Genomic DNA, 115,343 nt, shown 5'->3' on the forward strand with positions numbered 1-115,343 from the left:
CTGTAACAAGCTCTTTCCAAGCTGCAACAGCTTCATCAAACTTCGCACCAGCAGGAACATATTCACGTCCACGCAGATACTCAAATGTCGTTTCATCCGGAGCGATCATACCTGCTCTTGCTCCACCTTCGATAGACATGTTGCATACGGTCATACGCTCTTCCATGCTGAGTTCACGGATCGATTCGCCCGTATACTCAATAACATAACCTGTTGCAAAGTCTGTGCCATATTTGGCAATCACTGCGAGGATCATGTCTTTTGCTGTTACGCCCGGATTACGCTTCCCGACGAAGCGAACCTCCATAGTTTTTGCTTTTGCTTGCTGCAAACATTGTGTAGCCATGACATGCTCTACTTCACTTGTTCCAATTCCGAATGCCAGTGCACCAAATGCACCGTGTGTAGACGTATGGCTGTCACCGCAAACAATGGTTTTACCCGGGTGAGTCAGACCAAGTTCTGGTCCCATAACGTGTACAACACCTTGGTCAATCGTATCCAGATCATACAGTTTTACGCCAAAGTCGCGGCAGTTTTGAGAAAGTGTATCAATTTGTTGTTTGGAGATTGGATCGGTAATATTGTAACGATCCTTGGTAGGAACGTTGTGATCCATTGTCGCAAACGTTAATTCCGGGCGACGTACCTTGCGTCCTGACAAACGCAGGCCTTCAAATGCTTGTGGAGAAGTTACCTCGTGTACAAGGTGAAGATCGATATACAGAATGCTCGGTTTTCCTTCTTCCTGATGAATTACGTGGTTTTCCCAAATTTTCTCAAACATCGTTTTTTTACTCATCATTTTCACCTCATCATAAGTTCGGTCCTTGGAAGAGCCTCTGTTTTTGTTTAAACGGTGAAGCTCTTGAATGACATAAATATATCACCCTGTCCTTCATTGTTCCAAGATATAATATCTATAGATGTAATAGGTTTAACCTATAATGAGTTAAACGACAATAAACCACTGTATCCACAGCGGCTCTTAATTGATAACAATTATCATTATCATACAATGCTTATACTACGTTGCTTCACCACGAGTGTCAATGCTTTTTATCTATATTCATTATAGAAAAATGATTTATTCATCCACAATGATATAATGGTGGCATAACGAAAGGAATGACAAGTGCTTATGGAATTCAGACAACTTCAATATACGCTGCAGATTGCTGCAGAACGGAATTTCTCCCGGGCCGCAGAGAAACTTCATATTGCTCAGCCTTCGCTCAGTCAGCAATTGTCTAAACTTGAAAAAGAGCTTGGCGTTTTGCTTTTTCAGCGTAATACCAGCACGGTGGAGTTGACCCATGCTGGGGTCACCTTTGTAGAACAAGCCCAAAAAATTGTAGATGCTGTGGAATTGCTCAGACAGGAAATGTCAGATATCTCCCAGCTGCGCAAAGGCAAAGTCGTTGTGGGCAGCATGCCGATTACCGGTTCCCACCTTCTGCCGCATGTACTCCCCGCTTACCAGCAAGCGTATCCGGATATCGAGGTTACATTGCTTGAAGACGCCGGCCTAACGCTGGAGAAGCTGACAGCCAGCGGCAAAGCTGATCTCAGCCTGCTCTCCTTGCCCTTGCAGGAACCAAGCCTGTCGTACGTTGCCATCGGCGAAGAGCGAATCGATCTGGCCGTACCTCCTCAGCACCCCCTTGCCGTCAGAGGCAATCCGGATCATCCGATTCCTGTGCATATGGAGGAGCTTCGGGACGAGTCGTTTGTTGTATTGAAAAAAGGACAAGGCTTCCGCAAGCTGACCTTTGATCTGTGCCAGCAGGCAGGATTTGATCCGAGTGTCGTATTTGAGAGCAATAACATTGAAACCGTGCAATCCCTTGTGGCAACAGGCATGGGCATCACCCTTGTTCCGCGCTTTATAGCCAGGGCACCACGCAGTGAGTTTGTGCCTGTCTATGTACCACTTGCTGAACCTGTCCCAAGTCGTACTCTTGTGGTCGCTTACCGTCAGGGACGTGTACTGTCCAAAGCAGCAGAAGCTTTTATTGAGACATTTAAACAGACGGTCGCCAAGCTTTCCGAAGGAGACTATGAGAATCCTGCCTCTGTAAATTAGTCATTTCATAGGTAACAAAATAAACAAAGGCTTGACCCATATGGGTCAAGCCTTTGTTCTATACTCTTCTCCCGCATAAGCAGGATCAAGTTCTTGCATGAAATCGCAGTACATCATTACATCACAATGTTGCTGATATCATGATCTAAAGTTAACGTAGAAACGTACATAAGAGATATTCATGTCTTGTTGATTATTTTCGCAAATTACGTTCACTAGTCAGCCTGTTCTGTTGATTGACCAGTCGGCCTTCGTCCTGAACGGTTTGTTCAGGCGGTGATAGCCCTCCTGCTCCATTCTCTAAGAATGGCCTCAAGTGATCTTCCCTTGTGTTTTCCTGTTCCAGTCTCCTGAGCGTATCTTTCACATGGTTGTCCATTGATTGATCATCCTCCTTGGTGACGGGATAGTTATCATTACCCGCCTCCTGGAAGAATAAACACTTTACTGGAATTATTTTTTTATTATTTTGCACCAAAATAAATACCAGGTCTGCGGTCTTCAAAAACAGGGATGCGTCCCCGCACTTCATCAACAAGGGAAGGACGAATCAATCCTGTCACGATCTCTTCCCCTTCTCCTCCCTCAGCCACGATTTCGCCCCAAGGATCAATAATAAGAGAGTGTCCAAAAAATTCGGTATCTCCCCCTTTACCGACCCGGTTGCACGCAATCACATACATCTGATTTTCAATCGCTCGTGCTGTCAGCAGTGTGCGCCAGTGGTGCAAACGTGGATTCGGCCATTCTGCAGGGACAATCAATGCTCTGGCCCCGTTCAATGCAAGCGTACGGGCTAGTTCTGGAAAACGGATATCATAACAGATGGACGCCCCTGCGGTCAGACCGTTCTCCAGTTCGAAAATTTTAGGGTCTGCTCCAGGCTGCAAATATTTCTCCTCATCCATCAGGCGGAATAAATGCAATTTATCATAACGTGTAACCTGCTTACCTTCACTGTTGTAGGCATACATGGTATTAAAAATTTGTCCGTTTCGCTTCTCTGCTATAGATCCACCGACAATTGAAATCTGATGCTTCTCGGCAAATGCTGATAACCACTCCCGTGATTTTTGCCCTTCCGGGTCAGCGAGCTCATGGATTTGCTCCAAAGCGTAACCAGTATTCCACATTTCCGGCAGTACGGCCAGCCCCAGATCCGGATATTGTTCAACTGCTTGCTCAAGCAGATTCTGCATATGTTGATGATTGGCTTCAGGATTACCAAGCTGAATGTCACCTTGAATCAGGGCAACACGCATTTCCCCCAATGGTTGTTTTGTCATGACGTGCACTCCTCCGAACTGTAATACCTGTTATCATAGCTTGATTCGCGCGAAGCCTGCAACAACGTTTTGATCAACCTTATTTATGACTTCAATTCCTTCTAATTAACGATTATAGAGGATGGGGTAGTTCGTTTCAGCAATTCAGGGAACAAGCTCTGCAATCGGCTGTACGATAAGGCGTCTCCCATATTCCACACCTGCTCATCCAACGTGTACACTTTTCCTTTTTTTACAGCGGGCAGCTCCTTCCACTCATCACTTTCAAACAGCTTCTCCGTTGCTGTCCTGGCCGCATCGCTCTCTGGCAGCATGACAAAAATATGATCCCCCGCATACTGGCTTATCGACTCTGTTGAAATCTCCTTGTAGGCCCTCCGGCAGCTAGAGCTTCCTGCACTTTGCTTACAGGCGTAAACCCCTGAGGGTGATACAAAAACGGAGCCAGTCCGATATTGCCCATGACAAACAAGCGGGCACCTCGATGATGCACAAGTACCGAAGCCGTTTCGCCAAGCTGAATCCACGGTTTTATGCTGCTCCACATCTCCTCGGTTCTCCTGTGATACGATCCTATCCATGATATTGATTATCATTATCGTAAACGATCATAAGATAAAGCATCTTCTTCGACAATGGACAAACACGAATCTGGTCCATTCGGTTTTGTACAAAAACCTGTTTACATGGTAGACAAAAAGACCTCAAATCACTTATCCCCTCTATACAGCTCGGGATTAGCGTGATAAATTAATGAATACTATTCCCATTTATATGAACCGGAGTGATGAAATTAATGAGTAATCTACAGCAAAATTCGGGTCGTTCCGCCTTTGATATACCTACCTCAGACGTCATGACACAGCTGCCAACGCAATTTTTTGCAACACTCGTGCAAAATGTGAACCGTGAAATCGCAAGTGGTCACGACGTAATTAATCTTGGTCAGGGGAACCCGGACACTCCTACACCACCGCATATCGTAAAAACATTGCAGGAGTCTGCCGAAAATCCGCTTTATCATAAATATTCACCATTTAGTGGACACGCCTTCCTGAAGGAAGCCATCGCCAAACGTTATAAAGAAGATTACAACGTTGACCTGGATCCGGAGACTGAAGTTGCGATTTTGTTCGGTGGGAAAACGGGGCTTGTACAGCTGCCGCAAGTGCTGCTTAATCCCGGGGACGTATGTCTCGTTCCTGATCCAGGTTATCCGGATTACTGGTCCGGGGTGGCCCTTGCCAAAGCGCAAATGTCCTTTATGCCTCTATTGGAGTCGAATGCATTCCTTCCTGATTATGAGGCCATCTCGGATGAAATTCGCAATAAGGCCAAGCTGATGTATTTAAACTATCCCAACAATCCAACATCCGCGACTGCCCCGCTGTCATTCTATGAAGATACGGTGGAATTCGCGATACGGAACAAGATTGTCGTTGCCAGCGACTTCGCATATGGTGCGATTGGGTTTGACGGACATCGTCCGGTCAGTTTCCTGCAGGCGCCTGGCGCCAAGGAAGTCGGAATTGAATTCTATACATTATCCAAAACCTACAATATGGCAGGCTGGCGGGTAGGCTTCGCCCTGGGTAATACGGAGATTATCTCCAAAATCAACCTGCTCCAGGATCACATTTACGTTAGCCTATTTGGCGGCATTCAGGCTGCGGCAGCTGCAGCCCTGACCTCCTCCCAACAATGTGTTACCGATCTGGTTGCGCGGTATGAATCCCGCCGTAATGCATTACATGAAGCACTTTCCTCCATCGGATGGCAGGCTTCGAAGCCCGGGGGTTCTTTCTTCAGCTGGCTGCCTGTTCCTTCCGGGTTTACCTCAGCCGAATTTGCAGATTTACTGCTTCGGGAAGCCAAAGTCGCTGTTGCACCGGGTATCGGGTTTGGCACACATGGAGAAGGCTACGTCCGCGCAGGTTTGCTGAGTGACGAGAAGCGATTGGAGGAAGCTGCCAGAAGGATTGGCAAGCTGAACTTGTTTAAGTAATTAAAGGCCGCATACCCCTTTGCATCTGCCAAGTTTCCATGGTATGTTATTAACAAATATCGAACGAAACGTGATGACGGGACCAGTACGAGAGAACAAGCCGCGCCCAGAGAGTAAATTCCACCGGGCTGCAAGAATTTACCGCGGCTTCTCTCCGAAACCTACCCCTGAGCGGCCTGTTTATGCAGGACAGTGCCTTCTGTTACAGGGCGAGAGCCGGATGATGCATTCATCAATAAAGGTGGTACCGCGGAAGTAACAAACTTTCGTCCTTTTTACAACAAAGGACGGGAGTTTTTTTTGTACCTGGATAACAGCCCATTCGTATCTCATTCATTATGTTTAAGGAAGTGAAAGCATGTCTTCACGAATAGTAGTCAAGATTGGGAGCAGTTCGCTTACCACCGAGGAAGGCGGCCTTGACCGCAGTTCCATATCATTTTACGCCAGTGAGATCGCTTCGCTCTATGAACAGGGCCATGAAGTTCTCCTGGTCACTTCCGGAGCCGTTGCTGCCGGATTCCGTGAAATTGGTTACCCTCAGCGTCCCAAAATGCTGCATGAGAAGCAAGCGGCTGCCGCAGTAGGTCAGGCATTGTTGATGCAGGCATATCAACAGGCTTTTGCAGCGCACCGCGTTACTACAGCACAAATTTTGCTAACCAGAACCGATTTTCACAGTCGGAAACGAATGGGAAATGCAGGCATGACCGTAGAAGAGCTGCTCCGACAACGCGTCATTCCCATTTTCAACGAGAATGATACGGTTTCAGTAGACGAGTTGAAATTCGGGGATAACGATCTGCTCTCTGCGCTCGTTGCCAATTTGGTAAAAGCCCAACATCTTGTTATTCTCACGGATACCAACGGACTCTATACGGCAGATCCCCGCAAGGATCCGAGTGCTGTACGCTATGATCGAATCCCTGAAATTACTGAAGAAATCTATGCGTATGCCGGAGGTTCAGGTTCATCGGTCGGTACAGGTGGCATGCGGTCCAAAGTCGATGCAGCCAAAGTAGCAACACGCGGAGGCGTCCCTGTCTTTGTAGGCAGCGTCAAGGAACCCGGCGACTTGCAAAACGCGGTGGAGGGCTGTGGCAAGGGGACCTATTTCGAAACTCGTCTGGCCGCACTCTCGCGCAAGAAACAATGGTTAGGCTTCATGTCAACACCTCTCGGTACAGTTGTCGTGGATGCTGGTGCCGAAGAAGCTCTTGTTCACGGCGGTCATAGTCTGCTGCCCGTAGGCGTCAGACGTGTGCTTGGCACATTCCACGCAGGTGACGTTGTCGAGGTCATGGGTATGGACGAGACACTACTTGGCCGAGGCATTGTCAATTATGATGATGATCAGCTTCGCCTTATCGCAGGTTTGCCAAGTGGAGAAGTCATGAAGACCCTGAATGCCATCCACCGGCTTGAGGTCATCCATCGAGACGAATGGATTACGTTAAAATAACAAGTAATTGGTTGTATAGGTTAGAGCATGGACTTGCATAAATGAAGGAGGAATTTCAGATGAGTGAAGTAAGACAAAAAGCCAGCAAAGCTCAATCGTCTGTTCCACAGTTGAACCGTTTGAGTACTGACCAGAAAAATAAAGCCTTGCTTGCCATGGCGGATGCGCTTATTACGGAATCGGAATCCATTATTACCGCCAATGCAGAAGATCTCGAACGTGGCAGAGAGCAAGGGACGCCAGAATCCATGCTTGATCGTCTCGCTTTGAACAACGAGCGTATCGCGGGAATTGCAGAGGGATTGCGTCAGATTGTTGAACTCCCAGATCCTGTTGGTGAAGTACTGGAATCATTTACGCGTCCAGATGGACTCCACATTGAAAAATTAAGGGTGCCGATTGGCCTGATTGGCATTATCTATGAGGCCCGTCCTAACGTTACGGTTGATGCAGCAGGGCTATGTCTCAAGACCGGCAATGCCGTTCTGCTGCGCGGGGGTTCTTCTGCCCTCTCTTCCAATCGTCGTATTGTAGAAGTACTCCATCAGGCACTAGCCAAAACAGACCTGCCGCCGGATGCGCTGCAGCTCGTGGAAGACGCTAACCGCTCTTCCGTCGATGAAATGCTCAAGTTGAATGGACTACTGGACGTCATTATTCCAAGAGGCGGTGCTTCACTGATTCGTAACGTGGTGGCCAATGCAACGGTACCCGTCATCGAAACAGGCGCAGGCATCTGCCATACGTATGTGGATGAAACGGCGGATCCTGTCATGGCAGCAGAAATTGCGATCAACGCAAAAGCACAGCGCCCATCCGTATGTAATTCCATGGAAACCCTGCTGCTTCATGCTGCTTATGCAGAACAGCATTTGCCTGCCTTGGCCGAACAATTCCGTGAGGCAAACGTTGTGTTGAAGGGTTGTGACACGACTCGTCGTCTGGTCCCTACTGCCCTTCCCGTTACAGAAGAAGACTACGCTACAGAGTATAATGATTATATTTTGAATATACGAGTTGTGAAGGGTCTGGAAGAAGCCATGCAGCATATTGCAGCTTATGGCACCAAACATTCCGAATGCATCGTCACCCGTGATACAGCTCATGCGGAACGCTTTTTGCATGATGTGGATGCTGCCGCAGTTTATCACAATGCTTCCACACGCTTCACGGACGGATTCGAGTTCGGTTATGGAGCGGAAATAGGAATTAGCACACAGAAGCTGCATGCTCGTGGTCCAATGGGACTGCCTGCCCTTACTTCTACCAAATACCGCGTTACCGGCAATGGACAAATTCGGCAATAATATCGCAGCTACAGCCATATAGGAGGAACGATAACCATGAGTCAAGAACAACAGACGTTATTACAACAAAAGATTACTTTCCACGGAGCAGGTGCCATGGCAGAAGCCATTGTGCGCGGACTGATCTCCCGCCTCGTTGTACGCCCGCAGGATATTACGATGCTGAACCGGAGCAACCAGAAACGTCAGGAAGAGCTGAGTACTCGTTATGCCGTTCGTACAGGAACAGCCTCCCAATCATCAGAAGTGCTCTCCGCTTCTCCCGTTATTGTACTTGCCATGAAACCAAAAGACGCTGCGGCAGCTCTTCGTGAGCTTGGTCCCCTCCTGTCACCGGACCAGCTTATCGTCTCTGTCATCGCCGGATTATCCATCCGCACGATGCAGACCCTGCTCGGCCGCAAACAACCGATCGCTCGATCCATGCCGAATACATCCAGTACGATCGGACTTGGTGCAACAGGACTTGCCTTCTCCGCCGAAATTACCGATGAGCAGCGCAGTACGGTCATGACGATGTTTGAAGCGGTAGGCATTGTCACCATTGTTCCGGAAGAGAAACTGGAAGTGCTCACGGGTATTTCCGGAAGCGGCCCGGCTTATGTATACTATTTGATGGAAGCCATGATTGCGGCGGGGATCCGCGGCGGGCTGTCCAGCCAGCAATCCCGCGACCTGACTGTTCAGACTGTACTTGGTGCGGCGAGAATGGTTCAGCAAACGGGAGCGGAGCCCATGAAGCTTCGCAGTGATGTGACCTCACCTGGAGGCGCCACACAGGCAGCACTCAAAACACTGGATGAGGGCGATTTCTTCGAAAACGTGATTGCAGCCGTCAACCGCTGCGCAGAGCGCTCACGGGAGATGGGAGCTGCTTTGGAAGGAGATTTAAAATGAACAACATGTGTACTGCCACATATCGTCTGCATGATGATCGTGCAGATTTTCGCAAAAAAGCGGAATCCATTGCGGTCGGCATGACTGTTGGCAGTTGGACTGAATTGCCGCAAGCCAAGCGTGAAGCCATGCAGAAACATCTTGGCGAAGTGATAAGCGTAGAGGTACATGAACATGAGAGCATGGCTCCAGGAGAACGATATGCAGATATTACAATCGGATATCCGGATGTGAACTTCAGCCGCGATATTCCGGCTTTACTCGTCACCGTCTTTGGCAAAATTTCGATGGATGGCCGGATCAAGCTGACAAGACTGGGCTTCTCGGACGGATTCCTAAGTGCATTCCCTGGTCCGAAATTTGGACTGAATGGGGTTCGTGATCTGCTTGGTGTTCATGATCGTCCTTTGTTAATGAGCATCTTCAAATCGGTCATTGGTCTGGATGCAGATGAGCTGCGCGAACAGTTTATCCGTCAGGCTCTTGGCGGAGTTGATCTGATCAAGGATGACGAAATTCTGTTTGAAAATAAGCTGACACCTATTGAGAAAAGAGTCGAGGTTTGCATGAAGGCTGCGGAGCAGGCCCGCCAGGAGACTGGCAAGAAATTGCTGTATGCGGCCAACCTGACCGGCCCAACTTCGCGCTTGAAGAAGCAGGCTGAACGAGCGATTGATGCGGGTGCCAATGCCCTGTTGTTTAACGTTTTGTCGTACGGATATGATGTTCTGCACGAGCTTACAAGTGATCCGGACATTAATGTGCCAATCATGGCGCATCCCGCCCTTGCTGGCGCACTGTACCCTTCACCGCATTACGGAATATCCGCTTCGGTGCTGCTGGGTCAACTGATGCGTCTTGCCGGAGCGGATCTCGTTCTCTTCCCTTCGCCTTACGGATCGGTGACTATGCCAAAAGAAGAAAATATGGCCATTACGGAGCAGCTGCTCTCCAAAGAGCTCCCGGTCAGAACCAGCATGCCGGTTCCATCCGCTGGGATTCATCCAGGTCTTGTGCCATTAATTCTCCGTGATTTTGGCACGGATGTTATCGTGAACGCCGGTGGAGGTATCCACGGACATCCAATGGGTACTGAGGCAGGTGGGCGTGCATTCTTGCAAGCTATTGAGGCGGCACAGCGTGGAATTCCGCTTGCAGAGTATGCATCTGAGCACCCCGAGTTGAAAAGTGCCCTGGACCTGTGGGGTGGTGAACGATGAGAAGTGACAAGAAAACGGTCATTTTCTGTGATTTTGATGGCACGATTACCCTTTCGGACAATATTGTCGCGATCATGAAGCACTTTAAGCCTGCAGGTTTTGAGGCGATCATGAAAGATACGGTGGATCAAAACATTACCCTGCGTGAAGGGGTCGGAGCCATGTTTGCTCTGCTGCCTGCATCGCAAAAGGATGAAATTGTTGAATTTGTGCTTGGACAAGCAGGCATCCGCGAGGGATTTGGCGAGTTTCTGGAATATGTTCGGAACGAAGGCATTGAATTCAATGTCACCAGTGGCGGGATGGACTTTTTTATCGAACCACTGCTTGCTCCCTTTAACATTCCACAAGATCACGTCTATTGTAACGGTGCAGACTTTACAGGTGATTTCATTCGCATTGAATGGCCTAATCCATGTCAGCCCCCTTGTGAGAACGGCTGTGGTATGTGCAAAACGACGGTAATCCGCACATTCCCGGAAGAACAATATAATCGCATTCTGATCGGAGACAGTCTAACCGATTTTGAAGGTGCCAAAATTGCCGATCTGGTGTACTCCCGTTCCATCCTGACGGACAAGTGCATAGAACTTGGTGTAGACCATGTGCCCTTTGCTACCTTTTACGATATTATGGAAGACATGAAACAGAAGCAAACACAAGGAGTGCTGTAAAAATGGGGTTTGAGAAGATTACATTGGAACACAAACGTCAGGTGCTGGAGGAACTTGCTGATATTAAAGCCCTCTTTGCCAGCCGCAACTGGTTCCCTGGAACAAGCGGCAACCTGTCGATGCGTGTGGGAGAGTTTGATCCCGAGCAATTTTATTTTGCCGTTACGGCTTCAGGCAAGGATAAATCGCTTCGCACGCCGGAAGATTTCCTGTTTGTGGACAAGCATGGTAAAGCGATCGAAACAACAACTCTGAAACCAAGTGCAGAAACGCTGATTCATTGTGAAATCTATCGTTTGACTGGCTGCGGGGCTGTATTCCATGTACACACTGTATTTAACAACCTGATCAGCGAGTTCTTTGGCGGAGAAGGTCATGTGCCGATCCAAGGCATCGAACTGATCAAAGCTTTTAACATTTGGGAAGAAAATGCCGAGATTCGTGTGCCGGTACTGCCAAACTTTGCTGATATTCCATCCATTGCTGAACTGGTTCCAGGTGTGCTTGACTCAAAAGTGCCGGGAATTTTACTGCGCAATCATGGTATTTATGCCTGGGGCAAAGATGCATTTGAAGCCAAAAGGCATCTGGAAGCATTCGAGTTTCTGTTCGAAGTGATGTATCGTCAGCTGCTGCTGAAAGGTATTTCGAAATAGCCATCATTTTCTCACTGTTATTCAGGAGCAAATCAAAAACACGCTATGAGCTGAGCAATCAGTCATAGCGTGTTTTTTTGGTTTGGGGCTCCTACAAGTCCAAAATTCACCTTAATTTATACTCAATTATCCCGATCCTTGAACAGGACCAGATTAGACGAATCGTCTTCTTTTCCGTGTAATCCGCTATGCTGCGCAATTGCACGCTGCTTGCCAAAGAGAAGCTTCAATCCGCCAAAAATAAGCAATAGCGAAACAATAACCGTGTTCACATAGGAACGGATTTCATACGTCATAAACAGATTAGGGAACATTTCGTTCAGTTGTGGAATGACAAGCCGGATTGCCAGATAATACACGCCAAGTGCTGCAATTCCGAATCCAATCAGACGCTGATGTCTAGCCCAATCCTTAAATATCGGTTGATCCGTCAGCGGTTCCCGGCCATAGCGGCTTGAACACTGCAGCCCATCAAAGAAGCTGTAGAACCAAACCAGCGGAATCATGAACAGGAAAACGGACAAATGCAGCAGGTCCAAAATATAAATGCTGCCGAGGAACAGGAACATTAATTGCATTCCTCGTTTCTGAAGACCCAGGTACAGATGACCTGCCCCTGGAAAAGCCGACAAAAGGGTAGCTAACACCTTGCTGCGTCGTCCAGATGCTCTGCCCATTTCCAATTCTTCGAACAATGTACGGTCCTGCAATACTTCACCTGCCTGCTTTCGATGTACATGCTGTACAGCGTCAAACATGCAGTAAACCCAAATGACTGGCAGAATAAGCAGAAACATCAGAAAGGTCTCTTCATTGGTAATGGAAGCAACAAAGACCATCATCGCGAAAGAGCCAAAGAATGCGATCAAAAAGGATAGTCCCCGATGAAGCAGCCCCAGATGAAGATGTCCCAGACCTGGGATGAATGACAATAAAATGGTAAAGAATCGTTCACCTTCACTGCCTTTGCGATAAACGGGTTGGCCGTATGTACCCTCAGGAATACCATAGCCATTGGCAGAATGCTGACGTATCTCTTCCCCATTCATTGGCTCCATAACGCCATTTGGATCCGGATAGCCCTGTTCATATGGACTTCCTGGATATGGACCATATTGAGCCTCGTAGCCCCTGTAATGAGCATTGCGTGCAGAAGGGGTACGCAGCAGAACAATGATGATGTCCAGCATGTTGATGCACCAGAAGAAAAAGGCAGCGAGTGCTCCGAATATCATCAAGTCCCGTTCATCCCCAATTACTGCCAACATGAAGGCACCTATCAAAGAGCCAAACACGATTAATGGGTAAATCATCGCCTTAGCGGTTCGACCCCAATAGAGAAAACCAAGACCCGGGATCACATTTAATAAAAATGCAAATATTTTGTTGCGATCTGATTGCACAGTCGTCATCCTTTCTTTTCAGGCAATGCGTATGATTTATGGTTTAGGCTTGAAGTTATCCAGCCAATTGGTGGCGGCTTCCGTCCATTTTTGTGTAAAAGATCCCCGCTGCTCGCCGTCATTGAACTTGTGATAGGGCGCTACCTTATCAAATACTCCGGAGGAGAGAAAGATCAGCGTCAGGCAAGCCGCTACAGCATAATGAAACACCTTGTGCTCCAGCCAGCGTCTGCTTCGTCCTGAACGTGATTTGCGCTTGCTTCCTGACGGGTTCAGATCCGTAATACGCTCCATGATGGAATCGGCAAAGTGGGCCGGATTCTCAAGTTGTGGCCATGTTTGATAAATCCCCATCGCTTCCAAGTAGTTATCCATGGCTTCCGGATCTTCAATGATAGCCTTTTCCATGGTAACAGCCTGGTCACCGGTAACTCGTCCTTCGATATAATCCATCCAGTCCTGCACACTGTACATCTCGTTTTTACTCACGCCACTCATCCTCCTTCCAATGACTTCTGATCCACTGCCGGGCACGATACAAACGGGATTCCACGGTTTTGACAGCCACCTGGGCATCATGTGCGATCTGCTCATAATTTTTTTCGCTTAAATAATACGCAGTAATAATGTCCCTATGCTGGGCAGGCAGTTGATTGATTCGTTCACGCAGGGTTTCCTTGCGCTCTTCCCGAACGAGCCGGGCCAAAATATCTTCCTCGCTTCCAGGCAGGTTGATTATTCGTTCTTCTCCACCCAGATCTTCACTGCTTCGCCGGCCCAGCTTGCGTTTTGCATCAATGGCTTTGTGAAAGGCAATTCGGGTAAGCCACGTTTTGAAGCCTTCGGAACGGTACTCGGGGAGAGATTTATACATCTGAATGAACGCCTCCTGAGCTGCATCCTGCGCCTCCTGATCGTTCCTGAGTACGGAATATGCCACATGATATACATGCTGGCTGTACTTATCGATCAACAAGCGAAATTTGGATGCATCTCCTTGACGGATTTGTTCGATTAAGCGCGCTTCGTCAATGACTCTCCCCTCCTCTCCACTACAATAGACGACAACGTTCTGGGCTGCCCCTGCGTATTTATTTAAATTTTTTAAAAATTCTTATCATATCAGTGCCTGAATAGATGATGAGTTCATCAATCACTTCATTGTAGACATCCTTATTTCCTTCCAGCATCAAAAAACAGGCTCAGAATGTTTCTGGCCTGTTCCTTGATTTTCCTTTGCACTCAGACTAGCGTCCACCGCTGCGAAAACGCTGCGTGTATGCCTTCGCGTCCTGAACATTCTTCACCCGGTTGCGGCTCCACTCCAGCAGGATGCGGTCAATATAGCGGAAATGTACTTTACCGGCAAATACCGCTTCCTTCAGGGCCATCAATATCAGTTCTTCCTGATAACGGTCCTGATCCAGCCAGCTGGAGATCGTTTCGCATTCCATCGGTGAAAGCGGACGACCAAATTCTTTCTCGAAGATGGAAAACATATTACGTTCTTCCTCTTCTATTTGAACACTGTTCGAATTAGGACGTGCTGTCATGCTCATTTGCTGCTGCCTTGCGGCTGCTGCATCTTCAGCAACACATGTTGCGAGTTTGGCATACAATCCATGCAGATCGTAACGCTCATACTGAATATCCCGCTCTTCGTCCCGATGTTCATCAATGGATATATACCCATCCCTCATCAACCGTTGGAGCATTCGGGCAATACCTTCGGGGGCAAGTCCCATTCGTCCCGCCAGCTCTTCCAGGGTAGGAAACTCATTGAATTCTGCCTGACGGTAGCCGAGCAATTGAATCAGCAAAAGCACTTCGGCATCTGATAATCCGAGTTGGTGATAAAAACGCAACAAAGCATACGGGAGCTGTGCTGTCCCAGACGTTAACCCGTAAGCTACGCCACTGAGCCACGCTTTGGAGCCGGTTTCTTCCATAGACTCGTGATTAATCATTAAGGGTACAGACGGTAGAGCATACGCGGGAATGCAATTGTCTCACGTACATGATCCAACCCGCAGATCCATGCTACTGTCCGCTCCAATCCCAGACCGAATCCGGAGTGAGGTACTGATCCGTATTTACGCAGATCCAGGTACCATTGATACGCCTCGTCAGACAGCTTGTACTCTTCAAAGCGCTGCTGCATCAACTCGGGATCATCGATACGTTGGGATCCGCCAATGATTTCGCCGTAACCCTCTGGTGCGATCATGTCCGCGCAGAGAACCACTTCTGGGCGATTCGGGTCCGGTTTCATGTAAAATGCCTTGATGCCAGCGGGGTAATGCGTAATAAATACAGGCGTATTATACTTCTCCGCAATCGCTGTCTCGTGAGGAGCACCAAAATCTTCTCCCCAAGGAATATCAAAGCCTTGTCCATTCAGGAATTCAATCGCCTCATCATACGTAATACGCGGGAATGGAGCTACGATCCCTTCCAGTTTGGATACGTCACGTCCGATGGATTCCAGTTCGGCACGGCAGTTTTTCACGACAGACTGAACCACGTGTGCAATGAACTTCTCTTGTACTCGCAAACTTTCTTCGTGATCCACAAATGCCATTTCCGGCTCAATCATCCAGAACTCGATCAGATGGCGGCGTGTTTTGGATTTCTCGGCACGGAATGTTGGTCCGAAGGAATATACTTTACCCAGCGCCATCGCCGCAGCTTCCATGTACAATTGGCCACTTTGAGTAAGATAAGCATCCTCATCAAAGTATTTGATGTGGAACAGGTTAGTGGTTCCCTCAGCGGATGAAGGTGTCAGAATCGGAGGGTCAACCTGAGTGAATCCGTTACCATCAAAAAACTGCTGAACAGCACGAATGATCTCTGCACGAATCACCATCACAGCACGCTGCTTCGTAGAACGCAGCCATAGATGACGATGATCCATCAAGAAATCCACACCATGCTCTTTCGGTGTAATCGGATAGTTTTCAGTCAAATGAATGATCTCCACGCCCGTAACCGTCATTTCATATCCGGATGCGCTGCGCGGTTCTTCACGAATAATGCCTGTTACATACAAGGAACTTTCTTGCGTGAGGCTTTTGGCATCATTCCATACCTCTTCGCTAACTTCACTCTTTACGACAACCCCTTGAATATATCCGGTTCCATCGCGCAGCTGCAAAAATTGAATTTTACCGCTGGAACGTTTGTTATTAATCCAGGCACCGATCTTCACGGTTTCGCCCACATGCTCATTCACATTACGAATTACACAATCCGTACTCATGCCCATATCTCCCCTTGGTTCCTAAATTTGAAAATGCAGCGGGCAGGCCTCAGCCTGTCCCCTGCACTTCCTTGACATGCTATATTCACTTTACAATTAGATTACTTAGAATTCAATACGATTCGGTGTGTATCACGTGCAATCACCAATTCTTCATTGGTAGGTACAACGAGAACCTCAACCTTGGAGTTTGCTGTTGTGATTCGGCGTGGTTCGCCGGAACGGATGGCATTGAGAGCTTCATCCACTTCCACACCCAGGTAAGTCAGCTGTTCGCATACTTTTTGACGAAGAACGACCGAGTTCTCGCCCACACCAGCTGTAAATACAATCACGTCCACACCGTTCATTGCTGCTGCATACGAACCGATGTATTTACGCAAACGATATTCGTACATTTCGAATGCAAGGGTGGAGTTCGCATCACCGTTCTCCATTCCTTCCGTAATCTCACGCATGTCACTGCTGATGCCCGAGATTGCAAGCAGTCCGCTATGTTTGTTCAACATGGAGTTCACTTCGCTCACGCTCAGTTCTTCCTTATTCATCACGTAAGGCACGATCGCCGGGTCAAGGTCACCACTGCGCGTCCCCATCATCAGACCTTCAAGCGGAGTCATACCCATGGATGTATCTACGGATACGCCACCTTTTACTGCCGTTACGCTACCACCGTTACCAACGTGGCAAGTGATAATTTTGAGATCTTCTACTGGACGGCCTACATACTCAGCCGCAGTCTTGCTTACGTAGTCATGGGAAGTACCATGGGCACCGTAACGACGCACTTTGTATTTTTTGTACAGTACACGCGGAATCGCGTATAGATATGCTTTCTCAGGCATCGTCTGATGGAATGCTGTATCAAATACCATGACCTGAGGTACACCTGGCATATTAAGTTCAGCCGCACGAATACCCATCATTGCTGCTGGGTTGTGAAGTGGTGCCAAATCGAACAAGCGGCGGATTTCAGCCTTCGCTGCATCGTCAACGAGCGCGGATTCCTTGAAGGCTTCCCCGCCGTGAACGACACGGTGTCCAACAGCCTGAATCTCATCGACTGAACCAAGCACGCCGTTTTCTTTATCTGTCAAAATATCGATAACTTTACGAATTGCCGTAGTATGCTCCAAAATTTCACTGACTTCTGTAACATCCTCACGGCCAGTCGGTTTGTGCGTAAGAATGGAGGAATCCATCCCGATCCGTTCAACCAGTCCTTTAGCGAGTACGGACTCATCTGTCATGTCATACAATTGATATTTAAGCGAGGAGCTCCCCGCGTTGATTACGAGTATTTTCACAGCCGGTCACCATCCTTGTCGTACTTGAAGAATCCTTCGCCCGTCTTAACACCGAGATGCCCTGCACGTACCATTTTCTTCAATACAGTAGAAGGACGATATTTGAGTTCTCCGAATTCACGGAACATTCTTTCCAGTGCAGCTTCAACGGAGTCCAATCCGAAACGGTCAGCCATTTCAAGCGGGCCATGCTGGAAGTTGTATCCGATACGCATTGCATCATCAATATCTTCAGCAGAAGCAACGCCTTCTTGAAGAACATGAAGAGCTTCATTGATCAGCAAGCAGATCAGTCTGGACGTAACGAATCCAGGGGATTCATAGATCATTACACCTTTTTTGTCTACAACCTCTTCCACAAATCTTCTTGTTTCATCGAAAGTGGAATCGGATGTTTTCAAACCGCGAATAATTTCTACAAGGTCAACCCGGGAAACCGGGTGAATAAAGTGCATACCAATAACACGCTCTGGGTATTTGGTCGAGCTTGCAAGCTCGGTCAAACTCAGCGTGGATGTGTTACTTGCAAGAATAACGTTACTTGGGCAAACCTGATCCAATTGGCTGAATACCGCCTTTTTGGCTTCCAGATCTTCCGAGATCGTTTCGATAACCATATCGCATGATCCCAGTTCTGCCAGATGAGCTACTTTGGTAATACGGGATAAAATCAATTTTTTCTCGGCTTTGGTAATAGCCCATTTCTCTAATTGCTTATCGAGGTTTGTTTCAATCATGTCATATGCATGATTAAGCTTCTCCGCTGTGTGCTCAACCAGAAGCACATCAAGTCCTTTGGCTGCAAGCATTTGGGAAATGCCTTGTCCCATGGTGCCGCCGCCGACAACTCCTATTTTTTTAAAAAACATGGTTCTGCTCCATCCTTTCGGTTCTCTATTTCTCTATTGTACCCTGTTCGCCGAAAATTACAAATTTCGACCCAACATATAATAATATCTTAGCACGAGTGAAAAGTAAAAAAAAATAACCGGCATAAATAAATTATGCCGGTAAAAGGGCGCTGTCACGAAATTGACAACGAAATTGCTCCCCAGACAAAACTTCTTCTCTCATCAGCGTATCCAATGAATTGTCGAAAATTGTCCGTTGTTCTTCGAGCAGACGTTTGGTCTGATCCATCAGATCCTGCAGAATCATTTTATTTTCGCGCATGAGCTCTTCTGTTGTAACCATATCCATGTTTACAATACCAAGAGAGGTCAGACCGGAAGCCATCATGGTCTGTACAACATTGGTCGCCTGTTCAAAGTCATTGCGTGAACCGGTACTGCGACCACCATAGTACATTTCTTCAGCGGCTGCACCGCCAAGTGCAATCATGATCTGTTCTTCCAGAAAACGCTTGGTGTACAGGAATTGCTCCTGCTGCGGATTGTGACGTACATAACCGAGTGCCTGTCCACGCGGGCTGAGAGCAACCTGGCTTACGCTGCCAGGACGTACAAGCTCTGCCATGATGGCATGTCCCAATTCGTGAATGGCTACCCGTTTTTTCTCTTCAACACTGGATTCACGATCTGTCTTCTCACCCATCATGACTTTATCAATCGCCAGAGACAAGTGACGCTGTTCAATATTGAGCAATCCATCTCTCATGGCGTAGATTGCCGCTTCATTCATGACACTTTCCAGCTGTGCACCTGAGAAGCCGTAGGATTCCTCTGCTGTTTTCTCCAGGCTTACACCCTCCATAAGAGGTTTATTTACCGCGTGGAGCTCTAGAATATGTTTTCTGCCTTTCTTGTCAGGCAGGTCCACCTGAATATGACGGTCAAAACGTCCCGGACGAGTTAAGGCGCTGTCCAGCATTTCTTTACGGTTTGTTGCTGCAATAACTAGAATGCGAGGTGTATCGGATGTATAAATTCCGTCCATTTCCGTCAACAGCTGATTGAGCGTCTGGTCATACTCACGCTGCTGCCCGCCTTCACGTTTACCACCAATAACATCAATCTCATCGATAAAGATAATGGCGTTCTCTTTGTTCTCTTTGGCTGCACGTGTTCTGGCATCACGAAACAAATCACGGATTCTTCCTGCACCTACGCCGACGTACATTTCTACAAACTCGCTGCCTGAAGCAGCAACGAACACGGAATCGGTATAATGAGCAGCCGCTTTGGCCATCAATGTTTTCCCTGTTCCCGGAGGCCCCGTAAGCAGGATCCCCTTCAATGGGCGAATCCCGAACTTCTGAATTTCTTCATGCTTGATGAGAAAATCTAGAGCTTCCCGCAGCTCCTGCTTTGCACTATCCTGGCCGCCAATTTCTTCAAACGTCAGCTTGGTAGGTCCTTTTTTCTTACGCTTACGTTCCTGACCCGCTCCGACCGTAATGCCACCACGCATCTGCATCATAAGCAGCAATCCGCCCACAACCGCAGCTGCGATCAGAATCGGAAAGATATTCACACCAATAAAAGCGAGAAAGATAATCAACACGGGGACAAAACCAATGGCAACTTCCTTCGTCCATTTAGGCATTAGGCCACACTCCTATCTGGCCGGGTACACGCGGCAGAATAATAAACTTGCTGGCATCTCCGTCTCTAAGACTTACATATACGTTATTGTCATCCATGGCTGTATTCACTTGAATACCATTGGTCGCCATCTTGGATAATGTTGGTGTAATTTCGGTGTACTGTTTGTTCTCCATTGCCTGAGCAACGGTAAACATCGCATCGCCCCACCAGTTCTCCAGGGCTTCATTCGAATGATCAACGACATCAAGTTTCAATGAGCGCGAGCCAATCAGGGTCTGTCCTTCTTTCTGAATATATTGAACCAATCTGCCCAAATCTACATTTGGCTGCAAATCAAGTTTCAATTGTACATCATTGCGGTTAATAGTTAACTGAACATCATTTACCCCTTCATACTGGGTTACCATTTTTTCAATCGGATTCTGCATGGCCACCTGACGATACACAAACCAACCTCCAAACAACACAACGGCTGAAATGACGGCAGTTAAAGCAATAGGCAATACTTTTAGCTTCAAGTGAGTTTCCCCTCCCAAATTTTGGCCCATCCTATGGCTTATAGGCATATTATGAATTGTGTACGAATGACCTGTGATTTGCCCAACAGGTTTTATTCCTGTTTGATGTAACCTTGAATACATATTTGAGTATATCACATCGTATATACAATTTCGAAGGCGAAAATATGAATAAATTATTAATTTTAACTATTCAAATCCAGAATATTTTTCGAGATACGCCAAAAAACCGGATCAGGCGGGGTTCCGTCTGCCGGTTCTTTGAAGATTTTACCTAAAGAATCTCTGAATATATTTAACTGTTTGGAATCGTATAGACCAAATCAACCTGTTCTCCATTGCTGAAGCGATAGAATCGATAATAGTTGTGCGTATCATCATTGTAATAAACTTGCCATACATAGACGCCATTGACGACTCCAGGCATAATTCGTTTGATCTCTCCGCCCGGTACTTCAGAGCTGAATCGATTGCGAACTTGCGCTTCCGATAACCCGTTCTGCAGCAATTCACTGTGCACAGCATTGCTTCCTGTGACCGGTTTATTGGTTGCATCGAACTTAACCCAGACGGCGATGTCCTGATTGTCTTTATTTTTGGCCATCATCGTCCAGTAAATGTTATCTTCGCCTTCTTTTTGACCCCAGACGTATTTTCGAAGATCCTCATAAGAAGTGATCCCGAGCTGCTCCTGCGCCGCTTGAATAGCTAGCGCTTCTTCGTTGCGCTGGTCCTGGGTAACATAGATGTAGAATCGCTGTAGTCCAAACAAAATCAAAACCAGGATGAGCAGCGAGATCCAGATCCATTTCTTTTTTCTTTTCAAAAGCCGAACTTCCTTTCCCCTATGACGCTGCTGCTATTCTGAAATTAACGGGCGAGCAGTCCGTCAAATGCAAGTTGAGACTCGCGCAGAATGCGCTCTTCATCCATAGTAAGACATTCACCATGTTTCACCAGCTGTTGGCCGTCAACCCATACATGCTCCACATCCTTGGCCGAAGCCGAGTAAATGGTATGTGAGATCAGATCCGTATGCGGATAGAAGTGTGCTTGTTCAATATTTAGCGCAATGAAATCTGCCTTCATGCCTACTTGAAGTGCTCCCGTATTGTTCAGGAAGATGGATTTGGCACCATACCCCGTTCCGAGCAGCAGCGCCTCTCCCGCTGGGACCGCTGTTGGGTCACCGGATACGCCCTTATGAATCAAAGCAGCCAGTCTCATCTCTTCAAACATATCCAGGTTGTTGTTGCTTGCAGGCCCGTCTGTTCCCAGAGATACGGTTACTCCAGCTTTCAGCAGATCCGGAACACGTGCAACACCCGAAGCAAGCTTCAGGTTGCTTCCCGGATTGTGAGAGACCGCTACATCATGGCGTGCCAGAATTTCAATCTCCTCATCATTCAAATGCACGGCGTGAGCTACGAGAGAAGGACGAGAGAAGAAACCGAGCTTTTCCAGATGTGCCACCGGACGCAGACCATAATCCGTTACATTCTGTTCGACTTCGCGAAGGGTTTCCGACATATGGGTATGCAGCGGCAGATCCAGATCATGTGCAACCTGTACCAGCTTCTCTATGTAATCCGGAGGGCAAGTATACGGCGCATGCGGTGAGATGATCGTCGTAATTCGACCACCAGCCTGTCCGTTCCACTCACGTGCAAACGCAGCCGATTCCTGCAGTTTGCGCATTTGCTCTTCTTCGGAACAGAGACCAATGACACCACGTGCCAATGCGGCACGAATACCAGATTGTTCAACCACTTTTGCCACCTGATCCATATGATCATACATATCCAGGAATGCCGTCGTTCCGCCTTTCAGCATTTCTAATACAGAAAGGGATGTGCCCCAATACACGTCCTCAGACGTCATTTTCGCCTCCATAGGCCACATTTTCTCCTGAAGCCATACTTGCAGGGCCAGATCGTCCCCGTGGCCTCTCAGAAGCGACATGGCTGCGTGACCATGCGTATTGATCAGACCCGGCAAAAAGACCAGTCCTTTGCCATCAACCTTTGGCAGGCTCTCATCTCCATCCGGCAGTGTCTCACCAATATGCACAATCTTGTCGTCTTCAACGACCATATACCCTTGAACCACAGTCCATTCCGTACCACGGTTTACAGCAAATTTGCCGTTATGAATTACCCATCTATTTGTCGTCATCTTCCTCGTCGTCCTTTCCGTTCTCCAGATAATAAGCCAGGCTAAGCAGATCCGTTGTAAAATCAGCATGATGTATACGGACGTGCGGTGGTGTTTTCAAGATGGTTGGTGCAAAGTTCAGAATCGCTTCAATGCCGGATTCCACGAGCTGATCGGCTACGTTCTGAGCTTCGGTATCCGGAACGGTGATGATGCCAATACGAATATTATCTTTCTTGACCGAATCCGTTAGTTCATTCATGGGCTGTACCTTCAAGCTGTTAATCTGACTGCCGATCTTAGGGCCGTATGCATCGAAAACAGCAACAATTTTCATGTTGTCTTTCAGATAGGCATTGTAGTTGGACAATGCATGTCCCAAGTTACCAGCCCCGACCAGAGCAACATTAATTTGCTGATCAATTTTCAAGATATGACGGATTTTCTCAATGAGATACGATACGTCGTATCCAATGCCTTTGCGACCGAAGTCCCCAAAGTATGCAAGGTCTTTGCGAATCTGGGCAGGATTAAGATCCAGGCGTAGTCCCAGTTCCTGTGATGACACCGTGCCTACCTCACGTTGATGCAGTTCACTCAAATAACGTAAGTAAACAGGCAATCTGCGTACCACAGCTTCCGAAATTTTATCTGATTTCATTACATTGCTCCCCCTTACCAAGGCCACGATAGATAAATAAAAATGTAGCATCCCGCATAACCGTTTTCGTCTCCGAATGAAATTATGCAAGATGCCTTATGAAATATAAAGTTAAAAGTGCTACAAGAATGAATCACACTCTAATAAAGTTTACAGCGAGAAGCCCTTATTACGCAACGAAGTCATCCCTAATTCGCCGTAGTTTCATCCTGTGCTGGTGTTTCCAGCCATTCGCTAATCCGTGGAACCATCTGTTCAGTCAGCATATGTTCCATTTTGGGACCGGGTAATGAATATAGGAAATACTTTCCGTAATAAGACTCAATCACCCGCGTATCGTAAACGATGACAATGCCCCGATCCTTGGCCGTACGAACAAGCCTGCCGAATCCCTGCTTGAAACGAATGACGGCCTGTGGAACAGACAGCTTCATAAACGGATTCTTTTTCTGTTCCTGCAGCAGTTCACTCTTCGCCTCGACAAGCGGATGATTCGGTGGCTGGAAGGGCAATCTCACAATGGCCAGACAGGTTAGCGCCTCGCCAGGGATATCTACCCCTTCCCAGAAACTGCTGGTGCCCAGCAGAACGGTTGCTTTTGCATCCTGGAACCTGCGTGTTAACTTGGAACGACTGCCACTATCCACGCCTTGACCGAGCAGCGAAATATCGTTACCCGACAGCGCTTCTTTTAATGGGTCGTAAACCTGGCGCAGCATTCGGTATGAAGTAAAGAGCACCATCATGCGGCCCCTTGTCGCAATAGCCGTTTCGGCCAGAGATCGTACAAGCATGTCGACAAAGTGTGCATCCCCCACACTGCCTTTTACGCTTGGGAAATCACGAGGGATGACCAGCAAAGCCTGATCCCTATACCGGAATGGCGACGGCAGCATGGACGTCAGCAAACGGTTATTATCGGCTGCTTCCTGCAAGCCAAGCTGTTCAATCATGAACTGAAATGACTTATCAACCGAGAGCGTAGCCGAAGTAAGGACAACGCTTTTCTTTTTATCGAAGAACATGTCCTTCAACTGTGCACTGACATCGACAGGAACGGCATACAGCTGCAGTGATTTGCTGCGAAATTGGCCGCTTGCCTCCATCCAGTATACGGTTTTGGCATCATCCATTCGCATGAAGAAACGAAGGTTTTCTTTGAGCGTCGCCAAATCCTTAAGCAGACCTGTAATGTCCGTGATCAAGCTATCCGATTGATAGTCGTCCTGGTCTTCTTTCACTTCAAGAAGCAGCTTGTCTCCCTTGCGGATCAAGTCCCCCAGTGTAACATAAATCTGGTTTTCATAATCCTGAAGCTCCTGCCACTTCGCCGGTTTCATTGAAGGCTTCAGTCTGAGGGAAAATTGCCCCGTTTCTCCTGGAGAAGCATCACTACGCTCAGGCAGCAGGCTAAACAAGGCATCGCTCAAACGATCCCACATCTCTTTGACTTCAACAGCAAGCGGGAACATCTGGTCAATGACCGAGCCCCACTGCACCGAATTTTCATGCCCTGCCAGCTGTGTACGCAGCATGGGAAGCTGACCGTTCCGACTATCCTTAAACAATCGGGTCAGGGTATGAACCAACGTGAAGTATTTCATGTGAAGACCCAAGTGCTTACCCGCCACATCCTCGAGATGGTGAGCCTCATCAATAACAAGACTGTCATAAGCAGGGAGCAGCTGATGAGCTGCTTTTACATCCGTAAACAATTTGGAATGATTCGTAATGACGATATCGGACAATCCTGCTTCATGCTTCGCCCGGTGGTAGAAGCACTTCCTGAACCACGGACAGGAACGTCCAAGGCACGACTCCGATTCGCTCTGTACCGTTTCCCAGAAGTCCCCACCGCGTGCACTGAGGTTAAGCTCCTCGTCATCTCCAGTCTCTGTCTGGGTGAGCCATACAATCATTTGAGCGGCTGTAAAATAATCTTCTTTTGGTGTAGCAAACTCACGCTTGTTGATCTTGTGCTCAAACTTCCGCAGACACAGGTAGTGTCCCCGACCTTTGAATACGGCGGCCTTAAACGGAAAAGGTACCACTTTGGTCAGCAGCGGAATATCCCGCTCCCGAAGCTGTTCCTGCAGGTTGATGGTATGCGTGCTAACCATTACTTTTCGTTCCTGCTTCACACTTTCATATATGGCGGGCAGCAAGTACCCGAGGGATTTCCCTGTACCCGTACCTGCTTCAATTAACAAATGCTTTTCCTCGTCCAGCGCTTGCCTTACACTGCTGAACATCTGTGTCTGTGCCTCGCGTTCTTCATAGTGATCCAGTGTATCCTGCAGATTGGCCCGTACCTGATCCATGTACTGCTCAAAACTTACACCTTCAAGTGGGTTAGCTTCCCGTTCATCGCGCGGAGCACCGATCTCGGTCCAGTCACTTACATTCAAGGCCAATTGGCGGTAATACGTATGTCCATCCAGATCCTGTATAGGCTCTGCTTCCTTCTCACTGCGCATGCCGTCGAAGAACCAGCCCAGATCACTGTCCTCAGGTGCAAACAGGTCGCTGAGACGCTGAATCGTTATTAATGGCAGTTGACGCAGTTCGTCCAGACATTTCAGGAGCACATAGGCCGTTGCCAGGGCGTCACTGTCTGCCTGATGAGGGCGGTCATGCTGGAATCCGAATTCGGAAGATACATACCCCAATTGATAAGAACCAAGTGAAGGAAATGAGATTTTGAGAAAATCAATGGTATCCAGAATACGTCCGGTGAACGGCAGGTAGCCGCATCGGTCAAGCGCATTCTGAAGGAAATGAAAATCAAAAGCCACGTTGTGTCCCACAAGGACAACATCGTCGAGCAGCGGAACCATCTCCATCATCATTTCTTCAAGTGAAGGAGCGTCCGCCACGTCTTCGTCAGTAATCCCGGTTAATCCCGTAATAAACGGAGGAATAGGCACACCAGGGTTTACATAAGAACTATATATTTGAGTTATGCTGTAGTCATGATCTATGATGGCAAGTCCGGCTTGTATAATCTCACCGTCGGACTGCGTGCCGGTTGTTTCGAAATCCAATACGGCAAATTTCATTGCAATGTACAAGTCCCTTCCATTCCAGTCTATGTTACAGCATAGCAAAAAAACGGGCATTTGAAAATTAACTGACAAAAAAGGCGGTGTTCCCTCCATGTTCTTAAAGGAGAAAACACCGTCTTGATGCCGCTGCACTGCACTTGAACTTTAAGTACGGTCAGCTTATTCCATATTGCAGTTGTCCGCTGTTCAGCCTGCAGGCTTCCATATTATACAACGGTTCGGTCAACGTCGGGTCATGCTGGAGTGCCTGAGCAAACAAGGAACATGCTCCTTTGGGATTCGCCATCTTGGCTTCAAGGCAGCCCAGCGCATTACAGGCTAACCCCTTCAACCTCGGAGAACCATTCAGGTGCACGATGAGCCGCAGGTGACTTCCCGCTTCCGCGGTTTGATTGAGGTTCATATGCGCAAGTCCCAGATAGTATCGAGTCAGTGCACTGTCCGGATATTCGGCAATAATTTGTGAAAATTGCATAATCGCCTGCGGATACATCTGTAACTTGAAGTATCCCTGACCACGACTAAAGGATTCCAAGTGGATCTCAGGCAGAGCCGTGACGGCTTCCTGTTCCGGTTGGAGTGCCACCGGCTGTTCCATATCCCTGAACTGACTCATCTTCTCCTCAAACATCAGCCACTCATCAATCATCCCGTCACTCATCCGCTTCAGCAAGTTCCACTTTTGCAGCAGTTCCTGTTTGTTCAGACCTTCAGCGGAAGGGTAGCGCTTGATAATTTCATCTAACATGTCGTTCATTTCGGCGAAAACATGCTGGAACATCGATGCATCCCCACCCTTGAAAAAATGGATTAGTGCGTGACCTGTACTCATTTTTTGCAAGGTGGACCGATTTCATTCCCCTTACCAGCGGATTACATAATTGTCGCGTGAACTTCCTGTTTCATGGTCTGCACAGGTTTGTTTTGACCGTCCACAAAGACCACCGTAGGTTTGTGTGTATTTGCTTCTTCCTGAGACATCATTGCATATGAAATGATAATAACCGTGTCTCCTGGCTGCACAAGCCGTGCAGCTGCACCATTCAGACAGATTACTCCGCTGCCGCGTGGTCCGGGAATGACATAGGTCTCGAGCCGCGCACCATTGTTGTTGTTTACAATTTGCACTTTTTCATTTTCCATCAGATCAGACGTTTCCATCAGATCTTCATCAATGGTAATGCTTCCCACATAATTCAGGTTGGCTTCGGTAACGGTGGCACGGTGAATTTTGGATTTCATCAATGTTCTAAACATGGGACAGTACCTCCGCTCTTTGCAATCTTGTATTATCAATCAGTCTCGTTTTGCCAAATTTCACAGCCAGCGCAATCAGGATATCATCTCGTCCATGCACTTTTTCCTGATCAGCAAGCGGCACCAGACTTGGAAAAGCTTGAATCTCGGCATAATCAATAACAGCACGGGACGAACGCCCGATGTTCTCACGCAGAATACGCCGTATATCTGCAGCAGTCATGTCAGCACTTGTATCCACTGCTTCTTGAGCCGCACGCAGCGCCTTGGACAGAACCAGAGCTTCCTGGCGATCTTCAGCACTCAAATAGACATTACGTGAACTAAGTGCCAAGCCATCCTGCTCCCGTACAATCGGACATGGAACAATCTCAACAGGCATGTTCAGATCAATGACCATTTGCTGGATGACTGCGACCTGCTGTGCGTCTTTCATTCCGAAAAATGCGCGCTGTGGCTGCACGATGTTAAACAGCTTCGATACCACTGTTGTTACTCCGTCAAAGTGTCCTGGACGGGAAGCCCCGCACAGCCGGTCAGTCAAACTCGACACGGATACTGTTGTTTGTGTCTGCTGTGGATACATCTCTTCAACCGAGGGAATAAATACGATATCCACTCCCTGCGCACGGGCCGTCTCCACATCCCTGGCTTCATCCCGAGGGTAGCTGTCAAAGTCTTCATTTGGCCCAAACTGAATCGGATTTACAAAAATACTTAATACGACAATATCACTTTGCTGTTTGGCGGCCTGCATCAGGCTTGCATGACCTTCATGCAGATAACCCATCGTAGGCACCAAACCTACAATAGACTCTCTGGATGGTGCAGCTTGACGCTTCAAACCAATTTCCTGTCTAAGCTCTGTGATGGTCCGAATCACTTTCATGAGTTGCTCTCCACCTTTTCTTTGCGATGTCCGTACAGCTGCTCTACAACGCCGTCTGCGGCAGTAAATACATGCTCCTCCGCAGGGAAGGAACGGTCTTTGACTTCCTTGACATAAGCTCCAATACTATTACGAATCAGCGTACCCACATCACCGTATGTTTTGACAAAGCGTTTCGGCATGTAAGGAGAGGCATACTGAACCACATCATGGAATACCAAAACCTGACCGTCACATCCACGTCCTGCGCCTATACCAATTGTGGGAATGGATAGTTCCTCCGAAATAGCTCTTGCCACTTCTTCGGTAACGAGTTCAAGCACAATACCGAAGGCTCCCGCAGCTTCGAGTGCCTTCGCTTCATCCATTAGTCTTCTGGCATCTGCTGCATCCTTACCCTGGATCCGATATCCCCCGATCTGATTCACCGATTGCGGTGTCAGTCCGATGTGTCCCAGAACCGGTACGCCGGCTTGCACTACAGCCTTAACGGTATCGGCGATCTCCACGCCGCCTTCCATTTTGACTGCATGCGCATGACCTTCCTGCATCAAACGACGAACACCCTTCAGCGTTTCATCCACGCTGCCGTGATAGGTCATGAACGGCATATCCGCTACGATGAATGTACTTCCTGCACCCCTCACAACGGAGCGGGTATGATATACCATATCGTCTATCGTCACAGGCAGGGTGGAATCATAACCCAGCACTACATTGCCGAGCGAATCCCCGACCAAAATCATGTCAATGCCTGCTTCTTCCGCAAGCAGAGCCGTGGGATAATCATAAGCCGTAATCATGCTGAGCGGCACGCCATCCTGCTTGTATTTTTTCATTTTCACAATATTCAATGCTTGTTTGTTAGCCATTTTCTTTATGGCTCCTTTCTCCTTTTCAATTCAGAACGCAACAAAAAAACCTTTTAGTTTTCCACTAAAAAGTCCCGAAAAGTCAAAAAAGAGTCACTTGCGATCGTCCCTTCTGTCTCGGTCCTCTTCGGCTCAGAGCAGAATCCAACAACTCACTTAACACATTTTCCATTTTGCTATGCATCTGTTCATGATCAAGCCAATCAGGCATACTGTTGCCGGAGTGCAATTCGGTCTGCAATAGCCGATATCGCCTCACGAACACAGTATACCAAAGATCAGCCCAAACTTCACGTGTTATGTTCATTATTTTAGTGGAAATTCGACAATTTCCTTAATCGATTAATGATATTTCTCCGGATACCACGGTTATGCGCTCGCCATCTCTCTTCTCTACAATCAAAGCTCCTGAAGGATCTAGACCAATGGCTGTTCCTTCAATATCTCCCTGCGGGTTCGAAACCTTCACTTCCCGATGAATCGAGACGGATAGAGCTTCCCACAATGACGCGATTACACCGAAACCTTCCCTTTGATACAAAAGGTAAAGATGTTCCATCTCATTCAATATGGCAGCAGCCAACTTCGTTCGATCCACCTGCTGTCCGGTCTCGACTTTGATTGAAGTCGCTATGGACGTCAGATCCTCCGGATAATCCGTAAGATCAAAATTCACATCTACCCCAATACCTGCAATGCAGTATCGCAGTTCATGATCTTCTACTGCTGACTCAAGCAGGATGCCACACATTTTGCGACCGTTAATCAGAAGATCGTTCGGCCATTTGATGCCTGCATCGGCCCCCGTATGGGCCCTTACAGCTCGGCAAACCGCTACACCCGTCAGTAGTGTCAGCTGTGGCGTATTCCGAAGCGGCTGCTCCGGACGCAGCAGTATGCTCATCCAGATTCCTTTGCCAGGAGGTGAGAACCATTTACGCCCGAATCTTCCCCGTCCACCTGTTTGTTCCTCGGCAAGAACTACCGCACCTTCTGCCTGACCCTGTTCGGCCATTTGCTGAACATCGCCTTGCGTAGACAAGGTTGAATCCAGGATGAGTGCTTTACGGCCAAACACAGACGTTTGCAGAGCCAGTTGGAGGCCTGCTGCATCAATACTGTCTGGTCTCGTAAGAAGGCGGTACCCTTTGCGGGAGACAGCCTCAAATTCGTATCCGAGATCGCGCAGCTTGTTCACATGTTTCCAGACTGCTGTTCTGCTTATGGACAGGTTCCGGCTGATCTCTTCCCCTGATACAAATCGTCCATCCGCATTCATGAGCATATGTAACAGTTCTTCATGCTTGGTCATCTGCAGCCACCCGTTTCACTTCAGCGGTCAGCGCTTCATGCTGATTCGCTATATTTCCAATCGCTGTTTCACGTAACAAATGCTTCATCAACCGGCCCAGCCAAGGCCCACCCTTGCGCTCGAGTAGTGCTAGAACATTTTCTCCGGTAATATGGAGTTCCTTCAGCTCATGAACCGGCATGGATCGACTCCACTCCGCTGCGTTAGCAAGAATCGCTTGGTATGACGCCTCTGCTGAAGCGGATAGGAAATGGCCAGCGGGGAGTATACGTTGAATCTTGAGCCAATCCGCAGCGGCTTGACTTCCGCACGTCAGTTCAGCGCTAATCCACTCCGCTCGCAATAACACTTGATCCTTGTCGTTCTGAACAACCGTCTTCAGTAACTCGTCAAACTGTAAAACCCCGGTAATGCGCAAACGATCATCGTTGGAAAACGTCCACTTGCGCAGTAAAGCGTCAGCTTCATCCTTCTTATATTGACCTGCGATCAGCAGGAGCGACCAGCGCAGTAAGGTATCATGTTCTTTCAGTTCCCCGATTCGGAGTAGTAGATTCCTATTGAATCGGCTGCCTTGCACCGGAGCCTTGATATATTCCAGTATTTTACTGTGCAGCAGCAAATCCAAACCTCGCAGCGGATGAGGACCAGCCATCATCTTCACCATTTCGGTACGGACACGCTCCATGGCAATATGCTGCAGCAAGTCTCTCTGCCTCATGAGACCCTTCCACGTGTTATAGGCAATGCTGAAGTCAAAAACCGAAGCAAACCGGACACACCGAAGCATGCGAAGCGCATCCTCGCCGAACCGCTCACTCGCTGCGCCCACACATCTGACTCGTTCTTCACGAATATCCACTTGTCCACCAAAAGGATCAACGATTGTCCCTCTTCTATCCATGGCCAAGGCATTCATCGTAAAATCGCGACGCTGCAAATCTTCTTTGATATCCTTGACGAACTGGACTTCAGACGGTCTTCGATTGTCTTTGTATTCCGATTCCGTACGGAAAGTTGTGACTTCGAAGTAATACCCCCCTGAACGTACAGTAACCGTCCCGTGCTGGAGTCCTGTCGGAATACAGTCTGCAAACAGTTCCATTACTTGTTCCGGAGATGCCGAGGTTGTTATATCCATATCATCTACACTGCGACCCAGCAGTTCATCCCGAACACAGCCACCAACCCAAAAGGCATCATAGCCCTCTTCATTCAACTTGAGCAGCACCTGTTCACTCTGCTCAGCCATCTCGAGATCAACCCTTGTCCATTGCACCAAACCAATCACCTCATTGCTTGCCTGTTGCTTGATCATTCTGTATCGCTGCTTCTATCGAATCAATAGAAGTTCAACCGCAAACGGGTTTTAGATTGGGAACTTCTCGTCCCAGTACACGATAGTATATTTGTTCATATTCATGACGGATGGCATCATTGCAAAAATCATGATGTGCCCTATGAAGACAGGCTTCTCTGAAATCTGCTGCCAGTCGATCGTCGGTCAACAAGCGAATGGCGTTCTCAGCCATGGACTGTGTATCGCCGATCGGTGATAAATACCCGGTTTTCCCGTGTAATACGAGTTCAGGAATTCCTCCTGCCTGTGATCCAACGGTCGGCACACCGCAGGCCATCGCTTCCAGGGCCACAAGTCCGAAGCTCTCTTTCTCCGAAGGAAGCATTAGGATGTCTGCCATGGAAATGACTTGTGCAATGTCATCCTGTTTACCGAGGAAATGAACTTTGTCATTCAGGCCCAATTCATTAATTTTCCATTGAATTTTAGGCAAATCCGGTCCCTCTCCAACAAACAGCAATTTGGCTGGAACCTGCTCCTGAACCTGACGGAAAACTTCAACAACGTCCTGTGTCCGCTTCACCGGGCGGAAGTTGGAGATATGCATCAATATTTTCTCGTTTGGAGCCGCAAAATCCCTGCGCAGACTTGCCGCATCCCGAGGATAATAAATTCGTTTATCAATAAAATTATATGTCAAATCAATGGGACGCTGAATGTCCAGAAGCTCAACCGTCTCTCGAATCAAATCCTGTGAAACCGCGGTTACCGCATCACTTTCGTTGATCGCAAGCCGAATGAGATCTTTCAGGGATTCATCCTGTGCCAGTACGGTAATGTCTGTACCATGCAGCGTCGTGACAACCTTCAGATCGTCGCCCACCATCTGTTTGGCCAGGAAAGCACATACTGCGTGCGGAACTGCATAATGCACATGCAGCAAATCAAGCTGCTGGGCTTTGGCCACTTGAGCCATCTTGGTTGCCAAGGACAGGTCGTATGGCGGATAGCGAAATACATAATAATCGTTCACTTCAACTTCATGGTAAAAAATATTTTTCTGAAAAGTACCCAGTCGGAACGGAATACTATTCGCAATAAAATGAACCTGGTGACCCTGTTCGGCAAGCAATTTGCCGAGCTCCGTTGCGACAACGCCAGACCCTCCGAGGGACGGATAACAGGTGATACCAATCTTTAGCTTTTGATCCATCGGGTGGACGCTCCTTTAATCTCCCGCGTGTGCGAGTTGATGTAATGCAACGGAATTTATATTTATAGTAGTCTAAGAGCTTGCACAGCAACGTATTACCTAGCTGCTGTGCCAAACTGCCCAACGACATAAGGTGTAATACTCGCAAATCCTTCTGCGAAAGAAATCAAACTCCGCTGACCCAGCAGGGAGTCCCGAGCTCTTACGCGTTCGATATACCCCTGATTCAACGGAGTAGACACCGTTCCTGCCCCTATTTCAAATTGGGAACGATAACTGAGCAGCGATTTTTCCTTTTGCTCATAGTGTTCCGTAATATCGACAATCAAATCCACCGGTCCCATATCGTTAATGAAGTAAAAATACAGCTCCTTCACTTGGGTGGCAGGCATGTCCGGCATATAATTACGCAGCTTGGCATTGAACACCGCTTCCTGCACAAGCTTGCTGCACATGACATGATCCGGATGACGATCCTCCCAATAAGGTGCAAATACAATTTTCGGGGCATGCCTGCGAATCTCGGCCGTCACTGCCTGTATATGCTCAGGGGTTATGTATAAACCACGATCTGGCAAGCCCAAATTGGTTCGACACGAAAGACCGAGGACGCGGGAGGCTTCCTCCGCTTCCTCGGCTCTGCGCTCTACAGTCCCGTTGGACGACATTTCTGCTTTTGTCAGATCACACACGCCCACCTTCATTCCAGCTGCAGTATGTTTGGCGATTGTTCCCGCCATTCCAATCTCTGCATCGTCTGCGTGTGCTCCGAAAATCAGAATATCAAGACTCATTCGGAATCACCTGTTGTGACTCCAGCTTCCGGTTTATATTTATGCACGAGCTCTCTCCATGCAAAATCGCCGCGATCCAATGCCTTAACCAGAATTTCAGCCGTTGCAATGTTGGTTGCGAGCGGAATGCCCTGTACATCACACAAACGTAGCAATGCATTAATATCCGGTTCGTGTGGCTGAGCCATCAGCGGATCACGCAGGAAAATAATCAGATCCATCTCATTCTGCGCTACCAAAGCACCAATCTGCTGGTCTCCTCCAAGCGGACCTGATTCAAACCGGTGAATCTTCAAGGAAGTCCCTTCCATAATGCGAAGTCCAGTGGTGCCTGTCGAATACAATTGGTGATCTGTAAACACCGGTTCATAAGCTGTAACAAAGTTAACCATCTCTTCTTTTTTGCGATCATGGGCAATAAATGCAATTTTCAACATGACAATCTCCTTTAGTCGATAAAGTGATCAAATCCATAGATGAGTCCTGTATATTCCATAACCTTCTGTACACCGATTTTTACACCGGGCATGTAACCTGCACGTTCGTATGAATCATGACGAATTTTAAGCGTTTGGCCATAATCGCCAAATACCACTTCCTGCTGTGCAAATACACCTGGTAAACGAACACTGTGAATCCGGAATCCGTTATAATAGCCTCCGCGGGAGCCTTCAATGGTTTCCTCTTCATTAGGGTTGCCCTGACGGATTTCCTCACGGTTGGCTGCAATCAGCTCAGCCGTTTTAATTGCTGTTCCTGAAGGCGCATCCAGTTTTTGATCCCCATGGTACTCAATGATTTCAACGTTAGGCATATGTTTGGCCGCTTGTGCCGCGAATCTCATCATCAAAATGGCACCAATGGAGAAGTTCGGGGCAATCAGACCTCCGATCCCTTTGTCCTGACACTGCTTGTCCAGTTGTTCGATCTGCTCCGTCGTGAAGCCGGTAACTCCCATAACGGGTCTGACTCCATAACGGATTGCAAGTTCTGTATGAGCGAAAGCATATTGAGGTATTGTAAAATCAACCATGACCTGCGGTTTCGTCTCTGCAAAAGCCATTTCGATATCGTCGGTTACAAGCACTCCGCATTCCGGAAGACCGACCAGGGTTCCGGCATCAATACCTGCGCCGGAGCGGTTAACCGCGGCAGCAAGCTCCAGTTCCGGGTCTTGAAGAACCAGCTTCACCACTTCCCGGCCCATCCGGCCAGCCGCTCCGATTACGGCAACTCTTATTACTTCACTCATCTTGGCTGCATCTCCTCACTATATGTTGGTTCAGTCGCTAGAAAATTCATTTCGTCAGCTTTCGCTTCAGATGAAATGAATTTCTTATTGAATAGAATTCTTACGCTGCTTGATTTGTTGGTCCATTTGATGCAATTGTGCGTTCTGCGGATCCAGCGATATCGCATCACGAATAGCCTTGATTGCACGATCAAATTCATTCAAATCGCTATAGGCCAGTGCAAGCATCACATGCGCTTCGACAGACAGCGGATCAAGCTTAACCGCTTCTTTCAGCAGAGCAGCAGCCGAAACATAACGTTCGTGTGTGCCGCTGCCTGCCTGTTCCAGCAAAGCCTTCGCCTGTGTACTTAGCTGTTTGGCTTCCAATGTCTGCAGATGCAGAACATATTCTTCAGTGCCATTGGACAGCTCAGCTGCCTTACGGGCATGTTCCAGTGCCGGACCAAGGTGCTGGCTGCGGGCATGTGTAATGGAACAACGGTAGTGAAGCTCCGCATGTTCCGGGTAAGCAAGAATAGCCGATTCAAACCAACGGATCGCTTGCTCAAAATCATTTTGCAAAATGCAGCGGTAAGCCTGCTGCATATAATCTTCCGGCTTCATCATCCAAGCTGTCCCTCCCCAATCGGGTGATGGTACAGCATATGTAATCTACGCCTAATCGGTGTTTTTTGGAGTCCACCGATTTGCATCGCGTGTATTAAATTTATGCATGACTTTGTCGTGTGCCTGCGCCAGGTCAATCCCGAGCGAGTTGGCAAAACAAATCGTGATAAACAAAATATCCCCAAGCTCCAGCTCAATAGAATTGTCTGCTTCAGAAGCCTTCTTCGGCTTTTCACCGAACTCGTGATTGACTTCCCGAGCGAGCTCTCCCACCTCTTCCGACATACGTGCCAGCATGGCCAGCGGACTGAAATAGCCTTCTTTGAACTGGGAAATGTAGAGGTCAACCTCGCGCTGCATTTCTGCGATGCTTTTCTCCATGAGAACGGATTCTCCTTTTGAAATTGTGTCGTATTTGTTCCTAATATATCAGTTATTTAGTTTGACTTCCACCATCCTGAGGCACAAATCATTTTTAAAGAATCAATAAATAGGTATACTAAGATGGCAAGTATTGCTTCATCATTAATTTACATATGGAGTGGGATCTAATGAGCACTGCCAAAACTTGGATTCAAATCAAACTGATTCTCCCTATTCTGCTAGGTACTGCATTGTATGCTTTTGGACTGCTGTACTTCATTATCCCTAATCAACTAATGGAGGGCGGCGTCACCGGGGTTACCGTTCTACTCAATTATGCATTTGGCCTCTCTCCGTCTCTGACGACCCTTGTTATCAACGTCCCGTTATTTTTGATCGGGCTCAAGATATTGGGCGGCAGGCAGATGGTCTATACAGGGGTGGGCATTGGTGCCCTTACGGCGTTTCTGTGGTTGTTTGAGAAAATGATTCACTCGGGATGGATTGAGCCTCTGCACACGGAGAATGATCTCCTGCTGGCAGCTCTATATGCAGGTGTCACTCTCGGGGCTGGTTTGGGTATCGTATTCCGCTCAGGCGGTACGACAGGTGGTTCAGATATCATTGCACGGATTCTCAATCGAAAATATGGATGGAGCATGGGCCGAATATTACTCGGTATCGATTTTATTATTATCGGCATCTCACTAATTTACATTCCAAAAGAAAAAATACTCTATACGCTGGTTGCTGTCTTTATCGCTTCCAAGGTCATTGACTTCATTCAGGAAGGGGCTTATTCAGCTCGCGCATTCATGATTATTAGTGACCACGCTCCCGAAATTGCCGATCTGATTACCCGGGAAATGGACCGCGGTGTAACTCTGATTCCAGCCATTGGCGCCTACTCCAAACAAGCCAAACATGTTGCTTACTGCGTTATTTCACGTCAGGAATTCAGGCGACTGCAAACCATTGTCAGATCTGTTGATCCCCGAGCCTTTGTTATCATCAGCGATGTTCATGACGTCCATGGAGAAGGCTTCAAGGAATCCTAAAAACCAACTGAAATATATGCAAAAAAACCTCTAATCCAAGGACAAGCCTGTTCGCTTCCTTGCGGTATAGAGGTTCTTTGGTTCGAAGTTGATGATCAGCGCCGGAATGGAAAGATGCCTTTCTGCTGTGCACGATATTTACGATACCCTGCGTACGTTAGTGCGGCCACAATCACAGATGTGATGAATAATCCTGCCGCTCTCCGGTTCGGCCCCTGAACAAATGGAACAAAGGCACTCTCATCCTTCTCACGACCAAACAATTGATTAACCAGTTCTTCGCCTTGGGATATCATGCTTTGCAGCTGTGTGATATCTGGCTGTTTAGCTCCAGTCAGCCCTTTGGTATGGGATAACCAGGCGTCCAGCTGAGCGATCTCATAGGGTTCACGACGAATCATCGCTGCCGGTCGAATGGTTTCATAATGCTCCTCAAGCAAAGCATATCGGTTCGTGAGTACTGCAGCTTTCTCATGCTGACTTACAGCAGTAGATATGGCCTGAAGGTCATCTTTTACAATTTTATAATATTGGAGCCATAAGGGTTTGGCTGGATTTGCAAGACTATCAGCAGCGAGCCTTAGTTTGGCAGAAGCCTGCTGAAGACCGGTGTCATCACTTTTGACGCGAACGGCTGCTTGTTTTACTTCCACAATCGTTTCGGATAAGGCATGAATGCCTTCGACCGTCGTCTGACCCTCAAACGAAATATGCTCCAGCCGTTCGCTAATCTGCATAATACCGTTCCTGACTTCTTCGATATTATGATCCAAGGCATGCCTGTAGAGCGATGTCGCTTCCTGATTAAGCTGCTGAATGGAACTGTTAACAAGGGCTTGTTGATCCGCTTCCCCTTCATTCCCTTCACTTTGCGCAGATACACTGTATGACAAGTTCGTCCAAAACAACAGCGCCATGAACGATACTACCCATAATCCGGTTTTGTTCCAGAACATTCTCTTCATGGACATCCCCCCCATACCAATGTATGGCAGGGCACGACCACTTAGAACAAGCTTGCAAAGTCAGACTCGTTTCGCCTGTCTCAATGCCAGCCACGCGCACAGAATGCTAACCAGGGTAAGCCCGAAAGTGAAATTGCGCACGCCATCCAGATGCTGATAGAGAGCACTAGGCAGCCAAGGGAAAATATTATATGTATAGTCCATCGTATCATTCAATAACGTCCATAGACTGGCAATCAGCAGCGCTAACCATCTGAAACCAAAGAACCTGACATAAATCAACGCTTCAATGGCCATGGCACTGTGTGAGGCGATGAGCATCCAGTCCTGCCAATGCGGCGAACCACCCTGCATCCACCCCGCAAAAATAATCGAAACGGCCCAGACCCCATATTTCACGGATGTAACCACAGCGAGTGCTTGAATCACATGTCCGATTCGGTTGAGCACCACAGACTTAGGTTTATATAGAATCCATAGAAGACCAAGGGTAAAAAACAAACTCGCTGTGGGACTGTCCGGAACAAATACAACCTGCCATAGGGGCTGTTCCTCCAGTGTTAATTTCAGCTGATCTCCGTACCATATGTACCCATACACGGTACCCACTGCATTACACCAAAACAGAAGCCACAGAAAATACCGATTGGTCAGAAACTCCCGGCTCCAGAAAAACGATAAAGACACGTTCGCTGCCCCTTCCTTCTTATACTTTCTATTGTCTTTATGAAGCATTAATTGGTTAAACACTCAAAAAAACCTGACCGCAACAACAGTCAGGTTTTTGGCTTAATTTGATTTTACTGTTCTGCCTTCTGTTTCGCAAGCCATTCCGTCAGGTGATTGATATCGTCGTCTGTCAGACCTTGGGCGATGGCTTGATCATACATTGCAGGCATAGAGTTATATCCCTCTTTAATAATGGTTAAGATCTCTTCCTGGCTATGTTTGTCACCAACACCGCGTAGCGAAGGACCACTAGCTCCCTTCATATCTGCAGCATGACATGCCACACAACCTGCCTTCTTAAACGTTTCCATTGCAGGATCATCCTTCTCAACGATGGCCACTTCTTGTTGTTGGCCCGGTGCATTGGACGTCGGCAGACCTTGTTCATGCTTCTCGAGAGCCTCTTCCTCACGCTGAATGTGTTCAGGCTTCTGGCCCGTCGCTTCAAGCTCGTGCTTGTAGTGTGTCCAAGCCACATTCGTGAGATAGAATACAGAAAGGATGGACAGAACCATGAGCGATGATGCAATTGGACGTTTGTAAAACCGTCGTTCCTTGCCTGTATCCAAGAACGGGGCAAGCAGTAACGCTCCAAAAGCCACCCCACTGACACCCAATACACCGAGCAGGACATAGTCGCCTGACGCATAAGGATATTTCAGATATTGGTACAGAAATAGGAAATACCAGTCCGGCATCGGAATAACGGATGCACTTGGATTGGCCGGATAACCAAGCGGCGCAGGTTCAGAGATGGTCAGTACCAGGATACCCACCAGCACTACAACACCAACCATCCATTCTTTCAGCAGAAAGTTAGGTATAAATGCTTCTGATTTGCCTGGATACGCTGTATAGTCCGGTGGGGTAATGAAACCTGCCCCTTTTCGGACGCGTGAATCACCGACAAAAATAATCTTCTCCTGATCATCAGGCTTGTGTCCGTGAGCCATTGCGATTCCTCCCTTCTCAAGTTATAGCGGTCCCGAAATGCCCTGTCTGCGGATCATGATGAAGTGTCCGACCAGAAGCACTAGAAGCACAGCGGGAAGGAAGAAGACGTGCAGGGCAAAGAATCGTGTTAGCGTCTGTGCACCTACAATGGTTCCACCTTGAAGGAATTCTTTAATAATAGGTCCGAGCCATGGGACGGTATTGGCAATTTCCAGGGTAACTTTGGTTGCAAAGTAGGCTTTGTTATCCCATGGCAGCAGGTACCCGGTCAATCCAAGACCCAGCATGACGAAAAAGATCAACATGCCGACAACCCAGTTCATCTCACGGGGCGCTTTATAAGAGCCTGTAAAGAATACACGCATCGTATGTAAAAACATCATTACGATTACCAGACTGGCTCCCCAGTGGTGCATGCCGCGCACAATTTGGCCAAAAGCTACCTTGGTCTGCAGATACTCGACACTGGCATAAGCATTGATAATATCAGGTACGTAATACATCGTAAGGAACATTCCTGAGAGAATCTGAATTACGGTAATAAAGAACGTCAAGCCACCAAAGCAGTAGACGAATGCGGAAAAGTGGTGAGCCGGGTTTACGTGCTCTGGAACTTCATGATCCGCAACGTCCCTCCAGATTGGCGTGATATCGAGACGCTCGTCAATCCAGTCATAGACATTTTTAAACATCTGCGTTCACGCCTCCTATTTCACTCGGGTGTTCGGAACAATCTCGCCCAGGTATACCCAGCCCTGTTCCTCCTTGACCACATATTCATCCAGCGGTTTCGGGGCTACGGCAAGATTTTTTCCTTCCTTGTCATAGTGCGCGCCATGGCAGGGGCAATGATACTCATCAGGATAATTTTTGTCACTGTTCCAGCCGACTGTACAACCCAAATGTTTACAGATCGGTGAAAGCGCATAAATTTTACCCTGCTCATCCTTACGAATCCATGCCACAAGCGAAGCATTACTCAGGTACCAACCATCTTGCTGCTGCAGTTCAAATGTGAACTCTTGAGGTTCGTTGGTGATTTTGCTGATCTCAGCTACTTTGACAGAAGTGCCTTCTCCCTTGTGCTGCAAAATTGGGTCCACCGCAAAACGGACCATGGGAAGAATCGCACCGGCGGCCATATAGGCTGTAGCTCCACCAAGCGTGTACGTTAAAAACTGCCTGCGCGACATCTCCATCCGGCTTGGTGGTTTGTTCGAGGCTTCGTGCTGGTCATGCTCACTGCTCATACTGTCTCCACCCCCCTTTTTCAACCAACTCTCTCATACGTTTTCATTATCAGAAATTCCACGACTTACTAGAACATACATAATCATATAGTAGCCCTAGAACACCGTCAAGAATTTGTCACACATTTTTAAGCTTCAATTGTAAGCGTTATTAAAAAAGTGTTGATAAAATGTCACATTTCCAGCCCGATGTTAATTTTTCCACATCTCGCGTACTTTTTCCCCGACATACCCTGCTATTTTCGCTTCATCTATTTCCTCAACCAGTTGAGAACGATTAAAAACCAGATCTGCAGATGAGATTTTATCTTTTTCCAAAAAACCATCTGATGTCATTATCACCACATATTTGAATCCTGAACGCTTCATTTGCTCGCATATGGTGTTTAATGTCATTGACATTTCCGGAAAAGCGAAATGGAACGCTGGATATGTCATGACCCTCCCTTTAAACGGGACTTCAATTAGATCCAGAAAATCTCTAAGCCTCTCTAGTGCTTCCGTGGCTTCAGCCGGCGAATGATTTCCCGTAAGACCGGTGAATGGAATAAGGCATGTATCCAGATAGAGTTGCAGTTCAGCCCAGCTGTCTTGAGTCATCTCACTGAATTTCAATTCCCTATTTCCCCTCTCTATCCATTTTATTCCCATATTATATATGAGCAAACGATGTAAATCTATAGAGTTATTCGTAAAATCTCTCCCTAAAAACACAAAAGGAAATGCGTAATCACGCATTTCCTTCTCATATGGTTTAATCATCAGTTAATCAGTTTATGGTTTTCAGTTCATCCGTCAGACTCCGGAAAGCTACTTCGTCTCCGGTAGCCAACGCCTTGTCGATTTCCATATACAGCTTCTCGCTACGCTGTTTACGAAGCGCTTCGTCCCACACCATCTCAGCAGCCAGCCCCAACATGACTTCATACGTAACTTTCATTTTATCCAATAGGATGCACCTCCAAAACGGATTTAAGAGCTCCTATATTCCTTACCTTTGGCAACATAACCAAGTGAAGTCCTCGACATCCGCTCAAGGTCGGCATCCGTCAATTCACGGATCACTTTGGCTGGTGTTCCCAGAGCCAGGGTATAGGGCGGAATTTTAGTATTTTCAGTTACAACAGAACCGGCCCCAATCAGTGTATATTCACCAATTTCGGCTCCATTGAGAAGGATGGCTCCCATACCGATCAGTGAGCCTGTTCCAATGTGACAACCATGAATAATGGCGGCATGTCCCACTGAAACGTCATCTCCCAGAATCAAAGGTTGATTCGTATTTACATGTCCAACAGCATTGTCCTGAATGTTACAACGTTGTCCGATCCATATTGGCGCCAGATCGGCCCGTAATACGGCATTGAACCAGACCGTAGAATCTGCACCTAACTTCAGGTCACCTATAAGTTTGGCCCCTTCAGCTACATACACCGAAGAATGAAGCTGTGGTTCTTGACCCTTGAATGGGATTATCATATCAGTATCACTCCTTAATTTGGGAGTGATTTTAGCAACTTGTCCCCTAAATGTCAAACACCAGAGGAGTCGTGTCACCAGACAGCGATCGGCAGGTTGCAGCGAGCCGCAAGCCCCATGCTGTCATTTGCACGGTACTCTCACCCTCCTGCTCTCCGATGCGAAGCATCCCCAGATGCAGCATCATTTTGACAACTCTCGTTTCATAGATCGTCTCCGGTGTGTCGTAATAAAACGGCTGGATTAACGGGCCAATTTGTCGGAACAGGGACTCTGCGGTGGACCACCCAGGCGCACATTCTCCTGTCCAATACACAATGGAGGACAAGTTTGGAATAGCACCTTTATAAAGTCTTAACCAAAACCGAAATAGCTGTATCATCTCGGCTGTATTCTCTGCACCCCGTTTTTCCTCGCCAGCTGCAGTCAATTTCAGCAGCCCCTGTTCTTCTTGAACAAGCCGGTGATGGAATGCATAGTCATATAGCAATGCAAACCGGTCAGGGTAATCCTTGAAGGAACGACCGTAGCCAAACCTCCATCCCGCTTTTCCTACCAATGTTTCACTGACATGAAGATGGTCCATCACCTGCTGCTGAGAACGTCGGTACATCATGCCTTCTGCGTTCAAAGTAATTTCATGCTGCTGCACAAATTGCAGGAACAACTTCAGATCGTCTACCAGCAGATGGTATTCATCTCGGTACATCGGTGGTTCATTTGTCGTTGTAATACCTGCCTTCAGGTGAGCGGATAACACATCCCGGAACCTCATTTTCAGATCCTGGGGTACCTGGTACAGGTACTTCGTATGCTGAGTTGTCCCATTGAATAACCATCCACTCTTGGTGAACCGAACGATAAGATCTCGCGGACTGGCGCCGGACTCGCTTTCTTTTTTGTCCATCGATTGACGGGCAATGGCGACAAGCTCCTCCATGCCAAAGTACTGCCGAGGATCAAATAGCAGGTTGTTCAGGAAACGCAGATGCGCCACATTAAGTTCGCTGACCTGTTGCTCAAAAAATCGTCTACTGCCCAACGTTGTGAGAATACTCTGGATGAGTTCATGTTTGGAATTGGGTTTGCACTCACACTGGTAATAGTCCGCTATTCGATTAAGCTGGCCGATATCGGCAAAAGTTAGCATATCCGCTAGATTCATGGGTCCATCGCCTCGCCGTTAACTACTATTGGGCTACTGATTCGGGGCCGGAGTAGTTTGGTTTTGTAAACATGTTTGACGGAATTCCCATGATCTAAACCTCATTTACCAAATCTTTTATCTTTTTATTCATCCTATGCCCGAACTTGTCTGCTCAGAAGAAAAATGAGAGGCACAGAATGATAGCAAACGACAGTTTCGCTGTTTCAAAACAAAAAAACAACCTGAGTCCAATTACTCAGATTGTTTAGCCGCATCCAATGATAGATGTCGTGTGCAATTATATAACAAGGGACTCCAGTCATCCTGTTCTTTTTCCAGGATCGTAAGTGACAGGTTTCCAATTCGTTCCGTATAGCGGTCTTTGAACAAGGCAGACAACAGGTTTGCGAGAAAAGCGCCATGAGTTACAATCAAAACATTTTTGTCCTGATATGCAGCCCACAAATCTTCGAGAAACGCTAAAGCGCGAGTCTGTATATCCATAATCTGCTCCTGCCCCAGATCCAGCGTCTCCCAGTCCATTCCCCAGCGGGTGATTCGTTCTTCCGAGGTCAAACCCTCGATCTGACCGAAACCTCTTTCTTTCAAACGCGCATCCGGCTCAAGCATAGGCACGTCTAGCAATCCAGAGATAATCTCTCCTGTCTCCTGGGCCCGCGATAGACCACTGGTAATGATATAGTCCCATTGATAATCCTCTGTCAACAGACGGTGTCCCAGACGTTCTGCCTGCTGACGCCCTTCGGCATTCAAAGGTATGTCTGTCTGCCCTTGGATACGCCCTGCAGCGTTCCAATCGGTAAGACCGTGACGAATAAGCCCAATTCGCATCTCATCCCTCTTTTCTATACGGCGAACGTCTGTTTAACTACGCACGCGCACCTTGTTTACGTTTGTTGGTCGTTCGATGCATCCGCCCCAGCGAAAACAAAGCCATGCCAATGGCAAGTAGTGACAAGGCCATCCAGTATCCCGGATACGTAGGTCCCATGCTTACGACAAAGGGTTCAATAATGCTTCCTCTGTCGGCCCCAGGCATGTCGTACTGATACATACCTGAAGCAGTCAGATCGCTTCCAGCAACAGCTGTTTCGAGAATCCCCGTAGAAACGACGCTTTGCTGTTCAGCTTCTGATACCCCAGACTTAAACATCGCCATGTATAAGAAACTGCATAAAAAAATGGCCAGAAACGCAGCAATCCACAACGTCATGTGTTTGCGGATCGCAGCAGAGAATCGATTCACTTTTGCCTCTTCAGGCAAAAGCCACGGGGACTCCGCATAAATGCGGTCCATTACGTTGCGATTGACTCTCTCTGCCTGCTGCTCTGTCACCGGTACCGGTATGCTGTGCAGCAGCACTTGGGCTTCTTCCCAAACTTCAAACTGCTGGGAGCACTCCTCACAACCATCCAGATGTGCATGAAAAGCAAGCCGCTGCGGATGATTTGCCGGCAAGTCCCAGATCAGTGCAAACAAGTCCTGGGCTTCATTGCAATTCATCTGTTCTTCATCCCTTCATATGGCTCGTACACCGGTTCGAAGAAATAAGGTTCCAATTGGGTTTTTACGCTTGATCTTGCTCTGAACAATAACGATTTTACAGAACTGACGCTCTGCCCAAGAATATTCGCAATCTCCTGGTAGTCTAGTTGATCATATTCACGGAGTATGATGGCAGAACGCTGCTTCTCCGGTAAGTTGTTAATGGCATCTCTAACCAGCATGACCCGCTCACTGCGCAGTACAGCATGCTCTGGAGCGTTCTCGGAAGGAGCAATAGGTACAACCCCGCTCTCTTCTAGAGGAACACTGCCACTGCGCTGTTTGCGCAGCTCACTCAGTACCGTATTTCTGGCAATGGTATATAACCACGTCGAGAATGAGGCATCCACCTCGCGGAATGAGTGTAAACTGCGGAACGCCTTATAGAAAGTCTCAGAACAGAGATCTTCCGCAAGCAGCTCCATATTGGAACTTTTCAACATATGATATACGAAAGCCAGTATTTTACGCTGATAACGACGCATCAGCTCGGAATATAACTCCAGGTTACCTTCCTTGATCTCTCGAATCAACTGGGAATCCGTCATTTGAGTGCGACCCCTCCTCGCCCATCCATGTGCTTCTCCCCGTTCGACTCTATCCATGTATTACCGAACAGGCACAAAAAAGTTGCGGTTCTCACCGCATAAAACAGCGTAAAGCCATATCAGGCCTCTACGCCAAATTCCCCTATGTAATGGCAATTTCCCCAACGTTTCTACATTAACAGTATTTATTGTACAACGGTCAGCAGCCTCCTGGCAAATTCTTTACGATTTACAAAAGCCCGACCTGTCATTCTTATGCCGCTTATTTCACGAGTATGACTACATAAGAATCTAATTGGCAAAATTGCACATTGCACACTCATTAGACGCAGAGAGATTCAAAAAGGTTTCAAAATTTTAATCTTTTTATTTCAGCTTCTTTTTTGGAGGATTTTATTTCCTAAATTTACGTAAGTTATAATTTGGTTTAACATTTTTTTATAAAGTGTTGACAAAATGAAAACGTATACATATAATAAAAGTACAGTATGGTTTCTCTCCACTCCTATCCAATAACTGTATTGCTCCACGTGAGCAATGGCCGCTTATGTAAGCGGTCTTTTTTTTGCCCTTTTTTAAGGACGTATCGTAACAACTGTTTATCAACACAAAAAAAGAGGGCTCTCGCCCTCTTTTTTTCCACCCTCATACCCAGACCTGATATCCCAGGGAGTCCAATAAAGACTTCGCACGTTCCATATCCTCTTCCTGTCGGAATGACAAACGCATGATGCCTGGCACATCGACCCGGTTCTCAATAATCTCCAGGTTGCTCAAGTTGATATCATGTGTCCCGAGCTCTGTTGCAATCTTACCAATCATTCCTGGAGCATCCTGAACGTCTGTATACAGGTCAAACAGCGGCGAGATCATGCCTTTACGCCGTTCTGGCAATACGCTGCGGAATTCACGGGCCTGACGGAATGCATCTTCAATTCCTGGGCCATTCTCGTTCTCCAGCATATCTGTAAAAGCAGACATCTGGCTGTTCCAGTCCTTCAATAGTCCAAGGAGTACTTCACGATTGCTCAGCAGAATATCACGCCATACAATCGCATCACTGGATGCAATACGTGTAATATCACGGAACCCGCCTGCCGCCAGCATTTTATACAGAGGATTCGATTCATTATATTCACGCACCTGATTCACGAGCGCTACCGCGATGACATGTGGCAAATGACTGATAGCTCCCACAATATCATCATGTAATAATGGCTCAACTCTGACGATCTGTGCCCGCGTATACGCCAGAAGCTCGGATAATCGGGCATATGCCTCTTCAGGAACATGTGCAGACGGAGTCAGCACATAGTACGCGTTCTCGAAAAGTACGGCCGAAGCAGCGTCAACACCTGCACGCTCAGATCCGGCCATCGGATGACCGCCAATGAAGTAGGCATCGGTCATGCGTACATGATCAGCACAAGCCGCAATCGAAGCTTTGGTGCTGCCAACATCCGTGATGATGCATCCCTTTTTCAGGGGCAGCTTCGCCAGTTGTTGAAAATATGATTCAAGCAAACCTACCGGAACGCACAAAAAAATAAAGTCGGCATCCTGCACCGCTTCTTCCAGAGAGAGTGTAGCATCGTCCACTACACCACTCGCTATGTACTTTTCTTTCAATTCAGGTAGATGTGCATAGCCCATTACAGTTACTCCCGGCTTGCCTTTGAAGCAAAGCGCGAGAGAACCTCCAATGAGCCCCACACCAATCATTGCAATTTTTAATTTCATGAGACCTCACTCTTTCATCGCCGGTTTTAGTGGCTTGTTGTCGCCTTCTCAGCCAGCGTGTTCTCCAATGCCGTCACAAAAGCACGGTTCTGTTCTGGTTTGCCTACAGACACACGGATGTATGTTGGATAGACTTGGAATCCAGGGCGGACAATGATCCCTTGTTTGAGCAAGGATTGGAACGCATCCTTAGATGGCATATCCAAATCGACCAAGATGAAATTTCCTTGCGACGCGAAGAACGGCAATCCAAGACGGGTAAACTCGTTTTGCAGATAATCACGTTCAGATGCATTCTGCTTCGCACATTCCTGAACAAATGGTTGGTCCAAAAGTGCAGCGGTTGCTGCCACCTGGCCAAAGCGCGACGTGTTGAACGGTTCACGCACACGGTTAATCAGGTCGATGACCTCCGGACGTGCAATGCCATATCCAATTCGCAGTGATGCTAGACCATAGATTTTGGAGAATGTCCGTAAAATGACCAGGTTCGGATAACGATCCAGCATGGAAATGGTTTGTGGATAAGCCTCATCCGTTACAAACTCATAATAGGCCTCATCCACCACTACCATTACATGAGCAGGTACCCGATCCATAAATGCTACAAGTTCCTGTTCTGAGATAATCGTGCCTGTAGGGTTATTCGGATTACATACCCAGATGACTTTGGTTTTATCACTAATTTCCGCGAGCATGGAGGACAGGTCATGCGTTCCATCTTGAAGCGGAACTTCAATTGTCACTGCGCCCTCAATGTCTGCATTGCTTTTGTACACGGAGAACGTCGGATCCGCCATGATTGTCTCATCGCCTGGAAGGAAGAAGGCACGGGTAATTAATGCAATAATCTCGTCTGATCCGCAGCCAAAAATAATGTTGTTTCGTTCCACGCCCAAATGCTTTGCCAGCACGCCTGTCAGCTCAACGGCGCTGCCGTCAGGATACAGACTAACATGGGCCAACTCTTTCGTAATGGCTTCCAGTACGGCAGGAGAGCTGCCATATGGATTTTCGTTGGAGGCCAGCTTGATCACTTGCTCAAGCCCCAGTTCACGTTTCACTTCTTCAATCGGTTTGCCCGGTTGGTACACAGGCAGATTGACAATCTGGGATTTCGGTTTCAACCCGACCGCCTCCTGTAGTTAAGTTATAAGTTACATGCCGAAACATGCAGGGCAATAACACGTCGTTATCTCCCTATCCTTTTAATTGTGCCACAAAGTTGCGAATTTGCAACAGCCCTGCCTCACGGGTATCCGGATTCCCAAGAAGAGGAATGGCTTCTTCCACCTGACGAACAATGGCACTCCCGACAACCACTCCGTCGCAGATGCGGGAAAAACGCTCTACTTGCTCATGGCTCGAAATGCCGAACCCTACGGCTACCGGAATATCTGTCAAACTTTTCACAGTCTCAATAAAACGCTCTACTCCGTCAAAGAAGGAGGCTCTTTCCCCCGTTACTCCTAGCGAAGATACGCAGTAGATAAAGCCTCTCGCTCCATTAACAATACGCTCAATCCGCGCGTTGGACGTAGGAGCTACCAGCGGAACCAGATGTACACCTGCCGCGTCCGCTCTGCGGCGCATCTCTTCTGCTTCCTCAATGGGAAGATCCGGAATAATCATGCCGCTAATATCGTGTTTCACAAGTTCATCAAAGAACAAATCCAGTCCCGTTTGCAGTACAGGGTTGTAGTACGTAAAGAGAACAAACGGAAGCTGTACCCCAGCCTCGCGTGCTTTGGCCGCTGTTTCCATGCAGGTACGAATGGAGATCTGGCTTTTCAGCGCACGCTCCGATGCACGCTGGATGACAGGGCCATCCGCAAGCGGATCGGAATAAGGAACCCCAAGCTCCAGGATGTCAGCTCCTGCCTGTTCAAGCTCCTTGATAATATCAATTGTCGTCTCCACATCAGGGTCACCAACGGTCAGAAACGGAATAAGTGCTGTACGATTTTGTTCCTTTAAACGCAGGAAGGTCTGGTCCATCCGATTCATGACAAGTTCCCTCCTGTATATTTCATAATAGATTCAACATCTTTGTCTCCCCGACCGGACAGACAGATGACAACAATATCGTCTGCTGTAAGTTCAGGTGCAAGCTTACCGACTTGAGCCACAGCATGTGCAGATTCCAGTGCAGGAATGATACCTTCTGTACGGCTGAGCAGCTGCAGAGCATCCAGCGCCTCCTGATCCGTAATCGGTACATACTTCGCACGTTCAATGTCCTTCAGATAGGAATGCTCCGGACCAACGCCTGGATAATCCAGACCCGCCGAGATGGAATGTGCAGGTTGGACCTGTCCATACTCATCCTGAAGCAAATAACTCATGGAACCCTGAAATACGCCATGTGTCCCTTTACTCATCGTCGCTGCGTGGAATTCAGTGTCCACACCTTTGCCGGCAGCTTCAACACCAACCAGCTTCACATCCTGATCCCCGATAAACGGGTAGAACATGCCAATTGCATTACTTCCGCCACCGACAGCGGCAACGATCACATCAGGAAGACGCCCTTCAATCTCCTGGATCTGTCTGCGCGTCTCATCCCCAATGACTCGTTGAAAGTTACGCACCATCATCGGATATGGATGAGGACCAACGACTGATCCAAGCACATAGAATGTATCCTCCACGTTGCTGACCCAGTAACGAAGAGCTTCATTCCCTGCATCCTTCAGTGTCCGTGTGCCCGACGTCACCGGAATCACTTCCGCCCCCAGCAGCTTCATCCGGAATACGTTCAGTTGTTGACGCTCTGTATCTTCTTCGCCCATGAACACTTTACATTCAAGACCAAGCAGTGCGGCAACGGTTGCCGTTGCAACGCCATGCTGACCAGCACCCGTTTCGGCGATGACTTTCTTTTTACCCATACGTTTGGCAAGCAAGCCTTGTCCGATCGCATTGTTAATTTTGTGTGCACCGGTATGATTCAAATCTTCCCGCTTCAGATAGATCTTCGGTCCTCCCAGATGGCGAGACAGCTGTTCCGCATGATACAGCGGCGTCTCACGTCCGGAATACTCACTTAGCAGATAATTTAATTCCTTATTGAATTCCTCGTCTTGAGAGTAACGATCATACGCCTCTTCCAATTCGATTAGAGCGTTCATTAGTGTCTCAGGAACAAACCGGCCTCCGAAGGGACCGAATCGCCCGTTTTGATCCGGCAATTGATGTGTCATGCCTGCTTCACCCTTTCTACAAATGCTGTGATTTTTGCAATATCTTTCACGCCGTCAGACTCTACGCCGCTGGATACATCGACGCCGTCTGGTGCATAGGTCTGTATCAGTTGCTCTACATTATCCGGATGCAGCCCCCCTGCTACGAACAGAGCAATTCCATGTTGAATGGCCCATTCGGCATAAGCGGGAATACGATCCCACGCAAACGTCTTGCCGGAACCTCCTCCGTATAACGGATCATAGGTATCCAGTAATATGGCATCCACAACGTTTTGATAGGGATCAAGTGCCTTCTTGGCCGTATCGTTCACTTCTGCAGCTGTTTCATCTTTGGGAAAAGAAAGAGCCTTGAACACCTCGGTTCCGAAACGCTGCTTCACCAGTCCGCAAAATTCCGGAGACTCCTGTCCATGCAGCTGAATAACATCCAGGTGAGCTGCTTCCATGACACTCTCCAGCGCTGTGATTGAAGGATTCACAAATACTCCTGCCAGTTTCGGACGATGAGATGTATTCCAGTCCATGAGGACCGTTCTCAACTCGGCAGCCTTATGCGCATCAATTTGACGACGGGACTCGGCAAAGACAACACCAATGTAATCAATCGGCAAGTTTATCATCGATTTTAGCACTTCAACGTCCTGAAGTCCACAAATTTTTACTGCCGCTGCCGATTCTCTAGGCCTCCTGTTGTCTCTGCCGCCTATACCGTCATTCATGAGTTTATTCATCCTCTTGGCCCCATCAGTTCGTAAACGGCTGCTTCCACATCATCCTTGCGCATCAGATGTTCACCGACGAGGATTCCTTGTACTCCGGCCTCTATTAGTGATCCTAAACGCTCTGGACCGTCAATTCCACTTTCACTGATTAACGTTACGCTATCCGGAATCAGCTTCATCAGATCAAGCGTTGTACTTAAGCTGGTTTCGAACGTCTTCAGATTACGGTTATTGATTCCAACCAGAGTTGCCTGCGGAATCTCCAGTACCTGCTCCAGTTCCGTTCGGTCATGGACTTCGATTAAGACGTCCAGTCCTATACTTTTGGCAAATGACAGATACTGACGGATCTGCTCTGGGGACAGGATGCTTGCAATCAACAAAATGGCATCTGCACCGAGCAATCTTGCTTCAGCGATCTGGCGCTCATCGATAATAAAATCCTTACGCAAAAGAGGAATATTCACTGCTTGATGAATGGCCTGCAAATATTCTCCACTGCCTTGAAAGTAGGAGACGTCCGTCAATACGGAAATACAATCTGCTCCTGCCCGTTCATAGGCTAATGCAATCTCTACCGGATGAAAGTCAGGACGTATAAGCCCTTTGGATGGTGATGCTTTTTTCACTTCAGCAATAAGTCCCAGGCTCCGATTACGATTCTTCGATAGCGCCCGTTCAAACCCGCGGGTCATCGGCAATGCTTCAATCTGTTTTAATGCCTCTTCCATCTGAAAGGTTTGGGCCAATACTTCAACCTCTTGCTGTTTCGTTGCTACAATTCGATCAAGATACATGACTGTACGCCTCCGTTGTGTGTATTAGCTGTTCCAATTTCATCGCTGCCTTTCCGGAATCCACAGCATTCGCGGCCATGGTCACACCTTCCGCAATGGTCTCTGCAAGACCCGAAAGGTAGATGCACGCTCCAGCATTTAACAGAACGACATCACGATACGCGCTCCGTTCTCCGTGAAAGATTCGTTTTATGATTTCAGCATTCTGGAGAGCATCTCCTCCAAGAACTGTCTCCAGCGGATGGAGCGACAACCCCATATCACGCGGGTCAATGTCGTACGTCTGAACTTCACCATTACGCAGTTCAGATACCTGAGTCGGTGCGGATATGCTGATCTCATCCAGTCCATCATGACTTGCAACGACGAGCGCTCTCTTTAGACCGAGACGATTGAGAACTTCTGCAATCATTGGCGTACGACTGCGGTCGTACAGACCTAGGAGCTGCCGATCAGCGCCTGCAGGATTAGTGAGAGGACCAAGCATATTGAAGATCGTACGTACACCAAGCTCTTTGCGTGGTGCTGCCGCATGTTTCATGGACGGATGGTACACCTGAGCGAAACAGAAGCAAATTCCGATCTCATCCAGGCATTGTCTCGCCTGTTCTCCATCCAGATGAATGTTAACCCCCAGCGCTTCAAGAACATCCGCACTGCCAGCTTTACCTGAAGCAGATCGATTGCCATGTTTCGCCACACGAACAGAGACTGCTGCTGCAATGATGGCTGAGGCTGTCGAGATATTGAACTTGTGAATCCCCGATCCGCCAGTCCCGCAAGTATCGAGCAGCCCGCTGCCATCAGTAAGAATCCGGCCGCCCTGCCCACGCATCGCCTCTGCAAAACCGGTGATTTCGTCCACCGTTTCCCCCTTCATTCGGAGAGCCATCAGCAATCCGCCAATCTGGGCCGGAGTCGCTTCACCCCTCATGATGGAATACATTAAGTTACGTGCTTCCGATTGCTCGAGATGGTTACCCTCCAAAATTTTGGCAAGTCCGTCCTTCATTCCTTCGTTCTGGCTTAGGGCAGATGCGGATCTCATGGAATCTTCATTCATCACAGGGTTCATATTCATATCCGGTCTCTCCTCTCTCAGTTCTGTATAGCCGTGGCTGGCGTTACAAAATAATCTGCATTCGCAAGTGTCAGGTGGTTATCTTTTTCTTTGGGAGGGAACATGGCCTCCGCTGTACGGATTGCTTTAAGTAATGCTTTCGCCTTGTTGACGGTTTCCTCGTATTCACTTTCAGGTACAGAGTCCCATACAATGCCTGCTCCGGCCTGCACGTACGCTTTTCCTTTTTTGAAAATGATGGTCCTAATCGTAATGCAGGCATCCATGTTACCGGAGAACCCGAGATATCCGATCGCGCCTGCGTAAGCACCGCGAGCTTCTTTTTCCAGTTCGGCAATAATCTCCATCGCACGCAGCTTCGGTGCACCCGATACCGTTCCAGCAGGGAGACACGAGAGGAATGCATCGAAGAAATCCTTGTCCTCTCTGAGCTCGCCTGTCACATTCGATACCATGTGCATGACGTGAGAATAACGCTCAATCTCCATGAACATGTCACACTTCACACTGCCAAATTTCGATACACGGCCGAGATCGTTGCGGCCCAGATCAACCAGCATGAGATGTTCCGCCCGCTCCTTCTCATCCTGCAGCAGATCGGCTGCAAGAGCACGATCCTCCGCTTCCGTTGCACCTCTTGGACGTGTGCCGGCAATTGGCCGTGTCTCCACACGATTGCCGTCCACCTTTACCAGAGCCTCTGGCGAGGTCCCGACAATGATTTCATCATCCATTTTCAAATAATACATATAGGGCGATGGGTTCAGGGTCCGAAGTACACGATACACATGAAGCGGGGAAACCTCAGTATCGATGTGGAAGCGCTGCGACAGCACGACCTGAAAAATATCACCTGCACGGATATATTCCTTGGCTTGCTCCACATTGCCGATAAATTGTTCCTTCGTTAGGTTGGAACGAATATCGCCCAGATCAACGTCTCCCGGAATGGATCGCGGATTCAGGTTTTCCCCGGGTCCCTGCTGCTGCAAGCGCTCAGCGGCCTGCTCAAGCTTCTCTGATGTCACTTCATAAGCTTTCCGGATGTCTTCATCCGTTGCTCCTTCTTTGACATGAACATTGCCGACAAGCAGCATTTGCTGTTTCACGTGGTCAAACACAATAATCTGGTCACAGAACATGAAACGAATATCATCCATATTCAGATCATCCAGCGCATGAGCCGGAAGCTTCTCGTAATATTGCAGCAGATCATATCCAAAAAAACCAATCGCTCCGCCTGTAAATGGCGGCAGTTCGTCGTCTTTGGGACTACGGTACTTGCGCAAAAGCGCTTTTAGTTCTTCAATAGGTTTGCCTGGCAGCTCGCGCTTCTGGCCAGCTTCTTCCACTTCCATCCGGCCCTTTTTGGCCGAAATCATCAGAAACGGATCCGTACCAATGAAAGAATACCTTGCCCACTGAATACCGCCCTCCACACTCTCCAGCAGGAATGCCCGGTCATTCTCAGCATAACGGCGGAAAATCCGGATAGGCGTTTCCATATCAGCCAAAATCCGTTTGACTACCGGAATCAGATTATATTCATTCGACATTTTCAGTACTTGATTAACGTTTGGTGTTATCATCAGATCACGTCCTTTCAGATTAGGTAGAAGAAAGTCATGGGTTATATATAACAAAAAAACCTCTACCATCAGGTAGAGGTTCTGGGTTTATAAGCTGTAATCAACAGTTTGGTGCTTCATAAATAACACGTCCCTATACTTCCATGCTGGATCATCAGACCAGTCTCATGAATGAACGTCCTACATCCACCAACCTGCACGTCTTGAATATGGGTTCACCAGCTCTTCCGCTTGCACATACCATCACAGAAACAAAATGGGATCTCAGCAAACAAAAATGAGCATATACCAAAACAAAACGGTGTCAATGGACACGTTTCACAATATGAGGTTCCTGTTCTTATCAATCCTGTAGCACGACGTACCGCGAATCAGTTGGCCGACCTTGTTACTCCGGCTACCACCCGCTGGACTCTGCTATATACTCCACTATCTCAGCTGCTCTCAGCTCAACTCATACTCTACTCAACTGGTTCTCACTATACAGCATTCAGAATGGTTTGACAACCACTCTATTTGTTATGAATTCGAAGGTGCAGCCAAATCAGGCCGCAGGGATTGTGCACCATTCAGGTACACATGATTGATTTCATGTTGGTCTTTGGTTGTGTTCACATGCACCATGAAACGAATGCATTGCGGCAGGGCACCCTTAACGGGTACTTCCAGTGCACACATCAAAGGTACCAATTCCCAGCCTTCCAGTTGACGAATAGCCTTCGCTGGGAAGGCTGCATCCAAATCACCTGTCATCGTAATCCAGACGCTGCAGATATCTTCCGGCTGAATATCGTTGCGGTCCACAATCTCCTGCAGCAATACTGCTGTTTCCTTCAAAATCTGTTCTTCGTTATTTTGCGTGACTGTTGTAGCCCCGCGAATTCCACGTGTTACCATCGTTATTCTGCTCCCTTCTTAAGCAATTCAATGACATCCCGAACTGCCGATACGGGCACGTCTTTCACAATTCGCGCTGCTCCAATCCGATCCGGAATAATAAACACCATATGTCCTTCACGGAATTTCTTGTCATGCATCATGGCATCCATCAACGCATCCGTATCCAGATGTTTCGGCATGGTGACCGGTAAACGCAGGGAACGAAGCATCCGTACCGTATCATCATATAGACCTGCAGGTGCACCAAGCTTCTCGCCCAGCAAAGCCGATCCGGCCATCCCGATAGAGATGGCTTCTCCATGCAAAAACTCCCTGTATCCAGCTATCGCTTCAATTGCATGACCAATGGTATGGCCCAAATTCAAAAGTGCACGCTCGCCGTTTTCCCGCTCATCACGAGACACAATTTCAGCCTTGATGCCACATCCGCGTTCCAGACCGTATCCGAGTGCTTCCGGGTCAAGCGCGAGCAGCGCTTCGGCATGCTCTTCACACCAATGTGCAAACGCTTCGTCGCGAATCAGTCCGTGCTTCAGCATTTCCGATAGTCCGGCTGAAACATCCCGCGGCGGCAAGGATTGAAGTGTATCCACATCATAGAGCACAAGCTCAGGCTGATGGAATGCACCAATCATATTTTTGGCCAGCGGATGGTTAACGGCTACTTTGCCACCAACACTGCTGTCATGTGCGAGGATTGTTGTCGGTACTTGTACAAACTTGATTCCACGCATATATGTAGCCGCCACGAATCCTGCGAGATCTCCCACAACGCCTCCGCCCAACGCAATAATGGCGGAACTGCGATCCAGTTTACCCTCAATGGCAGCTGTCATCATGTCTTGATAAACCGATAGGGATTTGGATGTCTCTCCCGAAGGAACCACTGCCGAAACGACATTATAGTCAGACGCCCGGAGGGTCTGTTCTAGACCAGCCAAATACTTGGGAGCCACATTCTCATCGGTAATAATGAGCAGCGGACTTTTTTTGGTCAATCCATATTGTTCAAAAAATCGAGGCGCCTCAGCGAGCAGACCACTGCCAATCAGAATGGGATATGAGCGTTCCTCCAACTGAACTGTCAGCTGACGCATATTAGTAGCTCTCCAATTGAGCGTTATAGTTGTTGTAGTTGGCGCGAATTTCCTCCATGGAGTCCCCACCGAACTTCTCAAGGAATGCCTTGGCAATCTCCCATGCCACCACATGTTCCATGACTACGCTTGCTGCCGGAACGGCACAAGCATCTGAACGTTCAACTTGGGCAGTGAAGGCTTCTTTGGTATCGATATCAACGCTTTGAAGTGGTTTGTAGAGTGTGGGGATAGGTTTCATAACCCCACGAACCACGACCGGCATTCCGTTGGTCATACCGCCTTCAAATCCACCCAAACGATTGGTTGCCCGGTGGTAACCACGTTCCTCGGTATGAAGAATTTCATCATGTACCTGGGAGCCGCGAATTGTTCCTGCTTCGAATCCGATACCGATTTCCACACCTTTAAAGGCATTAATGGACATGACACCTTGAGCAATCCGTGCATCCAGTTTGCGATCATACTGTACATGGCTTCCGAGACCGACAGGAACACCTTCAACAATGCATTCCACGATTCCTCCGATAGAGTCGCCTTCCTGCTTGATTTGATCAATGTAGGCTTCCATCTTCTTCTCTGTCTCTGCATCCGTAACTCGAACCGAGGAAGCTTCGGTTACTTCAATCAGCTCATCGATAGGCAGGTCTTGGTAAGGTGCCTCGATCTCTCCGATACGCAGTACACGCCCCGCTACCTTAATGCCAAACTCGGCCAGGAACTGACGAGCGATCGCTCCACAAGCTACACGTACCGTTGTTTCACGCGCACTGGAGCGCTCCAGAACGTTGCGCAGATCTTTCAGATTATATTTGAGTCCGCCGTTCAGGTCCGCATGTCCAGGACGAGGACGATGAACGCGGCGTTTCTCTTCATCACTGCCTTCAATAGGCTCAATATTCATAATGTTCTGCCAGTGTTTCCAGTCATTATTCTGAACGACCAGAGCTACCGGAGCTCCAGTTGTATATCCGTGACGAATGCCACCTACAAAATTGGCCTGATCTTTCTCAATCTGCATCCGGCGTCCACGGCCATATCCTTTTTGTCTACGGTGGAGCTGGAAGTTCAGTTCCTCAAAATCAATATTCAGATTGCTTGGCAATCCTTCGATAATCGCTGTCAATTGGGGTCCGTGCGTTTCCCCTGCGGTTAAATAACGTAAACTCATAATACGTTCCCCCTTTAAACTGTTAAACTGCACATTGCTAAAATCCCATAATTTCTTTGCTCATTATAGTATAGCTGACCCGCTTTGACAAGAAAGCCCGTCGTTTCCTGCCCAAAAACGAAGCTTTGGTCAGCTTGTGCTGACACAATTCGCAGCTGAAATTACGCTCTTCTTTACACGGAAATACAAATAACCGTCTGGACACATGTTCGTGTGTAATCCAGACGGTCAGCCAATCCGTTAACTTTATTTATTTTTTACGATAGAAGAACGTCTCCGCTGTCTCCAGACCGTATTGTCCAGGGGAGAAAATCTGTTCTGTGCTGCCTACGAATAGAATGCCGCCTGGCCGTAAACTTGCTGCAAATTTATGATACAACAGATTTTTGGCTTCCTCGGTAAAATAGATCATCACATTCCGGCACACAATCAGATCATACCCATCATCAAACGGGTCCAGCAGCAGATTCTGCTTCATAAACTTGATTGAGCTTTTGAGCTTGTCATCGATCCGGTAAACCAACCCGTCCTGTTTAAAATAGCGACTGGCTGTCTCTTTGGGGACATCCTTGAGCGAACGCTCCATATAACGCCCTTCCTTGGCTTTGGCCAGTGCGCCTTCGTCCAGATCACTCGCCGTAATGGAACTGTCCTTAAGAATTCCCATCGTATCCAAAATCATTGCAAGTGTATAGGGCTCTTCACCAGTTGAACAAGCTGCACTCCATACCTTTACACGGCGCTTCGGACCAATCAACTCAGGAAGGATCTCGTCACGGAGCACTTCCCAGCGGTTAGGATTTCGCCAAAATTCCGAAACGTTAATCGTCATCCGATCAAGAAATTCGTAAAATAGCGACTTATCCTTCTGCATGGCATCAAAAAAATTAGAAAATGTATGAAACCCGTTTTTGTTTCGAAGTGTGGTCAGCCGTCTTTTCATCTGGCCTTCCTTGTATTGAGCAAGATCAATGCCTGTGCTCTCTTTGATTTTCCGAATAAAACCGGCATAATCCGGGTCTAGTTGTTCCTGCTCCAGCATCGTATCACCCTTCTGGCTAATAAATTACAACCAGGCTGCGATGCTCTTGTCGTACGTCACCAACTCATCTGAACTAAAGAAGTTTGCTGCTTCACGAGTGGCAGACTCCGGCGAATCTGCTCCATGAATCAGGTTATGCGGTGTGTGGCTCGCAAAGTCTCCACGGATCGTACCGGGAGCCGCTTCCTTTACATTGGTTTTGCCGATAACAATCCGCGCAAGTGCCACAATGTCATCACCTTCCCAGACCATGGCAAATACAGGCCCGGATGTGATAAACTGCACCAGATCATCAAAAAACGGCTTTCCTTCATGTTCCGCATAATGGCGCTTGGCCTGTTCCTCTGTCATCTGAACCAGTTTCCCAGCCACCATTTTAAACCCCTTGTCTTCCAGACGGCTAACGATACGCCCAATCAAACCACGCTGCACACCATCCGGCTTCACCATCAAAAATGTACGATCCATACGCTCACTCCTCACTCACGGTTCAAAGTTAGTTCATTATGTAGACGCAATCACTTTGATTGTAACATACATGTCCAATTCCTCCCAATGAGGAATCTCACATCTATGTCTTTGGAGTAAACCCGAGCAATAAGCAGCATGATCATATCACTGCACGTTAATGAGTCCGCTTGACAACAAAATGTGCAATATCGCGCAAATTTTTGCTTGTCTTGATATTGGGCAGCTGATCCAGAGCATCGAGCGCTTTCTTCATATATCGGTCAGCCAGTGCTTCAGCTTTAGCGATTCCTTGACTTTGGCGAATCATTCCAATGGCATCCGAGGCACTTGCCCGTCCATCTTCACGCTGAACACGCGAAATCTCGTTAAGCAGCGGCTCACGAAGATCACGTTCCTGCAGAGCGTACAGGACAGGCAGCGTAATATTCCCCTGTTTCATATCACTACCTGGAGGCTTACCCAGTTGTTTCTCCGTTCCCACCAGATCAAGTACATCATCCTGAATCTGGAAGGCCATGCCCACATTATATCCGTAAGTATACAGTAGCGAAGAAACATGTTTTGGTGCGCGTGTAGCCAGAGCTCCAAGCTGGCAGCTGACTGCAATCAACAGCGCTGTTTTGCGACGGATCCGCAGCAGGTAATTGCGAACACTCTGTCCTGTATTGAAAAAGTCACGAATCTGCTCCATCTCACCGATAGACATCTGCACCATGGCCTTCGCCAGAATACGATGGATGTCCGGATCGGACAGGCCAGCTGTCATCTGAAGTGCTTTTCCATAGATATAATCCCCGGTGTACATCGCAATACGGTTATCCCATTTGGACTTTACCGTAGGTTTGCCTCTCCGTGTCTCCGCATTATCAATAACATCGTCATGTACCAGTGAAGCAGAATGAATCAATTCCAGCGGTACCGCAATCAACTTCAGGCGTTCAATGTCATATGTACCATATTTACCGCCGAGCAGTACAAATACCGGGCGCAAACGCTTCCCGCCGGCTTTGAGCAGATGTAGTGAGGTTTCACTTAGCAGTTTCTGATCTCCCTGCACACTGCGATACAATTCTTTTTCGATGTAATCCATGTCTTTTTTTAACAACCCGAAAATATCCAATAGTTTCATTCGTTCACCCGTGTCAGCGTATTATCAGTCCAAAAATCCATGCTTACCTTCCCCTCCAGCAAGTCGGGCCTGCAGGCATAACGAAAAACCAGGGCTTGCCGTTCCTGCTTGTGTTCTACTAAGTCGTACTTACTTCTTCGAATGTCATGGCTGACATCCGGGAATTAAACTCTTCGACTTGTTCTGAAACAAATCCAGAAGTTGCCGGAGCATGGGTCAAGGCTGTGGTTTCACCGAAACTCTACCATCAGCGCTCACCAATACCCCGGGATACCGGGGCTAGCAGGTCATAAACCTGCATATGAAGTTCAAACCGTTATAGAAAAAACGGCTAGCCCCGTTGATCCGGTTCTCCCCATCTTGCGAACAATTGATGCTGAATGCGCAAACTATCCAGCACTTTACCAACCAGAAACAAAATCAACTCTTCCATCGTCTGAGGTTTGTGATAAAAAGCCGGCATGGCCGGAATCATTCGAACACCCAAGCGAGAGAGCTTGAGCATATTCTCCAGATGGATCGCATGCAGCGGAGTCTCCCGTGGCACTAGAATTAGCGGCCTTGCCTCCTTCATCATGACATCCGCAGCGCGAGACATCAGATTATCTGACGACCCCTGTGCGATGGAGGAAAGTGTGCCCATGGAGCATGGCATGATAATCATGCCATCAGCTAGGTAAGATCCGCTTGCAATCGAAGCCCCTATATCACTAACGGGATGATAGACCAGCGAACCGCCGAGGCCGCCGAATTTCTCTTCCAGCACACCTTCACGATTCGTGACATCCCAATCCATTTCTTCTTTTAAAACCCGCCAGCCGGCATTAGATATCACCAGATGGACAGTGAAATCCAGGCAGAGCAGCGTTTCAATAAGTCTTATGCCATAAATACTTCCGCTGGCTCCGGTAATTCCGACAACAAGTCGTTTATTGTCCAGCTGCTGCATGTTTATTTCACCGCCAGGTCTATCAAAGTGAAGGTAAATACGACCAGACTCAAAACACTATTCATGGTAAAGAAAGCCGTCTGTACACGACTCATATCGTTAGGCGATACAATATAGTGCTCATAGAAAAGAATACCATATGTAATCAGCATACCTGCACCATACCACCAGCTTAGGTCCGTCATCAACAGAAGCGCCAAAAATCCGATGGCTGTAATAATGTGAAAGAACTTGGCAATATTCAACGATTTGATAAGTCCGAAACGGGATGGAATGGAATGAAGCCCCTCTTCCTGGTCGAACTCCAGGTCCTGACATGCATAAATAATATCGAAGCCCGCGGTCCAGAACACAATCGTAACGTACAGCACAATGGCTGTCCAATCCATGGACCCCGTAACAGCAACCCAGCCTCCTAGTGGAGCAAGGCCAATAGTCATTCCGAGAACAACATGGCAGAGCCATGTGAATCGTTTGGTGTATGAATACAATACCAGCATAAACACTGCGATCGGAAGTAATTGCATGGATAACACATTAAGATTGGATGAAGCCCAGAATAACAGGATAAACGAGACAATAATAAAGATAACAACCTCGCCATTTTTGAGCAGGCCCGCTGGGATGGCACGCATAGCCGTCCGCGGATTTTTGCCGTCGATCGCTTGGTCAATCATCCGGTTGAGTCCAAATGCCGCACTACGTGCACCAACCATGGCCAGCAGCACCCACATAATCTGCATCCAGGTTGGGAACGTTCCGTTCACGACCATAGACCCAAGAATGGCACCCATGAATGCAAAAGGTAAAGCAAAAAGCGTATGTTCAATCTTGATCATTTCTAAAAAGATGCGAATTTTCCTAAACATGCTGATTCTCCTTGATTCCAATATGCAATGCCGCGATGCCTCCGGTCAGAGGATAGGCCTGCACTTGCTTCAATCCGGTTTCTTCGAAAATGGTAGCCAGTTCCTTCCTTCCCGGAAATAATGCCAATGAATCAGGCAGCCATTTATACTGCTCATAACGTTTGGCGAACAATTTGGCAAGTCTCGGCAGTACTTGTTCAAAATAAAAATAATAAATACCTTTAAACGGCTGCCAGGTCGGCTTGGACAATTCCAGACACACAACCATGCCACCTGGTTTCACTACACGTTTCATCTCCGACAAAACCTGTCTCAGATCAGGAACATTACGAAGGCCAAATCCAATGGTAACATAATCAAATGAATTATCTTCAAAAGGAAGTGACATGGCATTCCCCTGAACAAGCGTAATCTGCTTTTGTCTGTTTACGGCATTGACCTTGTTCTGTCCCACCTCAAGCATGTTGCTGCTAAAGTCCAGTCCATGCATGTGACCTGTTTCACTTGCCTCGGCCATCGCCAGCGTCCAGTCACAGGTACCGCAGCACAGATCTAAACCTGTATCCCCTTTGGACATGTTCATTTTTTTCATTGTGAATTTGCGCCAGGCTTTGTGCCTGCGGAAACTCAGAATGTCATTCATGACATCATATTTTCCGGCTATACTCTGAAACACCGAATGGACAAACTCTTCTTTCGGTTTCGACTCTGCGCTCCCCATTTGTCTCCCCCTCAATCTTCCCTTACTGCTGCGTGTGAAGGCTCCAGATAACCCAAATAGGTTTCCAAGATGGCATGCAGCTCAGCTAATCCCCGCTGGTCTTGTTCTTCCTGCAGCAAAAGCTTTATGCGGTTTGTACTTTCGCGAAGCCTGTCCAGCAGGAGCCCATCAATTTGATACTTGACTGCCATAGCCCCACATGCCCGCATATCTGGCTCCGGCTGGCCAATCAGGTTCCGCTCATCGGCTGTACCTTGCTTGTATATATGCCAGAAGGCATAGCTATGAGTGAATTTCTTCGCGTCATTCATTCGCTGCAGCTCTTCCACAACGGTCTCGCACAAGCTGAATTCAGCAAGAAGACTCTCCCATAGCTTCTGATCCTTTGATCCAATCATGTCCGCAAAAGAAAGAAACAGCTGCATCTTCAGCTGTACCGTTTCATGCAAGTATTCTTCAGCCGAAACGAGAAGCTTTTTCATCCGATCATACAGCGTCATCTTGCGTACGTTGACTTCAGATACGGCACCGCTGAGCTTGCCGATCATCTCAATGCGACCCGCATGGGCAAGCAGCTGATAAAAGCGACTGCTCAAGTAATCACCAGCAAGAACGTTCAACTGGCGTGAGCGCATCTCCTGCTCTTTCCGATCCCCGGAGATCGTATCGATTCGATCATGCGTATCCATGGCCAGCTGAACGAGCGAGGTAGCCAGAGCATAGAGCTCATCATGCTCCTTTTCATCTGTACGGCCCACAAACGCCTGCAGCAGACGAGCCCGGCTATCCGGAAACGGTGGTATTTCCGTATGTTGTCGAATCATGTCGTAATCCGTATATTTTTTTGCTAGTTGGGGTACGCGATATGAATTCATTCTCAGCCTCCGAGCCTTTGCATTGTTAAACCATTTCTGCACTACAATCTTATATATTATAGCATATGTTGAACAGACACGCACTGAATCCTGCTATTCTATTACCCTTCGTTCAACAATTCGAATTGCTTCTTCCACAGATCGGTCTCCATGATGTGAAACCATTCTTTTATTTCACCGGATAGGACGGGGCTTTTCCAATTTCGAAGTGCTTCAATTGCATCTGTTGGCCACTCATTTCTTCGTATATCAGCAGCGAGCAGCAGATGTCTTTTGTGCAGCCACTCATCTTCTGCCATGACACGAAGCAGTATTTGCTCAACGTTATCAAGACCATGAAATCCAAGCTCGGCCACCGTTGCCATATTGTCATAGATTTCGGTGTAACTTGTCCCGGTACCTGTCACCTTCAGATCCAGTTTCAAAATGGACTGCTTCCACTCCACTTTTGCAATCGGTGTAGTCAAATGCATGGAGCTCAGCACGTCCACCAAATTCTCGTCAGACAGTTCCAGCTTTTGCTCAGCTGCAGATACCGGCTGTACCCGCTCTCCGCCCAATGTTCGCATATGTAAGGTTTGCACAGCAACCAACAGGAAAACTGCTGCAACCGTTGCCAGCAGCGAAGCCGTCACGATCATCCGCGGTTTCATAAATGCCTCCCTGCCTTTACATGTTAGTGTAGTCTGTCCGGTAAAGGCTCATACCTCATTGTACAATGAAAAAAAGCAGGCTATGCCTGCAATTTTTCGTTCATACCCAAAGTATTGGCTCTACCCCAATCCACTTCGTGAACAGGCAGGAGATTTCCGTAAAACGACGCTTAGCTCTGATGCAACAGATGCTTAACTCGTCTTTTATTCTGATTCTATTTGGCCATGCTTTGTAATCATGGTAGCCTTGCCGCGGATTTTGATCGCGGAAGTATGATTCGTAAATTGGGCAATCATGACTTCACCTTTGTCCAGCTTCTCGGTATGATGAAAACGCGTGTCCTGTCCTCGCGTCAAACCGATCACCTGAACTCCGTTTTCCTCTGCCTTAATGACAATGTAATCACTGCCGGTTGGATGGTCCATTACGTAACGTCCCCTCTCCTAATTGTTCAATAGCGTTAATGATGATTAAGATTGATTCATTTGTCAACTGAGTTTTGCTTGTAAAGCTGCAATAATCTATGGGAACCGGGTCATACTACTGGTACATTCCATAGAAAGGAGCCTCTGCATGAAGTACACCCCTGCAACCTTGACAGACGAGCACATTCATCAGCTACAGGACATTGAACAGCACCTTTCGGAATCAGCAGGAGAAGATCTGATATTGATCGCTTACAGCAAGCAACCGGACGACCCTGAGGACGCAAAAAACAGCGAGGCACATCATTAGAAGACAAAAGAAAAGGCCGTGAACGAGTCACGGTCCTTTCTTTGACATATGGAATATGTAGAAATCTTATTTAATTCCGTCTTTGAGCGCTTTACCTGGTTTGAATGCAGGAATTTTGCTCGCAGGAATTTCGATTTCTTCACCTGTTTGCGGGTTACGTCCTTTGCGTGCAGAACGCTCGCGAACTTCGAAGTTCCCAAAACCAACCAATTGTACTTTGTCTCCGCTTTGAAGAGCCTCAGAGATTGCTTCGAATACGGCATCAACCGCTTTCGTTACATCCTTTTTGGACAATTCAGTCGCTTCGGACACGTGTGTAATCAAGTCTGATTTGTTCATTTGTTTTCACCTCCTGAATCAATGTCCTGAATGTTATACTGTGTTTCCGTTTTAAAGCGAAATATACGTTCATACGCAAAAAATCTACGTACATCTTGAGCGTGATGAACACAATTCTCCGCCTGCGGTCAACAGTCATTTCCGGCAGAATGCCGCCTGAAACCAAGCGCGTTTCAGACGCGGAACAAATTTTATACTAATACAGACAGCACACAATTTCAAGTGCGGTTGCGGTTTAGCACGTAAAATGTCACTGCCAGGGCAAGCACGAGCACGCCACCTTTTACAATGTCATGAGTAAAATACTGAACATTCATCATGGTTAAACCGTTCACCAGTACCCCAATCAGGACCGAACCAATGAAGGTTCCGATAACATTTGGTTTACCCGCTCCGAAGACTGAGAACCCTACAAACACAGCTGCCACAGATTCCATTAACAACGGAGAACCTGCATCAATCTGTCCTGATCCGACTTTGGAGGCGTAGATAATGCCCCCGATTGCAGCAAACACGCCAGCAGCCACATAAGCAAGCGTCCGCACCTTTTTCACCTTAATTCCAGACAAACGCGCCGCCTCTTCATTGCCTCCGGTAACGTACATCTGGCGTCCGTATTTCGTATACGTCAAAAAGATATGAACACCAATGACTGCAATGAGAAGCAGGATTACCGATATAGGCATGCCGAGCCATTTCCCCTGACCAATCAGCAAGAACGTAGGATCCATCTCTCCGGCTGCCTTGCTGCCATCAGGAAATTGCATATGATTATAAATCGTGTACCCTTGCGCGTACGTTTTGTGAATACCTCCGATAATGTACATGGTCGCCAGCGTGGCGAGCAGATCAGGAATGCGCAGTTTTACAATCAACAAAGCATTCAGGAGACCAATGACTGCACCGATCACGAGCGGAACAATAATAACAACAGCGAGCGGCTGCTGATACCAGATCATTAACGAGGCGGTTACAACGGTCGTCAATGAGACGGTAGCCCCCACCGAGAGATCGAAACCATCCACAATGAGAGATAACGTTACACCGATAGCAACAAAGGTCACAATCGATATCGATCCCAGAATGTCAGTCAGATTACTGTAGGTAAAAAAGTAAGGCAATTTGATGCCAAAAAAAGCAATAACTCCGATAATAACAATAATCGCCCCGTAACGGAACGCAAAATCCATAGATTTGTCCTTCATACCTGCACCTCTTGTCCACCGCTTGCATAGTATAGCAGCTGTTCTTGGTTAGTCTCGCCACGCTTGAATTCTTTTACGATTTTCCCTTCACACATCACTGCAATGCGGTCTCCTATACCGAGCCCCTCGTCCAGTTCACATGTGAAATAGATGACCGCCTTGCCTGCCAAAGCCAGCTCGTTAATGATACGGAAGATGTCACTTTTGGCTCCAATATCCACGCCCTTGGTAGGTTCATCAAATATAAAGACATCAGCATCCGCATTCAGCCATTTGCCAATAGCAACTTTCTGCTGGTTACCTCCACTCAGATACTTCACTTCCTGGCGTACCGAAGATGTTTTAATGCCAAGCTGTTGAACCAGTGATTCCGCGTTCTCCCGCTCCTTCTTGCGACTCACGAATCCGAATGTACTAAGACGTCCGAGCAAGGGAAGGCTCAAATTCCGTTCCACATTTTCCTGAATGAGAATCCCCTGCTTGCGACGTTCCTCGGGTACGGAAACGATGCCTGAAGCTGCAGCATCCGCGGGCTGAGCGAAGCGAAGCGGTTTATCGTTTAAACGAATATCCCCTTTCTCCAGCTGATCTGCTCCAATCAGAAGACGGGAGCATTCCGTTTTGCCGGCACCGACCAGACCGACTACAGCCAGCACCTCACCACGGCGTACAGACAAATCAACCCCCTTGACCTTGATCCCCCGGTGCAGTCCACGTGCTTCGAAGATTATCTCGCCTATAGGTGCTTCCGTCTTCGGAAATTCCTCTTCAAATGGTTTGCCCAGCATTTGTGTGACCAGATCATTGACAGTTAATCCACGCGCCTCACCCGTAAATACATGCTGCCCGTCCCTCATGACGGTCACTCGATCACAATGTCCAGTCACCTCAGCAAGCCGGTGGGTTATAAAAATGCAAGCTACTCCCCGTTCTTTTAACAGATGAACAATCCGAAAAAAGGCATCGGTTTCTTCCTGGCTCAGCGGAGCCGTCGGTTCATCAAAAATAATGACCTTGGCATCCTGAATCAGGATACGTGCCAGCAGAATCATCTGTTTCTCTGCAAGTGTAAGGTCTGCTACCTTTTTCTGAACGGCAATGTCTGCTCCCAATTCTTTGAGTGCCTCAAGAGCACGCTGCTGGAGCTTACGCGGGCTTTTCCACCATCCACCAACCGGAGAAGCCAGCTGGTCCAGCATAATGTTCTCAGCAGCCGTCAGCTGCGGTACCAGGGCAGCATCGACCTCCTGATAGACACAGTGAATCCCGTTTGCCTTAGCGTCCCCCGGTGAATTCAGACGTAGATGCTGATCATTTAAACGAATCTGGCCCTGATCCAGTTGGTAGGCACCCGACAGAATTTTCATCAAGGTACTTTTTCCTGCTCCATTGGCGCCAAGCAAGGCATGAATCTCTCCACCTTTTACAGAGAAATCAACGTCTTTCAGCGCAGGAACGCCTGCAAACTGCTTATGAATATGTTCCATTTGAAGCAAAATCGGTGCAGTTGTCATGATGTAGACCTCCAATCCCTCCTCAGGGAGTCATGCTATCCTACGATTCTTTTGTTTTACAGATCTGCCTGCGAAAAAAGCGCACCTTGCGGCGCGCCTTCTAACGCTGCTTTATTTAGCAGTGATTCCGTATTCCGCCATCCAATCCTTGATGCCCTGTGTACTTCCTCCCCAACCCTCAACATATTGGGACAATTCCGAAGTAGAGATTTGGTTCTCAGGAAGCGCTTCGCGTTGAACATATACCGGATTAAGGACCACCTGATCTTCAGTCTCATCGCCGTTCAGTTTCTGATAAGCGTAACGTACCTGAACACGTCCAATATCTGTCGGGTCTACTGCTGCAGAAGCAACCCAAGGATTTTTCGGATCCTGAATCATTTGCAAATCCTCATCACTCATATCGATACCGTAAACTTTAATTTCGTCACGACCCGCTTGCTGGATTGCACGTGCAGCCCCTTTGGCAAACTCATCCCACGCAGCCCACACGGCTGTGATTTCGCCTTTCGGATATTGTTTCAGGATCGCTTCCATCTTGGCTTGCGTATCCAGAGCCGGGTTTTGAGCTGAGCCAAATGTGGCAATCTCCTTGATGTCTGTATTCTCCTTCATGAATTCGCCGTAGGCAATCTGGCGACGTTCCATAGGAGCGAATCCGGCCACCCATACTTTCACGATATTCCCCTGGCCGTTAATATCCTTTTTCATTTGTTCCAGTGTAAGTTCAGCCATCTTCTGGTCGTCCTGAGACAGTACAGTTGCCCCTGGTACTTGGATAGCAGCGTCGAAGACTACTACCGGAATGTTTTGTTCTACTGCTTTTTTCACACCCGGTTCCAGAAGCGAGTCCCCGTGATCCGTTAAGATTGCATCGAACTTCTGGTTAATTGCGCTGTCCAGCAATGAAACCATTTTGGCTTTATCATTATCAGCGACAAATGTAGTTAGCTCACCGCCGAATTTTTCAATTTCCTCTTTTACGCCTTGAACATACTGCTGTGAGAATGTTCCCGTGTTAAATTCCATGATTAGGGCAATTCGTTTACCACTAAGCGGGCCCGTCACCGCCTCCGTCTTGGGCTTGTCCTCTGATGCTCCGGAAGCTGGAGCTGCTGCCGGTTCTTTTTTGATCCCGCAAGCGGACAGTGCCAATGTAAATACAAGCAGAACACTTAACCATACCCATTTCGTATCTTTCTTTTTCATCTCTGTCTCCCCCTATTCGTGCACTCTCAGTGACCTTAATCACAATAGTTGAATATTAATATAAAGGCTAATCCCTAGTATGTAAATAGGTTTTAACAATTTAAAGCTAAAACTCGCTAAGTTTTTCGCAAGACATGTAGTATGCATCCAGTAGTACCATTTATATGAAATTAAATCATACAGCAAAAAGACCACAAGGATAGCCTTGTGGTCTTTTGTCTTACAGAATGATGGCAATCAAGCCGCCTGAACCTTCGTTGATGATCCGTCCCAATGTCTCCTGCAATTTGTACCTTGCATTGTCCGGCATCATGGCGATCTTGCCCTGAATTCCTTCCCGCACAATGGAATGCAGTGAACGACCAAACATGTCTGAATCCCATACCTTGATTGGGTCGTTCTCGAAGTCCTGCATCAGGTACCTCACCAGTTCCTCACTTTGCTTCTCCGTACCGATAATCGGTGCGAATTCGGACTCGACATCGACCCGGATCATGTGGATGGAAGGTGCAGTTGCTTTCAAACGCACACCGAATTTGGTGCCTTGGCGAATGAGCTCTGGTTCATCCAATGCCATCTCAGCAAGCGAAGGTGCCGCAATGCCGTATCCGGTCGTTTTGACCATCTCCAAGGCTTCAGCGAAGCGGTCATATTCCCGCTTGGCATGGGAGAATTCCTGCATCAGCTGCAGCAGATGATCCTTGCCTCTGATTTCAATGCCGACCACTTCCACGAGGATCTGATCGTATAATTCATCAGGTGCGTACAGATCAATTTCGGCCACACCCTGGCCCATGTTCATGCCGCTGAGTCCTGCGCGGTCAATGAACTCATACTCCATGAACTGGGACACAACCCGGTCCACGTCACGCAGTCTACGAATGTCCTTCACCGTGTCGCGCACGGAATTTTCGTAGTTGTTACGCAGCCAGTGGTTTTCATTGAGGACCATAACCCAGCTCGGCAGATTCACATTCACCTCATGAACTGGGAACTCATACAGGACTTCACGCAGCACGCCTGTCACATCATCTTCCGTCATTGTGGCCGCGCTTAATGTCATTACCGGAATATCATATTTAGCTGCCAATTCGCTTCGCAATTGAAGAGCCTCTTCACTGCGAGGACGGGTAGAGTTGATGATCAGTACGAACGGTTTGCCAACCTCTTTCAGTTCGGCAATGACTCGTTCTTCGGATTCCACGTAGGAACTACGGGCAATTTCGGCAATCGTGCCGTCTGTGGTAACCACCACACCCAATGTGGAATGCTCCTGAATGACTTTGCGCGTGCCAATCTCCGCTGCTTCCTGGAACGGGATCGGCTCTTCGAACCACGGTGTGGAGATCATGCGTGGACCATTTTCATCCTCATAGCCCTTCGCACCCTCCACAGCGTACCCTACACAATCCACCAAACGTACATTAACATCGAGCCCTTCAGCCACTTTGATCTGGACTGCGTTATTCGGTACGAATTTTGGCTCGGTGGTCATAATCGTTTTGCCTGCTGCACTCTGTGGAAGTTCATCCACTGCACGGGCACGATCGGCCTCGCTTGCGATGTTAGGCAGTACGATCGTTTCCATGAATCGTTTAATAAATGTTGATTTCCCCGTCCGGACTGCGCCGACAACCCCGAGATAGATATCCCCTCCGGTCCGCTCAGCTATGTCCTTAAAAATGTCCACTTTCTCCAATGAAATCCCCTCCCTAAATTACTCCGAAGGAAAAATGCTAAAGAGCATCCGCTTCGTTTTTTCAATCAGAAGACTGAAATCCCTGCAACGGTAGAGCCGCCTTTGTGAGTGCCCGGAAGTCGTCCGCCGCCGAACGTTGCATTCTGATGAAACCGGCGAAAGCGGCGTTAACTCGTACATGCAATTGGACTAGTATCATCTTATGTATCCGTATGCAGCAATATGACGCGTTTTTTTGTTTTTTTCTCAGGTCTTCAGCTCCGGGAAGTTGCTCCGCTCTCGGACTGCGCGTCATTATTTCAATCTACTTTATGAACACCAGGCCGCAATTATGCTGGTTTCATTCATTTCTATTTGGGGTACCGGACACTCGGAGTTAGAGGTATACTGTGAAGGAAACATCGTTTTAGAGCCGAGCTGAGTTCGATTGAAAACGAGATGAGAAAGGTGAGATGAGCATGGCACAGATTAAAGTATTCGGCATGCGTGAACAGTTAAATCCAATGAAAGTACAGCTTTCTATCGTGATTCATTCCGTTCTGATGGATGTGCTGGGACTGCCAGAGAACAAAAAATTCCAACGTTATTTCCCCATGGATGCAGAGGACTTTCAGTACCCGCCAGATCGATCAGCAGCATACACCATTATTGAAATCAGCATGTTCGAAGGAAGATCCATGGAAACAAAGAAAGATTTAATCCAGCAATTATATAAACAAATACATGAAAAACTCCTGTTATCTGTCCATGATTTGGAGATCACCATTTTCGAGACACCACGTGCTCACTGGGGCATTCGTGGATTGCCAGGCGATGAACTTGAGTTGAACTACAACGTTGAGGTCTGACGTATTACCTAATCCGCTTCTTTGAAGTTCCTGAGAACGTAATGCAAATATAAAAAAGAGATACTCCTTGATGAGAAGTATCTCTTTTTTGATGCATTTCATCTATGGTTTGTCTTGTGCCACTGGGGCATTATTCTCCCAAGTATAACTAACCGATTTTACAGGAACGAAATAGGAGTGCTCCAGCAAATACTCGCGCACATCTTTCCCCTCCACAGGAGAACGATCTGATTTTTCTACTGCCTGCATGATATCGAAGGCATAATCTACGTACACCTTACCTTCACCGTCCATGATAAATGGTAACTCCTGACCCGAATATACACTGTTTAAAGTAACCTCTGTAGCACCTGCCTGAGCGGCTTGTTTCATATCTACAGCATACAGACCGGTGTACATTTCCTCCCCGGCGGGCAGTTTGCCGTTATGTACTGATTTATACTGGTTAACCATGCGCTGTACATCATTGACCTTCTGTACCGTTTGCAAGTCCATTACTTTTACATTGGGTGCTGTCTCTTCATTTTGAATAAGGAAGTAAGCGCTCCCACCACTTTCAAAAGCCGTACCCGGAATCTCGTCCAAATAACCTTGCTGTTTCAGCTTCGACAGATCCACTCTGAATTTTTCATATTTTGGTGTATCCATTTCCGCATTAATCATGGGCAGAATCCCCTGATCCTTCTGAAATGCCTCTACAGCACTCTGTATCCGGTTCACACTCTCCCTGTATGCTATCTTGGGGTCATCGTTACCTTGGGACGGATACATGCAGCCACTTAATGCAGCAACCATTAAAATGAAGAGAAGGCAGCGGACTCCCTGAATCCAGTACCTCCGCCCCGAACTAATGAAGAGTTTATCTTTGTTTTCGTTCATCCGCATCCTCCTTGAATCTGAAGAGTCCAACGGGAAAACCCATTCCCAATTGAGCTCCATTCAGGTTAGTTTCAGAACCAGTCGTCATTCTCCTGCTGCTGGCGTTCCAACTGCTTACGGATTGCCGCTTTGAGCGGATCCTCCGGAACATGAACAGACACGGATCCCCTCACCTTGGCCTGACAAGCAAGACGAGTTCCTGCTTCCAGCAGGGAACCCAGTTTCCGTTGTTCAGCATCTGTAGGAGGGTGCAGAGCCTGCAGCTGATCACTATCTACTTTGACTTTGCACATTAGACAAGCGGCTTTTCCATCGCAACGGGTTGCAATCTTCACTCCTGCACGGCGTGCGGCACTCAGCAGGTTCACTCCCGCTTTTAGGCGAATGCTCTTATTTTGCGGTAAAAATGTAATCGTGTGCTCCATCCTCTTGCCTCCCCACCTATGAAGTCCATGTAAAACCAACCAACGCTTCTACCTCAGCGGAGAATCGGCTTGTCCACACATTATGCTTGCCCAATGAAGCCAGTAAGGGCTGATGAAGCTGTGGATCCTTCCGGATTGCTTCGGCAATAGCCTCATATCGGTCAGCTCGACCTCTCAGCAGATTAAAAAGCAGCTCATGAGCGAGGGGCATCAATCTTAACGTGTAAGAACCTATTTGAGCCTGAGGCGCATGATGAATCAGCAGTTGTTCAATCTCAATCCGGTACCAGCTCTGCCTGGACCATACTTCAAAGCCACCTACGAGTTCAAGCGCACACTCTCCGACTTGATAATGACTTAGCAATGAAGCATATGGCCCTGTTCGATCGATCACCGGTTCATCCAGGGCAATTCCTGGGGCAGCATGATGCAGCCCACGTGCAGCAGCCAGATCGGCGTACACGTCAATATCTCTGGGAGCCTGCTGCAACTCGACCTGCTGCAGCAGGAGTCCACAGCTTCCCCCAAGAAGCCAAGTATAAGGTACTGTATTCCAGGTTTTTGCCGTTTCCAGCAACGCAGCGTGCAATTCCGGATAGCGCTCTGTAAGGCCCTCTGTTCCATGTGGTCCCAACCGGCTCACCTTCCCTTCATCCGTTTTCATTGTGTCAGTTCTATGGTGTACTTATGCGGATGTTAAGCTGCACGCAAGAATAAGATCAAGTAAGCGATGCAATTCCGCCGAAAAAACCAATAAGCATAATCAGAAACGCGATTAATGACAGAATCCCTCGCACGAAGCCCTTGGTTTTGGCTCTCGCGAAGGTTATCAGGAATACAGACAATCCCATAATCAGAATTGCAACCAATGACAGCCACATCTTGTCCATTGCGCTCATAATCCAGCAGTCTCCCCTTCAATCCGTTATTCATCACTGACACGGTGACAATTGAAATTATTATAACATGAAATTCAGAGGACTTTTCCAAAAAAAAGACAAAAAGAAAGCCAGCCTTAGCTGACTCATCTTTTTGTCTTGCTTGCCCACGTTATAGAAGCAAAAACGATCTATTATTTTTTCATCATCATTTTCATTAATGATTCCATGCTGTTTGGATTCAGTCCACTTTTTTTGACCGCACTTACAATATCCTGAACCGTATCCTCAGATACCGGAACTTTCGCCATGGCGGATACTTGTTTAATCAATTGGCGCAACTGAGCTTCATTTTGCATGGTGGACGGTTTTACTGTGCTCGCCAATTTCTTGACAGCACCTTCTGTAATTGTTTTGCCCGTTTTTTTATTGATCGCTTTTAGTGCATCCTTAGAAATGTTGTTACCCATTCGTCTCCCCTCCTCCGGCAATACTCATGTGTATAGTATGAGTGTACCGATGAAAAGGTGAATGAGCTTCTTAATTTCTGGTGAGTAAAGCAATGGAGATTCAGGAGTGCCACTGTTCCCATGTTTCCAGTTTCATAACTTCCATTTCGGTCTTTGGGTCTCGGCCCATAAGTGCCTCAACCGCATCACGCGGCTCACGATCCTGAAAGAGAACATGGTAGAGTTGATCCGCAATCGGCATTTGCACCCCGTATTTCTGGGAGATAAAATAGGCTGCTTTTGTCGTACGAATTCCTTCTACGACCATTCCCATGGAATTCAGCACATCCTCCAGCTTTTGTCCTTGTCCCAGCATGGAACCGGCCCGCCAGTTCCGGCTATGTTGACTTGTTGCCGTAACGACCAAATCACCGATTCCTGCGAGGCCCGCAAACGTAAGCGGGTTTGCTCCCATCTCCACGCCAATCCGGGTGATCTCTGCCAAGCCACGAGTCAATAGAGCAGCTTTTGCATTATCTCCGAAGTTCAGGCCGTCCGACATCCCAGCACCAAGTGCGATAATATTCTTGAAGGCTCCTGCCAGCTCCACACCAAGCATATCCCGATTCGTATATACACGGAAATAGGCATTCATGAATAATGCCTGAGCAGCATCTGCTGCGGCCTTGTCCAGTGAAGCCACAACGACCGTTGTAGGACAGCGCTTGACCACTTCCTCCGCATGACTCGGACCCGAAAGTACAACGATATTCCCTTCTTCGCATTCAAGTTCCTCGGAGATCACCGTCGACATCCGTTTGAGGCTTTCCGTTTCAAATCCCTTGGTTGCATGGATTATTAACATGTCTGGCGTATAATACGCCTTGAGTTGGTTGACTACCGAACGCATGGCTGAGGAAGGCGCAACAATCAAAACGTCCGAAGCCCCTTGAACGGCATCCCCCATGTTAGTCGTTGCCTGAATGCGAGGTGATAACTCTGCACCAGGTAGAAAACGACTGTTCCGATGCTGGTTGTTAATTTCGGCGGCCTGCTCTTCACCACGTGTCCACATCGTCACTTCCAGCCCATTGGCGGCCAGCACACTTGCGAGAGCGGTCCCCCAACTGCCTGCGACCAGGACGGCAACTTTTTTAGACAACGCGTTTTCCACCCCCAGGTTTATTAGCTCCTAATTTATTTTCCTGTCCTCTGGCAAGCTTCGCAATGTTGGTGCGATGTCTCCAAAAAGCAAACAGACAAATAATCAGACTTCCCCAGAACAGATTCATGGAATATCCCGGGAACACAAGGATGAAGATTGGTGTTAATGCTACAAAAATTAGAGAACCGAGCGAAACATAACGTGTCAAAACGATGGACAGGATTGCAAAAATTCCGGCAGAAACTGCAGGAACGAATGCAAGAGTGGCGAGTACGCCAATTGCTGTTGCAATTCCTTTTCCCCCACGGAATCGGAAGTAGAGCGGCCAGTTATGTCCTGCAATCGCTGCAACACCGCAAATTGCAGGAATCCACTCGGAGCCGTCACTGAACCAAACTCCAATCCATACAGCCGCAATACCTTTAAGTACATCCAACAGCAGCACAAGAATAGCCGGTCCTTTACCCAATATCCGCAATGTATTGGTAGCGCCTGCGTTTCCGCTGCCATGCTGACGAATGTCGATCCCCCGTATTGCCTTTGCAAGGAGGACACTAAAGCTGATTGAACCGAGCAGATAGCTCAGTACAATCGCTGCGATTGGTAAAATCACAAACTTCTCCCCTAACCTTCGTCGGACTTCCTCCGAGTAAATATGCGAATTGGCGTACCTTCAAAATCAAACGCTCCACGGATTTTATTCTCCAGGTAACGCTCATAAGAGAAGTGCATCAATTCCGGATCGTTTACAAAAATAACCATGGTCGGCGGTTTGACAGCAACCTGTGTCACGTAGTTAATCCGCATTCTGCGTCCTTTGTCTGTAGGCGGTGGATTAATAGCCACGGCATCAGATACAACATCATTAAGCAAATGCGTCTGAACACGCATAGCATGCTGCTGAGCTACACGAGTTACCACAGGAAGCAATTTTTGTAAGCGTTGTTTTGTTTTGGCTGACAAAAAGACTACGGGAGCATAAGTCATAAACAGGAAGTGATCCCGAATTTTTTTCTCAAACTCATTCATCGTTTTATCTGTTTTATCCACCACGTCCCATTTATTCACAACGAACAGGGAAGCTTTACCGGCTTCAAAGGCATAACCTGCAATGTGCTTGTCCTGTTCAATGATGCCTTCCTCGCCGTTAATAACGATCAAAACGACATCAGCACGTTCAATGGCACGCATAGCACGCATAACACTGTATTTCTCAGTAGTTTCATACACTTTACCACGTTTACGCATACCTGCTGTATCAATCAGCACATAACGCTGCCCATCCTTTTCGAACGGGGTATCGATGGCATCGCGCGTCGTTCCGGCTACATCACTTACAATGACGCGTTCCTCACCCAAGATGGCATTCACCAATGAAGATTTACCCACGTTTGGACGTCCGATTAGAGCAACACGGATGACGTCTTCATCATATGTTTCTTCTTCAAGCTCAGGCAATTTTTCAACAATCGCATCCAGCAAATCACCAATACCCGTACCATGACTTCCGGATACACCGATGGGATCTCCGAATCCAAATCCATAAAACTCGTAAATGAGCTCACTGCGCCCAATATTATCCACTTTGTTAACGGCTACAACAATGGGCTTGCCTGAGCGGTACAACATCTCTGCGACTTCTTCGTCAGATTGCGTAATCCCTGCTTTTGCATCACACATGAATACAATAACATCCGCTTCTTCAATGGCGAGCTCTGCCTGCATCCGAATTGATTTAAGAATGACATCCTCGCCGTCGATTTCGATACCACCTGTATCGATAATACTGAATGGTTTACCGTTCCATTCACCGATTCCGTAGATCCGGTCACGGGTAATACCCGGCTTGTCTTCCACAATGGCCAGTCTGTCGCCGATAATCCGATTAAAAATAGTGGATTTACCCACGTTCGGTCGCCCGACAATTGCCACAACGGGTCTTGCCATACATTCCACTCCTCCTGTCCATACTTACGTTACTCATCATAGCAAAAAACACATGTCTTGGCTAACCTTTCATGCCAAGAATGCTCACAATAACAACAATCGGCGAACCCGCTGGGGCTCGCCGATCTTGCTTTTATTGTTCAGCAAAATATGCAGTATAACTTAGAACCATGCATGAATAACTTATTTGAATTTGCTGAGTTTGTCACCGAAACGTTCGCCGAGTGTGATGCTCATACCTTGATTGCTCAAGGAAACGTTCGGGTTGTTGATTTCTTCACGCGGAGCGTTGTTTCTAGCAGGTCTTTCAGCCTTTGGCGCTTGGGCAGGAGCTTCTTCTGTTTCTTTGATGCTCAGGCTTACACGTTGCTCAGCAGGGTTCATGTCGAGAATCTTAACTTGAACTTCCTGACCTTCTTTCAATACTTCGTGTGGAGTACCGATGTGTTTGTGGGAAATTTGTGAAATGTGCACAAGTCCCTCAACACCAGGAGCAATTTCAACAAATGCTCCGAAATCAACCAGACGCTTAACAACACCTGTTACGATATCGCTAGTGTTGAATTTCTCGCCAGCTGTTTCCCAAGGTCCTGGTTGAACAGCTTTCATGCTCAGGCTGATTTTGCCTTTTTCAGGGTCAACTTTCAGCACTTTAACGCTGACTTTGTCACCTTCGGAAAGCACATCGGATGGTTTGTCCACATGCGTCCAAGCGAGCTCGGAAACGTGCACCAGACCGTCAACTCCGCCTACATCAACGAATGCTCCGAATTGAGTCAAACGTTGTACTGTACCTTCGATAACTTGTCCTTCTTGCAGACCAGCCATAACCTCAGCTTTGTTAGCTTCGAATTCTTGCTCCAGAACGTCTTTTTGGGAAAGGATCACTTTGTTGTTCTCACGATCGATCTCTTTCACTTTAACGCGCAGTGTGCGTCCTTTGTAGTCGCTGAAGTCTTCTACGAAATGGCGCTCAACCATGGAAGCCGGGATAAATCCGCGTACGCCCACGTCTGCTACCAGACCGCCTTTTACAACGTCAGCTACAACAACTTCGAATACATCTTGGTCTTCAAAGTGCTTTTGCAATTGATCCCAAGCGTTTTCGCTGTCGATTGCACGTTTGGACAGAACGAGTTTTTCTTTCTCGTCGTCGATGCTAAGTACTTTAGCTTCAACTTCTTGTCCAACTTCTACTGCATCAGACGCGCTGTCAACATGCAATGAGGACAGTTCGCGAATTGGAATTACACCGTCATATTTATATCCAATGCTCACATAGGCTTGGTTATCTTCCAATTTGACGATGGTTCCTTTTACAGTATCTCCTTTTTTCAAGGAAACGAATTGATCCAACTCATCTTGGGTTGCTTCTTGATTTTTCATTTCTTCCGACATGTCAAATACCCTCCTCAATTCAAAAACCCCATTATATTCAAACCTGCCTGTAGCAGAGTTCAAAACACTTTCAACGCTGAATGGCTCGGATTAGTTTCCCTCAAAAATATGGAAATAATGCATTCAGACTTTCGGTGAAGAGCAAATTATTTGCTCGGTACACCTGTTTTCACCATCTCATTAATTTTGGACATAATCTTTTCAGTTGCTCTTTCTAGTGCATCACCAGAAGGATCTTCCTTAAACTCGTCCAAATTCACCGGTGCTCCATACACCACTTTCATCTTACGAAACAGCTTGTAGTTGCCGATAATAGCAGTAGGGATAACGGTAGCACCACTCCGAAGAGCAAAGCTCGCTGCACCTTTTTTGCCGATGCCTCCATCGTTGTGCCGACTCCCGGATGGGAAAATGCCGAGCACTTCACCATTGCGCAAAATGTTTAGTGAAGTTTTGATGGATTCCTTGCTAACGCCTCCACGCTTAACGGGAAACGCGCCCACAGCCTTAATGATCTTCCCAAGTACCGGAACATCAAACAATTCACTTTTGGCCATGAAACGTACCTGCCGGCGAATTTTAATACCTACCGTTGGAGGATCAAAGTTACTGATATGATTGGAACATAAAAGTACGCCGCCCTCTTGGGGGATATTCTCCCGTCCAACTGCTTCCAGGCGGAAAAGAATGGTGTAAATGATCCGCAGTACTGTGCTGCAAAATGTGTAAATCATAGACCAACCTCTCCTCTGACCATTGTGCAATAAGATACGATTTTGTCAACCACTTCATGAATACTCATCTTGGTTGTATCAAGAACAGTTGCGTCCTCGGCACAGCGAAGTGGGGATATTTCCCGCTCTTCATCCAATTTGTCACGTGTGGCTATGTCTCGCTCTAATTGCTTCAACGTCAGTCCTTCAGAGGGGTCCAGTTCTTTGAAGCGGCGAAGTGCGCGCTCTTCCACACTGGCAGTCATGAAGATTTTCACTTCCGCATCGGGCAATACTGTCGTTCCGATATCGCGTCCATCCATGACGACGCCCTTGCGCAAAGCCATTTGCCGCTGAGTATCCACTAATTGCGAACGCAGCCCCTCGATTTGCGCATATCGGGACACGATCCCCGTAACTTCACGGGAGCGGATTTCCAAGGTTACATCTTCCCCGTTACAGAACACTTTCTGTCCGCCCGGGTCCGGCTGTAAATCAATGACCAGTTTGTGGGCTTCTTGAAGTACCTCTGATACATTATCCGGAGAAATCCCTTTCCGAATCATGTGTAGGGTAACCGCACGGTACATTGCGCCAGTATCGACGTAAATATAACCGAGCGCCTCTGCAACCAATCGGGCCACGGTACTTTTCCCGGCACCGGCAGGTCCGTCAATTGCAACGTTCATCTTCCCGTTCTCTGATGTGTTCTGGCTTGCCAACGGGGCATTCCTCCTCAAACGATAAGCCTCAATAAAAAAACAGGCATTGCCTGCATCGTGAAAATTATACCACACTATACACATGGATGCAAAAACAGCCAATTCATTGATGTTCCCTTTTCGTTGAAAGTTCCATATGAATTGGTGTCCCCTCCATTCGGTCTATCCGGGTCACATTTTGTTTGAAATATGGAACCTGAAGCAGCATTTGGTATACCACCAACAACAAAAATAAAACGGCAATAAGCTGAAAAAGTCTTCTTTCCATTCGTTTGGAGAACACGTAATACAGACGCTCATATCTTCGGGATGTACGTCGGTGATTGATACCCAAGCACCTCCGTTTTTCCCCTTACGTTTCCCGCCATATTTCCTTTTTATTCAAAAAACCTGCTCTTACTTCGTACGATAATCCAGCTGCCGTTCAAAGCAAAACTTAATGATTTTTTGCCGCTCCGAGTCTGTGATCTGTGTAAATTTCAACATGCAGAGCTGTCTTCCCGACTCGAGGGTTTTAATGCGAACCACTTCAGCTTCGAAAGCCACATGCTCAATCGTTGAATTCCGATAAGGAACGAGCAGCCAGCAGTTCAACTTTTGCCCCTCCGCTATCGGGAAGTTGGGTTCTCCGTATATGGACAATCCCCCGCCACCTATATCCTCGGTCAATCCTACCGCACGAGTCAGATCTTCTGCTTGAATGGCTAGTTCAAGATTCGCATGAACACGCAGGAAGCTGCGTCGTTGTATTTTCGAGATATCATCAGGCAGCGGTTTGCGTATACGCACAAGCCTTACCACATCTTCTTCAAATCCGGTTACGTACGTATTGAAATAATGTCTGACGCCATCTTCGGTAATATAAGAGATGGACAGTTCTTCGCCGAAATACAATCTTTTCAAACGACTGCTACCTTGCTGCATCGGTACTTCAATCAAAAAACTGTGATCATCCATGTCTGCTATACGGGATTTGTATTCCTTGCTCTCTTCTTTTTCATCTGCTGAGGCAATTTGGATGTGTAAAATTTCATTAATTTTCGGATACAAGCTCTTCACCGCCACCTTACTATTCATCATCGTATGTACAAGGACTATTATACCATGACCTTTCTCATAGCGGATAACAAAAAACAGACCACGAAGTGGTCTGTTTGGTAAAATTCTTGAGTTTCGTTTTCCGTTTAAATTCTAGGAAGTCGCATTCACAGGTTTAATTTCTTCAACTGCTTCTTCGACTCCTGTATTCGCGTTGATATAAATTCGGTATTTCGTCCCGTTGATGCGTCCACCGAATTCATAACATAATACTTCCTTGCTGTAATCATTCTTAATTAATGACTTACGTGCATAGGTCTCCTTAAATTCAGGATTAAGCTTTTTGCGAGCCTGTGCTTCGGTAAGAGCCGCTTTTGGTATTTGCCGTTGTTTCTGATGCTCATAGACATAATCGCTTGCCTGGAAGCCAGTAACGTCTCCTGTGTCCAGACCGACGCGTACGGACATTTTCTCCGGATAAAGCAGGGTATCCCCTTGTTTGCGCACATACGTTAAATTTGCTAAATTACCATACTCATCGTAGTTTACTGCTTTCATATCTTTGTAGCCCTTATTGACAAGAAATTGATCCGCTTTGGCCATCGCATCTGAACGTGAGACCTTTTTCGCGCCAATCGGTCTAGTATCGCTGTATGAAATCAGCATGCCCCCATTGCGGGTAAAATCCATCATCAGCTTGCTTTCTTTGCCTTGATTGATTGTAGCGGTATAGGACTCCCAGTCCGTACCTTTACCATTCTCCTGAATCTGGATCTTGCTGCTGTCCGCATTTGAAAATTTCGCAGCTTTACTTTGAATTTGTTCTTTTGACACCGGAATACCATCCAGCTTTTTGACTGAACGCTTTGCATAAATGCTGGATACCGAAGGGCCCCAATCCAGTTCAGGATACTCCTGTACTTTTTTGTTCACTGTGCGAAATCCATCGACAATGGTGTTATCCATCGTTTCTTCTTCTGTCGCCATAGCCGTCTCAGCATCCATCCAGCGCAAGCGGTCCGAAAGTACTTTTTGCTGGACTTCCTGTAGGTTTTTAGTGATCTCGGAGGAATTCTGGTACAGCCTTTTCAGGTTGCCCACTTCCTTCTCACTTAGTGGTTCATTGGTTAAATCACGCATGGATGCCTGATAAGCAAAGTTTGAGATACGAGAAAGAAATTCCTCCGTCTCGTTAAAAGGCAGCATGGTTAGTGGCAGTTGGTTAATCTCATTTTGCGCCTCGCTGGTAAGCCGCCACACATTCATCAGACCTTTACGGTGCATGCCTTGGGAAGTGGAGTTGACAGCCAGTGTATTACCGATTTCAGAGTGCAGCTTGTCCATATGGAAAGACAAATCATGAAACGCACGCTGATACTGATTCTCCGCTTTGATCAAAATCGCATTTTTCTCCTGGTTCTCCTGGTATCCCCACACTAGGGCACCGATCAGCAGTACTGCAAATATCGGAAACATGACTGAACTTAAACGTTTATACATCGGTAGAGTCTCCTTTCATCTGAACCACTATCTATATTGTGGATCGAAGAAAGTCCTCTTATGCATCGGTTTTCCAGTTGGCACAATGTTTGACTCTTTACGAGCTGTTTAATTCATTTGAATCCAAGACGTACCGCCATCTTCCTCAATCTCAAATTGATCCCGATTATCACACAGACACTGCTTGAATCCGGTCTCAATTCGCCCTCTTTCTTTTTTGCCGCGCAGCGTAAACCGCTCTCCGCACTGTTTGCATCTGATTTTTATTTTTATCCTCATTACGCTGTCCCCGTTTCTGTTGTTCATTCCCCGGGGATTCTTTAGGTCGAAAACAAAAAAAACACACCGGGCATCAGGCGCAGTACGCGCTCCATGTCCACCAGTGTGTCCGTATTTCTATAATTTAACCTCTTCCTCCCGTTTCACAAATCGAAAAGGAGAGCGGTTATTCGCCCGTGTAATTTTGCCCATGGCTCCATACCACAATCCCGCCATTAACGGTGCTATGAACCACAGCCAGTAGTTTACCATTGTGTTCATGATGACATCGTACAGTGCATGCCAGAAAAACGGAAGCAACAGCGATAGCATCAGGAACCAACGTTTTTTCTTGCCATCCGTAAACTTGGCCCGCCCCATGTAATATCCCATAATTACCGCAAACATGGCGTGTCCTGACACAGGAAGTAATGCACGGAGAAACATAGCTGAGACGGAGGCATTCCCCGCAAAGGCATACAATACATTCTCCACCGTTGCAAAACCAAGCGAAACAGCAACAGCGTAAAGAATACCGTCATATGGCTCATCAAACTCCGTGTGATTATAAATGATGTGGTATAACACAAACCATTTAACGAATTCCTCAACCCCGCCGGAAATGAGAATAGACTCAACGTAAGGGTTATCCCCGAGCCACAGCATCATACCTCGCTGAATGATCATCACAGGCAACACCATCAAAATACCCATGACGAATACTCTCAGTACCATATGAAGTGGCTCGGAATCATAACGGTCTTTCAGATAAAAATATGTTAACAAGGCGAGACCCGGAGCTACTGCTGCCGCTAAAACCGAAAACAAAAGCACCGAAATTCCCTCCTCTGACTAAGACGCGTTTGCAATTGAATTTAATCCTGACGTTTGAAATGGGTGCAGATCACTTCAATGGCCTGTTCAGGCATAATCACTTTACCGTATTCTTCCATTACCGCTGGCGTAACCGAAGAACCCTCACCAAATTCAGCAAGCAGTGCGATTAGAGCAGCATGTTTGGTGCTATCGACTTCGTCCGGTTCCAGATGCAGGAACCACTTATCTTTATAGGAATAGAGTCTTCCCGCATTGGTAACATGTTCGCGCAGCATATGTGCAGCCTCAATCAAGATTTCAAAATCCTTAAAGGCATATACAATGGAATCGCTCTGCTCCAGTGTAACTTCCATCTCGTATACTTCTTCAGGCAGATCATCCTCATGACCGGAACCATATTGTTGCGGATCATATTTCCCACGCGTAACAATGACCACCATTCCTTGAGCGGGAAGTGCGAATACTTCGACAGCAAGCGGACCTGTAGCATCGAACCCAAGTTCGGAATATGCCTGATCCATCATTTCAGTGAACAGTTCATGAACTTTAGGTATTTCCTGCCACATATCTTCTTTTTGTATTCCGCGCTCGCTCAGATCGTCAAAGGTCAGGAAAATCCGTATCTTATCGTGACTTAATCGTTCTATTTTCATACAGGATCTCCCCTTTATAAGCAAGTCTTATAACAGATTATGAAGCACAAAACAATATGTGCTGAAAATAAATCTATGTAGTTATGTTATCATTTTATACCTGCAAATGCACGAAGTAAAATCGACAAAAAAAGAATCAATCCACATCAAACAAGACTGTGGTTGATTCTATCCAGTAGTTTTGGTTTATAAACCAGGTACTGTTGTGTTCGTTTGAGTCAAAATTTGCTCAACTTCACGTTTAACATCCGGATTGGTGCGAATAAAATCTTTAAGCATGTTCATGTTTTCTTCTTTTTCCTGCGGGGTAATGGCTCTTGCTGTCTTTTTCAATGCACTTTTGTGGGATTCACCATGCTCATTATTCTTAGGGCTGAATCCATCCATGCCTGGAAAAGTCATTTCCATCATCTTGTGCTTGGCTTGACCCATCATGTTGCCGGATGAGAGTGAAGACAACATGGGAATTTTGCCCTTGGACAGATATGAACTGGCAGCAACACCAACTACAATCCCCCAAAAAAAGGATGACGCCTTCATTACACCAACCTCCTCTTATGTTAAGATCACAACTAGTGTTTGCGGAAGAACGACATCTCATTCCGCATAAATACAGGAAAGTGAGTTGAAATTATGTTTAAAACGACTGCCGCAATCCTTATTGCCGCATGTCTCCTGTTGTCAGCATGTGGGGAGCAAGAAACACCTGCTACCGAAAACACCGCTTCTGAAAATGAAACGGTCTCCACTGGACCAAGCGAAGGAAGCAACACTTCAAACGCATTGGAAGATGACCAACCTTCGACTAAAGACAGCCTAGCGCAAACACAAGAACTAGAAACAGATCAAGAAACAACTGAGGAAAAAAAAGAACAACAAATTGAAAAGACGTATCATATGAATGAAAATTATTACATCAAACCCAATGATGAAAACAGAGAGAAGAAGGTCGTTCTTCTGACATTCGATGACGGCCCTAAGGAAGCAGAAATGATTAATGGATTAATTGATACACTTGACAAGCATAATGCCAAAGCTATATTTTTCGTTAATGGATATCGTGTCAAGAGTCATCCGGAATTGCTAAAGCTTATCTACGAACGTGAGCAGATTATTGGTAACCATGCTTGGGATCACGAGGATCTCAAAAAAATGTCCGCTGCAGAAGCTGCCAAGCAGGTAACGGATGTTCAACACATCGTCAAAGAAACCATTGGTGTGGAGCCTGAATTCTTCCGTCCTCCCTTTGGTTCTGGTAATGACGCTTTGAAGGAAACCGTTAAACAACATGGCATGTTATACATGACTTGGTCCAACGGTTCACTGGACTGGGACAAGAGCACTCAGAATAAACCCGATAAAGTCGTTCAGAATGTGCTTGATCAATTAAACCCCGGAAGCAATATATTGATGCACGAACTTCCTTGGACGGTAGAAGCCCTAGATGATTTGTTAACGAAGCTGGAGAACAAGGGCTATTCTTTTGTTGACCCTCGTTTGATAGAGCTCGAAGCCAGATGAAAATATAGATAAACAGCCCTGATCCATATAGATCAAGGCTGTTTTATTTTGTTTTTATCGATTTTAAAGTAATCTTGTGCATCTCAGCTGGACAGCATAACCTGAGCGGCAAATGATTCGTTCCATAACCTCTGCTGACGAGCATTTTGCCATCTGGATCACCGTTCATCCGTTTCAAGGTGTACCATCCGTTCGACACATTACGGTAAGCTTGGTTAAGGAAAATCGGTCCAAGAAACGGGATCACAAGTTGTCCCCCGTGTGTATGCCCACTTAAGATAAGATCAGCATAATCATGAACACTCTTCGCCTGAAGCGGATCGTGAATTAATACAATCAAGCAATCATTTCTGTCCTTCTCCGTTAGGTGATTGCTAAGTTCACGAGACCGATAATCCGCTCCAGCCAGCTTAATACTGGAATCCCTCTTTTGAAGAAACACAACCTGATCCTGCAGAAGCCGAACCCCGGTTTCCTCAAAAATCCGTGCCAACTGAGCCGTCCCTGCATGTTTGTCATGGTTTCCATAAACCGCATATGCAGGTGCGATATTGGTCAGCAGTTGCATATTGCGTCTGACGATGGACCATGAAATTCCCTTTTCCGCCACATCTCCACCTATCAGAACCCAGTCTACCTGGCCCAATAGTGGTTTAATGTGCTCCTCCCTCAATCTCCTCTTATGGAGGTCAGATATATACAAAATGACGCTTCCATCGAACGAATGGGGTAAGGCGTTTATTTCAACATCATCCTCCACGACCCGGTGAAGGTGCGCTTCACGCCACATATGCACGATCAATATGAAAACCACCATCAACACATATGCGAACCAGACCATCGTTACCAAGGCCAAGGAAGAAATGTGTTTAGTGGCGGAGCCCCTTTTATGCCCCACCAGACCAGGCTGATCGTGAGTAAAACAAAAATTATGATGAGCGAATTGACAAACCGTTTACTTAACCGCAATCGGCGAGAAGGATGAAGCTCAGTCCGGGTAGGAAGTGAACCTGCTTCCGTGACCGTTTCATCGGTCGCTTTTTGCGGAGATTTGGAACGTGCCGGAGCCCGGCTGGGGAGCACTGGGCTTTCCAGTGCTGATGCATACGACTTGCGTTGTGATCTTGGTACGGATACGGTGGACAATGAAGCCCCCGCCCCCTCCAGTGCAGCAGCCGGCTCAGCAACCAAGTTGACTTGAGGTGCCGTAGTCCGCTCGGTCTTCTCTGTTTTGTCCGAGTGGCGGTGGCGCTGACTGCCATATGTCTTCATTCTGCTTAATTGCTGGTTCATGATCCCCTCCGAAAACGTATCGCTAATCCGGACACCAAATCAATAATAAAGTGACATAATATCGGCGCCCACAATGTGCCGGATTGCAAATAAATCCAACCCAATCCATAGCTAGAAACAAATACCCAACCTGTAGGAATCCAGTGGCGAAGATATCGAATATGAATTACTGCAAACAATATGCTAGTCCAGTAAGGGCCAATGGCATGCTGTATGGCTCCGCGAAACAATAATTCTTCACAAATAGCGACAATAGCTGCTATACATACGATATGCCAGATGGGGCGTGACCTGAACAGCATATCATTGATTCCTCCGTCATCCATGCTCTCCTGAGGAATAACATAAGACAGGACCAAATCCATGACGAGCATAATGCCTGCAAGACCAAGCCCCCACCAAATAAAATGAACACTTTCAGGCCAAGCAAGCACGTCGAACAGATTGCGCTTCTGCAATAAAATCCACACAACTCCAATGATCAGAGTTAAACCTTGTGTAAAGTATAGATTGATCAGAAGCAAGCGCTCGGTAAGCTGCTGCGGTTCAGCCCTCTGAATCTTGAACTTGGAAAATTTTGATTTTTTCATTGCCTGCGTCTGTCCTCTTACTAGATATTTGATGGATAACCTACTTGGCTGCCCAATCGGATAGTATACTAAATGATAGCCAAAAATCCAAATTGGTTCAAGACCTGCCTCAGGTCCTGGTTCCCTACCCTTTGTTACCCGAATTTCACTCTCATCGTAACGTCTGATTTGATTTTTTGAATCTTGAATTTTTTTACGACTTTCAATTATATGAATTAAGCATTTTTCATAGTAAACCGCTGATAAATGAACCTAATCCCAGTCATCTGCATTAAAACTTTTATGCCTATTGACATGGTCATGTTAGCCATGATACATTATGAAAAAATTAGTCACGTTAAACACGATGATGGAAAAAAGATGTTGCTTTGTTCTTACAGAGAGCCGATGGATGGTGCAAATCGGTGGCAGGCAATGGATCTTGAGCGTTCCTGAGTTATTGCATTGAAATTGGAGTAGGTGCAATCGGTTTAGAGCCGTTATCCTCTTCGGTCTTTATTGACCGTGAAGACTGTCGTTGCGAAGCGGCAGTGAATTAGGGTGGTACCACGACAACTCTCGTCCCTTATTGCGCAAGCAGTATGTGGATTGAGAGTTTTTTGATTTATTTTTAGGAATATACGTGGGTTCACCCTATTATTACACCCCTCTCCTCTGCTGCGACACCGCGTTGTTGGGCGGAAGGATGAATCCGGTTTTAAGGAACACCTCATTGCAGAGGTAAGTCCTTGACGATATAGATACACATACTAAGGAGGAAGAAACCATGTACAAAGTGTTAGTATCGGACCCAATCAGTGATCTGGGTATTCAGCAACTGGTGGATGCAAATGATGTTGTAGTTGAGAAAAATACCGGTCTTAGTGAAGATGAGCTTGTAGCTATTATTGGTAATTATGACGCCCTTCTTGTTCGTAGCCAAACTCGTGTCACTGATCGTATTATGGCCGCTGGAACCAATCTCAAGGTCATTGGCCGTGCAGGGGTTGGGGTGGATAACATTGACCTGGAGGCTGCCACTCAACGCGGTATCATCGTTATTAATGCGCCGGATGGTAATACCATCACGACATGTGAGCATACATTTGCCATGATGATGGCATTGGCACGTCACATCCCACAGGCATACGCCAAAACCATTCAAGGTACATGGGATCGCAAGACCTTCCTGGGTGTGGAACTCAGAAATAAAACTCTGGGTGTACTCGGAATGGGACGAATCGGCAGTGAGGTAGCGAAACGCGCCAAAGCCTTTGGTATGGATATTCTGGCTTATGACCCATTTCTGACTCAAGAACGTGCTGAGAAACTGCAAGTTAAACTGGCTAGCGTGGATGACATCATTCGCAATGCTGACTTTATGACCGTACACACTCCATTGACACCTGAAACTCGGCACATGATCTCCCGTGCACAATTTGAAATCATGAAAAAAGGTATGCGCATTATCAACTGTGCTCGTGGCGGAGTCATTGATGAAATGGCCCTTGTGGAAGCAATTGATGAAGGTATTGTTGCAGGTGCTGCATTTGACGTATTTGAAAGCGAGCCACCAGCACAGGATCATCCATTCCTGAACCACCCAAGTATCATCGTTACGCCACACCTTGGAGCTTCCACCGTGGAAGCACAAGAAAATGTTGCGATTGATGTATCGGAGCAGGTACTTCATATTTTGCGGAATGAACCGTTCAAAAATGCTGTGAACATGCCAGCCGTTGCACCAACCGTGATGAATAAACTCCAGCCGTATTTTAAGCTGGGTGAAACCCTGGGTAGCTTTGCAGCCCAAATTACACAAAATGCCGTGCAAGAGATTCGAATTGACTATGCAGGGGACCTTTCAGAAGTGGATACGTCGCCACTCACGCGTTACATTGTTAAGGGTATTCTCGCCAGACATCTGGGCGGAGAAGCAAATATCGTTAACTCCATGCATCTGGCCAAAACTCGTGATCTGAATGTAGTTGTAAGCCAAACATCTGCAACTAAAGGGTTTACTAACCTCATTACAGTTACGTTGGTAACGACACAGGAAGCGGAGGAACGCCGTGTAGCCGGAACGCTCCTTGCAGGTTACGGAGAACGGATCGTACGCCTGGACAAATTCCCGGTTGATATCGCTCCAGAAAGTCACCAAATTTTGATCTCCCATAACGATAAGCCAGGTATCATCGGACGGGTAGGTACACTGCTTGGTCAAAATGATGTCAACATCGCATCCATGCAAGTGGGACGGAAAATTATCGGCGGTGCTGCCATCATGATTCTGACCGTGGATAAAGCAGTTCCAAAAGATGTCCTTGTCCAGCTTACAGGTCTGCCTGAGCTTAATACAGCTGTTGAAATTGTTCTTGAATAGATGCCACATCGTGCATAGATAGTCAAAAGAGACGAACCCAGAAGGGTTCGTCTCTTTTGTTGTACTTAGCTTAATCGAATAATGTTAAGTGTGGCACCTGGAGGTGATAATACTGCTGTTGCAACCAAACCAAACAATTGCAGTTGAATGGTCGATCCAGCTGTGACGGTAATAATAAAGTCTGTTCCTAACTGACTAAGTGAAAGTACGGGCGAGATTACACTTGGTGGAACCACAGCACCGTTCAGCAGTATCCGAGATTGGACAGCGAGCGCTGCAGTAAGATTGATTTTGTAACTAATATAATAACGTCCTGCCGAAGCGAGAGTAAACGTATCATTAGTTCCATTTACGGTAATTCCGGTACCAATGTTTTGATTATTAGGCAGAGGTACAGCCGTCCCGCCCAAGATAACAAGTATTGTACCATTTGTATTCTCTGCATAAGAAGATGCTGCTGTAACTGAAGTTCCTGTGGCACCTGTTGCCCCAGTGGTACCGATACCTGTCGCACCTGTCTCTCCAGTTGCACCTGTAAGTCCCGTTGCACCCGTTACTCCAGTTGTTCCTGTCGCTCCGGTACTTCCAGTTACACCTACACCGGTAGCCCCTGTTGCCCCAGTACTTCCCGTAATGCCTATTCCAGTAGCTCCTGTTATACCGGTTTCTCCTGTTGCTCCAGGTATCCCTGTCGCTCCGGTACTTCCGGTTACACCTACACCAGTAGCCCCTGTTGCCCCAGTACTTCCCGTAATACCTATTCCAGTAGCTCCTGTTATACCGGTTTCTCCTGTTGCACCAGTTATACCTGTCGCTCCGGTACTTCCAGTGGCACCTGCACCAGTAGCCCCTGTTGCCCCGGTACTTCCCGTTATGCCTACTCCAGTAGCTCCTGTTATACCGGTTTCTCCTGTTGCACCAGTTATCCCTGCCGCTCCGGTACTTCCGGTTATACCTAAGCCAGTAGCTCCTGTTACACCAGTCGCACCAGTTTCACCTGTTAAACCTGTGATGCCTGTAAGTCCAGTAGCCCCTGTAACGCCAGTCGCGCCGGTTATTCCGGTTACTCCAGTTTCACCTGTACCACCCGTTACTCCAGTTGATCCGGTAACCCCCGTTGCCCCTGCACCTGCTAGTAATGTGTAATCCGCGGAGGTTCCTGGTGTCCCGGTCGGTCCTGCAACATTCGCAATATACGTACTGCCGTTAAACGTAACTACCTGACCTGCTGGATATGTTGGAGCCACGGCTGGATCAAATGGTACCACTCCGCTCAAACCGATACCTGTCGCACCCGTGATACCTGTTGCTCCTGTCGCTCCAGTTTCACCTGTAATACCTGTGACACCTGTAAGTCCGGTTTCCCCTGTAACTCCAGTCGCTCCAGTGAGCCCTGTGGCTCCGGTTTCACCAGTTGCACCTGAGACTCCTGTTGCTCCGGTAACACCCGTTGCTCCTAAACCTGCCAGTAATGTGTAATCTGGGGAGGTTCCTGGTGTCCCGGTCGGTCCAGAAACATTGGCAATATACGTACTGCCGTTGAATGTAACCACTTGACCTGCCGGATACGTTGGAGCCACAGCTGGATCGAAAGGTACCACTCCACTCAAACCGATACCCGTCGCACCCGTGATACCTGTTGCTCCTGTCGAACCAGTTTCACCCGTAAAACCTGTGATGCCTGTAACTCCGGTCGCCCCGGTTATCCCCGTGAGGCCTGTTGCTCCAGTCTCACCTGTACCTCCCGTAACTCCAGTCACTCCAGTTATTCCAGTAACCCCGGTAGCTCCTGCACCGGCTAACAACGTGTAGTCTGCAGATGTCCCCGGTGTTCCGGTTGGGGCTGCAACATTGGCAATATACGTGCTGCCGTTAAACGTGACTACCTGGCCCGCTGGGTACGTTGGAGCCACAGCTGGATCAAATGCTACCACGCCGCTCAAACCGATACCTGTCGCACCAGTGATACCTGTAATTCCTGTCTCACCTGTAACACCTGTCACTCCAGTTGCTCCTGCGCCTGCCAACAACGTATAGTCTGGGGATGTCCCCGGTGTCCCAGTTGGTCCAGAAACATTGGTAATATACGTACCACCGTTAAACGTTACCACTTGACCTGCTGGATACGTTGGAGCCACAGCTGGATCAAATGCTACCACGCCGCTCAAACCGATACCTGTCGCACCCGTGATACCTGTAATTCCTGTCGCCCCTGTCTCACCTGTAGTACCTGTGATGCCTGTAAGTCCGGTAGCCCCTGTAACTCCGGTCACCCCGGTAGCTCCTATACCAGCTAACAACGTGTAGTCTGCAGATGTCCCCGGTGTTCCAGTTGGGGCTGCAACATTCGCAATATACGTACTGCCGTTGAACGTAACTACCTGACCCACTGGGTACGTTGGAGCCACAGCTGGATCGAATGCTACCACGCCGCTCAAACCAATACCCGTTGCACCCGTTATTCCCGTGATACCTGTTGCTCCAGTTTCACCTGTAACACCTGTCACTCCAGTTGCTCCTGCACCGGCTAACAACGTGTAGTCTGCAGATGTGCCTGGTGTTCCGGTTGGGGATGCCACATTCGCAATATACGTACTGCCATTGAACGTAACTACCTGGCCCGCTGGGTACGTTGGAGCCACAGCTGGGTCAAATGGTACCACGCCGCTCAAGCCAACACCTGTCGCACCCGTGATACCCGTAATCCCTGTTGCCCCAGTTATACCTGTGTCTCCGGTAACACCGGTGACCCCAGTCAAACCAGTAACGCCAGTAGCCCCTGCTCCCGCCAGTAATGTGTAATCCGGAGAGCTACCCGGTGTTCCCGTTGGTGCAGCAACGTTGGCAATATACGTGCTTCCGTTAAACGTAACCACCTGACCGGCAGGGTACGTTGGAGCCACAGCGGGATCAAATGGTAAAATTCCACCCAAACCCACTCCTGTAGCCCCGGTTATGCCCGTTGCCCCAGTGCTGCCCGTTATACTCACACCCGTTGCTCCGGTTACTCCTGTCGCCCCTGCTCCTGCTAACAACGTGTAGTCCGGAGATGTCCCTGGTGTTCCCGTTGGGGATGCAACAGTAGCGATATACGTACTTCCGTTGAACGTGACCACTTGCCCTGCTGGATATGTCGGTGCAACGGCTGGATCAAATGGCAAAATGCCGCTTAGTCCTACTCCTGTCGATCCTGTTGGTCCTGTAGCTCCGGGACTTCCTGTGCTTCCTGTTATACTTACACCTGTTGCACCAGTAACTCCTGTAGCCCCTGCTCCAGCCAATAACGTGTAGTCCGGGGACGTTCCTGGTGTTCCCGTTGGGGATGCAACAGTAGCAATATACGTACTTCCGTTGAAAGTAACGATCTGACCGGCTGGATATGTCGGTGCAACGGCTGGATCAAATGGCAAAATGCCGCTTAGTCCTACTCCTGTCGATCCTGTTGGTCCTGTAGCTCCGGGACTTCCTGTGCTTCCTGTTATACTTACGCCTGTTGCACCAGTAACTCCTGTAGCCCCTGCTCCTGCTAACAACGTGTAGTCAGGAGATGTCCCTGGTGTTCCCGTTGGGGATGCAACAGTAGCGATATACGTACTTCCGTTGAACGTGACCACCTGACCGGCTGGATATGTCGGTGCAACGGCTGGATCAAATGGCAAAATCCCGCTTAGTCCTACTCCTGTCGATCCTGTTGGTCCTGTAGCTCCGGGACTTCCTGTGCTTCCTGTTATACTTACGCCTGTTGCACCAGTAACTCCTGCAGCCCCTGCTTCAGCCAACAACGTGTAGTCCGGAGATGTCCCTGGTGTTCCCGTTGGGGATGCAACAGTAGCAATATACGTACTTCCGTTGAAAGTAACGATCTGACCGGCTGGATATGTCGGCGCAACGGCCGGATCAAATGGCAAAATTCCAGTTAAACCTGCTCCTGTTGCTCCCGTAGGTCCTGTTAAACCAGTAGGCCCTGACCCCGCAAGCAATGTATAATCTGGAGATGTATTTGGCGTTCCTGTCGGAGATGCCACATTGGTAATATAAGTACTACCGTTGAACGTAACCACCTGTCCCGATGGATATGTCGGCGCTGCAGCGGGATCAAATGGCACCGATCCTTCCAGCCCTACGCCTGTTGCCCCAGTCGTGCCAGTTACTCCCGCACTCGCAAGTAATGTGTAATCCCCTGAAGTTCCTGGTGTCCCCGCTGGAGATGCCACATCCGTAATATATGTTCCACCTGCATAGGTTACAATTTGCCCGGAAGCATACGACGGAGCAAGCGCTGGATCAAAAGGAGCAACGCCTGTTAAACCTGCACCCGTTGCTCCCGTAGCACCAGTTGTTCCACCCGATAACAATAACGTAAAATCTGGCGAACTTCCCGGGATACCCGTTGGACTATTTACATTAGCTGCATATAAATTCCCATCATAACTGACGACTTGGCCTTGAGAATAACTTGGCCCTTGTGCCGGATCATACGTCGTTACATTATTAAACCCTACTCCAGTTGGTCCTGCTGGACCCTGAGCACCTTGTGGTCCAGCGGGGCCAATCGGACCTACGGGACCTGCTGGACCTACCGGGCCTGCTGGACCCGCTAAGCCCGCCTCTCCAGGAGGCCCTGCCGGCCCCTGTACTCCAGGCACACCGGGCACTCCGGGTACTCCGGGCACCCCCGGTGGACCAGCAGGTCCGGTTATCCCGGACGAACTAATTCCTATGGTTGCACGGCTAAGTGCTATAGACGTATCCCTAATCAATCCTACAAGCTTATCTTTCTCTGGCGGGGGCACCTCAAGCAACAAAGTCACACTCAACAGATCATCAAGCAGATTCTGCAAGTTGCCAGACAAATTGATTAACGCAACAGGTACGACCTCCGAAGCTGCAATGGTTAATTCCAATACCGCTTGGAGCTCGGCTTTTACGCCAGCACGAAAACCTGACTCGTTAACAAAAGTAAGTACATTCCTTAATCCTGACTGCAGCGCAAGGATATTAGCAGCTGTAGGCTGACTAACTGCAGCGGGAATTGTGATTGCCAAAGATTGAAGTAACGTTTCAAATTGCTCCTGCTCACTTGTTGTTATGGGAATGAAGGGCGATCCCGCCCTGAACGATCTACCTTCCAAAAAAGCTTTGATATTTACCCGTTTACGCCTATCGGACATGCGTTATCCAATCCTCCTTTGACTACCTTGTTTTTCAAGCTTATGTCACGTTGGAGGGAAAATTATCTTGGACAATATAATTGTTTCGTTAATTTATCAACTTTTATATGTTCCACGTTGAACAAGATTAAACGGTACACTTCAACAAAAAAACACCCTCCTCAGGAGGGTGTTTCCACAATTTTCGTATGAAATCCGGCTATTTCGGGGAATTCACCGGAAATTGTAATATAAACTCTGTACCTTCGCCAAGCGTACTGTTCACATGAATGATACCATGATGTGCATCAACGATATTTTTAACGATCGCCAGACCCAGTCCAGTACCCACACTTTCTCCACGAACCCTAGCCTTATCCGCTTTGTAGAATCTTTCAAAGATAAATGGCAGATCCGAGGTAGGAATACCCGCACCCTCATCCTTAATCGACACTTTAGCCATAGACGTTCGATGATCTCCAGCCAATGTGGCCGCAATAATGACATTTTTGTCGGGTGGTGTATGACGAAATGCATTATCAAGCAGATTGGTAAATACCTGTTCGAGACGATCCTCATCAGCCTGCTGAAGCATAATGCTAGACTGACTACATTCAAAATGAAGCCGGATATCCTGTTCTTTGGAGCGTACGGAGAATTTCCGGTACACCCGTTCCAGAAGTTCAACCAAATCGACTTCCTTCATCGCCATATCGGTATGCCCCGCTTCCATCCGGGCCAGATCAAGCAGATCCTTGACAAGTCTACCCATACGCAGTGACTCATCATGAATGACCTGAATCAATTCTTCGCTTTCCTCGGGGGAAGCTGCCATGCCATCCAGGAGAGCTTCACTGTAACCTTGCATCATGGATAACGGCGTTCGTATTTCATGAGACACGTTGGCGACGAAATCACGACGCATTTTCTCCAAACGAACCTCTTCTGTCACATCACGCAGAACGGCAACCGCACCTCGAACAACACTATCTGCATATAGAGGTGTCATCTGAACAGACCACACGCCCTGCTGAACATGCACATTCGAGCTCTGATCCCCGCCATGCTCCATAACCAGTTTGAACAAAGGAATCAGCGGTTCAGGAACATCCCGGGAATACACATCCCCATTGTTTACTTCCTGCCCCTCTTCGTCCTGTGCCCAATCCAGGTCACACCAAGCCTGCATGATCTTCTCCCCTGGAGGATTCGTCAGAATAACCTTACCTTCACCATCAAAAGTAACAACGGCATCCGTCATGCTACGAAGCACACTTGCCAAATGCTCCTTCTCATGGTTCAGGTTCCGAATGTTGTCCTCCAGTTGAGCAGCCATGTGATTAAATGTGTTAGCCAGTTCACCAATCTCGTCGCTAGTCACGAGAGAGAGCCTAGTCCCGTAATTTCCTTTGCGAATTGCATTGGCTGCCTGAATCAGCTGCTGCATCGGCTGCGTGATCTTCGTGAACAGAAAGAGGGCGAAGAATGTCGTCAAACTGAACCCGATGATACAGACATACGTGAACAGGCGTTTGATGTCTCTGGACTCCGACTCCGCAAAGTTTGTATCGATATACGGCAGCAAAAAAAGACCCAGCGCGATGAGCACACAGCCCACGAGACATATAATCGTAATCCATAATTTCCCGACCAGTGATCTCCAGAAATTGAAACTATTTCGGTACTTCCAGTTTATAACCCACACCCCAAACTGTCGTAATCATAGCCGCCGATTCAGGCGACACCTTGTTCAGCTTTTCACGAAGACGCTTGACGTGTGTATCCACGGTGCGGAGATCACCGAAAAACTCGTAATTCCAAACATCCTTGAGCAATTCCTCTCTGGAGAACACTTTGTCCGGAGAGGTCGCCAGGTAATGTAATAACTCATATTCTTTTGGTGTAAGACTTATCTCTTCCCCACCAGCGGTTACCCGATGAGCGTCATGCTCAATAACCAGATGAGGGAATACGATATTGTTGCTTGAATTACTTTCTTTGGACAGATATGCAGTTGCTGAAGAACGACGGAGGATTGCCTTTACCCGATAAATCACTTCACGAGGGCTGAAAGGCTTCACCACATAGTCATCTGCGCCTACTTCAAATCCTTGAACACGATTAATCTCTTCACCTTTTGCAGTAAGCATCAATACCGGAGTCGATTTCACCTGACGAAGACGAGTGCACACTTCGACACCGTCCATGCCAGGCAGCATCACATCGAGCAAAATCAGGCCATAATCTCCAGCTGTTGCTTTTCGTAATGCTGTCTCGCCGTCTTCCGCTTCATCAATTTCATATCCTTCTTTTTCAAGATACATTTTCAAAAGTCTGCGGATCCGTTCCTCATCGTCCACGACCAGTATCCGGTTCTCATGTTCTGCCATTCCACTCCAGCCCCTTTGCAATAACTCCAATCACTTCTATTATGTTCGATCTGGCGAACAATATTTGAATGCCCACTTTTAATGCAGGGGCCATGCATGGTTTCATGGATTTTTCACCAATACTTTAGCTTAACTGCCTATCCTAGTCGGCTCCTGCATAAGAGTGCAGTCCAGCAATGATCAAGTTCACACCTACCAGCGTAAACATGACAACCAGGAATCCGAGCACGGCAAGCCAGGCAGATTTTCGGCCCTGCCACCCTTTGGATAAACGCAAATGCAGGTACACACTATAATAAAGCCATGTAATCAATGCCCACACTTCTTTGGGATCCCAGCCCCAGAAACGGCTCCAGGCAATCTGAGCCCAAATCATGGCAAAAATTAATGCCCCTAAAGTAAATATCGGAAAACCGATGGCGATCGCACGATAACTGATTTCATCCAAATCATCAGCATCAATGCCGTCCAGCATAGGTTGTAGTGCCTGTCCAAGCGGTCTTCTTACGATTAATCGTATAATTCCGTAGAGAATCAAACCTACAATCAATGACCAGACTACCGTATTCAATTTGCGTCCGGCGTTAACTCCGTTCATCCAGGATGGCGTCTCAAGTAGAGGTTCCTTCATCCCAAGAAACGGTGTCATACTCTCCACTTCACTCTGATAAGGTGCAAAAATTGGAGGCATGCGATAAATCACTTTCTCTATTGTACTATCTTCCTGTACCTCTGTGTCAATGCTGGCCGTTTTCTGGACAAAAACCGCCTCGTACCCCGTCGCACGAAAGGCAAATACGGTTCCAATAAACCCGATTACAACGACAATCGTAACGAAGGTAAACTCCACCCAGCCCCGCTGACGTCTGGACGATTTGTCTTTCCCGCTGAAATCAACGGTACGGAGCAAATACATGAAGCCTGCTGCGAATCCAACCGCGAAGAAGGCTTCACCCAGGGCAGCAAGCGTTACATGAATTTTAAGCCAAATCGATTGCAATGCGGGGATTAAAGGCTGTACTTCCTGTGGGAATACGGCGGCATATGCCATAATAATAATGGTAAGTGGTAATGCAAACAGTCCAAGCAATGATTTTCGATAGATGGCATATACCACAATAAATGCGACCATGATCATCATGGATAAAAAAGTCATGAATTCATACATGTTACTGACAGGGATGTGGCCTGCTCCAGCCCAGCGCGTAAAAAAGAAAACGAAATGCGCCGCGAGTGCAACGATTGAAGCGATAAATGCTCTTTTCCCCCATCTGGCTACATGAGCCTGAGGATCTCGATTACTCCACTTCTTGCCCATAACAGCAATACCGTATAACAAAAATGCAGCACAATAGAGAAAAAAAGATACAATAAATGCGTCGCTGCTGAAATCCAATAAACTCATCCTTGGTTCCCCCCGTTATCCAACGACTTCTCATCCACTTCAAGATTCATCTGTTTTAACACGGCTGATACTTCACGCCTGAAGCCAAACCAGTTTTTGTTGGTGTGTCCTCCCAGCGTGAGCTGACCATCATCAATTCGGATCCAGATACGACGGTGATGCCAGTAGAAGCCCATGACCAATCCCAACATCACAATTCCGGCTCCAACCCAGACAAATGGCATTGCCTTATCTACACGTATATTCAGATAACTTACGGATTGGATGATATCAACCTTATCCATGCTGTCCACTTCAAGCTGCAGAGGAATTTCTCCCCCTATCAGCTGCTGGTTTATTGAATCCTGGCGAAAACGCTGTTTATCCACCTGTTTTGCGAAATAAAGATATTGAATGCCTTCCTCAGGCAGCTCCGGTCCTTTGATTACAAATAAAAAGGCTGGTGCATTAGGTGAAGGCGATAAGGATTTGGGCTGACCGTTTTCATCAAGTCCAAAATCCATAAACTTGTCTTTTACGGTAAGTGAGTATGGACCTACCTCGAAGGATCGCTCTGTATCGACCATGTCAATCTGGAATGAACCGTACTTCTCCCCTGTTTTGGCATCGACCAAATCAGGAGTTACCGAGCGAATCGTAGGCGTAAGGTCATAATCGAACTGATACGCTTTCAACCCATGATAGTTTAATGGATGATTCACCCTTACATCATGCCGGGCAACCTCATTTAATTGAGGCTTCTTGGATAGATCCGAGCAATCAGCGGTGCATTCATAGAGCACAACTTTGGTTTCGAACAGTTTTGGAACAATTTTATTCAAATTGCGAAACTGCTCTGGAACTTCCTCTTCACTGTAAAATTCAACATTGAACTGTTCATTTTTCAAGTACATAGAGGTATTAGGGATTTTCTTGATCTCGCCTTCCGGAAAGGCAACATGCTCGTCCAGATTCAGTCCGGGAAGGCCACGGGCCAACACAGCCAGAAGAAAAATAATTAAACCGATGTGAATGACATAGGGTCCCCACCGGGCGAATCGTTGCTTCTCGGCCAGCAGCGCACCTCCCTCTGTATGCACTCGATATCCTTTCTTTTTAAGCGGCGTAACCGCTTTCGTAATCCATTCTTCTGCCCCCTCTTCAATGGGACCTTGGTATACCAGACGCTGCCTCGTTAGAAACTGCATGTGTTTACGGATTTTTTGCTTGTTGAGTGCCTTATAGAGCGGAAGCACCCGATCTAAACTGCATATGACGAGTGAAGCCCCGATCATAACAAGCAATAGGATGAACCACCAGGATTCGTATGTATGGGACAGACCCAGCAGGTAATAGATATGGCCCAACTGTCCATAGGTTTCTTTGTAATACACAGATGGATCAATGTTGAGAAACGTACTCTCTTGAGGGTAGATGGTTCCCAACATGGACCCTACAAGGGTAAATACAATCAGATAGACTGCAATCTTCACGGATGAAAAAAAGTTCCACACACGATCAATGATATTCGGATTGCTGCGCTGCGAACGACGGGCCCTGCCATCATAGCGCATTTCCAGAACTTCTTTCGATTTAGCCTCAGCTTCGAGCAGCGGTTTACCGCATGCTTCACAGAGTACGGTACCGACCGGGTTCTGATGTCCACATTCACATTTGGTATTCTGGAACACGACTAGACCTCCTGTCAGGGCTGCTTCGCCAGTTGTGAAATTTGAGCGTCAAGCGTATCCAAATCAAGTTGACCGATATGAATGGTAGAGATTTTGCCTGTATTTGATACGAAAAAGGTTGTAGGCATCGGCGAGATTCCGAAATCCCGAATCGAAGTTTTGTCCCGGTCGAGCATAATCGGAAAATTGACGCCCACCTGACGAACAAAATTATCCACGGTCATCTGATCTTCTCCAGCATTAATGCCGATAAATTGAACACCCTGATCTTTCCACTTGTTTGCTTGAGCTTGAAGCGCTGGCATCTCTTTCACACAGGGCTCACACCAAGTGCCCCAAAAATTGATCACCATGGCCTTACCTTCATATTCTTCAGACGTATGCACTTGACCATCCAGGCCCAGCAATTCAAAAGAAGGAGCCTTGTCCCCTTCTTTCGGCTTGCCATTCGAGCCGGATACCGATGTGGTGATCGCATATCCGCCCAACACCAGGATCAATAACAAAATGACGATTTGCACCGTTCTTCTTGATTTCCCCATGTGCTGCTCCCCTTTGCAGTGACTGATTCGTAATTGTTCATTGTCTCTCCCAACTGTGAACATCCTATGAACAATTATAGCGAATTTCGTCACAAAACTGCGGCGGTTTTATGAAAATTATGTGTCCTCAGATTACCTTTTTTTCATTTTTTTGGCGGGTTCCGATTTTGCGAGGGTAATCAGGTTATTGACTTCCTCTTTGGTCAAATTACGCGTCAGTCCCCGTTTAAGGTTTTGCAGCAAAATGCCACCAAAGGAGATCCGTTTCAAGCGCGTTACCGGATGGTTAATCGCCTCGAACATACGTCTTACCTGGCGGTTACGACCTTCGTAGATGGTAATGGAAATGACAGCTTCATTGTTAGCTGTGTCCACATCCTTGTACTCCACCTCTGCCGGAGCCGTCATCCCGTCATCCAGCATAATGCCTGTCTTTAATTTCTCCAGGGCAGTACCATGCGGAACGCCTTTAACCGTTGCCAGGTACGTTTTGGGTACATGGTGTTTAGGGTGCGTCAGCAAGTGAGCGAACTCACCATCATTGGTCAAAATGAGCAGACCCTCTGTGTCGTAATCCAGTCGTCCCACCGGATATACACGTTCTTTGACACCTTTAAGATAGTCGGATACAATTTTCCGTCCTTCCGGGTCAGATGCACTCGTGATCACACCTTTGGGCTTGTTCAACATCAAGTACACTTTCTTTTCACTGCGAATCGGTTTTCCATTAACCGTAATCATATCCTCTTCGGGGTTCGCTTTTGTACCCAGTTCGGTTACGACCTCCCCGTTAACTTCCACTTTGCCGGACAGGATCAGTTCCTCGCTCTTGCGGCGCGATGCAATACCTGCCTGTGCGATAATTTTTTGTAATCTTTCCATGTTTGTCATGTCACCTCACACTAATGATACCCATCAAGGCGGGAAATCACAAGGATAATCCAAGGAAAATGTAAACAGGAGGCGATAATGCCCTTTTTCAGCCAAGATCTCGTGCATATTTAATTAAAAAAGCCCATCTTCCCAATTCCTGCACCGTGACAGGAACGTTGAAGATGAGCATGTTTAGTTTTTGTGAATATGTATATTCACTTGACGTTAACGACAAGGGTTAACTGGTTACCTTGCCTGCGACAGCAATCTGTTTCTTGGCAGGTGATGTAGCTTCTTTGATGAAAGACTGCAATGTTTTCGACGTAATATAATAGGTTTTCCCGCCATATACAAACGTCATCATACCAATGACCCGATTATTCTGATCGAGAACTGGCCCCCCGGAATTGCCTTGTGCCATGGCTTTCACAATACTGCCAATTCCCTTTTTGCCCGGCACATCCGAAGCTTGGCTGCTGTATACCCTGCTTTTGGCAATCGTATTATAGGTTGAAGGAAACTCTTCGTCCAGCAGCACTAGATCACCGGCAGGATTTTTCGGAAATCCAATCGTATATACAATCTGGTTATCCCTCGCGCTTGCAAACGTAACCGGTTCTGCATCCATGTCCTTGTCCAGCTTCAGCAAGGCCATATCTGTGACGGGGTCTGTTTTGATAATCTTTGCTTTGATGGGGCGTTCCAAGTGACCTGGACTCGCTACGGTTAACGTACCTTCGTCGCCATCCTTCAGTTCGGCAAACTCCTGAACGACATGGTAGTTGGTCAGAACTTCATCCTTGGAGATCAGTATGGAAGTCCCCACGTCATAGTAAACCATATCCGGCTCATCCTGTTTGACCAGACGGACGTTCACCACAGGGAATGAATCTGCAGTAACGGCCATTTGTGCACGCAGTTGTTTGTCAAAGTAACCTGTAAAATGAATCGTATTGACCGCCTGAGCAGCCGCCATGCCTGTCTGTCCAGCAAGCAAAGAAACAGCAATGATGCTTGACATACCTAAGCGGAGCATTTGTTTTATCCTTTTATGCATGTGTCACTCTCCTCCTCCGCTACCATTCTAGCATATCTATTATATCGGAAGGAGAGTCGATAAATTTTAACCAAAAACAATCAAACAAATAGCCAGTGCGGCGATAAAACCGACCAAGTCAGAAAACAACCCAACTTTGAGAGCATATCGGCCATTTCGTATGCCAACGGCTCCAAAATATACGGTCAGTACATATAAGGTTGTATCTGTGCTCCCTTGGATTGTGGAAGCCATACGTCCGATCATGGAATCCGGGCCATATGTTTTAATTAGATCCGTTGTAAAAGCAAGAGAGCCTGTCCCGGTTAATGGACGTAATATGCCGAGTGGCAGTACTTCTCCGGGAACGCCCATCCAGGATACAAGCGGAGCGAACAGACTGATAACATAATCCAGTGCGCCTGAAGCCCGGAAAACACTGATGGCTACCATCATTCCCACCAGATGCGGGATAATGCTGATCGCTGTGGAAAATCCATCTTTTGCTCCATCAACAAAGGATTCATATACCGGAACTTTTTTAGTAAACGCATATAAGGGAACGAACGCGATAATAACCGGAATGGCCCAGACGGAAATCCAGTTGATGAAGGTTAACATGATGGATTCATCCTTTCATGCTGGAATTACGGCTCTTTATAACACGTGGCGGTCTGTTTAAGGTCCTGTTCCTATACCAGCGATCTGCCATAATGGCGGCGAGTGTGGCGATAATCGTTGCCATCAACGTGGTGCCTACAATCTCTGTTGCATTGGCTGAATGATAGTTCAAACGAATGGCGATAAGAGTGGTCGGGATAATGGTTATACTTGCCGTATTTAGTGCGAGCAATGTACACATTGCAGGGGAAGCCGTTTGTTTATCGGGATTCAGCTCCTGCAGCTGCTGCATGGCCTTGATTCCCATTGGCGTTGCCGCATTGCCGAGACCAAGCAGATTAGCGCTCATGTTGGACAAAATATAACCCATAGCCGGATGATTCCGGGGCACATCAGGAAACAAAAAGGCAACAACCGGACCCAGCAGTTTGGCTATTTTGCCAAGCAATCCTGCATCTTCTGCCATTTTCATCATCCCCATCCAGAAGACAAGCACACTAATTAATCCAAAACATACGGTTACACCCGTTGCCGCCCCATCAAAAGCAGCCTGGGTAACAACTTCAATATTTCCTTTCGCGGCTGCAAAGCCAAACCCGACAACAATCATCATAAGCCAGATTACGTTAATCAAGACGTTAAAACCTCCTCTGGAAGCACAGTACATCGTGTTGTACCACATGAATGACATACTCATGCTTCCTGATGATTATGGAGATAACAAGTGACCTAGCACCGCCCGCCATGCCGTTGCCCATGTTGAAACTTCACCAATCTCGCCAAGTGCTGCTTCTTCTGACTTCGGCTCAGGTGGGATATAGCTGCCTTTGCGATACACCGGGATTGAACCAATGAACTCCCCTTTGAGCTCCAGATCAATGCGCCCAGCGAGGCCGAAGGACGGATCCAGCTGCTCCTCATTCTTTTCGCTTCTGGTCTCTGATGAATTGGTCGTTAGCACCAGCTTTTTGGTTACGCCCGACTTCTCGCTCTCTGCAAGCGGATAAGTAAATCCACGTCCCGTAATAACATCCGTGTTAGCCACTGGCTGCTCTTTTTGAGCAATCTCCACCAAAGGGAAATTCTCAAATCCAAAATCAAGCATGCGTGCATGATCATTCCAATCATCTCCATCATTTAACGTGACGGCAGCCAGCTGCTGACCATTCCGGGTTGCGGAGCTAACCAGGCACCTAAACGCCTTTTTGGTATATCCGGTTTTCACCCCGTCAGCGCCTTCATACAATCGCAGCATTTTATTTTTGTTGTGCCAAGAGTACTCCCAACTCTCATTCGGATTAGGCGCTGATTTGTCCTCAGTAGCAACGATTCGTTTGAAAACAGGATTGTGCAGTGCATAAGCCGTTAAACGGGCCAAGTCATTGGCTGTGGAATAATGTCCATCTGCATCAAGACCGTGTGGATTCATAAAATGCGAATGCTTAAGTCCAATTTCCTCTGCCTTTTGGTTCATTAACAGGACGAAGCCTTCTTCTGATCCACCAACATGCTCTGCAATAGCAGAAGCGGCATCATTGCCAGACCTCAGCATTAAACCGTATAACATGTTTTCCAGTGTCATTTCTTCTCCCAATTTGAGATAAAGGGATGACCCTTCCTTGGCAAAAGCGGTTGAGGATACTTTTACTTTGTCATCAAGTTTCCCTTGTTCAATGGCAACAATGGCTGTCATGATTTTGGTCAGACTGGCAATACGCAGTTCCTTATCTCCGTCCTTGCTGTACAGGATTCTTCCAGAAGTCACGTCAATAAGCGCTGCACTCTGCGCATGGGTTGATGGGCTAGGGATCGTTCCTTGAGCTCCAGCCACCTGTATGAAAGGCAGCAGCAGCAGCGGTACAAGCAAACCAATCATTACTTTCTTAAACATTCGCATCAATTCATTCCTCCGGGTCACTGGAATCTTGTACTAACTTATGTTCGGACAACCTAAAGTATGTCCCATCTTTCCAAACAGCAAAAATCCCTCTCACAAAGATCTGTGATAAGGGATCCAGATAAAGCGGCTTAGCTGTAAGTGGTATGATCCGGTGTAACGCGTACGCCAGAGTCATCATTTTGAGAGGTATTACGCTGGAACATCCCCTGTAATCTGTCAAGAACATAAGGTGTAGAATCAATGAGTTTCTCAAACAGATGAGTGGAGTTGTCCAGTGGCACGATGTGCACGCCTTGTTTTCCAACAACAAGGAAGGCTATCGGGCGAATGGATACGCCACCACCACTACCTCCACCGAATGGTGAAGCAACGTTGGCTGAATGAGCACTTTCAGTCTTTGCACCAGGGACCGAGCTGCCTTCTTTGCTCTTTCCATCATTCACATGAAAATCGCTGCCTCCAGCGGCGAATCCAAAACCGACTTTACTGATCGGCAGAATAACCGTGCCGTCTGGTGTTTCTACCGCATCGCCAACAATGGTATTAACATCCACCATGGCCTTGATATTCTCCATTGCGGTTTCCATTAAGCCTTGAATTGGATGATCTGACATTTGAATTCCCTCCAGTTTCAATTTGAACTAGGTTTGATCTAACCATATCATCCCCAAACCTGAACAGACTATGTAAGTCTCAGAGCAGAACAAGCAAGGAAACAGCACCCAACATTTATGGAGACACTTTCACGATGTCAGAACCAATTGCAACCAAGATACAGTAACGAGCTGCACGTATCCCAATTAGCCTTGTTGCTCCTTCAATTTCTGCTTGTGTCTGCGTCGTTGTTCCCGTAGTATTTTCAGCCACATCCGCCATCCGCCATCCACTTCTAGTACCCGTGTCATTAGCCTCACTCCAGCGAGCATAACCGCCGTAATACGAATTTTCATTTTGCAGTTCAGTTCTGTTTGAAACTCCATTTCATCTTCCCAAACAGGAACCACTTCAAGCATGGGCGGACGTTTAAATTGCATCTGATACGATAAAAAACCGATGATAATCGACTTGATGCTCCATACCCAGCCCGTAAGAATAGCGGTGTGTGCTGCATCTCCGATACCTATTCGGGTCGACCAGGACAGCTGAGTTATATGTAGACGGTTCAGCGTCTGTCTTGCCCAGATTTTGAGTGCATCCGTAGCCCTCATCATGATCTTTACGTCTTTTGCCCACTTTTTGACTTTGCGTTTGTTAACACGCTCGTTCCCCTCTGCTTTTCCATGCGTATGATTCACATTCTGTTCGGTTTTCACCAGGAAACCTTCTTTCATGTTACGAAAGACGATACTTGGTATTTCATAGTTAATTCGTACAATTCCGTAGAAGAGGCGGACGTTGATCCGCGCGAAATCATCGCTTTTATGTTTACGGAACGTAAAATGCACATGAACATTCGAGATGAGAACAGCGGCAAGCAGCAGTGCGGCGAACAAGCCGATTCCTCCAAGCCAAATCCACACAGGCCTTACCTCCAAGCCCTCAATTCTTTACACGTCTAGTATGACACTCTATATAGGAAATAATTCACGGCTGACCTGAAAATTCCATTCAGGAGTTGAAATTCCCGCGTTTGCTAAGGATTCATGGCATGCAAAAAACCGGTACCTTATCAGGCACCGGTTTATTACTGTTTATTACTGTTTCCTATGAACCATTCGATCTTACGAATCCAGATCCTCGTCATGTACCTCATCATGGTTATCCATATTTTCGTGGTCAAACTCATTGAGATCATTGAGATTCGTGCTTCCCGAGTCCACCTGTTGTCCATCCAGCTTGTTAAACAGCAGCTGTGTCTCTTCTTCCAGATTCTCAGAGTCTTCAAACAAACCTGGCTCCGGAAGATCTTTAAGTGAAGCAAGTCCAAAATAGTCGAGGAACGATTTGGTTGTTCCATACAATATAGGTCGTCCAATCGCCTCGGCTCGTCCTACTTCTTCAATCAAATCCTTATTGACCAGTGTATGGATGGCCCGTTCGGATTTCACACCGCGAATCTCTTCGATCTCAATCCGTGTAATCGGCTGACGATACGCCACAATGGCAAGTGTTTCAAGTGCAGCCTGAGATAACGAAGTCCGCGCAGGAGAGTAAGCCAGCTTTTCAAAATACGCAGCATGCTCCGGCAGTGTTCCCAACTGGACCACTCCCGCAATTTTGAGAATTTGAACGCCTCGCCCCTGGTTCATGAAGTCGGCGATCATTTCCTCTACGGCATCTGATACCAGCTCCACCCGCTGATCCACGATCTCGGCAATTTGTTTGATGCTTAGACCTTCCTCTCCGGACAAAAAGAGCAGCCCCTCAATAATCGACTTCAATTTCGGAAAATCCATGATTCCTTGCTTCCCCTCTCCACTCCATAACGATATCCTCAAACATCCGCTCCTGATAACAGACAATCTGTTTCATCTTCATCAGTTCCAGTACAGCCAAAAATGTGACTACAATTTCATGCCGGTAAATCTGATCATCCAGCAGTTTGGAAAATAACAGCCTTCCTCCCGGTCCCATACTCTCCAGAGCTCCAACGACATCACGTATACGATCCTTCACCGAGATCTCATCACGCTGAATTCGTGTAACCGTTGTACGCTTCTCTGCCTTACGCAGTGCCTTCTGAAAAGCGGCAATCAGATCCGAAGTATGCAAACCCTCTACAGGATTGGATTGGGTCTCCACAGGCATATACGGCCTGAGGTCCTCAGGCTCTTTGGAGAAAATAAGGCTCCGTTCCCATTCCCGCTCATGCAGATGACGGGCTATTCCTTTGTATTTGCGATATTCTATCAGACGTGCAATCAGCTCCGCACGTGGATCATAATCTTCTTCTTCCATATAATCATAATCCTCAAAGTCCTCAATCACCGGTGGTTTGGGCAGTAAAAGTTTGCTCTTGATGGACAGAAGCGTTGCTGCCATTACCAAAAACTCACTCGTAATATCCAGCTCCAATTCCTGCATCGAATGCAGATACGCCATATATTGATCGGTAATATCGCTGATGGGAATATCCTGGATATGAATTTCTGCCTTATCGATCAGATGAAGCAGCAGATCCAAAGGCCCTTCAAAAGTTTCCAGTTTATATGTAACTACCGTCACTAGACGAATCCTCCCGCCAGAAAAATACAAAACCCCGCTAAGCCGCCGAATCCGATCTCCCGAATTCGTCTGCGCAGAGCAGGGCACTACATTAAATAAGCACTATTTTAGCTGTTTCGTCAAGTTCGCCATTTCGATTGCAGCCGTGGCAGCATCCCAACCTTTGTTACCAGCCTTCGTACCAGCACGTTCAATCGCCTGTTCAATATTCTCCGTTGTCACCAGACCAAAGATCGTAGGCACGCCCGTTTTGAGGTTAATGGCTGCCACTCCTTTTGCCATTTCGTTGCACACATAATCATAATGTGTCGTTGAGCCACGAATAACCGTTCCCAGTGTAATGACAGCGTCATATTTGCCGCTCTCCGCCATTTTTTGTGCAATCAGCGGGATTTCGAAAGCTCCTGGAACCCAGGCTACGTCGACTTCACTGTCCTGCACGCCGTGACGTTTGAACGCATCGAGTGCTCCGCTGAGCAATTTGCTTGTGATAAATTCATTAAAACGTCCTACAACCACTCCATATTTTAAACCTTCCGATACCAAATGTCCTTCAAAATAGTTCGGCATTTAAGTCATCTCCTCTAATGTATAATGTAATGTAATTAACCGATTGTGAGCATTTATTTTTCCATAAATTACATGATCAAAAAGATTAGTTTTTCTCTTCGTTCTGTTCGATATCATCGAACTTCAACATATGCCCAAGCTTCGCCTGCTTGGTATGCAGATAAAGCGTATTATCCTCGTTCTCTTCCATCTGGATTGGAACACGCTCCACCACTTCAAGACCATAACCTTCAAGGCCTTTGATTTTGCGGGGATTATTCGTTAACAGACGAATTTGGCGAACGCCGAGATCCTTCAGAATCTGTGCACCAATACCATAATCACGCAGATCAGCGGCAAACCCGAGTTTCAGGTTGGCATCTACGGTGTCCAGCCCTTCCTCCTGCAGCTTGTAGGCTTTGAGCTTGTTAATCAGTCCAATGCCTCTGCCTTCCTGTCTCATATAGAGCAGAACGCCGTTGCCTTCATCATTAATTTGTTTGAGTGCTGCATCGAATTGCGGTCCACAGTCACAGCGATGAGAGTGGAATACGTCGCCTGTAAGACATTCGGAGTGAACACGAACCAATACGGGCTTGGAAGAGTCGATTTCACCTTTTACCAATGCTACATGCTCTTTATTGTCCACTGCATTCGTATAGGCCACTGCTTGAAACTCGCCAAAATCCGTAGGCATGCGGACAGCCACTTCGCGTTGAACCAGCTGTTCCTTCTCATTACGGTAACGAATCATGTCCTGAATACTAATCAGCTTCAGGTCATGCTTGCGGGCAATCTCCTGCAGATCAGGCAGTCTCGCCATTGTGCCATCTTCCTTGATGACCTCACAGATCACACCAGCCGGATAGGAACCGCACATGATCGCCAGATCAACAGCAGCTTCCGTGTGGCCGGCGCGGCGAAGCACGCCTCCGTCTTTGGCAATGAGTGGGAACATATGCCCCGGCTTGCGGAAATCACTGCTTTTGGCTTCCGGATCAATTAGACCTTTCACCGTAATGGATCGTTCATGTGCAGATATGCCTGTTGTTGTATCCTTGTGATCCACGGAAACTGTAAATGCCGTTCCATGGAAGTCCGTATTTTGCTGAACCATCGGCTTCAGGTTGAGCTCATCCGCACGCTGCTGCGTAATGGGAACACAGACCAGGCCTCTGCCCTCGGTAATCATGAAGTTGATTACTTCAGGTGTAGCCTTCTCTGCCAGCGCGATAAAGTCCCCTTCATTCTCCCGATCCTCATCATCCACAACAATGACGGGTTTGCCGCGCATCAAATCGTATATCGCTTCCTCTATGGGATCTAGTATGGATTGATCTGACATAAGTTCCCCTCCAGTCTCTCTTTGTAATGGTTATGTTCCTTATGCAAAGCCATGGTTGGCCAAAAACTCTTCACTGATGCTTTTCGATTTGCCAGCCCCCGTTTCGGGATGCCCTTTGCCGTAATGGAGCAGGTGGTCCACATATTTCCCCAAAATGTCACATTCAATGTTGATGGTATCCCCCGACTTTTTCACCTGAAGCACCGTTTCTCCAATGGTATGAGGAATAATGGATACGGTAAACGAGGCTTCTGTTGTCTTCACCACGGTGAGACTAATGCCATCGAGGGTTACCGAGCCCTTTGGAATCAAATATTTGAACAGTTCGTGGTCGTCAGGTTTGATCTCAAAAACAACCGCATTCTGATCACGTGTGATCCCGCCAATGACCCCCGTACCATCCACGTGTCCTTGTACGATGTGTCCACCAAAACGCCCACCCGACTGCATCGCCCGTTCCAAGTTCACTTTACTGCCTGATTGCAGCTGACTCAGATTAGTATGACGGTAGGTTTCAGGCATTACATCTGCGGTAAATCCTCCGCTTTCCAGCGTCGTTGCCGTAAGACATACTCCGTTTACAGATACACTGTCACCAATCTTCAGATCGTCCATGATGGCGGAAGCTCCGATATTCAGGACCAATGCTTCGCCTTTTCGACCGATACGCCGAATCTGACCGACCTCTTCCACCAAACCGGTAAACATGCTGCCGCCTCCTTATGCTTATATCTTGCCTTGCTTATTCGCTACGTTATTCAGGCCAAACAGGGATTCCACCAATACTGATATTATCTCCAACTTGCTCAATTTCCAGCTGATTCAATTGAATGGCCTGACTCATGCGCTCCACTCCTTCGAATCGGAAGCTTCCTGGTGTGTCGTATCCGCCCACAATCTTTGGAGCGATAAACATCAACAGCCGATCAACCAATTTGGCTTCCAGCATAGCACCATTCAACGTACCTCCGCCTTCAAGCAGGATGGAGCCGATTTCCCGTTCTCCCAGCTTGCTAAGCGCACTCAGCAGATCCACACGTGGCCCGGGACCACAGCGGATAATTTCTACACCGTAGGCTTCCAGACGTTCGGCCGCCTCGGGGCTCGCCTCATCGGTTGTAAGTACCCATGTCGGTGCTAGTCCATCCTTGACCATCTTGGCTCCAACCGGGAGACGCAGCTTCGAATCGACAACAATTCGCACAGGACTGATCCCTTCGACTTGGAGGCGGGTGGTCAGCTCCGGATTGTCTGCAATAACCGTATCCACACCAACCATGATGCCCTGATGACGATGGCGGAGTGCATGTACGATTTCCCGTGCGGGTTCGTTGGAGATCCATTTGCTGTCTCCACTGCGGGTTGCAATTTTACCATCCAGCGTGGATGCCGTTTTTAAGGTGACAAACGGCAAACCGGTGGTAATGTACTTAATGAATTTTTCATTCAGACGTCTTCCGCGCTCACGCAGAATGCCAACTTCAACCTCAATGCCTTGTTGACGCAGCATACTGATTCCTCTGCCGGATACCTGCGGATTTGGATCCTCACAACACACCACGACACGCTTCACTTTCTCGTGAATCAAACGTTCGCTGCATGGCGGCGTCTTGCCATAGTGGCTGCAAGGCTCCAGCGTAACATAGACCGTACTGCCCTCAGCATCGCTGCCAGCCATATTCAATGCGTGTACCTCCGCATGGCCCGTACCCCGCTTGAGATGACTTCCCAGACCTACAACCCGGCCTTCTTTTACAACAACACATCCGACGACAGGGTTAATCCCCGTTTGCCCCTGTGCACGTTCTGCCATATCCAACGCAAGCCCCATATAAAATTCATCATTAATCATTTCCAAGTCCGGTCACCCCACGGTTAGAATCTTAAATTATAGGCCTCCCATCGAGCAGAGAGGCGGTTATACCATATCCAAATAAAAAATCCCCACTCGAACAATCGTTCGGGTAGGGATGATGAGAGACATGTGTCACCAGCAGGATGAAGTTGATACGATTGCCAACAGCACTCCGCCATAATTCCATTTCAGGCAAGTGAAAGCAAACACATACCTAAAGAACACAATTACAGGTAAAGAGCTTCTATGATGTGGCATATGTATGGAAACCGCCGGATAACCGACTTTCCCTGCACAGAAATAAACCTCGTCTGCTGTGCAGCAACGCATCTGCGGAATGCAGTCCAATTAGGGCTGCACCCTCTCCTTCTCCCATCCAGACTATACTGTCGGTTCTGGAATTGCACCAGATCAGCCATCTGCCACAGGCAGACAGGTCACGGACTTTGCAACAGTGCTGGATAGATATCCTCACACAGGTGCATCACCGCCGGTAGGGAATTGCACCCTGCCCTGAAGGATCGCTTTCGTTATTAATTGGATGTTAGCACTTTAACGCCGAAAAATCAATTGTTTTTTGTTCCTTTTTGTCACATACTAACTTTTAATAAGCAAAAGGATATAAAAAAACCGCTTCGTCTTATCAACGAAACGGTCATTATTATCACTAAGGATAACGATTAAACTTCTACAACTTCAACAGTTTCCATTTTGTCGCGACCTTCGAAAGCATCTACGAACTCCATACCTTTGGTTACTTTACCAAATACGGTATGTTGTCCATCCAGATGCGGCTGTGGCTGGTAGCAGATGTAGAACTGGCTTCCACCTGTGTTGCGGCCTGCGTGTGCCATTGCAAGTGTTCCGCGCTCATGTTTGTTAGGATTGATCTCACAGTTGATTGTGTATCCTGGGCCACCTGCACCCGTTCCGTTAGGGCAACCGCCTTGTGCAACGAAGCCTGGAATTACGCGGTGGAACACAAGACCGTTGTAGAAGCCGGAGTTAGCCAGTTTCTCAAAGTTTGCCACTGTGTTTGGAGCTTCTTGATCGAACAGGTCGATTAGAACTTCTCCGCCGTTTGCCATTTTGATTTTCGCTTGTTTCGCCATATGTAAATGACTCCTTTCGTATTGACCATCGTTAGTGGTGCCATTCAGCATGACCCTGGGCCAAGCTCTACAGCACTTTTCTTAGTGTACACCGAAATGAGTCCAACCGCAAAATAAACCTCAATTTTTTCTGCAATGTTGGGCTTAAAGGCAAAAAAAAGACAAAAAGGAATGTTCCTTTTTGTCTTTTTTACTATTTCGTATTCCTCAACATTAACGGGTTACAGGCTGTTTAGCGATACGCTCAGGCACGAGGTCATTCTGAATGATGTCCTGATACGTTTCACGACGTACAACCACATCACCTTGGCCGTCTTTGACAAACACAACTGCCGGACGGCGAATCCGATTATAGTTGCTTGCCATGGAGTAGTTGTACGCACCTGTGCAGGCAACGGCAAGCAGATCACCGCTCTGAACTTTAGGCAGGTCCAGATCCCAGATCAACATGTCGCCGCTCTCGCAGCATTTACCGGCAATCGATACGGTCTCTTGAGCCGACTCATTTGCAC

121 protein-coding genes, 1 riboswitch and 1 other annotated feature (2 of these 123 cut by a window edge) are annotated in these 115,343 nt (G+C 47.5%); of the genes, 13 read left to right on the forward strand and 108 right to left on the reverse strand.

Annotated elements, in window-relative coordinates:
• On the reverse strand, positions 1-802 hold the 5' portion of the coding sequence (gene leuC, locus GUA98_RS18380) for a 3-isopropylmalate dehydratase large subunit (protein ID WP_153980763.1). It extends 620 nt beyond the left edge of the window; 802 of the gene's 1,422 nt are visible here — the first part of the coding sequence; the start codon lies at positions 800-802; its stop codon lies off the left edge, out of view.
• A 339-nt stretch (positions 803-1,141) separates the two neighbouring features.
• On the opposite strand from leuC, the gene GUA98_RS18385 reads away from it, so the two are divergent.
• Entirely contained in the window at positions 1,142-2,086 is a 945-nt protein-coding gene (locus GUA98_RS18385) for a LysR family transcriptional regulator (RefSeq protein WP_153979147.1), read from the forward strand.
• Positions 2,087-2,279: 193 nt separating this feature from the next.
• Here GUA98_RS18385 and GUA98_RS18390 read toward each other — a convergent pair whose 3' ends face one another.
• The 4 genes from GUA98_RS18390 to GUA98_RS29660 form a co-directional block, all read right to left on the reverse strand.
• The gene (locus GUA98_RS18390) at positions 2,280-2,465 is read right to left on the reverse strand and encodes a hypothetical protein (RefSeq protein ID WP_095361880.1); all 186 of its coding nucleotides are present in this window, start codon (positions 2,463-2,465) and stop codon (positions 2,280-2,282) included.
• A gap of 85 nt (positions 2,466-2,550) precedes the next feature.
• Positions 2,551-3,372, reverse strand: a complete 822-nt coding sequence (locus tag GUA98_RS18395) for a carbon-nitrogen family hydrolase (RefSeq protein ID WP_193724054.1) — start codon at positions 3,370-3,372, stop codon at positions 2,551-2,553.
• 101 nt (positions 3,373-3,473) lie between these two features.
• The gene (locus GUA98_RS29655; protein WP_321573899.1) at positions 3,474-3,734 is read right to left on the reverse strand and encodes an ABC transporter substrate-binding protein; all 261 of its coding nucleotides are present in this window, start codon (positions 3,732-3,734) and stop codon (positions 3,474-3,476) included.
• The gene (locus GUA98_RS29660) at positions 3,716-3,919 is read right to left on the reverse strand and encodes a hypothetical protein (RefSeq protein ID WP_227779876.1); all 204 of its coding nucleotides are present in this window, start codon (positions 3,917-3,919) and stop codon (positions 3,716-3,718) included. The genes GUA98_RS29655 and GUA98_RS29660 overlap by 19 nt, the downstream gene beginning before the upstream one ends.
• Before the next feature lie 249 nt (positions 3,920-4,168).
• Between GUA98_RS29660 and GUA98_RS18405 the strand changes: the two genes are divergently transcribed.
• The 7 genes from GUA98_RS18405 to GUA98_RS18435 all read left to right on the forward strand — a co-directional run bounded on the left by GUA98_RS18405 (position 4,169) and on the right by GUA98_RS18435 (position 11,593).
• Positions 4,169-5,377 carry a pyridoxal phosphate-dependent aminotransferase gene (locus GUA98_RS18405; protein ID WP_193724056.1) on the forward strand — a complete coding sequence of 403 codons (1,209 nt, stop codon included), beginning with the start codon at positions 4,169-4,171 and terminating at the stop codon, positions 5,375-5,377.
• 358 nt (positions 5,378-5,735) lie between these two features.
• A complete protein-coding gene (proB, locus tag GUA98_RS18410) occupies positions 5,736-6,839 on the forward strand; it encodes a glutamate 5-kinase (RefSeq protein ID WP_193724057.1) in 1,104 nt (367 codons plus the stop codon).
• 59 nt (positions 6,840-6,898) lie between these two features.
• Positions 6,899-8,146: a glutamate-5-semialdehyde dehydrogenase gene (locus GUA98_RS18415; protein ID WP_193724058.1), complete on the forward strand. Its 1,248-nt coding sequence runs from the start codon at positions 6,899-6,901 to the stop codon at positions 8,144-8,146.
• A 36-nt stretch (positions 8,147-8,182) separates the two neighbouring features.
• Complete coding sequence (gene proC, locus GUA98_RS18420) at positions 8,183-9,043, forward strand: pyrroline-5-carboxylate reductase (protein WP_193724059.1); 861 nt, start codon at positions 8,183-8,185, stop codon at positions 9,041-9,043.
• On the forward strand, positions 9,040-10,263 hold the full coding sequence (locus tag GUA98_RS18425) for a 2,3-diketo-5-methylthiopentyl-1-phosphate enolase (RefSeq protein ID WP_193724060.1): 1,224 nt from the start codon (positions 9,040-9,042) through the stop codon (positions 10,261-10,263). Before proC ends, GUA98_RS18425 begins: the two co-directional genes overlap by 4 nt.
• On the forward strand, positions 10,260-10,937 hold the full coding sequence (locus GUA98_RS18430; protein ID WP_193724061.1) for a 2-hydroxy-3-keto-5-methylthiopentenyl-1-phosphate phosphatase: 678 nt from the start codon (positions 10,260-10,262) through the stop codon (positions 10,935-10,937). Before GUA98_RS18425 ends, GUA98_RS18430 begins: the two co-directional genes overlap by 4 nt.
• A 2-nt stretch (positions 10,938-10,939) precedes the next feature.
• Entirely contained in the window at positions 10,940-11,593 is a 654-nt protein-coding gene (locus tag GUA98_RS18435; RefSeq protein WP_193724062.1) for a methylthioribulose 1-phosphate dehydratase, read from the forward strand.
• Between the two features lie 122 nt (positions 11,594-11,715).
• On the opposite strand, the gene GUA98_RS18440 is transcribed toward GUA98_RS18435, so the two are convergent.
• The 25 genes from GUA98_RS18440 to GUA98_RS18560 all read right to left on the reverse strand — a co-directional run bounded on the left by GUA98_RS18440 (position 11,716) and on the right by GUA98_RS18560 (position 36,349).
• The gene (locus GUA98_RS18440; protein WP_193724063.1) at positions 11,716-13,005 is read right to left on the reverse strand and encodes a multi-tm2 domain protein; all 1,290 of its coding nucleotides are present in this window, start codon (positions 13,003-13,005) and stop codon (positions 11,716-11,718) included.
• Positions 13,006-13,032: 27 nt separating this feature from the next.
• Positions 13,033-13,485, reverse strand: a complete 453-nt coding sequence (locus GUA98_RS18445; protein ID WP_193724064.1) for a hypothetical protein — start codon at positions 13,483-13,485, stop codon at positions 13,033-13,035.
• Positions 13,478-13,969, reverse strand: a complete 492-nt coding sequence (locus GUA98_RS18450) for an RNA polymerase sigma factor (RefSeq protein WP_236146820.1) — start codon at positions 13,967-13,969, stop codon at positions 13,478-13,480. Before GUA98_RS18450 ends, GUA98_RS18445 begins: the two co-directional genes overlap by 8 nt.
• 274 nt (positions 13,970-14,243) lie before the next feature.
• The gene (locus GUA98_RS18455) at positions 14,244-14,963 is read right to left on the reverse strand and encodes a DnaD domain-containing protein (RefSeq protein WP_227779810.1); all 720 of its coding nucleotides are present in this window, start codon (positions 14,961-14,963) and stop codon (positions 14,244-14,246) included.
• Positions 14,963-16,258, reverse strand: coding sequence for an asparagine--tRNA ligase (gene asnS / locus GUA98_RS18460; protein WP_193724065.1), 1,296 nt, complete (start codon positions 16,256-16,258; stop codon positions 14,963-14,965). Before asnS ends, GUA98_RS18455 begins: the two co-directional genes overlap by 1 nt.
• A 101-nt stretch (positions 16,259-16,359) precedes the next feature.
• Complete coding sequence (locus GUA98_RS18465) at positions 16,360-17,565, reverse strand: acetate/propionate family kinase (RefSeq protein WP_095292787.1); 1,206 nt, start codon at positions 17,563-17,565, stop codon at positions 16,360-16,362.
• Positions 17,562-18,434 carry a 3-hydroxyacyl-CoA dehydrogenase family protein gene (locus GUA98_RS18470; RefSeq protein ID WP_095292788.1) on the reverse strand — a complete coding sequence of 291 codons (873 nt, stop codon included), beginning with the start codon at positions 18,432-18,434 and terminating at the stop codon, positions 17,562-17,564. Before GUA98_RS18470 ends, GUA98_RS18465 begins: the two co-directional genes overlap by 4 nt.
• Positions 18,435-18,567: 133 nt before the next feature.
• Positions 18,568-20,070 (reverse strand): AAA family ATPase, encoded by a 1,503-nt coding sequence (locus GUA98_RS18475; protein WP_095292791.1) that lies wholly within the window; start codon positions 20,068-20,070, stop codon positions 18,568-18,570.
• Positions 20,063-20,590 carry a hypothetical protein gene (locus GUA98_RS18480; RefSeq protein WP_095292793.1) on the reverse strand — a complete coding sequence of 176 codons (528 nt, stop codon included), beginning with the start codon at positions 20,588-20,590 and terminating at the stop codon, positions 20,063-20,065. The genes GUA98_RS18475 and GUA98_RS18480 overlap by 8 nt, the downstream gene beginning before the upstream one ends.
• 295 nt (positions 20,591-20,885) lie before the next feature.
• The gene (locus GUA98_RS18485; protein WP_193724066.1) at positions 20,886-21,416 is read right to left on the reverse strand and encodes a hypothetical protein; all 531 of its coding nucleotides are present in this window, start codon (positions 21,414-21,416) and stop codon (positions 20,886-20,888) included.
• 44 nt (positions 21,417-21,460) lie between these two features.
• Positions 21,461-22,765, reverse strand: coding sequence for an amidohydrolase (locus tag GUA98_RS18490; protein ID WP_193724067.1), 1,305 nt, complete (start codon positions 22,763-22,765; stop codon positions 21,461-21,463).
• Positions 22,752-23,405 carry a redox-sensing transcriptional repressor Rex gene (locus GUA98_RS18495; protein WP_095292800.1) on the reverse strand — a complete coding sequence of 218 codons (654 nt, stop codon included), beginning with the start codon at positions 23,403-23,405 and terminating at the stop codon, positions 22,752-22,754. Before GUA98_RS18495 ends, GUA98_RS18490 begins: the two co-directional genes overlap by 14 nt.
• Before the next feature lie 188 nt (positions 23,406-23,593).
• Positions 23,594-26,464 (reverse strand): ATP-dependent DNA helicase DinG, encoded by a 2,871-nt coding sequence (gene dinG, locus GUA98_RS18500; RefSeq protein WP_193724068.1) that lies wholly within the window; start codon positions 26,462-26,464, stop codon positions 23,594-23,596.
• A gap of 160 nt (positions 26,465-26,624) precedes the next feature.
• Positions 26,625-27,302 (reverse strand): tetratricopeptide repeat protein, encoded by a 678-nt coding sequence (locus GUA98_RS18505; protein ID WP_312027157.1) that lies wholly within the window; start codon positions 27,300-27,302, stop codon positions 26,625-26,627.
• Between the two features lie 41 nt (positions 27,303-27,343).
• Positions 27,344-27,727, reverse strand: coding sequence for an aspartate 1-decarboxylase (gene panD, locus GUA98_RS18510; RefSeq protein WP_095292807.1), 384 nt, complete (start codon positions 27,725-27,727; stop codon positions 27,344-27,346).
• On the reverse strand, positions 27,720-28,616 hold the full coding sequence (gene panC / locus GUA98_RS18515) for a pantoate--beta-alanine ligase (protein ID WP_193724069.1): 897 nt from the start codon (positions 28,614-28,616) through the stop codon (positions 27,720-27,722). Before panC ends, panD begins: the two co-directional genes overlap by 8 nt.
• Positions 28,613-29,488: a 3-methyl-2-oxobutanoate hydroxymethyltransferase gene (gene panB / locus GUA98_RS18520; RefSeq protein ID WP_127540457.1), complete on the reverse strand. Its 876-nt coding sequence runs from the start codon at positions 29,486-29,488 to the stop codon at positions 28,613-28,615. Before panB ends, panC begins: the two co-directional genes overlap by 4 nt.
• Positions 29,489-29,822: 334 nt before the next feature.
• Positions 29,823-30,800 carry a biotin--[acetyl-CoA-carboxylase] ligase gene (locus GUA98_RS18525; protein ID WP_193724070.1) on the reverse strand — a complete coding sequence of 326 codons (978 nt, stop codon included), beginning with the start codon at positions 30,798-30,800 and terminating at the stop codon, positions 29,823-29,825.
• A complete protein-coding gene (locus GUA98_RS18530; protein ID WP_193724071.1) occupies positions 30,787-32,118 on the reverse strand; it encodes a CCA tRNA nucleotidyltransferase in 1,332 nt (443 codons plus the stop codon). Before GUA98_RS18530 ends, GUA98_RS18525 begins: the two co-directional genes overlap by 14 nt.
• Before the next feature lie 34 nt (positions 32,119-32,152).
• Positions 32,153-33,313: an N-acetyl-alpha-D-glucosaminyl L-malate synthase BshA gene (gene bshA / locus GUA98_RS18535; protein ID WP_095292817.1), complete on the reverse strand. Its 1,161-nt coding sequence runs from the start codon at positions 33,311-33,313 to the stop codon at positions 32,153-32,155.
• Between the two features lie 95 nt (positions 33,314-33,408).
• Positions 33,409-34,107, reverse strand: coding sequence for a bacillithiol biosynthesis deacetylase BshB1 (bshB1, locus tag GUA98_RS18540; protein ID WP_153979166.1), 699 nt, complete (start codon positions 34,105-34,107; stop codon positions 33,409-33,411).
• On the reverse strand, positions 34,104-34,544 hold the full coding sequence (gene mgsA, locus GUA98_RS18545; RefSeq protein ID WP_095292821.1) for a methylglyoxal synthase: 441 nt from the start codon (positions 34,542-34,544) through the stop codon (positions 34,104-34,106). Before mgsA ends, bshB1 begins: the two co-directional genes overlap by 4 nt.
• A gap of 11 nt (positions 34,545-34,555) precedes the next feature.
• Positions 34,556-35,359 carry a 4-hydroxy-tetrahydrodipicolinate reductase gene (gene dapB / locus GUA98_RS18550; protein ID WP_193724072.1) on the reverse strand — a complete coding sequence of 268 codons (804 nt, stop codon included), beginning with the start codon at positions 35,357-35,359 and terminating at the stop codon, positions 34,556-34,558.
• Positions 35,360-35,443: 84 nt separating this feature from the next.
• On the reverse strand, positions 35,444-35,968 hold the full coding sequence (locus tag GUA98_RS18555) for a tetratricopeptide repeat protein (protein ID WP_193724073.1): 525 nt from the start codon (positions 35,966-35,968) through the stop codon (positions 35,444-35,446).
• A gap of 51 nt (positions 35,969-36,019) precedes the next feature.
• Entirely contained in the window at positions 36,020-36,349 is a 330-nt protein-coding gene (locus tag GUA98_RS18560) for a nucleotide pyrophosphohydrolase (protein ID WP_056696770.1), read from the reverse strand.
• A gap of 170 nt (positions 36,350-36,519) precedes the next feature.
• Between GUA98_RS18560 and GUA98_RS18565 the strand changes: the two genes are divergently transcribed.
• Entirely contained in the window at positions 36,520-37,389 is an 870-nt protein-coding gene (locus GUA98_RS18565) for a YitT family protein (RefSeq protein ID WP_193724074.1), read from the forward strand.
• Between the two features lie 95 nt (positions 37,390-37,484).
• Here GUA98_RS18565 and GUA98_RS18570 read toward each other — a convergent pair whose 3' ends face one another.
• The 32 genes from GUA98_RS18570 to mtrB form a co-directional block, all read right to left on the reverse strand.
• Positions 37,485-38,354 (reverse strand): sporulation protein YpjB, encoded by an 870-nt coding sequence (locus tag GUA98_RS18570; RefSeq protein ID WP_193724075.1) that lies wholly within the window; start codon positions 38,352-38,354, stop codon positions 37,485-37,487.
• 60 nt (positions 38,355-38,414) lie between these two features.
• A complete protein-coding gene (locus GUA98_RS18575) occupies positions 38,415-39,041 on the reverse strand; it encodes a DUF1405 domain-containing protein (RefSeq protein ID WP_193724076.1) in 627 nt (208 codons plus the stop codon).
• Positions 39,042-39,154: 113 nt separating this feature from the next.
• Positions 39,155-40,036, reverse strand: coding sequence for a menaquinol-cytochrome c reductase cytochrome b/c subunit (locus GUA98_RS18580; RefSeq protein ID WP_193724077.1), 882 nt, complete (start codon positions 40,034-40,036; stop codon positions 39,155-39,157).
• Between the two features lie 21 nt (positions 40,037-40,057).
• Positions 40,058-40,729 carry a menaquinol-cytochrome c reductase cytochrome b subunit gene (qcrB, locus tag GUA98_RS18585; RefSeq protein WP_017687726.1) on the reverse strand — a complete coding sequence of 224 codons (672 nt, stop codon included), beginning with the start codon at positions 40,727-40,729 and terminating at the stop codon, positions 40,058-40,060.
• 15 nt (positions 40,730-40,744) lie between these two features.
• The gene (locus tag GUA98_RS18590; RefSeq protein ID WP_095361914.1) at positions 40,745-41,287 is read right to left on the reverse strand and encodes a ubiquinol-cytochrome c reductase iron-sulfur subunit; all 543 of its coding nucleotides are present in this window, start codon (positions 41,285-41,287) and stop codon (positions 40,745-40,747) included.
• 192 nt (positions 41,288-41,479) lie between these two features.
• Positions 41,480-42,049, reverse strand: a complete 570-nt coding sequence (locus GUA98_RS18595) for a DUF2487 family protein (protein ID WP_227779813.1) — start codon at positions 42,047-42,049, stop codon at positions 41,480-41,482.
• Positions 42,050-42,056: 7 nt separating this feature from the next.
• Positions 42,057-42,236: an IDEAL domain-containing protein gene (locus GUA98_RS18600; protein ID WP_095292837.1), complete on the reverse strand. Its 180-nt coding sequence runs from the start codon at positions 42,234-42,236 to the stop codon at positions 42,057-42,059.
• A 23-nt stretch (positions 42,237-42,259) separates the two neighbouring features.
• Positions 42,260-42,766 carry a gamma carbonic anhydrase family protein gene (locus GUA98_RS18605; protein ID WP_153979173.1) on the reverse strand — a complete coding sequence of 169 codons (507 nt, stop codon included), beginning with the start codon at positions 42,764-42,766 and terminating at the stop codon, positions 42,260-42,262.
• A gap of 46 nt (positions 42,767-42,812) precedes the next feature.
• Entirely contained in the window at positions 42,813-43,931 is a 1,119-nt protein-coding gene (locus GUA98_RS18610) for a hypothetical protein (RefSeq protein ID WP_153979174.1), read from the reverse strand.
• Positions 43,932-44,165: 234 nt separating this feature from the next.
• On the reverse strand, positions 44,166-44,765 hold the full coding sequence (locus GUA98_RS18615) for a histidine phosphatase family protein (protein WP_153979175.1): 600 nt from the start codon (positions 44,763-44,765) through the stop codon (positions 44,166-44,168).
• A 37-nt stretch (positions 44,766-44,802) separates the two neighbouring features.
• A complete protein-coding gene (locus GUA98_RS18620; RefSeq protein WP_193724079.1) occupies positions 44,803-45,438 on the reverse strand; it encodes an anti-sigma factor family protein in 636 nt (211 codons plus the stop codon).
• Positions 45,435-46,028, reverse strand: coding sequence for an RNA polymerase sigma factor (locus GUA98_RS18625; RefSeq protein WP_095292846.1), 594 nt, complete (start codon positions 46,026-46,028; stop codon positions 45,435-45,437). Before GUA98_RS18625 ends, GUA98_RS18620 begins: the two co-directional genes overlap by 4 nt.
• Before the next feature lie 645 nt (positions 46,029-46,673).
• A complete protein-coding gene (locus GUA98_RS18630; RefSeq protein ID WP_193724080.1) occupies positions 46,674-47,768 on the reverse strand; it encodes a prephenate dehydrogenase in 1,095 nt (364 codons plus the stop codon).
• A gap of 26 nt (positions 47,769-47,794) precedes the next feature.
• Positions 47,795-48,895 (reverse strand): histidinol-phosphate transaminase, encoded by a 1,101-nt coding sequence (gene hisC, locus GUA98_RS18635; protein ID WP_193724081.1) that lies wholly within the window; start codon positions 48,893-48,895, stop codon positions 47,795-47,797.
• Between the two features lie 73 nt (positions 48,896-48,968).
• Positions 48,969-49,775, reverse strand: a complete 807-nt coding sequence (trpA, locus tag GUA98_RS18640) for a tryptophan synthase subunit alpha (protein ID WP_095292851.1) — start codon at positions 49,773-49,775, stop codon at positions 48,969-48,971.
• Positions 49,772-50,971: a tryptophan synthase subunit beta gene (gene trpB, locus GUA98_RS18645; RefSeq protein ID WP_193724082.1), complete on the reverse strand. Its 1,200-nt coding sequence runs from the start codon at positions 50,969-50,971 to the stop codon at positions 49,772-49,774. The genes trpA and trpB overlap by 4 nt, the downstream gene beginning before the upstream one ends.
• On the reverse strand, positions 50,968-51,693 hold the full coding sequence (locus GUA98_RS18650) for a phosphoribosylanthranilate isomerase (RefSeq protein ID WP_193724083.1): 726 nt from the start codon (positions 51,691-51,693) through the stop codon (positions 50,968-50,970). Before GUA98_RS18650 ends, trpB begins: the two co-directional genes overlap by 4 nt.
• Before the next feature lie 8 nt (positions 51,694-51,701).
• Entirely contained in the window at positions 51,702-52,493 is a 792-nt protein-coding gene (gene trpC / locus GUA98_RS18655) for an indole-3-glycerol phosphate synthase TrpC (protein WP_193724084.1), read from the reverse strand.
• The gene (gene trpD / locus GUA98_RS18660; RefSeq protein WP_193724192.1) at positions 52,483-53,541 is read right to left on the reverse strand and encodes an anthranilate phosphoribosyltransferase; all 1,059 of its coding nucleotides are present in this window, start codon (positions 53,539-53,541) and stop codon (positions 52,483-52,485) included. The genes trpC and trpD overlap by 11 nt, the downstream gene beginning before the upstream one ends.
• Before the next feature lie 50 nt (positions 53,542-53,591).
• On the reverse strand, positions 53,592-55,163 hold the full coding sequence (gene trpE / locus GUA98_RS18665) for an anthranilate synthase component I (protein WP_193724085.1): 1,572 nt from the start codon (positions 55,161-55,163) through the stop codon (positions 53,592-53,594).
• Positions 55,164-55,682: 519 nt separating this feature from the next.
• Entirely contained in the window at positions 55,683-56,060 is a 378-nt protein-coding gene (gene aroH / locus GUA98_RS18670) for a chorismate mutase (protein WP_193724086.1), read from the reverse strand.
• Between the two features lie 2 nt (positions 56,061-56,062).
• Positions 56,063-57,160, reverse strand: a complete 1,098-nt coding sequence (gene aroB / locus GUA98_RS18675; protein ID WP_193724087.1) for a 3-dehydroquinate synthase — start codon at positions 57,158-57,160, stop codon at positions 56,063-56,065.
• A gap of 1 nt (position 57,161) precedes the next feature.
• Positions 57,162-58,331, reverse strand: a complete 1,170-nt coding sequence (gene aroC, locus GUA98_RS18680; RefSeq protein WP_095292861.1) for a chorismate synthase — start codon at positions 58,329-58,331, stop codon at positions 57,162-57,164.
• 250 nt (positions 58,332-58,581) lie between these two features.
• Positions 58,582-59,373, reverse strand: coding sequence for a CheR family methyltransferase (locus tag GUA98_RS18685; RefSeq protein WP_153979185.1), 792 nt, complete (start codon positions 59,371-59,373; stop codon positions 58,582-58,584).
• Between the two features lie 24 nt (positions 59,374-59,397).
• Entirely contained in the window at positions 59,398-59,841 is a 444-nt protein-coding gene (ndk, locus tag GUA98_RS18690; RefSeq protein ID WP_095292865.1) for a nucleoside-diphosphate kinase, read from the reverse strand.
• Between the two features lie 157 nt (positions 59,842-59,998).
• Positions 59,999-60,973: a polyprenyl synthetase family protein gene (locus tag GUA98_RS18695; RefSeq protein ID WP_095292868.1), complete on the reverse strand. Its 975-nt coding sequence runs from the start codon at positions 60,971-60,973 to the stop codon at positions 59,999-60,001.
• A gap of 331 nt (positions 60,974-61,304) precedes the next feature.
• A complete protein-coding gene (locus GUA98_RS18700) occupies positions 61,305-61,922 on the reverse strand; it encodes a UbiX family flavin prenyltransferase (RefSeq protein WP_193724088.1) in 618 nt (205 codons plus the stop codon).
• A gap of 2 nt (positions 61,923-61,924) precedes the next feature.
• Positions 61,925-62,791: a UbiA-like polyprenyltransferase gene (locus GUA98_RS18705; RefSeq protein WP_095292872.1), complete on the reverse strand. Its 867-nt coding sequence runs from the start codon at positions 62,789-62,791 to the stop codon at positions 61,925-61,927.
• Positions 62,784-63,512, reverse strand: coding sequence for a demethylmenaquinone methyltransferase (locus GUA98_RS18710; RefSeq protein ID WP_193724089.1), 729 nt, complete (start codon positions 63,510-63,512; stop codon positions 62,784-62,786). Before GUA98_RS18710 ends, GUA98_RS18705 begins: the two co-directional genes overlap by 8 nt.
• 11 nt (positions 63,513-63,523) lie before the next feature.
• The gene (locus GUA98_RS18715; protein WP_095292876.1) at positions 63,524-64,387 is read right to left on the reverse strand and encodes a heptaprenyl diphosphate synthase component 1; all 864 of its coding nucleotides are present in this window, start codon (positions 64,385-64,387) and stop codon (positions 63,524-63,526) included.
• A gap of 101 nt (positions 64,388-64,488) precedes the next feature.
• The gene (locus GUA98_RS18720) at positions 64,489-65,040 is read right to left on the reverse strand and encodes a hypothetical protein (RefSeq protein WP_153979189.1); all 552 of its coding nucleotides are present in this window, start codon (positions 65,038-65,040) and stop codon (positions 64,489-64,491) included.
• Between the two features lie 204 nt (positions 65,041-65,244).
• A complete protein-coding gene (gene mtrB, locus GUA98_RS18725; RefSeq protein WP_095292880.1) occupies positions 65,245-65,466 on the reverse strand; it encodes a trp RNA-binding attenuation protein MtrB in 222 nt (73 codons plus the stop codon).
• A 148-nt stretch (positions 65,467-65,614) separates the two neighbouring features.
• Here mtrB and GUA98_RS18730 point away from each other — a divergent pair, with 148 nt between their 5' ends.
• Complete coding sequence (locus tag GUA98_RS18730) at positions 65,615-65,776, forward strand: hypothetical protein (protein ID WP_153979190.1); 162 nt, start codon at positions 65,615-65,617, stop codon at positions 65,774-65,776.
• Positions 65,777-65,842: 66 nt separating this feature from the next.
• Here GUA98_RS18730 and GUA98_RS18735 read toward each other — a convergent pair whose 3' ends face one another.
• The 5 genes from GUA98_RS18735 to spoIVA all read right to left on the reverse strand — a co-directional run bounded on the left by GUA98_RS18735 (position 65,843) and on the right by spoIVA (position 71,742).
• A complete protein-coding gene (locus GUA98_RS18735; protein WP_024630670.1) occupies positions 65,843-66,115 on the reverse strand; it encodes an HU family DNA-binding protein in 273 nt (90 codons plus the stop codon).
• Between the two features lie 218 nt (positions 66,116-66,333).
• Positions 66,334-67,320 (reverse strand): ABC transporter permease, encoded by a 987-nt coding sequence (locus GUA98_RS18740; protein ID WP_154895605.1) that lies wholly within the window; start codon positions 67,318-67,320, stop codon positions 66,334-66,336.
• Positions 67,317-68,834, reverse strand: coding sequence for a sugar ABC transporter ATP-binding protein (locus tag GUA98_RS18745; RefSeq protein WP_193724090.1), 1,518 nt, complete (start codon positions 68,832-68,834; stop codon positions 67,317-67,319). The genes GUA98_RS18740 and GUA98_RS18745 overlap by 4 nt, the downstream gene beginning before the upstream one ends.
• 111 nt (positions 68,835-68,945) lie before the next feature.
• Complete coding sequence (locus tag GUA98_RS18750) at positions 68,946-70,043, reverse strand: sugar ABC transporter substrate-binding protein (RefSeq protein WP_153979193.1); 1,098 nt, start codon at positions 70,041-70,043, stop codon at positions 68,946-68,948.
• Positions 70,044-70,263: 220 nt separating this feature from the next.
• Entirely contained in the window at positions 70,264-71,742 is a 1,479-nt protein-coding gene (gene spoIVA, locus GUA98_RS18755) for a stage IV sporulation protein A (protein WP_193724091.1), read from the reverse strand.
• A 458-nt stretch (positions 71,743-72,200) separates the two neighbouring features.
• Between spoIVA and GUA98_RS18760 the strand changes: the two genes are divergently transcribed.
• Positions 72,201-72,590, forward strand: coding sequence for a tautomerase family protein (locus GUA98_RS18760; protein ID WP_193724092.1), 390 nt, complete (start codon positions 72,201-72,203; stop codon positions 72,588-72,590).
• Between the two features lie 102 nt (positions 72,591-72,692).
• Here the strand turns inward: GUA98_RS18760 and GUA98_RS18765 are convergent, their stop codons facing one another.
• The 17 genes from GUA98_RS18765 to GUA98_RS18845 all read right to left on the reverse strand — a co-directional run bounded on the left by GUA98_RS18765 (position 72,693) and on the right by GUA98_RS18845 (position 85,992).
• On the reverse strand, positions 72,693-73,469 hold the full coding sequence (locus GUA98_RS18765; RefSeq protein WP_227779815.1) for a DUF3939 domain-containing protein: 777 nt from the start codon (positions 73,467-73,469) through the stop codon (positions 72,693-72,695).
• Between the two features lie 71 nt (positions 73,470-73,540).
• A complete protein-coding gene (locus GUA98_RS18770; RefSeq protein ID WP_193724093.1) occupies positions 73,541-73,894 on the reverse strand; it encodes a 2Fe-2S iron-sulfur cluster-binding protein in 354 nt (117 codons plus the stop codon).
• A gap of 16 nt (positions 73,895-73,910) precedes the next feature.
• The gene (locus GUA98_RS18775) at positions 73,911-74,558 is read right to left on the reverse strand and encodes a hypothetical protein (RefSeq protein ID WP_227779817.1); all 648 of its coding nucleotides are present in this window, start codon (positions 74,556-74,558) and stop codon (positions 73,911-73,913) included.
• 55 nt (positions 74,559-74,613) lie between these two features.
• A complete protein-coding gene (locus GUA98_RS18780; RefSeq protein ID WP_095292896.1) occupies positions 74,614-74,793 on the reverse strand; it encodes a DUF2768 family protein in 180 nt (59 codons plus the stop codon).
• Positions 74,794-74,966: 173 nt separating this feature from the next.
• A complete protein-coding gene (locus tag GUA98_RS18785; RefSeq protein WP_056696692.1) occupies positions 74,967-75,242 on the reverse strand; it encodes a stage VI sporulation protein F in 276 nt (91 codons plus the stop codon).
• A gap of 100 nt (positions 75,243-75,342) precedes the next feature.
• Positions 75,343-76,383, reverse strand: a complete 1,041-nt coding sequence (locus tag GUA98_RS18790; RefSeq protein ID WP_193724094.1) for an NAD(P)H-dependent glycerol-3-phosphate dehydrogenase — start codon at positions 76,381-76,383, stop codon at positions 75,343-75,345.
• Positions 76,376-76,999 (reverse strand): glycerol-3-phosphate 1-O-acyltransferase PlsY, encoded by a 624-nt coding sequence (gene plsY / locus GUA98_RS18795; RefSeq protein WP_153979197.1) that lies wholly within the window; start codon positions 76,997-76,999, stop codon positions 76,376-76,378. Before plsY ends, GUA98_RS18790 begins: the two co-directional genes overlap by 8 nt.
• Positions 77,000-77,010: 11 nt before the next feature.
• Entirely contained in the window at positions 77,011-78,333 is a 1,323-nt protein-coding gene (der, locus tag GUA98_RS18800; protein WP_153979198.1) for a ribosome biogenesis GTPase Der, read from the reverse strand.
• A 183-nt stretch (positions 78,334-78,516) separates the two neighbouring features.
• Positions 78,517-79,731, reverse strand: a complete 1,215-nt coding sequence (gene rpsA / locus GUA98_RS18805; protein WP_095292903.1) for a 30S ribosomal protein S1 — start codon at positions 79,729-79,731, stop codon at positions 78,517-78,519.
• 146 nt (positions 79,732-79,877) lie between these two features.
• Positions 79,878-80,465, reverse strand: coding sequence for a lysophospholipid acyltransferase family protein (locus tag GUA98_RS18810; protein ID WP_127540251.1), 588 nt, complete (start codon positions 80,463-80,465; stop codon positions 79,878-79,880).
• Positions 80,462-81,166 carry a (d)CMP kinase gene (gene cmk, locus GUA98_RS18815; RefSeq protein ID WP_153979199.1) on the reverse strand — a complete coding sequence of 235 codons (705 nt, stop codon included), beginning with the start codon at positions 81,164-81,166 and terminating at the stop codon, positions 80,462-80,464. Before cmk ends, GUA98_RS18810 begins: the two co-directional genes overlap by 4 nt.
• Before the next feature lie 396 nt (positions 81,167-81,562).
• The gene (locus GUA98_RS18820; protein WP_095292911.1) at positions 81,563-82,216 is read right to left on the reverse strand and encodes a flagellar brake protein; all 654 of its coding nucleotides are present in this window, start codon (positions 82,214-82,216) and stop codon (positions 81,563-81,565) included.
• Between the two features lie 141 nt (positions 82,217-82,357).
• Positions 82,358-83,704, reverse strand: a complete 1,347-nt coding sequence (ypeB, locus tag GUA98_RS18825) for a germination protein YpeB (RefSeq protein WP_153979201.1) — start codon at positions 83,702-83,704, stop codon at positions 82,358-82,360.
• A gap of 108 nt (positions 83,705-83,812) precedes the next feature.
• Positions 83,813-83,983, reverse strand: coding sequence for a hypothetical protein (locus tag GUA98_RS18830; protein WP_164764345.1), 171 nt, complete (start codon positions 83,981-83,983; stop codon positions 83,813-83,815).
• Between the two features lie 117 nt (positions 83,984-84,100).
• Positions 84,101-84,796 carry a glutamic-type intramembrane protease PrsW gene (prsW, locus tag GUA98_RS18835; protein ID WP_095361943.1) on the reverse strand — a complete coding sequence of 232 codons (696 nt, stop codon included), beginning with the start codon at positions 84,794-84,796 and terminating at the stop codon, positions 84,101-84,103.
• A 41-nt stretch (positions 84,797-84,837) separates the two neighbouring features.
• A complete protein-coding gene (locus GUA98_RS18840) occupies positions 84,838-85,452 on the reverse strand; it encodes a genetic competence negative regulator (RefSeq protein WP_153979202.1) in 615 nt (204 codons plus the stop codon).
• A gap of 186 nt (positions 85,453-85,638) precedes the next feature.
• Complete coding sequence (locus tag GUA98_RS18845) at positions 85,639-85,992, reverse strand: hypothetical protein (RefSeq protein WP_095292919.1); 354 nt, start codon at positions 85,990-85,992, stop codon at positions 85,639-85,641.
• 93 nt (positions 85,993-86,085) lie between these two features.
• On the opposite strand from GUA98_RS18845, the gene GUA98_RS18850 reads away from it, so the two are divergent.
• Positions 86,086-86,973: a polysaccharide deacetylase family protein gene (locus tag GUA98_RS18850; RefSeq protein ID WP_153979203.1), complete on the forward strand. Its 888-nt coding sequence runs from the start codon at positions 86,086-86,088 to the stop codon at positions 86,971-86,973.
• A gap of 43 nt (positions 86,974-87,016) precedes the next feature.
• Here GUA98_RS18850 and GUA98_RS18855 read toward each other — a convergent pair whose 3' ends face one another.
• From GUA98_RS18855 to GUA98_RS18865, 3 genes are read right to left on the reverse strand one after another with little or no spacing between them, the layout of a single operon-like run.
• Positions 87,017-87,829: a metallophosphoesterase gene (locus tag GUA98_RS18855; protein ID WP_227779818.1), complete on the reverse strand. Its 813-nt coding sequence runs from the start codon at positions 87,827-87,829 to the stop codon at positions 87,017-87,019.
• Positions 87,817-88,266, reverse strand: a complete 450-nt coding sequence (locus GUA98_RS18860) for a hypothetical protein (RefSeq protein WP_193724096.1) — start codon at positions 88,264-88,266, stop codon at positions 87,817-87,819. Before GUA98_RS18860 ends, GUA98_RS18855 begins: the two co-directional genes overlap by 13 nt.
• Positions 88,263-88,856, reverse strand: a complete 594-nt coding sequence (locus GUA98_RS18865) for a type II CAAX endopeptidase family protein (protein WP_153979206.1) — start codon at positions 88,854-88,856, stop codon at positions 88,263-88,265. The genes GUA98_RS18860 and GUA98_RS18865 overlap by 4 nt, the downstream gene beginning before the upstream one ends.
• A gap of 337 nt (positions 88,857-89,193) precedes the next feature.
• Positions 89,194-89,425 (forward strand) — a binding site (T-box leader).
• Positions 89,426-89,622: 197 nt separating this feature from the next.
• Between GUA98_RS18865 and serA the strand changes: the two genes are divergently transcribed.
• Positions 89,623-91,218, forward strand: a complete 1,596-nt coding sequence (gene serA / locus GUA98_RS18870; protein WP_153979207.1) for a phosphoglycerate dehydrogenase — start codon at positions 89,623-89,625, stop codon at positions 91,216-91,218.
• A gap of 65 nt (positions 91,219-91,283) precedes the next feature.
• On the opposite strand, the gene GUA98_RS30185 is transcribed toward serA, so the two are convergent.
• From GUA98_RS30185 to lysA, 21 genes are all read right to left on the reverse strand, one after another.
• Positions 91,284-96,389 (reverse strand): BclA C-terminal domain-containing protein, encoded by a 5,106-nt coding sequence (locus GUA98_RS30185; protein ID WP_193724097.1) that lies wholly within the window; start codon positions 96,387-96,389, stop codon positions 91,284-91,286.
• Positions 96,390-96,588: 199 nt separating this feature from the next.
• Entirely contained in the window at positions 96,589-97,986 is a 1,398-nt protein-coding gene (locus tag GUA98_RS18880; protein ID WP_193724098.1) for an ATP-binding protein, read from the reverse strand.
• Positions 97,987-98,041: 55 nt separating this feature from the next.
• On the reverse strand, positions 98,042-98,758 hold the full coding sequence (locus GUA98_RS18885) for a response regulator transcription factor (RefSeq protein WP_017687664.1): 717 nt from the start codon (positions 98,756-98,758) through the stop codon (positions 98,042-98,044).
• A 142-nt stretch (positions 98,759-98,900) separates the two neighbouring features.
• Complete coding sequence (gene ccsA / locus GUA98_RS18890; RefSeq protein WP_193724099.1) at positions 98,901-100,163, reverse strand: cytochrome c biogenesis protein CcsA; 1,263 nt, start codon at positions 100,161-100,163, stop codon at positions 98,901-98,903.
• On the reverse strand, positions 100,160-101,833 hold the full coding sequence (locus tag GUA98_RS18895; protein ID WP_127537968.1) for a cytochrome c biogenesis protein ResB: 1,674 nt from the start codon (positions 101,831-101,833) through the stop codon (positions 100,160-100,162). The genes ccsA and GUA98_RS18895 overlap by 4 nt, the downstream gene beginning before the upstream one ends.
• Before the next feature lie 14 nt (positions 101,834-101,847).
• Positions 101,848-102,375, reverse strand: coding sequence for a redoxin domain-containing protein (locus GUA98_RS18900; protein ID WP_193724100.1), 528 nt, complete (start codon positions 102,373-102,375; stop codon positions 101,848-101,850).
• 132 nt (positions 102,376-102,507) lie between these two features.
• On the reverse strand, positions 102,508-103,257 hold the full coding sequence (locus GUA98_RS18905; protein ID WP_095290531.1) for a pseudouridine synthase: 750 nt from the start codon (positions 103,255-103,257) through the stop codon (positions 102,508-102,510).
• A 229-nt stretch (positions 103,258-103,486) separates the two neighbouring features.
• The gene (locus GUA98_RS18910; RefSeq protein WP_153979211.1) at positions 103,487-104,305 is read right to left on the reverse strand and encodes a S1 family peptidase; all 819 of its coding nucleotides are present in this window, start codon (positions 104,303-104,305) and stop codon (positions 103,487-103,489) included.
• A gap of 66 nt (positions 104,306-104,371) precedes the next feature.
• Positions 104,372-104,905, reverse strand: a complete 534-nt coding sequence (locus GUA98_RS18915) for a spore maturation protein (protein WP_095290528.1) — start codon at positions 104,903-104,905, stop codon at positions 104,372-104,374.
• 7 nt (positions 104,906-104,912) lie between these two features.
• Positions 104,913-105,518 carry a nucleoside recognition domain-containing protein gene (locus GUA98_RS18920; RefSeq protein WP_397331555.1) on the reverse strand — a complete coding sequence of 202 codons (606 nt, stop codon included), beginning with the start codon at positions 105,516-105,518 and terminating at the stop codon, positions 104,913-104,915.
• Positions 105,519-105,614: 96 nt separating this feature from the next.
• On the reverse strand, positions 105,615-106,802 hold the full coding sequence (locus GUA98_RS18925; protein ID WP_193724101.1) for a D-alanyl-D-alanine carboxypeptidase family protein: 1,188 nt from the start codon (positions 106,800-106,802) through the stop codon (positions 105,615-105,617).
• Positions 106,803-106,933: 131 nt separating this feature from the next.
• Positions 106,934-107,419: a GerW family sporulation protein gene (gene ytfJ, locus GUA98_RS18930; RefSeq protein WP_153979214.1), complete on the reverse strand. Its 486-nt coding sequence runs from the start codon at positions 107,417-107,419 to the stop codon at positions 106,934-106,936.
• A gap of 186 nt (positions 107,420-107,605) precedes the next feature.
• Positions 107,606-108,325, reverse strand: coding sequence for a DUF2953 domain-containing protein (locus tag GUA98_RS30190; protein WP_193724102.1), 720 nt, complete (start codon positions 108,323-108,325; stop codon positions 107,606-107,608).
• Positions 108,326-108,526: 201 nt separating this feature from the next.
• Positions 108,527-109,201, reverse strand: a complete 675-nt coding sequence (gene scpB / locus GUA98_RS18940) for an SMC-Scp complex subunit ScpB (protein ID WP_193724103.1) — start codon at positions 109,199-109,201, stop codon at positions 108,527-108,529.
• Positions 109,170-109,970 (reverse strand): segregation and condensation protein A, encoded by an 801-nt coding sequence (locus tag GUA98_RS18945; protein WP_095290518.1) that lies wholly within the window; start codon positions 109,968-109,970, stop codon positions 109,170-109,172. Before GUA98_RS18945 ends, scpB begins: the two co-directional genes overlap by 32 nt.
• Positions 109,971-110,072: 102 nt before the next feature.
• Positions 110,073-110,540, reverse strand: a complete 468-nt coding sequence (gene ribE, locus GUA98_RS18950; protein ID WP_153979218.1) for a 6,7-dimethyl-8-ribityllumazine synthase — start codon at positions 110,538-110,540, stop codon at positions 110,073-110,075.
• 85 nt (positions 110,541-110,625) lie between these two features.
• Positions 110,626-111,864, reverse strand: a complete 1,239-nt coding sequence (locus GUA98_RS18955; protein WP_095359245.1) for a bifunctional 3,4-dihydroxy-2-butanone-4-phosphate synthase/GTP cyclohydrolase II — start codon at positions 111,862-111,864, stop codon at positions 110,626-110,628.
• A 39-nt stretch (positions 111,865-111,903) separates the two neighbouring features.
• Complete coding sequence (ribE, locus tag GUA98_RS18960) at positions 111,904-112,572, reverse strand: riboflavin synthase (protein ID WP_193724104.1); 669 nt, start codon at positions 112,570-112,572, stop codon at positions 111,904-111,906.
• Between the two features lie 46 nt (positions 112,573-112,618).
• Entirely contained in the window at positions 112,619-113,722 is a 1,104-nt protein-coding gene (gene ribD / locus GUA98_RS18965) for a bifunctional diaminohydroxyphosphoribosylaminopyrimidine deaminase/5-amino-6-(5-phosphoribosylamino)uracil reductase RibD (RefSeq protein WP_167301702.1), read from the reverse strand.
• 357 nt (positions 113,723-114,079) lie between these two features.
• Positions 114,080-114,244: riboswitch (FMN riboswitch) on the reverse strand.
• A 155-nt stretch (positions 114,245-114,399) separates the two neighbouring features.
• Entirely contained in the window at positions 114,400-114,831 is a 432-nt protein-coding gene (locus tag GUA98_RS18970) for a peptidylprolyl isomerase (protein ID WP_095290511.1), read from the reverse strand.
• Positions 114,832-115,044: 213 nt separating this feature from the next.
• A protein-coding gene (gene lysA, locus GUA98_RS18975) for a diaminopimelate decarboxylase (protein WP_153979219.1) crosses the window boundary here: on the reverse strand, positions 115,045-115,343 show its final stretch. It continues 1,033 nt past the right edge of the window; only the last 299 of its 1,332 coding nucleotides appear in the window; the start codon falls outside the window, past its right edge; its stop codon occupies positions 115,045-115,047.

This window comes from Paenibacillus sp. P13VS (assembly GCF_015143645.1).
Lineage (GTDB): Bacteria > Bacillota > Bacilli > Paenibacillales > Paenibacillaceae > Paenibacillus > Paenibacillus xylanilyticus_A.

What these genes read in the sequence shown, in the direction of transcription:
- GUA98_RS18385 (WP_153979147.1), top strand. Translation starts at nt 1,142, where the DNA reads ATGGAATTCAGACAACTTCAATATACGCTGCAGATTGCTGCAGAACGG.
- GUA98_RS18390 (WP_095361880.1), bottom strand. Translation starts at nt 2,465, where the DNA reads ATGGACAACCATGTGAAAGATACGCTCAGGAGACTGGAACAGGAAAAC.
- GUA98_RS18395 (WP_193724054.1), bottom strand. Translation starts at nt 3,372, where the DNA reads ATGACAAAACAACCATTGGGGGAAATGCGTGTTGCCCTGATTCAAGGT.
- GUA98_RS29660 (WP_227779876.1), bottom strand. Translation starts at nt 3,919, where the DNA reads ATGTGGAGCAGCATAAAACCGTGGATTCAGCTTGGCGAAACGGCTTCG.
- GUA98_RS18405 (WP_193724056.1), top strand. Translation starts at nt 4,169, where the DNA reads ATGAGTAATCTACAGCAAAATTCGGGTCGTTCCGCCTTTGATATACCT.
- proB (WP_193724057.1), top strand. Translation starts at nt 5,736, where the DNA reads ATGTCTTCACGAATAGTAGTCAAGATTGGGAGCAGTTCGCTTACCACC.
- GUA98_RS18415 (WP_193724058.1), top strand. Translation starts at nt 6,899, where the DNA reads ATGAGTGAAGTAAGACAAAAAGCCAGCAAAGCTCAATCGTCTGTTCCA.
- proC (WP_193724059.1), top strand. Translation starts at nt 8,183, where the DNA reads ATGAGTCAAGAACAACAGACGTTATTACAACAAAAGATTACTTTCCAC.
- GUA98_RS18425 (WP_193724060.1), top strand. Translation starts at nt 9,040, where the DNA reads ATGAACAACATGTGTACTGCCACATATCGTCTGCATGATGATCGTGCA.
- GUA98_RS18430 (WP_193724061.1), top strand. Translation starts at nt 10,260, where the DNA reads ATGAGAAGTGACAAGAAAACGGTCATTTTCTGTGATTTTGATGGCACG.
- GUA98_RS18435 (WP_193724062.1), top strand. Translation starts at nt 10,940, where the DNA reads ATGGGGTTTGAGAAGATTACATTGGAACACAAACGTCAGGTGCTGGAG.
- GUA98_RS18440 (WP_193724063.1), bottom strand. Translation starts at nt 13,005, where the DNA reads ATGACGACTGTGCAATCAGATCGCAACAAAATATTTGCATTTTTATTA.
- GUA98_RS18455 (WP_227779810.1), bottom strand. Translation starts at nt 14,963, where the DNA reads ATGATTAATCACGAGTCTATGGAAGAAACCGGCTCCAAAGCGTGGCTC.
- asnS (WP_193724065.1), bottom strand. Translation starts at nt 16,258, where the DNA reads ATGAGTACGGATTGTGTAATTCGTAATGTGAATGAGCATGTGGGCGAA.
- GUA98_RS18470 (WP_095292788.1), bottom strand. Translation starts at nt 18,434, where the DNA reads ATGTTTTTTAAAAAAATAGGAGTTGTCGGCGGCGGCACCATGGGACAA.
- GUA98_RS18475 (WP_095292791.1), bottom strand. Translation starts at nt 20,070, where the DNA reads ATGCCTAAATGGACGAAGGAAGTTGCCATTGGTTTTGTCCCCGTGTTG.
- GUA98_RS18490 (WP_193724067.1), bottom strand. Translation starts at nt 22,765, where the DNA reads ATGACGACAAATAGATGGGTAATTCATAACGGCAAATTTGCTGTAAAC.
- GUA98_RS18495 (WP_095292800.1), bottom strand. Translation starts at nt 23,405, where the DNA reads ATGAAATCAGATAAAATTTCGGAAGCTGTGGTACGCAGATTGCCTGTT.
- dinG (WP_193724068.1), bottom strand. Translation starts at nt 26,464, where the DNA reads ATGAAATTTGCCGTATTGGATTTCGAAACAACCGGCACGCAGTCCGAC.
- GUA98_RS18505 (WP_312027157.1), bottom strand. Translation starts at nt 27,302, where the DNA reads ATGAGTACAGGTCACGCACTAATCCATTTTTTCAAGGGTGGGGATGCA.
- panD (WP_095292807.1), bottom strand. Translation starts at nt 27,727, where the DNA reads ATGTTTAGAACATTGATGAAATCCAAAATTCACCGTGCCACCGTTACC.
- panC (WP_193724069.1), bottom strand. Translation starts at nt 28,616, where the DNA reads ATGAAAGTGATTCGGACCATCACAGAGCTTAGACAGGAAATTGGTTTG.
- panB (WP_127540457.1), bottom strand. Translation starts at nt 29,488, where the DNA reads ATGGCTAACAAACAAGCATTGAATATTGTGAAAATGAAAAAATACAAG.
- GUA98_RS18525 (WP_193724070.1), bottom strand. Translation starts at nt 30,800, where the DNA reads ATGACCAAGCATGAAGAACTGTTACATATGCTCATGAATGCGGATGGA.
- GUA98_RS18530 (WP_193724071.1), bottom strand. Translation starts at nt 32,118, where the DNA reads ATGATCAAGCAACAGGCAAGCAATGAGGTGATTGGTTTGGTGCAATGG.
- bshA (WP_095292817.1), bottom strand. Translation starts at nt 33,313, where the DNA reads ATGGATCAAAAGCTAAAGATTGGTATCACCTGTTATCCGTCCCTCGGA.
- bshB1 (WP_153979166.1), bottom strand. Translation starts at nt 34,107, where the DNA reads ATGAGTCTTGATATTCTGATTTTCGGAGCACACGCAGACGATGCAGAG.
- mgsA (WP_095292821.1), bottom strand. Translation starts at nt 34,544, where the DNA reads ATGTTGAAAATTGCATTTATTGCCCATGATCGCAAAAAAGAAGAGATG.
- dapB (WP_193724072.1), bottom strand. Translation starts at nt 35,359, where the DNA reads ATGAGTGAAGTAATAAGAGTTGCCGTAATCGGAGCGGCTGGCCGGATG.
- GUA98_RS18555 (WP_193724073.1), bottom strand. Translation starts at nt 35,968, where the DNA reads ATGATGAAGCCGGAAGATTATATGCAGCAGGCTTACCGCTGCATTTTG.
- GUA98_RS18560 (WP_056696770.1), bottom strand. Translation starts at nt 36,349, where the DNA reads ATGGAGAAAAGCATCGCAGAAATGCAGCGCGAGGTTGACCTCTACATT.
- GUA98_RS18565 (WP_193724074.1), top strand. Translation starts at nt 36,520, where the DNA reads ATGAGCACTGCCAAAACTTGGATTCAAATCAAACTGATTCTCCCTATT.
- GUA98_RS18570 (WP_193724075.1), bottom strand. Translation starts at nt 38,354, where the DNA reads ATGAAGAGAATGTTCTGGAACAAAACCGGATTATGGGTAGTATCGTTC.
- GUA98_RS18580 (WP_193724077.1), bottom strand. Translation starts at nt 40,036, where the DNA reads ATGGCTCACGGACACAAGCCTGATGATCAGGAGAAGATTATTTTTGTC.
- qcrB (WP_017687726.1), bottom strand. Translation starts at nt 40,729, where the DNA reads ATGTTTAAAAATGTCTATGACTGGATTGACGAGCGTCTCGATATCACG.
- GUA98_RS18590 (WP_095361914.1), bottom strand. Translation starts at nt 41,287, where the DNA reads ATGAGCAGTGAGCATGACCAGCACGAAGCCTCGAACAAACCACCAAGC.
- GUA98_RS18595 (WP_227779813.1), bottom strand. Translation starts at nt 42,049, where the DNA reads ATGATTAAACCATATGAGAAGGAAATGCGTGATTACGCATTTCCTTTT.
- GUA98_RS18605 (WP_153979173.1), bottom strand. Translation starts at nt 42,766, where the DNA reads ATGATAATCCCATTCAAGGGTCAAGAACCACAGCTTCATTCTTCGGTG.
- GUA98_RS18610 (WP_153979174.1), bottom strand. Translation starts at nt 43,931, where the DNA reads ATGAATCTAGCGGATATGCTAACTTTTGCCGATATCGGCCAGCTTAAT.
- GUA98_RS18615 (WP_153979175.1), bottom strand. Translation starts at nt 44,765, where the DNA reads ATGCGAATTGGGCTTATTCGTCACGGTCTTACCGATTGGAACGCTGCA.
- GUA98_RS18620 (WP_193724079.1), bottom strand. Translation starts at nt 45,438, where the DNA reads ATGAATTGCAATGAAGCCCAGGACTTGTTTGCACTGATCTGGGACTTG.
- GUA98_RS18625 (WP_095292846.1), bottom strand. Translation starts at nt 46,028, where the DNA reads ATGACGGATTCCCAGTTGATTCGAGAGATCAAGGAAGGTAACCTGGAG.
- GUA98_RS18630 (WP_193724080.1), bottom strand. Translation starts at nt 47,768, where the DNA reads ATGAAATTAAAAATTGCAATGATTGGTGTGGGGCTCATTGGAGGTTCT.
- trpA (WP_095292851.1), bottom strand. Translation starts at nt 49,775, where the DNA reads ATGAATCGGATGGACCAGACCTTCCTGCGTTTAAAGGAACAAAATCGT.
- trpB (WP_193724082.1), bottom strand. Translation starts at nt 50,971, where the DNA reads ATGACACATCAATTGCCGGATCAAAACGGGCGATTCGGTCCCTTCGGA.
- GUA98_RS18650 (WP_193724083.1), bottom strand. Translation starts at nt 51,693, where the DNA reads ATGAATGACGGTATAGGCGGCAGAGACAACAGGAGGCCTAGAGAATCG.
- trpC (WP_193724084.1), bottom strand. Translation starts at nt 52,493, where the DNA reads ATGTATCTTGATCGAATTGTAGCAACGAAACAGCAAGAGGTTGAAGTA.
- trpD (WP_193724192.1), bottom strand. Translation starts at nt 53,541, where the DNA reads ATGAGATCCGCATCTGCCCTAAGCCAGAACGAAGGAATGAAGGACGGA.
- trpE (WP_193724085.1), bottom strand. Translation starts at nt 55,163, where the DNA reads ATGATAACACCAAACGTTAATCAAGTACTGAAAATGTCGAATGAATAT.
- aroH (WP_193724086.1), bottom strand. Translation starts at nt 56,060, where the DNA reads ATGGTAACACGTGGAATTCGCGGGGCTACAACAGTCACGCAAAATAAC.
- aroB (WP_193724087.1), bottom strand. Translation starts at nt 57,160, where the DNA reads ATGCGTCAGCTGACAGTTCAGTTGGAGGAACGCTCATATCCCATTCTG.
- aroC (WP_095292861.1), bottom strand. Translation starts at nt 58,331, where the DNA reads ATGAGTTTACGTTATTTAACCGCAGGGGAAACGCACGGACCCCAATTG.
- GUA98_RS18685 (WP_153979185.1), bottom strand. Translation starts at nt 59,373, where the DNA reads ATGCTGGAGCAGGAACAACTAGACCCGGATTATGCCGGTTTTATTCGG.
- ndk (WP_095292865.1), bottom strand. Translation starts at nt 59,841, where the DNA reads ATGGATCGTACATTTTTGATGGTGAAGCCGGATGGTGTGCAGCGTGGT.
- GUA98_RS18695 (WP_095292868.1), bottom strand. Translation starts at nt 60,973, where the DNA reads ATGAAACTATTGGATATTTTCGGGTTGTTAAAAAAAGACATGGATTAC.
- GUA98_RS18700 (WP_193724088.1), bottom strand. Translation starts at nt 61,922, where the DNA reads ATGCAGCAGCTGGACAATAAACGACTTGTTGTCGGAATTACCGGAGCC.
- GUA98_RS18705 (WP_095292872.1), bottom strand. Translation starts at nt 62,791, where the DNA reads ATGTTTAGGAAAATTCGCATCTTTTTAGAAATGATCAAGATTGAACAT.
- GUA98_RS18710 (WP_193724089.1), bottom strand. Translation starts at nt 63,512, where the DNA reads ATGGGGAGCGCAGAGTCGAAACCGAAAGAAGAGTTTGTCCATTCGGTG.
- GUA98_RS18715 (WP_095292876.1), bottom strand. Translation starts at nt 64,387, where the DNA reads ATGAATTCATATCGCGTACCCCAACTAGCAAAAAAATATACGGATTAC.
- GUA98_RS18720 (WP_153979189.1), bottom strand. Translation starts at nt 65,040, where the DNA reads ATGAAACCGCGGATGATCGTGACGGCTTCGCTGCTGGCAACGGTTGCA.
- mtrB (WP_095292880.1), bottom strand. Translation starts at nt 65,466, where the DNA reads ATGGACCATCCAACCGGCAGTGATTACATTGTCATTAAGGCAGAGGAA.
- GUA98_RS18730 (WP_153979190.1), top strand. Translation starts at nt 65,615, where the DNA reads ATGAAGTACACCCCTGCAACCTTGACAGACGAGCACATTCATCAGCTA.
- GUA98_RS18735 (WP_024630670.1), bottom strand. Translation starts at nt 66,115, where the DNA reads ATGAACAAATCAGACTTGATTACACACGTGTCCGAAGCGACTGAATTG.
- GUA98_RS18740 (WP_154895605.1), bottom strand. Translation starts at nt 67,320, where the DNA reads ATGAAGGACAAATCTATGGATTTTGCGTTCCGTTACGGGGCGATTATT.
- GUA98_RS18745 (WP_193724090.1), bottom strand. Translation starts at nt 68,834, where the DNA reads ATGACAACTGCACCGATTTTGCTTCAAATGGAACATATTCATAAGCAG.
- GUA98_RS18750 (WP_153979193.1), bottom strand. Translation starts at nt 70,043, where the DNA reads ATGAAAAAGAAAGATACGAAATGGGTATGGTTAAGTGTTCTGCTTGTA.
- GUA98_RS18760 (WP_193724092.1), top strand. Translation starts at nt 72,201, where the DNA reads ATGGCACAGATTAAAGTATTCGGCATGCGTGAACAGTTAAATCCAATG.
- GUA98_RS18765 (WP_227779815.1), bottom strand. Translation starts at nt 73,469, where the DNA reads ATGAACGAAAACAAAGATAAACTCTTCATTAGTTCGGGGCGGAGGTAC.
- GUA98_RS18770 (WP_193724093.1), bottom strand. Translation starts at nt 73,894, where the DNA reads ATGGAGCACACGATTACATTTTTACCGCAAAATAAGAGCATTCGCCTA.
- GUA98_RS18775 (WP_227779817.1), bottom strand. Translation starts at nt 74,558, where the DNA reads ATGAAAACGGATGAAGGGAAGGTGAGCCGGTTGGGACCACATGGAACA.
- GUA98_RS18780 (WP_095292896.1), bottom strand. Translation starts at nt 74,793, where the DNA reads ATGAGCGCAATGGACAAGATGTGGCTGTCATTGGTTGCAATTCTGATT.
- GUA98_RS18785 (WP_056696692.1), bottom strand. Translation starts at nt 75,242, where the DNA reads ATGGGTAACAACATTTCTAAGGATGCACTAAAAGCGATCAATAAAAAA.
- der (WP_153979198.1), bottom strand. Translation starts at nt 78,333, where the DNA reads ATGGCAAGACCCGTTGTGGCAATTGTCGGGCGACCGAACGTGGGTAAA.
- rpsA (WP_095292903.1), bottom strand. Translation starts at nt 79,731, where the DNA reads ATGTCGGAAGAAATGAAAAATCAAGAAGCAACCCAAGATGAGTTGGAT.
- GUA98_RS18810 (WP_127540251.1), bottom strand. Translation starts at nt 80,465, where the DNA reads ATGATTTACACATTTTGCAGCACAGTACTGCGGATCATTTACACCATT.
- ypeB (WP_153979201.1), bottom strand. Translation starts at nt 83,704, where the DNA reads ATGTATAAACGTTTAAGTTCAGTCATGTTTCCGATATTTGCAGTACTG.
- GUA98_RS18830 (WP_164764345.1), bottom strand. Translation starts at nt 83,983, where the DNA reads ATGAGGATAAAAATAAAAATCAGATGCAAACAGTGCGGAGAGCGGTTT.
- GUA98_RS18840 (WP_153979202.1), bottom strand. Translation starts at nt 85,452, where the DNA reads ATGAAAATAGAACGATTAAGTCACGATAAGATACGGATTTTCCTGACC.
- GUA98_RS18845 (WP_095292919.1), bottom strand. Translation starts at nt 85,992, where the DNA reads ATGAAGGCGTCATCCTTTTTTTGGGGGATTGTAGTTGGTGTTGCTGCC.
- GUA98_RS18850 (WP_153979203.1), top strand. Translation starts at nt 86,086, where the DNA reads ATGTTTAAAACGACTGCCGCAATCCTTATTGCCGCATGTCTCCTGTTG.
- GUA98_RS18860 (WP_193724096.1), bottom strand. Translation starts at nt 88,266, where the DNA reads ATGAACCAGCAATTAAGCAGAATGAAGACATATGGCAGTCAGCGCCAC.
- GUA98_RS18865 (WP_153979206.1), bottom strand. Translation starts at nt 88,856, where the DNA reads ATGAAAAAATCAAAATTTTCCAAGTTCAAGATTCAGAGGGCTGAACCG.
- serA (WP_153979207.1), top strand. Translation starts at nt 89,623, where the DNA reads ATGTACAAAGTGTTAGTATCGGACCCAATCAGTGATCTGGGTATTCAG.
- GUA98_RS30185 (WP_193724097.1), bottom strand. Translation starts at nt 96,389, where the DNA reads ATGTCCGATAGGCGTAAACGGGTAAATATCAAAGCTTTTTTGGAAGGT.
- GUA98_RS18885 (WP_017687664.1), bottom strand. Translation starts at nt 98,758, where the DNA reads ATGGCAGAACATGAGAACCGGATACTGGTCGTGGACGATGAGGAACGG.
- ccsA (WP_193724099.1), bottom strand. Translation starts at nt 100,163, where the DNA reads ATGAGTTTATTGGATTTCAGCAGCGACGCATTTATTGTATCTTTTTTT.
- GUA98_RS18900 (WP_193724100.1), bottom strand. Translation starts at nt 102,375, where the DNA reads ATGGGGAAATCAAGAAGAACGGTGCAAATCGTCATTTTGTTATTGATC.
- GUA98_RS18905 (WP_095290531.1), bottom strand. Translation starts at nt 103,257, where the DNA reads ATGGAAAGATTACAAAAAATTATCGCACAGGCAGGTATTGCATCGCGC.
- GUA98_RS18910 (WP_153979211.1), bottom strand. Translation starts at nt 104,305, where the DNA reads ATGCATAAAAGGATAAAACAAATGCTCCGCTTAGGTATGTCAAGCATC.
- GUA98_RS18915 (WP_095290528.1), bottom strand. Translation starts at nt 104,905, where the DNA reads ATGTTAACCTTCATCAACTGGATTTCCGTCTGGGCCATTCCGGTTATT.
- GUA98_RS18920 (WP_397331555.1), bottom strand. Translation starts at nt 105,518, where the DNA reads ATGATGATTGTTGTCGGGTTTGGCTTTGCAGCCGCGAAAGGAAATATT.
- GUA98_RS18925 (WP_193724101.1), bottom strand. Translation starts at nt 106,802, where the DNA reads ATGCGAATGTTTAAGAAAGTAATGATTGGTTTGCTTGTACCGCTGCTG.
- ytfJ (WP_153979214.1), bottom strand. Translation starts at nt 107,419, where the DNA reads ATGTCAGATCATCCAATTCAAGGCTTAATGGAAACCGCAATGGAGAAT.
- scpB (WP_193724103.1), bottom strand. Translation starts at nt 109,201, where the DNA reads ATGGATTTTCCGAAATTGAAGTCGATTATTGAGGGGCTGCTCTTTTTG.
- ribE (WP_153979218.1), bottom strand. Translation starts at nt 110,540, where the DNA reads ATGCCGAACTATTTTGAAGGACATTTGGTATCGGAAGGTTTAAAATAT.
- GUA98_RS18955 (WP_095359245.1), bottom strand. Translation starts at nt 111,864, where the DNA reads ATGTCAGATCAATCCATACTAGATCCCATAGAGGAAGCGATATACGAT.
- ribE (WP_193724104.1), bottom strand. Translation starts at nt 112,572, where the DNA reads ATGTTTACCGGTTTGGTGGAAGAGGTCGGTCAGATTCGGCGTATCGGT.
- GUA98_RS18970 (WP_095290511.1), bottom strand. Translation starts at nt 114,831, where the DNA reads ATGGCGAAACAAGCGAAAATCAAAATGGCAAACGGCGGAGAAGTTCTA.